Below are 115,343 nucleotides of genomic sequence, written 5' to 3'. Positions count from 1 at the left end.
GCGAGAGTTCCGTCCTGAGCGATGTCCGTAAAGACCACGTGTTCGATGCCCGCCTTTGCGAGACGTTCCATTAGATCTCGGTAATGAACGCCGGAATCTTTTTCCCATCCCGCGATCTTTACGATCCCGTCGCGCGCGTCCACCGCTACGACGACTCTATCTTTTCCGTATTGATCCAAAGCGTATTTCAAAAGATCCGGATCAGTCACCGCGGCCGTTCCTAAAATAAAACGATCGATTCCGATTTTATCGTAATAAGCGAGTTTTTCCTTGTCCCGGATTCCTCCGCCTAACTGCACTTTGAGGGAAGTCGTTTCGCGTATTTTCAGAATGGAAAGCTCGTTGACGCCGAGTTGATTTCTTGCTCCGTTCAAATCGACCAAGTGAAGCAAGGTCGCGCCGTTCTTCGCGAAACCTTCCGCGAGTTTCCAAGGTTCCGAGGAATAGATTTTCTTTTCTTCGTAATTTCCTTTGAAAAGACGAACGGCACAATTATCTAATAGATCGATGGCGGGAATGATGATCATACGGAATGAATGAAATTCTCCAAAAGTTTAAGTCCGTGAGTATGAGATTTTTCGGGGTGGAACTGAGTCCCGAAAATATTATTTTTTTCGACTACAGCGGGAAATTTTTCCTGATAGTAATCGCAAAGGCCGGTGATCGCGTTTCCTTCCGCCTCAGTCGGTCTGTAAGAATGAATAAAGTAAAAGAAGGATTGATCTTGGATTCCTTTTAAAAGAACGCTCTTATCCTTTCTGCGGATTTGAAGACGGTTCCATCCGATATGAGGAACCTTAAAATCCTTGCCTTGAAACTTTTTGATCTTTCCTTTGATGTAACCCAGACCTTCAATCTGTTCCTTTTTCGTACCTTGCGCCGTCTCTTCGGAAGATTCGAAAAGAATCTGGAAGCCGATGCAGATTCCGAAAAGAGGTTTTCCCGCGTTCGCGTGTTTGTCGATCGTTTCGCGAAGACCCGTGGAATTCAAATTCTCCATTGCTTTATCAAAGTGACCGTCGCCCGGCAATATTAGAGCTTTTGAATTTTCAATCACCGAACGATCATTCGTAAAAACGTAATCCTTCGTATAAAGCGAAACGGCTTTGATGCAGGAATGTATGTTTCCCATTCCGTAATCGAGAATGGCGATCACTCCAACACTCCTTTCGTAGATGGAATCGCGCCCGCTGCGGCAGCGTCTTGCGCGATCGCCATTCTTAACGCCTTGCCTAGAGCCTTAAAGATGGATTCGTGAATATGATGTCTGTTATCACCGTAATGAACGACCACGTGGAGATTCATCTTCGCATTCAGTGCGAGTTTTTGCAGAAACTCCAGAGAAAGTTCCGCGTCATAAATTCCGAATTTTCCGGTCAACTCGGGGCCGGTGTATTTAAAAAAGTAACGGCCCCCCAAATCAACGGCAACGGTCGTCAAAACCTCATCCATCGTAAGAGTAAAATGTCCGTAACGAAAAATTCCGGCTTTATCGCCGAGTTGTTTGTGAATCGTCGATCCCATTAAAATGGCTGTGTCTTCGACCGAGTGATGACAATCGATCTCGATGTCCCCTCTCAACCAAAGATTCAAATCGATCAAGCCGTGTTTGGAAATATGTGAAAGCATGTGCTCGAAAAAAGGAATCTCGGTATCAAATTGATACTTACCGGTTCCGCGGAGATTCATCTCCAATTTGATCTCTGTTTCGGAGGTTTTTCTTTCTGCTTTCATTCTAACTGGATCATAGAATCGGAACGACCTCCGTGTCAATGAATTCCAAAATAATGGATGACGGAAAACCCAAGTCTCTCGAAATTGTAAGAGCAGTTTATCTCTGCATTCCACCTCGCCGAAGTGGCGGAATTGGTAGACGCACTGGCTTCAGGTGCCAGCGATCGCAAGGTCGTGGGGGTTCGAGTCCCTTCTTCGGCAGAAAATTATAATCAACAATCAAACAAGGACTCGAAGCGAGAACTTGAAAGCGTTTGAGCTTTCGTAAAAAGCGACCGAAGCACACGATGTGCTGAGGCAAGTTCGAGACGCCCCGGAACTTAGTCGAGCAGGGATGCGAGACTGTGAAGGGGCGAGTCCCTTCTTCGGCAAATCAATGAATCAACTTTCCGATCGCCGCCGAAAGAGTTGCGACACCGACCATTCCCGCGAGGATCCAGCGCGTCTGAAGTGCGATCGCTCTGTGAATGTCGACGATTGATTTTTGCACTTCCAAAAGATCCGATTTCCATTCTGCGCGAAAATTAGCCATCTCGGTTTTTAATTCCGATCGAAGAGCGGCCATTTCATTTTTCAGTTCCATCCGAAATTCTCCCATCTCTTGTCGAAGTTCAGCGACGTCCATTTCCAACTTGTGTTGAACGAATAAAATCTTAGAATGAAGTTCGTTCACATTGACTTTCAGTTCCGCACGAAGTTCGGAAATTTCTCCGTGAATTTTTACGATCTTCAGATCCACATTATGTTGAAGCCGCTCCAAGTTTCCGGAAAAGTTCGTTTTAAACGTCTCCATCATAACTTCGATTTTCGATATTTCGGATTTCAAAGTCGTTTCAAAACGCTGATGTCCCGCTTCTAAGATCAGGTTTTTGGAGATCATGAATGCCTCGTTTAAAAAAACCAAAAATTGTTCCTTTCCATCCGACCCGAGAATCTCTTCTAATCGAGGTGGAATTTTATGAACCAAATCCGACATCATAATTTATCCTTCCTCTTCATTCGAATTCAAGCGCATTTTTCTTTCCCCTTCAACGGTTCTGGAGCGTACGAAAACCGGCATGAATCTCGGAAAAATTCGTTCCGATTCGATCGAGATAGCCGATTTTTTTTTAAACTGCGAAATTACAAGAACCAAAGGGGATTTTCGAGAAACGTAATGGGAGAATTCAATCGAATTCGAAGATGAAAACGTTTTCAAATTTTAGAATGAATTTCAATTTCAATCGAATCGGAATCTCAAAACAATTCATGTTTCCATGAATAACTTTTCTTGAATTTATCCAACGAAATCCATAAATGGAGACAGATCCTCTTTGGGACGGAGATCGGAATTGATTTCAAAGAAAACAGTCAAAGCTAAGAAAGTTATAAATAGCGAAACAGGGAAAGATCCGTCTCTTCTGAACCCGAGAAAAGAACCGTCTCAGAAACGATCCATTGATCGAGTTCAGAAAATTTTGGACGTAGTCGCCGTTCTCTTAGAAAGACACGGAGCGGAAGCGATCACCACGAATATGATCGCGCTCGAAGCGGAAATTCCCATCGGATCCTTGTATCAATACTTTCCGAACAAACACGCCGTACTCAACGCGGTCGGACAAAGACATTTGGAACGAGTCAACCTAATGCTTTCCGCGATTTTTGAATCCGATCTCTCCGGAAAATCCTGGGAAGATTTGATCGACTCAGTGATCGATTCTTTTGCGAACTTTTATCTTACCGAACCAGGTTTCGCTCCTCTTTGGTCTTCCATGAAACAAGACCCAGAGCTGATCGAAATCGACCGCGAAAACAACATTAAGATTGCGGAAAATGTTTCGATGATTCTTTCCCAGTTCAACGTCGAACCAGCCGAAAATAAAATCATCTCAAGAATCGTCGTCGAAGTTACGGATGCAATCCTCAATCGCTGGATTCGCGAACAAAAAGATAAGGAATTTTCAAATCGAATGATCATCGAACTGAAGATTATTCTTAAATCCTATCTTACCCGATATTTTCCCGAAGGACAGGAAACACTTTGATTCGAATTCTCCTTTTTGAATTTCCTCTTACGACTTTTTTCGTTTTTTTGAATGTTGCGACTTTTTTTCTCGTGAACATTTTCGTACCCGAACATCTGATCCGGCTTTATTTTCTCAATCATCCCGGAAGAATCCATCCGATCGCATGGATCGGCGCGGTATTCTATCACGGAAATCTAATACACTTATTCGGAAATATGTTTTATCTTTTCTTTCTTGGGAGAGCCGTGGAGTTCAAAGCGGGTAAGGGAAGATGGCTCTTGTTCTTTTTTATGGCGGCATTGATTTCATCTTTGTTGGACTCGTTCATTCGAGGAGTCATTCTCCATGACTCGACTCCCGTAGTCGGCGCGTCGGGTGCGATTTCTGGCATCGCCGCCGTCGCCGCTTTGCTTTCTCCCTTCTCGCTTCGATTCAACGGAAAGAATATTCCTTTCCCGGTCTTTCTCGTCGCTTGGATCATGGTCTATTCCGATATTACAAACGTATTTTCGGACGATGGAATTGCACGTTGGGCGCACTTAGGCGGTTTTATCTCCGTGATCTTCGCCGCTTATTTTCTAAAACCGACGGAGCGGAAACAGCTCCATTCCGGATTTATTCTCAACCTGATTTTCATCATTCTTACTCTGATCTTGGCGTTCTTTTATACCAATCGATAACGGTTCATCTGATAACGGCCGACTCGACTTTGAAGAACAAACAAAGATAAAAATGATTGTCAGCCCGCCAAAAATATAAGCCCCTGTAGGAAACTCGGAGAACGAATCATCCCTTGAGCAAACACGGCTTTTTTCAAATCACTCAAAAACTGTTTCTTAGAAAAGGGGACGAACTTCTCATTCTCCGCGACCGTAAATCCGGCTTGGGAGATCTTCCGGGCGGAAGAATGAACGAAGACGAATTCTTCCAAGACTGGAACCTCAGTATGGAACGCGAGATCGAGGAAGAATTAGGTTCGAAGGTTCAAATCGAAGTCTCCCCGAAACCGTTGTTCGTTCACAAACACAGAGTCAACGAAGGAAATTTTCCCTGCATCATCATCGCGTATCACGCGGATTTTCTCGGAGGAGAAATCGTCCTTTCCGACGAACACGACTACATCGCCTGGGAAAACGTCCGCACATACGAGCCGAGTCCGCTTTTTACGGAATACATGCTCGACGCCGTAAATCTGTATCTTAAGGAATATGCATCTTTAGTGCATTAGAAAAATAGAATATGACTCCCTTTTGGAAAAACGCAATCGCCTCGTTGATCTTGATTCCGATTTTTTTAGGAATCGCTTATATTTTTTCGGGAAAACCGATTTCTTCCGAACAATACAATTCCTTTCCTAATAAAGAATATCAGATTATAGCGAGCGGTTACGATCGAAACGCCGGGAACATTCTCGTTATTCAACCCGAATGGAAACTGGAAGATTTTTCTTCCGAAGAACGATTTTTAAAATCGGTGGAAAGTCCTCTCAAACAGGCGAAACAAAAAGGACTTTTAAAAAAGAATACGCTCGTCGTTTACCCGGCCCATACCGGAAGTTTTTTGTATTTTTTAAATTCCCGTCAGGAAATCTTCAAACAATCTTCGTTGGAAGAAGCGTTCCGTTTGATTCAATGGGAGAATCTCTTTAAAAGCACGATCGGTTTTAACTCCGGAAAAAAATCGGATCCTTATAAGGAAGTCGCCGCCACCTACTTGAGAATTTTTTCCAATCTCTCCCGAACCTACGGAATTTATATTTTACCCGGTTCGATTCTTTTGCCGATTGCAAATTCCGAATCCGACGTTACGGATAACGCGTCGCAAACGATTTGGAAAGAAGCCGTCTATATTTTCGATCCGAGTAAATCGATCACTTTCAAAGACACGATTTTTGTAAGAGCTCCTTCGGAAGCTTGGAAGAATACGCTGGAGAAATTGAAGTCTACGGAAAATTCCGCAACAACCGAAACGGCCGAAAGACCGTTGGCCGTATTCCAATTTCCGTTTGCAAGATTCGGAATTTTTTATCTGGAGGATTTTAAGAATCCCGAATTTCAAGAGAAAGTGAAAAAGACGTTCGTGTCCAGAGTGATCGCGATCGGAGAAGATTCTTCCGAAGCGGAACTGAAAGAATGGGCGGTTAAATCCAATATCGAATCGACGGTCCGTATGATTCCTTCCGGTTCGTTTTTAGACCGGAATTACGGCGGAGGAAGTTATATCAAAACCAGATACGGCGCTTTGACCCCCGGCGTAAATAGCCGAGAACCCCTGATTTTAAATTTGTTTCTCTAATTGTTAAACGAAATTGCGCGCGGTGTAAAAAAGCCGCGCGAACCGATTCCGTGATTGCTATAAGAACCCGTCCCAAAGAAAACTCAATAACGCTGCTCTTGATTTTCGATCGACGGGAATCGATCCGTCACTTACTGCGAACTTCTTCGTAAAGTTTCCAAATACTCCAATCTTCCGGTTGAAAGTCGAGCTTACTGAGAAGCAATTGTCCGGGTTCGTTTTCACAAACGATCCGATCGTCTCCGGTTAAATAAGCGCGTTCACAAAGAATCGGAAGATTCTGACTTTTCTTAGCCGGACCCCAAAGATGAACCTTTCCGGAATATCCGGAAAGAAACTCGTTCTTTTTGGAAAGTTTCCAAGGATTGATTTCCTTCCGGCTTACGGTAAAAAGTTTCGTAATGGAAGGTTTTCCTTTCGAGGAAAAGTTGATTCTTCGGAGATGCAGTTTTCCGATTTCACCTCCCACGTAATACGCGCTTTCTCCGTTTCCGTAATACAAGATTGGACTCAAAATATCCTTATCGATCTTCTCCGCCGTTTTTTGAGAAGGATGAAACCAATATAAGTTGTACGCGCCCGCGTTTCCGGAAAAGATCAAAAACGAATTTCCGGAAGGATACATGAGAAATCTCGTTTTTAAATTAGGAAACGGTGATACGATTTTTTCCTTGTTTAAAACGAGAACGGGCTTTCGCGGTTCCACGGTTTTTTCTTCGTAAAGATTGTCGTCCACGAAGTAATATATTTTGGAACCGTCCGGCAAAATCGAACCCCTGCTTTTGCAAGAAACCTGAGCGCCGGCTTCGTAGGAAAGACTCGAATCTTTTAAGGAAATCGCAACGTATCTGCAACCCCCCGAAGCCTGCATCGTATATTCGACAAGGGCATAGTTTGCGTTTTGTGAAAGAGAAAGGTTGGAAGGGGTTTGATCCAGGCTGCGTGAATTGGTTTCGCCCGAGGCAAGATCCTGAAAGTAAATCTTCTGGTCCTCGGTCCAAACGAGCTTTAAACGATCGCTGGAAAATTCGATGATACGCGCCGAATCGGGAGCTTCCGAGGAAAGGATCTCATCCCGGTCTTTAGGCGATTGAAGTTTTTCTTTCAACCTTTCGGAGGCCTTTTCGTATTTTTCCTGTTCTACGAGTTCCTGAATCTCTTCGATAAAAGTCTCGTGACTGCTTTTACAGAGATTGAAAAAGAAAATCGCAAACAAAACCAGGATCATATTCTTTTTAACAAAAGCGGCTAACGCGATTCTTTTTTTCAAAATGGATTCAAGTTTCATAATATAGTCAAAATCGGTCTCAGACCTATTCTTCGATGCGGCCCGTAAATTCCAATTCCTTTTGAAAGAGTTCAGCGGCTCTTCTTCCCGTCGTTTTCGTATCCAAAAACGAAATTCCCCCGTTTAAGATCGCGCCGATGTACGGAAGCCAAGCATACTTGGAGGAGAAATTTCCGTTTCTGCGGAACAACTTCCAACCGAGATGAAATCCGATCGAACGAAGAATTTCCAAAGAAGCGGGTCTCACTAATACGCGGCTTCCGGCGTCTCGGACGATCGAACGGATCAACGCGTGATTCTTATCCGGAAAGATACAATAACTCATAATTTCGGGAGAAACCTGGGATTCTTTTCCGTAAAGAGCGGCGATGTCTTTTACAAGATGACCTTGGATTCTATAGAATAAGATCATTTCGGGTAACAAAGTCAGATAACCGAGATGCCGTTTCGGAATCGAAAGCCCCGCGCTGATCGCTCCGGCTCGGATCGAAGCCTTTTGAACGCATTCCTGAACGAAATCGGAAGGATCACCCACGGTTTTACCGAACGGACTCCGATAACCTCGAAGGTCCGTTAGTAGCGATAAGAATTTTTCAGAAAAAGCTTCTGCGACGGAAATATGGTTTTCCATAGAGTGCGTTGATTTACAAAGGAAAGGTCGAGTTCATTCAATGATAGATAGACTTGAAAAAATACAAGAAAAATACCTTCGAATCAGCGAAGAGTTGAATCTCGCGAAAGATCCTTCGGCGTTAAAGAATCTATACAAAGAAAGATCCAGGCTCACTCCTCTTTATCTCAAGGTGGAAGAATATCTGAAAATCCATCAGGATCGAAAAGACGCCGAAGAATTGATCCAGTCCGAAAAGGACGAAGAAATGCATTCCATGCTCAAGGAAGAAATCCGTCAGGCGGGTCAAAAACTGGAAGAGTTGGAAAAGGAACTCGAAATTCTTCTCTTACCTCCCGATCCGAATTCGGGAAAGAATATTCTTGTGGAGATCCGCGCCGGGACCGGAGGAGAAGAAGCCGGTTTGTTCGTGGCCGATCTTTTCAGAATGTATTCCAAATTTGCGGACAAACAAAAAATCAAAACCGAAGTCATCGATTCGTCGCCTACGGGAATCGGCGGTTTGAAAGAAATTATTTTCGCACTCGAAGACGATCGTGCTTACGACCTTTTTAAATTCGAAGGCGGTACACATCGAGTTCAAAGAATTCCGAGCACAGAATCCGGGGGAAGAATTCACACAAGCGCCGTCACGGTTGCGGTTCTTCCCGAAGCCGACGAAGAAGAAATCGAAATCAACGAAAACGATCTCCGCATCGACGTATATCGATCTTCCGGTGCGGGCGGTCAGCACGTAAACACGACGGATTCCGCGGTTCGAATCACTCACATTCCCACCGGAGTTGTGGTCGCTTGTCAGGATGAAAAATCGCAGCATAAAAACAAAGCCAAGGCTCTTCGGATTTTGAGCGCGAGAATTCTGGAAAAACAAGCCGAAGATAAAAAACAAGCGTCCGATGCGATCAAGAAACAGATGGTAGGAAGCGGGGATCGTTCCGAAAGAGTGCGGACCTATAACTTTCCGCAAGGACGATGTACCGATCATCGGATCGGATTTACGAGCCACAATCTTTCCGCGATCATGGAAGGGGATCTGGACGAATTGATCGGAGCTTTGACCGAAGAAGATAGAGCGCGTAAAATTTCGGAAACGCAAACTCATTGAAGAATTTCAAGCGAATCCGGGTTGAAAAATCCCGGATCGATTGACGACTGGAATCATAGAGATGTTAAAAGAAATCAACGAACCCCACCGGACCCTTTGCGGAGAACGAATTCCGTTTGAAAACATTCACGCGGTTTCCGTAAGTCTTCCCCAGTTGGCGGACGTGATCGGTTACGAAGAAAAAAGAACCGAAACGCTTTCCCGATTGAAATCAGGTTATCCGAGGTTTGTAGCGCATTCTTATATCGCGAGAATTTTAGATTACAACCGAGAAGTAAAAAACGTCTCCACTCCTCAGTTCATCGTCTCTTCCAAAAAAGCGGCAAACGCAATCGTAGAAAAGTTCTCCATAGAAAAATACGAAATCCTTGAAGACGAAGGAATTTTCACTTTGGTCATTCCGAATCTCAAGGATTTGGAAAAAGAAATTCTCTCCTTCATACAACACACGGGATGCCTTGCGTCTTCGAGAATGGCGGAAGATTTCTTATTAAAAAAAGGAATCTTGCAGGAAGTTTTCCGTGAAAAGGCGGAAAAGGATTCTCCCGTTCCGAAAATTCTTTCGAAGCTTTCCTCTTTTTATGGAAATGCGAATCCTCCGATTTTACTTTCCATGTCGGGAATGAACGGAGTCTACACGGCGTTCGAAGCATTGGATCGCGTTCAAAGAAAAAAAGGAAAAACGATTTGGATTCGTCTCGGTTGGTTGTATGTGGACAACATTCGAATCTTGGAAAAATATACGAAAGATTCGTACGTGATTCACAACGCCACGGATCTTCAGGACTTGGAACAATTTCTCGAACGGAATTCGCAGCAAGTCGCCGGAATCATCACAGAATGTCCGACCAATCCGCTTTTATTAGTTCCCGATTATGAAAAATTAAAATCCATCGTGGACCGATATGAGATTCCTTTGATCGCGGATATTTCCGTCGCCGGGTCCGCGGTGATCGATGTGCTTCCGTATGTCGACGTGATCGTGGAAAGTTTAACCAAGTTTGCGTGCGGAAACGGCGATCTTATGATGGGAGCCGTCGTGTTCAACAAACACTCGAAATGGTTTTCGGAAATTTTTTCCATCTGCAAAGAATGGATCGAGGAACCGTATATTCGGGACTGCGAGCGTCTTGCGTATGAAATCAAAGATTATGAAGAACGCGTATTGAAGATCAGCGAAAATGTGAAAAAACTCGCCGCGTATTTTTCAAAACATCCTGGAATCCGAAACGTATTCTGGACCGGTTCCGCCGATTCTTCCGCAAACTTTGAAAAGATCACGAGAATTCCCGGAATTCAATCCGGCGTTTTATCGATCGAACTCGCGGTTCCTTTGGAAAAATTTTACGATCGACTCGCGTTGCTGAAAGGACCGAGTTTCGGAACCGAATTCACCCTTAATATGCTCTACGTTTATCTCGCACATTACGAGTTGGTGACTCGGGAAGAAGGAAGAAAATTTCTGAAGGAAAACGGACTCGATCCGAACTTGATCCGAATCTCCGTCGGAACGGAAGACCCGGATCTTTTGATTCAGGAATACGAAAAAGCCTTCGAAGCTTAAGCCCTTGCTCCTGCGATCACTCCTGATGCCGAGGAAGAATTCCCTTTTAAATGGAAGATCCCCTTGTAAAAGGCGAACAATATTCCATATTTAGAAATTCCTAATATATAAAGAACTCCTAAAGAAAAAATCGTTCCGAACGTCCAACCGAGCGCGTGAATCAACAAGCTGCAGAAGATTGCAAGCCCGAGAGCGCCGATAAACACAGAACCTAAAAAGTAAAGAATTCTCGCGATTACGCTTCCTTTGGTTTCCTTGGTTTCTTGACCGAGGGTAACGTCGCGGATTTCAAGACCTTCTTCAATCCAGTTGGATAGGATCGAAATCATAATCGGAATCATTACGATTCCCATGACATACAGCGTGATTGCGACGTCGGATGTTAACCAGGCAAGTGCGGTGCCCCAAGTCCAATCGTTGAGATATTCTTCTCTGGTTGCTGAAAAAAATCGTTTATACCCTTCTCCATCCCAACCGTGAACGAGGATAAAAAACATTCCGAAGTAACCGAGCATAACCTGTAAAAAACCGTAAAAAGCTTTGGATTTTTCGAGCAATTTCCAAACGACCCAAAACGCAAGAATTCCCTGTGACACGTTCGTAAAGCCGAATAACGTCACGAGCCAACCCGGCATCGACTTGTCCAAGGCCTGCATGGTTTCCCAACTCGTAAACTGCCAAACAAGATATAAACCCGAAGGTCCGAAAACCAACGAGAGAAACAACACGTTGATGAGAAAGTATGTTGTCTTCCAAAAAGGAGTCTTTTCGTCGGAACTCTTCGGTTTTATCTCTTTCAAAGAAGCCGAACCGAGGGAATCTCCCGACTGAATTTTTTTAATCTGACGGGAAGCCGCCATTGCAAACCCTGCACCCAACCCGTAGGCCCAGAAAACGTCAACTTGTACCATTTTCAATTCTCCTGATTTCTTTAATCTAAATTTAGAATGATATATCATTCAGTTTTTTCAAGTAAAAAATGTGGGAACTCCTTCGATTTCAAATTCCGATGAATCCGTTGAAATTTCCACCGTAAGAGACATAAATTTATTATGGTGGTGTTCAACGGCTCCGAAAGGGCAAAACGAGTATGAAGATCTTCTTCGGGTCGAAAATCCGTAAATTCTAGTTTAATTCTGAAAGAATGTAGGAACTCATACTTTTCAAAAGAGAAACGGAAATTCTCTTCAGAACTGCCAAATTAAAAACAAACCCACTTCTGGACGTTTCTAAAAACCATAAGTTCCGACAATACGCAGAATTCTAACTTGAAACCAATCACTGGTTTTCCCTCATCCCATCTAACATCAGATCGGGAACGGCTTTCATCCAGCGAATCGCATAGTCTCGATCGGATTTGTGGGAAATCGATTGGCGGATTCCTTCAAACATCATGGAATTGATCGCTTTCGATGCGACATCCGTATCTAGATTCTTTCGTAAAAAGCCCTTCTTCACACCGTTGATCAAATAAAGCTCGGTAACGCGCGCGGAAAGTTCGTAAATCTTTCGAATCTTGACGGTCACCGTTTCGTCGATCCCCTGCGTTTCAAAAAAGAAAATCTGACCGATGCGAGTGTCTTTTCCAAAAAGTTCGAAAAGCCCGACTCCGATTTCTGCGATTTGAGAACGGTATTCTTCCAACGAATTGGATTTGTCGGGACTTTGTCGGGAAATCACTTCGGACAACCCGTTCTGCACTCGATCCAAAAGCGCATGTAGGATATCCAACTTATTCTTAAAATAACGATAACAGGTTCCGTGACCGATGTCCAACTTACCCGCGATATCCGCGATCCCCGCGGCGTGAAATCCTTTCGCCGAAAAAATGTCGAGGGCGGCGTCTAAGATTTCCTCTCGGCGCGCCAGGATCTTTTCTTCCTTTTTCATCTTCGGGGAGAATGTTTTGTTTCGGAGTTTTTTTGTAAACCGGAAGATTCTTCAGACAAGATCGACGGTAAGAGGAATGTGAATCTTAAAGCGTGTGCCTTGTTTCGAATCCGATGAAAAATCGATTTTCCCTTTGAGTTGTCGCACCAGGATATACACGAGTTTTAAACCGAGCGAATTGGAATCCTCTAAGTCGAAACCGGAAGGCATTCCGATTCCGTTGTCTTCGATCTGCATCTCCAGATTTTCCTCCACTTTAGCGAGAGAAATTCTAAGCTCCGGTTTTTCGGAAGAATTCTCCACCTCCGGAAACGCGTACTTTAAAGAATTGGAAACGAGCTCGTTGATGATCAGTCCGATCGGAATCGCACGGTTTACGCTGATGTCCAACGTTTCCAGTTCGGTTATCAATTCGACCAAATCGGATTTTCCGTAAACCTGAAAGAGCTGGTTCAATAGTTTTTCGATATATACGGAATATTGAATCTTTCCTAGATTCTCCGATTGATACAATTCTTCGTGAATCATAGACATCGTTCGGAGTCGGTTCTGACTTTCCATAAATACGGAAAGACTTTGTTTATCCTGAACATAATCCGATTGCATCGACAACAAGGAAGAAATCACCTGGAGATTGTTTTTTACCCTGTGATGAATTTCCTTCAGCATCACTTCCTTTTCTTCCAGAGAAAGATGAAGTTTCCTTTCCACGGATTTAATATCCGTAAAATCCAATAGCGTCACGATTACGCTTGAAAGAGACGATTCGAACCCGGGAGGAACTGACCAACGAATTTTAATATCCAGTCTCGTTCCATCTTGGACGCGGAAACCCACTTCGACTTCGTAAAAATAGGATTCTTCCCTGATCTTTCTTAAAACTCTTCTGAATACTTTGAAATTATCCTGACTGAAGAACCGTTTCCAATTTTTATAAACCGCATCCTTGGATTCGACACGAAGTAGATTGACGGTCTCCTGATTGACCCCGACGACTTGAATCGAATCGAAACAGAGCTGGACAAAATCGGGATGCGTTTCGACGTAATCCGTAAACGAATCTCCGTGAATATCTTCGGGTAAACCGTCCAAAACTTTTTTGAGCTGGGAATAATCCGCTTCTATGATCGCAACCGGAAGATGTTCGAACAAACCCATATAGCGGATCTGACTTTTTTCCAGCGCGGCCCTCGCGTCGTTTTTCTCGTGAATTTCTTCTCTAAGAATTTCGTTGGAACGAAGAAGTTCGTGCGTTCTTGCTTTTACCTTGTCTTCCAGACTCTGATGAGAAACGCGGAGCTGATTCTCCGCATCCTTTCTTTCATTCACCATACTTGCAACGAGAAGACTCGTTATGGACAACACGGCCACGAAGAATTGTAAAAGAATGTAAGAAGCGTTCATCGATTCGGCATAAAACTGAGGAGAACCTGAAATCGTTCCTAAGATCGCGATGATCGAAGAAAGAACCACCGCCAAACTGCTCGGCCTTTCTCCCAATCGAAACGCGGACCATAAGATCAACGGAATTAAAATATAACCGAGAGGATAACTGATGGAAACGATCGGAGTTACCAAATCGAAAGAGGCGAGGGAAAAAAATACGATCAAAAGAAGAAGCGCGATCGATTCCAAAAATTCGGTCCAACGCGGAATTTTATACGCGCCTCGAAACCAAAAAAGGACAAAGGGAGCGCCGATGTAAACGCCGAGCGTGTCGCCCGCCCACCATGTCAGCCAACTTTGACGAACCAAGGAGAGATCGATTTCTCCCAAAAGATACATGAAAGTTACGGAACCGGTACAGCTGATCGTACATACGATCGCTTCCAAAGCGATAAAAAGAAAAACGTATTGGGTCTTTTCGGAAATTCTACATCCTGGAATTTTCAGCGAAAGAACGACTTTTCCCGCGTAACATTGAAGAGCCGAGAAAAGCCCGATCACAAAACTGAGATATAAATTCTTTCCGGGATCCATCCAGATCCCCGAGAAAAGATCCGTTCCCGAATTGGAAAAGAAGGATGCGAAAAAAACTCCGATGATCGCGTAATTTCCGAATAGAATCGTAAGTCCGAGCGCGGCACCGGAAGCGGGCCATATCGCGGAAGCGTAACCGGGATGAATCGCGGTGTTTCTTCCGATCTGCGCGAGAATATAATAAATAAACCCGGATATAAAAACGATTCCGGAGATTCTTATTATTTCTTTGAAACGAAGAGACAAAATCATCAATCCTATTCAATTTGTTCTAAAATGAGCATTGAAGAGCTCCTATTCTCTGACCAGCCTTTTATGATTTTTGAAGAAGGATTCCATCCTTTCGGAAAAATTATCTTTCGCAATCCCATTACAACGATCGAAGCTTATAACTCGGAAGGGCTGACCGAAGCGTTTCACAAGATCGAAGATTCTTTAAACCGAGGATATTACTTAGCGGGTTTTATTTCGTATGAGGCAGGATATTTTTTTTCCGATACAAATTGGAAACGAACTGAAACAATTTTACCACTTTTGTATTTTGCGGTTTTCGAAAAGCCGGAAAGAATTTCTAAACCGCTTTCCGAATCCGCTCAAAACTACGGCTTTTATATTTCGAAAACGCCGAATCGGGAAACCTATTTTCAAAACCTGAAAACGATCCGCGATCATTTGTTTCAAGGTGAAATCTACCAGATCAATCACACAGACCGGATCGGTTTCGAATTCGAAGGTGATATATTATCATTTTATAAAGTACTTTCGGAACGACAACCCGTATCTTACGGATCTTGGATTCGATTCCGAAAAACGGATCTCCTTTCTTTTTCTCCGGAACTCTTTTTCGAAAAAAAGAATCGAACGCTCGTCACGAAACCGATGAAAGGCACTTATCCTAGAGGAAAATCCGCAAACGAAGACAAAGAGAACATCCGACTTCTTCAGAACTCCGAAAAGGAAAAAGCGGAGAATCTCATGATCACCGATTTAATGCGGAACGATCTCGGTAAAATCAGTCAAGAAGGAAGCGTTCAAGTGGAGGCGCTTTTTTCCGTGGAAACATACAATACGATCTTTCAAATGACCAGCACCATCCGTTCCGAACTTTCGGATTCCGCGGGTTGGAAAGAAATTTTTAAACAACTTTTCCCCGGAGGATCGATCACTGGCGCTCCGAAACTTAGGGCGATGCGACTTATCGAACAACTCGAACCGCCCAGGGGGATTTACACGGGAGCAATCGGCGTCATTCAACCGAATCAGGACGCGGTGTTTTCGATCGCAATCCGAACCTTGGAACTCGAACGCGGAAAGGGAAATATCGGAATCGGTTCCGGAATCACCTGGGATTCCGATCCTGAAAGGGAATGGTCCGAAATTTTCGAAAAAGCAAAGTTCTTTACCGAAGCTCCCCGCGATTTTTCCGTTTTCGAAACGATACTTTATAAAAATGGAATATTTTACTTTTTAAAAGAGCATTTGGAAAGAATCCGGAATTCCGCCCAAAAACTGCAAATCCCATTCTCCGAAAAAAAATGGAATTCAACCCTTCAAAAAATCCGCTCCGAAGTTAAACGAAATTCCCACCGAGTCAAAATCAGCCTGCATGTTTCGGGTACGATACGCTGGGAGCACTCGGAACTTTCACGGTTTCAAAAAAAAGGAAACGTTCGAATCTCGAAAATCAAAATGGATTCCACTTCCGAATTCAGAAAACATAAAACGAATTTACGTGCGATTTACGATCGGGAAGGGAAACTCGCGCGGGACGCGGATTGTTTGGATGCAATCTTCTTAAACGAGAAGGATCAAATCACGGAAGGAAGCATCGCCAACGTATTCGTAAAGATCGGAGATTCTTACTTTACGCCTCCGCTCGATGCCGGAGTTCTTCCGGGGGTGTTCAGAGAACGTTTGCTAAAACGAAATGGATTTTACGAGAAAATTCTTTCCATAGAGGATTTAACAAACTCGAATTCCGCTTTTCTTTGCAACTCGTTACGCGGAATTTTAAGGATAGAAGAAGTTCGAAATTCTTAGATAAGCGGATATTTGGAATCTAGTTGCGGAAATCGAACGGGGTCCTAAACTTTTAAGTATGAGAACGTTTCTGGGGATTTCCGTTCCGGAAGAAGTAAAAGAACAACTAACTTCCATCTGTTACGGTATACCGGACGTGCGCTGGGTTCCTAAGGAAAATTTTCACATAACCTTGGTCTTTTTAGGCGAACAATCGAACGAGAAGCTGGACGTTCTATCCGAGTTTTGTTCCACCGTTTCTTCCCCGTCGTTTCACTTAAACTTGAAGTCGGTGGGAACATTCGGAAAACAAAAGTCTCCTTCCATCCTTTTTGCGGAGGTAAGCGCTCCGCCCGAACTTTTACAGCTCCAAAAAACCTTGGACGGCGGACTTCGCAGATTTGGGTTTTCCCCGGACCGCCAGGATTATCATCCGCATTTAACGATCGGCCGTTTTAAGAATACGAACGGAACGAGAGTTCTCACCTATTTGGAGGAATTCTCCGACTTTTCCACTTCGGACTTCCCCGTTTCCGAATTTCATATCTATTCATCCAAAACATTCTCGGACGGACCCGTCTATTTCATCGAAGAATCTTTTTCACTTTTACCGTCTTAAAAAATTATGGAGAATTCAGAACGTTTTCGAATGAGGCGCCTGTCTTGAAAGATTTCTCTGATTTTTTTCGAAACCCTCACGTATGGGACCGTGAGATCGTTGCGGTGGGAGGAGACCTTTCTCCCGAACGACTTTTATACGCCTATAAGAACGGAATCTTTCCGTGGTCGGACGAGCCCATTCTTTGGTATTGTCTCGATCCCCGGGGGATTTTTGATCTGAACCGTTTGCATATTTCCAAGCGCTTACGACGGAAGATCAATCAAAGACGTTATACGATTACTTTCAACCGGGCCTTCGAACAAGTCATGCGCTGTTGCGCGTATCGGCCCGGAGAAGAAACTTGGATCACCGATCTTTTTATCAAAGGCTATTCCGAATTTCACAAACTCGGATATGCTCACTCGGTGGAAGTTTGGGATGAGAATGGAAAATTAGGAGGAGGCGTTTACGGAATCGCAATCGGAAATTTTTTTGCCGGCGAATCCATGTTTTCCTTCGTTCCCGATTTCGGAAAGATCGCACTCTTCCATTTATTCGAGGCTCTTAAAAAAGATCACTTTACCCTTTTCGATACGCAGCAACTAAACGTTGTTACTCTTGGACTTGGGGCGTATCAAATTCCGAAAAAAGAATATCTCAAACGATTGGAATCGGCCGTCGCCTCGGGAAAAAAATGGAACCCTTCCCGTTCCGTTCCTTAAAAAAAACGTATTTACTTTTTTTCTACGGATGTTGGAGTTCTCCAATCAATCACTCTTTCAATAGGAAAACTTTACAATGACCCTTTTTAAGAAAATTCTTGCCCAACTTTTAATCGCAGCGATGGCGTTGACCGGATTCGCGGGACTCGTCGCACAAGAACCTGCTGCAGACGCTCCAACGGAACAAACCGAAAGCCCGAAAGAAACGAAGTCTGAAAAGAAAGGAAAGAAATCTAAGAAATCCAAAAAGGCTAAAAAGGCAAAAAAATCTAAGAAAAAGTCCAAGAAGGAAAAAGCAGAAAGCAAAAAAGAAGAAGCACCAGCTCCTTCCACTGAATCTTCTGCTCCGGCCGGAGAAGAGCAATAATATCTTCTTTCCGTCTATCTCTCCGGAGGTAGACGGTTCCCTTCTTTTTGCACCGCACCCGCTCCTTCCTCTTTCCAAAATTTGGTTGACTCACGCAATTTTTCCCTTAGCTTAATTCAGCCTTTACCCTATCGGAAATCATTCCGGTAAAAACTCACTAAAGAGGAATTGGAAATGTATAAAAACCTCGCGGATATGTTGATACAATCCACCGAGAAATTTGGAGATCGACCCGTATTCTGGAGCAAAGGAGAAGATAAGGAATTCCACCCTACTTCTTATAAACAGCTGTACGACATGGGAATCTCTCTTGCCGAAGCGCTCATTCATTTGGGACTGAAAGCGAGAGAACATGTCGGAGTACTAGCGGACAACAGACTTGAGTGGATGATTACGGATTATGCCGTTCAATTTTCGGGAGCTGCTAATGTTCCTAGAGGAACCGACGTAACCGAATCCGAACTCGAGTATATCCTCAATCACTCGGAAGCAAAAATCGTTTTTATCGAAAACGATAAGATGCTGGAAAAGTTCAATAAAGTTAAACCGAAACTTCATAAAGTCGAAACCGTCGTCATTATGGATAAGGCTTCCACTGCAAAAGGAAAGAATATCCATAAAATCTACGATCTGATCGAAGAAGGAAAAGCCCTTAGAGCCAAAGGATCCAAAAAAGCTGAGAAAAGAATCGAGGAAATCAAACCCGACGATCTCTTTACCCTCATCTATACTTCCGGAACTACGGGAATGCCGAAAGGTGTGATGCTCATGCATTCCAACATGATTCACCAGATGATTTATGTTGTGCCGATGCTTTTAACGGACATCAAACCTACCGACAGTATGCTTTCCATATTACCGATTTGGCATATTTTCGAGAGGGTCAATGAGTATGGAGCCATCTCGAGCGGAATCCAAACGTATTATACGAAAGTTTCCGATCTTAAAAACGATCTAGCGAAAGCGAGACCGTCCTTTATGGCGTCCGCTCCGCGCGTTTGGGAAAGCGTTTATACCGGAATTTACAATAAAGTAAACGATCCGAAACAAACCCCGCCGATCCGTAGAGGTTTGTTTAAACTCGCTTACTTCTTCTCGAAACACTACAATGCTTCTAGAAGATTCTTGAGCGGATTGGAAGTGGATTATGAAAACAGAAATATTTTCAAATCCCTCGCAATCGGAGTAAAATCCCTGATCGTTCTTCTGCTAACCGGACCGTTTACCGTAAGTGCGATGGCGATTCTCGCGTATTTGGCTCTTCCCGCGTACGGAGTGCATGTTCCAAGCTGGATCCTCTTAACGATCGCGGGTTTGGGATTGATCTTCAACGCTAAGACTTTGGATGCGATCGTTCTTTCCAAAATCCGCCAAGCTACCGGTGGAAGGCTCAAGGGATCTATGTCGGGTGGGGGCGCACTCCAATCGCACGTGGATAACTTCTTCAACGATATCGGAATGCTCGTTTTGGAAGGTTACGGTATGACCGAAACCAGTCCCGTAATCTCGGTAAGACCTTTCGTAAAACCGATTATCGGTTCGGTTGGATTCTTAGTTCCTAAATCGGAACTGATGATCAAGGACGATAACGGTCATGTGTTGACGCACATCAACGATAAGTTCGAAGTTCTCGCGGGTAAGCTGGGACAAAAAGGAGTCGTCTTCGTAAAAGGACCTCAAGTGATGAAGGGATATTACAAAAATCCGGAAGTTACTAAGAAGACCATTGTGGACGGATGGATGAACACCGGAGATATCGGATTCATCAACTTCAAGAAAACCCTGACTTTGACCGGAAGAGCGAAAGACACCGTAGTATTGTTAGGCGGAGAAAACGTGGAACCGGTTCCTATCGAGAACAAGATGGACGAATCACCGTTTATCAAACAATCGATGGTCATCGGTCAGGATCAGAAGGTTCTCGGGGCGATCATCGTTCCGGACATCGACCAGTTAACCGATTGGTGCAAGGAAAACGGAATCGATACTTCCAAACTCGAAGAGCTGATTAAACATCCGAAAGTCATCGACTTCTACAAAAAAGAAGTTCGTAGCTACAACAGCACAAAGACAGGATTCAAATCTTTCGAGCAGGTTCAGCACGTCATTCTCACCAAAAAACCTTTCGAGGTCGGGGACGAATTGACCAACCTTCTCAAGATGAAACGTCACGTGATTACGGAAAAATACAGCAAGGAAATCAAGAAGGTCTACGACAAAGACTGAACGGCAAACTAACTTGCGTCCGTAAAAACGAAAGGCTCGGGGGATTTTCCTTCGGGCCTTTTTTATTTCCGCGTCGTGATCCCCTCATCCGCGCTTTGGGAAAGAATCGTTGGCGACCGCCGAATATAAAGTTTATCCTAAGAGACGGGTTTTACTTAATAATAATCTAATATTCTAACGCCGGGAGCGAGTTCTTCGCCTTGTGTTAAAATCGAAGGATCGTGTAAGGTAAGAATTTTGATTCCTTTCTCGTTTAAGATTCGAACGTATTCGATAAAGTCCCGATTTCGTTTTGTGGAAAATACCGCGCCTTGCGGAAGACCGATTCCATTCTTACATTCTTGGATGAGATAACATTCATCCCCGGTAAACAGAAATCGCCTTTCGGGAGAAGCGATCCATTCCAGCGCTTGCGACCCGGGGGTATGACCTCCGGTAAAAAGAATCCGCATATCCGTAAGCAAAGAATACGTTCCATCGAAGGAGTGAATTCGATTTACAGAACTCAAAGAACGGATGTAGTTCGCTTGATTCGGAAAGTAGGATTGTTTTTTCAAAAGATCCAAATCGTGGTTTTGAATATGGACCGTCGCGGAAGGAAACAGGAAAATTCCGCCCGCGTGATCGAAATGAAAATGTGTGAGTACGATGTCAGTGATTTCTTTCGGATCGATTCCGCATCGTTTTAAAAGAACGTCGGGTCTTTCAAAACTGTAGAATCCGAATTTCTTTCGATAGATGTCGTTAAAAAAGCCCGAATCGATCAGAATATTTTTTCCGGGAACGCGAATCAGATAAAAGAGGTATACGATTTCGCGATTTCCTTTGTCTTCTTCCACATTCAAAAAACGATCGGGGTATAGACTTCTTCCATAGGAAAAAACGTACAAACCGAAATCGGTTTTACAATTTTTCGAAACGTTCGTTTTCGAATTCGATCGGTTCTCGACCGCTTCCTGATTCCTACCGGCGCAGCCGCAGATTAAAACGAAAAGCAGACAGAAGGCAAACCGAATCGTTTTCATTTCAACGTTTCAACGGGTTCGCTTTGAATCCTAGAAAATCCTTTCTGTATCGGAGTCCTAAATTGCATTAGGATTCCCTTATGGAGATGTCCCGGTAAAAGCATCCAATCCTGCAGATTTTCCAAGGATTGAACGTTGTAATGCAACGGATAATCGACCGGAATTTTTTCTCCGTCCGGCGATCCGTATTCTTCCTTGGTCCCGTTTTGCATCGTTCTCAAAACGATTCCTTTCGAATCGGTGGGAAGACTTAATAGATTATCGCGAAAGCCGGGCGTATAAGAAAAATAATCTTCGATGTTGGAAAGATAAACGACTCGAATCGGAACGTTCAAACGCGCCGCCCTTTCACCCACGGAACGCATGCTCTTTTCCGCGTTGATATCTCCTTTCAGAATTTGAATTCTCCCTTGAAGAACCATGTTCCGAACGTAATCGTATTCTTCTTTGGAGTGAATGAACGTCTTTAGTCCGAATCGTTGCGAGGTTCGATCCAGTTCGTTCCATCGCTGCGGAATATCGGATTTCCCCCGATGTGCCACTTCCCAAGCCTCGCGGATCAAAGGCCATTCCGGATCTTTTTCCCATTCGTTCTTGATCAGTTGAAAGGATGTTTGTTTATTTTTGCGCGACCAAAGTTCGCGATAGGATTCAGGATCTGGTGCAAGTTTAAAAAACAAAAGATGAATCCGATTGATCAAGCAGATCGTATAATCGAAATCCATCAGCCAAGCGTATTTGCTCTTAGCCCACGCGATAAACGTAAAATTCTGATCCGTTCCCGCGCCGAGATAACCGCCTTCCAAGTTTTCTATATACGGTTTGAATAGATCGATCCGAAGTTCGTTCGAAGCGGGATAATGTCTTCCACCGAGATCTTTGGATTCGAATTCATCCATCTCCAAAGGAGCCAGAAAAATCTTTTCCGATTCTTCCAAAGGAGGAACGATCCAAGGATCTTTCGGCGGAGGAGCCGTCTTACAGCTTGCGTAGAGAAGAATATATCCCGCTACTAAGAGCGGGATCGATTTAGAATCAAACATAAACCTAATTACTTCGAGTTGAGTTTATACCAGTTCAACCATTCGTTCCGAGAGTAAAAGTTCTTTCCTGTGATCGAGGCAAGAGACGACATTAAAAGTTTGGAACTCGCCGCGCGATTCTCGTCCAAAATTTTAATGAGAATCGGAAGACTGGCTTTATCCTTTCTCTTTCCCAACTCGGAAATCGCAACCTGCTGCAGCGAAACGTTGTCTTTCTGCGCAAAATTCTCCAGGATCTTGCGGGATTCTTCTCCTGGAATCGCAGCGATTGCGGGAATAACGATCGATGCGGAATTCGGGTTCTTCTCCGCAATTTCAACCAGAGCAGCAAGCGCCTTTGGAGAACGCAATAAACCCAAGGATTCAACGGCCAAGGAGGAAAGTTTCGGATCGAATGACTTGGACGCGAGAATCAAATCCTCCAGCGCTTCGTTCGCTTGTAGAATCCCGAGGGACCAAACCGCCCCGTATCGACCTTCTCCGTCTTTTTCCTTTAAAACATTCAATAAAACCGGAATGCTTTTTTTATCTCCGAGATATCCGAGCGACCTCGCGATCACTTCGCGATCCGGTAGTTGCAAGTTTTCTAATTTTCTTTCGATCGCGGTTCGAGCGGGATTAAAACGAATTCTCCCGAGAACCAAGGCGGCAGGGGCGATCGCATCGGGATTATTCTCTTCCAAAATTTTCTGAACCTTGGGTCCTGTTTCAGAGGAAGGAATTTCGGACAAAACGTTCACCGCACGATAACGGATCTCCCGATTCGTATGTTTTAAAATCGGAACCGTCGGGGCGATCGCAGACGCATCTTTAATTTCAATCAAAGCGATCATGGAATTCTCGCTGCCCTTATCAAAATCGGAACCGAGTCCTTGAACCAGAACAGGGACCGCGCCCTTGCTCGAAATTCTTCCCAAAGCCAAATAAGAAGCCGCCAACGTCGGTGAAGGTTCGGTCGTTTTTGCCAGCTCGACCAAATACGATTCCGCCGAACGTACTTTCAATTTTCCTAATGCCATCGCGTATGTTTTCGCGAGTTCCACATCCTTATTTTTACGAGCTAAATTTAAAATCGCCTCGCCGGAAGAAACCGCTTTGATGCGGACCAAAGTATCGACTGCGATCAATCGCAAGGTGGCGTCCGGAGACTGCAAAAAAGGAAGAATCACTTTCGCAGTGGAGGAATCTTCCATTCTCGCGAGCGCTTCCATCACGATGTCGGGCGTTACGCCCGATTCGGAAGAAAACAGTTTTATGATTTCCGAAGTGGAAGCGCCGTCCTTCCAAGTTCCCAGGGCGATCGCCGCAGTCCCTTTCACCGCAGGATTGGATTCGTTTTTCAAAAGATTGCGGACGGCGGGTATCGACGGCTTGTAATCTCTATTAGAAACTTCTAAAATAGCTTGGGCGCGGATCTGCGGATTTTCTGAACTCAATTCCTTTAGAATCTGTTCCAAAGGCAACTCCGGTTTCGCTTCCGCGACGGGAAGCATATCGGGCCTCGGCGGTCCTCCACAGCCCAAGATTACCAAAATGAAAAATAATACTTTTATGATTTTCGTTTTTTTTGAAATTGTAACTTTGAATTCTTGAATACGTTCCATTAAGAATCGCATAAAATCTCCTGATAAGTTTATAGATCGACCCGGTCCAACGACATGCGATGTCGAATTACGATCCCGGAATTTGACTTTGCACCTGTCTTAAAGTGGAAAGTTCTTTTTTCCAAACGATCAGATCCTGATTGGCGGTTCCGATTTGTTCCGGATTCAATTTTCCCTGTTGAATCGTATATTCAATCAATTGAATTCTCGATTCCAATTCCTCGATTTTATAATTGATGTAAGCGAGCTGTTCCTTGGGATTTACGCTCGATTCCGAAGGAGCCTTCGGCTCGTTGCCCGGCTCCGCGTATTTTCCCAACGACCGGACGATCGCGTTCCGCGATTCCATATTCGCAACCGTATCCAGACGTTCTCTCGCCTCTTTTTCTTCGGCCTCGCTGAGAGCCGGTCGGAACTCCGAAGGGATGTACACATTTTTCGGATATCTTGCGATAAAGTCGGTCCATTCTTTCCGAATCTGTTCTTTTTCTTCTGGAGTTTTTCTGGGTTTAAACGCTTCGGGCCAGAGTTTTTTGGCCTGACCTTCCAGCTCCGGATCTTCGTTGAACGGATGAGGAGCGTCCGGAAAATACGGATCCATTTCGGAATAATATTTTGTTTTTAATACGGCATCGCTTTCTTCCGCGATGGAGAGGGATTCTTTTTTCTGATTTTCGGGCCAAAAAAGGATGAATAATATCAATAAAACTGCAAGTGCGATCGCTGCAAAAAAGAGTTTCTTTCTGAATTCCATAAAACCCGCTTTTTAAAATAAAAAACGCCGCCTTGATTGGAGGCGACGTTTTTATTCTTCTTTCTTCTTCGTTTAAACGAGGAAGAATTTCTTACACGAAAATTCCGATAACCCAAGAAATGAACTGTCCGAAAATGGTTTCGGTCAGGAATTTCTTCAAGTCCACCGGATTTCTATTCAGGCTGTCGTAGTACCAAGCGGTGTATTCGCTGACTTGAGCGATGTTCAATCCGTAACGTGCGTTAATGACCTTAATCAACTCGTTCGCGAAAACCGAATGTCCGAACATGTTCGGATGCACTCCGTCCAGACCGAAAACTCCTGGTTGGTTCGGCAAAGGCCAATTCGCACGGGCATAACCCGGGCTCCAACCGGAAGGGCTTTTTACAAGACGTCCGTTCTCCTTGATATCATCAAAGACAACTTTCAGATCCGCGACAGCAAACCCCATCGCCGCACCTTGAGCCTTAACTTCGTTGTTCAACATGGTTAAGAAGTTGGTGATGGTTGCGACTTCACCCGCATCCAAAACTTGATTCGGATCGGATACCGAATTACGGAAGAATGCTTTCAATCCGGTGTAATTCGCTCTTCCTTGTGGATCTTTATAAGGTTCGAGAAATGCGATCGCAGTCACGTTCGGAATCGTAAAAAGCACGCCGCCTTTTAAACTTCCGATCGCAGCCAAACGTCTCATCACTTCGCGAATGTCTCTCTTATAACGAGCCTCGTCCAAACAAGCAGTAGTGGTGGAAAGCGCAGTACAAAGTACATGGTTCGCGGCTACGGTTCCGAAAAGAAAGCTAGGTCTGACTTTTTCCATGATCTCAATTTGGGTTCCGGAGCTCCGAAGACCGAATTGATGGAATTTATCAGGTTCTTTACAATCCTGAACTTGTACCCAGCGATAAGTATACCAATACCATGTCGCCCAATACCAATCTTTCTCCCATTTTGTTGCGGTAACGTCTTCGCATTTACCGGAAGTTCTCAGAACGGAAGTATATTCAGCTCCCGTAATTCCCGCGTGAGTCGGAAGGCTTACGGTGGACCCGTTTCCTCCGATGATGGAACCTGCGATGCAGAAAACTCCGCAATCGCCTTTAAGAACGTCTTCCAAGTTGATATAAGGTCCGGTAAGAACGTTATACGAAACGGAAGATCCGGCTTGTTTACTGACCAGAACGGGATAAGCCCAATCCTGAGTTTTTTTCTCAACCGTTGCACCGAAAAAACCGTGACTCAAAGAATCACCGATAACGCCAGGCTTTGCAAAAAGCTGAGCCTGAGTCTGAGCGGATAAACTTCCCGCACAAAGTCCGAGCACAAACAGAAGAGTCGCAATCCAATTAGCTTTTTTCATCTTTCACTATTCTCCATTTTCATTTAGGCCTGGAGAACGAAAAGCCCTTGTAAGCAAGGTCCCATCCCTCGTTCATCTGCCGGCCCGGGTTTTTGGCCCAGAACAATCGTAGGTCTGTAACGAACGGTCAGTCAACAGGAATACTGAAATTGATCCTAACGCAGAAAAATTTTTTCCAATTTGGCGTAACGTTCGATATAAAACCATTGTGACAGAAGTTTGTCATGAAGATATTTCCCAAATCCGAATTCATACAATTCCTAGTGCGTAAGGAATGTTACACTTTTCTCATGAATACAATTCCACAAACCGCTGCAAGAATCGAAGTTTATGACTTTCCTCATAGAGGAATTAGAAACGCTCTTTCCCTCTGGATTTTGGAAACCGGTAAAACGGATTTCAAAAACGAAGAAGAATGGAATCGTTTAAAAAAAATGAGTACGGATATAATTCATCTCCTGGAGATCCATGCCAGAGACGAAGAAGCGTTCAGTTTAAAATATCTCGGCGAAATCGATCCGTCCTATTCCGAAAAAGACTTAACGGTTCATTCCCTCTTGGAAAAAGAAATCGAAACGATTCAAAGTCTGCTGGAACAAATCGAAGGTTCCGAAACATTGACAAGGACCGAATTCAAAAAAGAATTTTATAATACGCTCATACGATTTCAAACCCGATATTTCGTTCATATGGAAGAAGAGGAAACCGTAACTCAATCGCATCTCTGGAAAGAGTTCAGCGACACGGAACTCGAAAATCACCGGAAGGAAATCATGGCCTCTTTAAAGGTTGAAGACTTGAAACTTTGGATTCGCTATGTGGCTCCCACGCTTCCTTCGGAAGAAAGACTCAAATTCGAATCGATGACCGAAAAAATTCTCTCTCAAACACCGGGAAAGAATTGATCTTTCGTTTTCGAGCGGATACATTCAATTGAACACATGAACTTGGACTTCCAATCGATTCAACTGCAGCGAATTACGCAAGCATCTACGGCTGATTATTCAATCATTCCGGATGAATATTGCGTACTCGGGGTCCAAGTTCGTGGGAAAATTCACACACTTAAGGGGAATTCTTTCCAAGCGCTGAATGTCATCGGAATTACCGGAATGATGACCGAACAAAAAACATTCCGATCGGAACAGGATACGATTTCTTTTTTGCTTCGAATTACTCCGAATGCACTCGCACCGTATTTACCTCTTCCTATGAGCAAAATCGTAAACGAAAGCATTCCTTTGGAAACGCTGGTTACTCAAAACGTAGTCGATGATTTGCGAGAGGATTGTCTGCAAGAGTTCCACGAAAATCGGGAATCGGGATGGGCTTGGAAACGATTTTTATCCGGTCTTACGGTTCACAAAGAGGAACCGAAGTATATTTCCGAATCGCTCAAAAAAATCCGGTCTCAGGCGGGAGAAATTTCGATTTCAACCCTGGCCGCCGATTTGGGAATCAGCCAAAGTAAATTAGAAAAAGATTATAAACTATTTTTAGGGCTTTCTCCGAAAGATTACGCTTCGCTGGTTCGATTTCGAAACGCGCTTCGTCTCAAGGATGAATCATCCAATTTAACCGACTTGGCTTATCTTTCCGGTTATTACGACCAAGCGCATTTTATCCGAGAATTTAAAAAGAGAACCGGAAAAAGTCCGAAAAAGTGGTTTCAGTCGAAATCTACGATCGATTGAATTCGATCGAACGATACATTAGAATTACTTAATTTTCGATCACCATAAAAAAGCCGGATGTGAATCCGGCTTTTTATATTCCGACCCAGATAGAATCGGGATTAGTTCTTACAGCCCGTCCTAACGCTTAACTATGTTTTACCAAAAGATTAAGCTGTAAGGTTCTGTCCCAATTTTGGGACAGGTTCTTATCTTTTTTCTTCTTCTTTTTGGATTTTTTCTCGGACTTATCGTCGTCATCCTTGTCTTTTTTCTTTTTAGACTTTTTGGAATCCTCTTTATCGTCGTCCTTATCCTTTTTCTTGGACTTCTTCTCCTTCTTTACATCGTCGCCGTCGTCCTCTTTATCTTTCTTTTTCTTTTTAGATTTTTTAGAGTCGTCGTCTTTATCGGAATCGTCTTCGTCCTTATCCTTCTTTTTGCGTTTGGACTTTTTTTCGTCGTCTCCGTCCTCATCCTTATCTTTTTTCTTTTTGGACTTCTTCTCTTTAGAGGAAGAATCGTCGTCATCGTCTTTATCCTTTTTCTTTACCGGCCTACGATCTCCATCGTCATCTCCGCCTTTACCCGGTTTTGCCCTGCAATAAGCGTCGACGGAAACTCCGTCTTGTCTTGTATAACCGCTTACCCAAGTGCAATCATCGTTGGATTTACAAGAGGAAGCCGAAAGTCCCTGGCAAGCGCTGTCCGCGGAAAGGGAAACGGTTCCGAAAAAACCGAAAGTTACGGTGATTACGATCGCCCATAAAGAGCGAAAAAGTAGATTGAAACGCATACTATCTCCTACAAAGACCGTGTATCATTTTGGTCAAAAGAAATGTCTGTCAACATGCAAGGTTTATCAATAAATTTTCGAAAAAGAATATCGTAATTTTTTAATCCGAAACTTCTCTTCGTTCCGCTTTTACGATCACTTCGAAATGTTTTGTTCGGGGAAAGAAGTCGACGAGAACGACGTTCGTAAGTCGATACTCTTCGTTTAAAATCAAGGAAAGATCCCTTGCCAAAGTCGTATGGTTGCAGCTGGAATATAAAAATCCTTTCGGTTTATTTTCAATCAGCGACTGTGAAACTTTTTTTGACAACCCGGCCCTAGGCGGATTCATGATCCAAAACGGAGAATTCAAAGCTTCCTTCGACTCAATCCGATCCGTTTCCAAATTCAAAACCTCGAAAGTAAAGGAAGAAACGCCGTTTTGCTTTCCATTCTCCCTTGCTTGTTTTAGGGAAGCGGAAGAAAGTTCGTACCCGATCCACCGTTCCGCCTTACCTTTTAGCGCGATCGAAATCAATCCGGATCCACAATATAATTCTAATATTCCCGTTTGTCGATCGGGAGTTAAGGAAAAAATTTTTTCCAGCCAAGGTGCGATTAAATATCGATTCACCTGCGAGAATCCGCCCGCCGGTATGTTCCAGAAGATTTCGCGGGATTCAGGAACACGAACCGTTTCCCGAAATCGTACGGATTCTTTTTGATACGGAACTGCCTTGTTTCCTTCCAACCGAAGCGAAAGGGATTTCGATTTGGAAAGAGGAGCCGATTCGCTTCTTTCTTTTTTGAGAAATTCGAACAAAGCGGCATTCATTTCGTTCGGAAGATTTTTACAACCGTCTTCGGGAAGTTCAACGATCGAATGGGAGAATTCTTCGTAAAATCCGGCGATTCTTTTGGAACCGATAAAACCCAATTGAATCTGAGTCGTATTTCTATATCCGTTCGGCTCGGCGCTCAGAATTTCGATTTCAGGAATTTGAATATGATTTTTGGAAAAAGCGCGTTCTAAAGTTTCCCGCAGAAGAAACGTTTTGATTTCGAGCTCCTTTCCGTAAGAAACATGACGATAGGAACAACCGCCGCATCGAGGAAACGAAACGCAATCCGATTCGATTCTTTCCGAAGACGGATCGGAAATCCGCGAAGCAACTCCCCAATGAAGAGAACCGGATCGTTTCAAAATTGTCGTTTGAACTTCTTCTCCTGGAATCGCGTTCTTTAAAAAGAAAGTTCCTTCTTCCGAATTGGCGATCGAATAACCCAAGTTTACCCAAGAACGCGGCCTAAGCGAAATCGGACCTGTCAGTTTGTTCATGGTGGGTTTTTTAGGACGACCTTTATGTCCCTCAGAGTCGGTTTTCATCTCGTTCCACAACGTCTTCCAGGAAATCCGAAGATCCGGGAATGCAAAGAACAATTCACCTTGACACAGGGGGGTTTTCTCGCGGTAAAGTAATTCCGTCAGGAGAAGTGGCTGAGTGGTCTAAAGCAGCGGTCTTGAAAACCGTCGTGGTAATCCCACCGTGGGTTCGAATCCTACCTTCTCCGCTGACAACCTTTGGAGACGTGCCTGAGTGGCCGAAAGGAGCAGTTTGCTAAACTGTCGTACGGGTAACTGTACCCAGGGTTCGAATCCCTGCGTCTCCGGATTTTGCTTTCATTTTACTTGATACCCGGAATTCTCACCTCTATGTCCTCTGAGCGGTTCAAAACCCAGGAATTTATTCAGGAAACACTGAGAATCTTAAAGAGCGAAGAATTCCCCGGCTTGATCGCCGCGATCTCTTACGTTCCTTTTTTCGGTTGGCTGTTCCTTTGGATTTTTCGTAGGACGCAGAGGTTCGCTTCGTTTCATATCATACAAGCATTGAAACTCAACGTCGGTTTTATCGCGATTTCTTCGGTAGTTTGGTTTTTGAGAGAATTTCCGATCGTGAGTTGGATTCTTTCTTTGATTCGAGTCAACCCGATCGTCACCGACTTTATCAGTTATGTTTCTTGGATCGCATTTTTAGGTTACAGCGCGCTCGGAGCATGGAACGCGTTTCAAGAAAAAGAATATACCCTGCCTTTTTTCCCGGAGATAGAAAATGAAATTCAAAGAATATTTAAAAAAATACGAACCGGTTCTCCGTAATCTTCCCGAAACAACGAATCGATTTTTAAGATCCGAGCGATTTTTAGTGTATCTGGTTTCTCTACCGCTTTTCGGAACTTGGCTGATCGGGTTTACTTTTTATTGGGAAAATTCGGTCGTTCGAAAATATTCAGGATTGTCCTTTCTTAACTTTTTGTATTTCCTTGGATTTCTTTTAGGAAGTGTTTTCGTTTCCTGGATTCCGGTTGCCGGACCTTGGTTAGGTCACTTGGTTCACCTTGCGGGGATTTTGATTTATCTAGGGATTTCAGGATTACTGCTATACAATTACGCCACTGGAAAAAAGATTGCACTCAGGATTCCTGAGGAACACCTTTCTCGTTTAGAATCCTATATCCATTGATACCCGCGCCCATAGCTCAGCTGGATAGAGCGTCTGACTACGGATCAGAAGGTCGGAGGTTCGACTCCTTCTGGGCGCACCAACTTTTTCCTCTTTTACTTGATTCGATCAAACAGTTTCGAGTTCTTATGCAGAGACTCTGCGGCTTCTCTTGCGGGAGAATTTTCTAAGCTTACAAAGAACTTTTCTTCCGGAAGATTCGTTACATTTTAGAAAGATATCTCAAACTGATCTTTGAATCCAAGGAGAATTTCCTGTTTGGACCTCTTTTGGAAAATTATGTCACTTTTAATGAGCGAACGTAAAATTTTCACTTTTTGAATTTTTACCGAAATTATTTCCGAAAGTGCAGTGTACGAATTGACACTAAGACTGAGTCTCATTTCCATTGTAAGGGAACGCTGATAGAGAAGAGTTGGATTTCAAAATGGATAAATGCCACTGCGCACAAGTAGCCTTCGAAACGATTGTAGAGACTGCAAAATCGGAAGGCGTAAGCTACCAAGAAATAATGGAAAGGGTCGATGCAGGAAATACTTGCACGGCGTGTAAGTCGTATCTTATTGAGTACTGTGAATCCAGACTCGAACTCCTCCAAACCGCTTAAACAACTTCTTACGGATTCCCTCTTCTCGGAGGTACTGCAAAAGGCAAATACCTCCCCTCGAAAGAGAGCCAATCACAACTTTCACGAACTTTCCGAAGTATACCAGAGATTCTTAAACGTCCTCACAAAGGACACGTACATCCAAGCACACAGACATAAAAACCCGCCGAAACCGGAAACGTTTTTGGTTTTAAAAGGAAGCCTCGGCTTTGTTCTGTTTAACGAAGACGGTTCGATTAGGGAAACGCATCTTTTAAGCTCCGAAGGTCCCGTATACGGAATCGATATCTCACCCGGAGTATACCACACTCTCGTTTGTCTTTCCGAAACCGCGATCTGTTTTGAAGGAAAATCGGGACCGTACGATCCCGCGACTGACAAGGGTTTTGCGCCCTGGGCGCCGTCGGAATCGGATTCAGATCGATTAGAATATCTGGAAAAACTAAGAAACCTTTTTTAAAGCGACTTCCTTTTTTAGTGGAAACGGATTTTTTACTTTCCCGCGCGAAGATCAAAGTTTCTATTTTGGAAATCCTAGTCGTCGGATTAAACAGGTCCGAAGAAACGTTATGAGTTATCCTGTAAAATACGGCCATTACAATCTGATACCGGATTCTCTTCCCAGCGAAAGCGAATTCACTCTCAGACTTCGGCCGATGGATTTGCGCGTTCAATGGAAACGTTGTTCTCTCACCGCAGATTACGTTTCCAACTACTGTTCTTTTCAGGAAACGCTGGATCCCGACGCTTCCAATACCATTTCAATCGTGTTAAACGAACTCATCGAAAACGCTGCGAAATTTTCCAAAGATAGAAAAGGGGAAATTTTTTTAGATCTGAAGTATTATTCCGAAATCATAAAAATCGAAATTAAAAATTCCACGGACGAAACTTCCAAAAACAAACTCGAAAAATCCATTTCCGCATTGATCAGCCGAAACTCGGACGAACTCTATCTCAGCAAGTTGAAAGACGGAGAAGGAAACGAGCCGAATTCCGGAATCGGCCTTTTGCTTCTTTCGAAAGACTTTCCCGTGCGACTCGGTTTTTTGATCAGCGAAATTTCGTACGGAACCTACGAAGTCATCGTGCGCGCTTATTTGGACTTGAACGAAGTTGAAAGAACAAAATTGAAATCCATCAACGCTTGAAACGGAAAAACCCGTTACTCAAGAGTTGTTTTGATTTCCGATCTAAGCTTTTTAAGATTTTCCAAAAATTTAATCTGCCAATATCGATCCTTGTTTCCTTTGATCTCGACATTGTTGATATTCTTCTTATCGTAAGCGGCCACGAATCGGGATAAACTCGCGATTCCGGCGCTGTTTAAAAAATCCAAATTCTTAATGTCGATGACCGCTTTTCCGCGACCGGAATCGTCGAGCATCGTTTCGATTTGGTTGATGATGGGATCATATTCTTCGACGTTGAGGAGACGAAGCGTTCCGGAGATTCTGATTCTTCCGCGATTTTTTTCCGTTTCAACGGAATAATCTTCTTTTGAAATTTCCATTCTAACCACTACGCCTAAAAAAAAGATGTTATCCTTTTAACAAAATCATATCCCAACTCTTGAAAAAGTAGGAAGGCATTTCTTATATTTTTAAAAAAAAGACAATCTTTCAGGATCTTCTCGTCGCGCAAGCCTTCACTGAAAGAACAACTTTTCACAGAGTTTTCTTATCTTTTCCGTATTCCAAATAACTCCTTTGGGAAACGGGAGGATTCTTCCTTTTTCATTCTTTTTTAGACTTTCATTTTGTTTCACTTCCGTATTTCTAAGATTATGTCGTTTTCCGAAATCAGGCTCTCTATTCTCCATCAATAGTACTTTCGGATTTGGAAGGGCCGATCTTCAGAAACGGAGAATAAAAAAGAAAATTCGAAGACTAAATTCTTTTCCGTTTTTTCGACCCGTACCTTCGGTGTTCAACGCTCAGACCGCATTTTTTAGAACTTACGATATGAAAACTCTTGCAACATCGCTCCCCTGAGAAGACTATATGAGATTGTGGGAATTTTACCCATTCACATAAATATACCTGGAAAGAAGCTCTATGCCTGAGTTTGATTCGATTGATCTTATGAATTACGCCGTCTACGGGAACGAACACGATCCCGAATGGGCAGATATACGAAATTATATTAAGTCCAGCGCTTCCGCTCAAAAAGAATTGGAAGAATTAAGACGCTCCGTTCCGCAGAATGTTAGAAAGAGAAGAGATCCGTCGCGTCCGCACGACCTCGGTAGAGAAAGATCTTACGATTCTGATTCTTCTTCCGATCCGAGAAACGCAAATTCTCCGGAAGAAAAAAAGAAATGGTGGTCTATTTTTACGGGGGAGTAAAATAGCCGGCCTCGTCGCAACGATTCGAGGGAGTAGATCATGGAAAAGGAAGCTCAAACATATCTCAGACTGAAACAGTTTGTGGCTCCTTTCTTGGGTTTTGCCGTAAACATCAACGCGTATGGAACGGAGCATATCACCCAGGAAGGCAAGCTAATCCTTGTTAGCAATCATAGATCCGATATGGATCCGTTCATTCTTTCCTATACTTTTCCGAGATATATTTCCTGGATTGCCGCCGATTATACGTTCCGGATCCCGATTTTTAAAGACTTAGCCAAGCTAGCCGGAGGAATTCCGATGGCGATCGACGGAAAGATTTCCATGGCGAGCATCAAAATGGTGCAGCAGGTTTTTAAAAGAGAAGGCGTTTTGGGAATTTTTCCCGAAGGCCACGACTATATGGTCAAAAACGATTTCTCCGGTCCAATGGTGAAATTTCACGAAGGATTTGCGGCCTTCTCGATTCGGAACAAAGTCGACATTCTTCCTTCCGTGATCGTTCCGATCGAGGAAAGTTATTCCGATATTCCTATTCCTTCTTTGGTTCGTTCTTTTATGGGAATGCCGAAAGAAGTCTGCGATATAAAACGCAGATCGATCTACAAAAAAGTCCGCGTTCTTTACGGACCTAAAATCGATCACAGACCGTATTTGGAAGGGAAGCTCGAAGACAATCTGAAAAAACTTTCGGACGAAGTTCGAGTCAGAATGGAAAATCTTCAAAAGACCGAAGTGGCCTAAGATGCGTACGAAGATATTCGTAATTTAGAAAATTCTAAACTACGAATATCACCTTTATAAATCGGTTTCTACAACTCGATTTAAATTTTTATACCTCTATCTCTCCCGAAAAAATCTCTCTCGCAGGTCCGGTCATTAAAACGCTTCCGGATTCCTGCCATTGAATTCTCAGAGTTCCGCCTCTTAGATCGATCCTAACGTCCTTTCCCGATCTTCCGGTTAAATTTCCGGCGACCATTACGGCGCAAGCTCCGGTTCCGCAAGCGAGAGTTTCTCCCGCCCCTCTTTCCCAGGTTCTTTGATACAGATGATCCTTACCGCGTAAATTTACGAATTCCACATTTACCCGTTTCGGAAAAATGGAATGATGTTCGATCAATGGACCGATTTCTCTTACGGGAAACTGATCGCTGTCGTCGACAAAGATCACACAGTGCGGATTCCCCATACTAACGGCGGTAAATTTCAAAGTTTTGCCCGCGACTTCCAAAACTTGATCGATAATCGTATCTTCGTTCTTCCAGATCACAGGCACCTTGGAAGGAACCAAGATCGGCTTCCCCATATCCACGCTGACTAGATCCACCTTGTTTCCCGATCCGACTTTTAAATCGACTTCTAGAATTCCAGCTCCGGTTTCTATCCTAGGATTTTTAGAATTTGTTAAACCGTGATCGTAGATGTATTTCGCGACGCAGCGGATTCCGTTTCCGCACATCTCGGAGGAACTTCCATCCGAGTTGTACATATCCATCATAAAATCGCCTTGTTTAGAATTACGGATGAAAATCACCCCGTCGCTTCCGATTCCGAAATTGCGATCGGATATTTTTTGAATTTGTTCCGGTGTAAGGCGAATGTCGGTTTGAGTGGAATCGATATAAACGTAATCGTTTCCGATTCCTTCCATTTTTGTGAATTTGAGCGAGGCCACGGGAACTCCTAAGATAAATTGAATTCTATCTTTTCTTAGACTGTTCCGGGGGAAATTCAAAAACGGGAAAACAAGGGATACTTTTTTCTGGCTTTTCCGGCTTCACCCGGAGACATTGAAAATCGGGCGACTCGCCTGGGGGCTTTTTTGAATCAAACCTGTTATCTCTGTTCAAGCACGCAACATTCCACGGTTTTTGTGGAGAATGGAATCGATATCGTCCGCTGTTCCAATTGCGGTCACGTTTTTTCGACGTATGAACAGGAAGAACACTACGAAGGATATTGGGACGATGATTCTTCGTATGATCTCGGCTGGTGGGACAACGCTCACAGGGAAATTTATCAGGACTTTATCGAAGAATTCTTAACCGCGCCCTCCGGTAAGATTTTGGACGTAGGCTGCGGACTCGGATTTTTCGTAAAACGAATCGGAGATCAAAGACCCGGTTGGCAAGCGACCGGCTACGAAATTTCGGAAAAAGCGGTTCAATTTGCGAGAACGAAAAACGGATTGAAAAACGTTTTTCCGGGAATCGTTCAAAACTCCGGAATCGCAAAAGGATCTCTGGACATCATCACTCTTTGGGACGTGATCGAACATATTCCCAAACCCCATAGTTTATTAGAATATTTGCATTCTCTTTTAAAGCCGGGCGGAATTCTTTTTTTACAAACTCCGAACTTTCCCGTTCAGCTTTTTAAAGCGAAGTTGAAAGTTATGCTCAAAGGAATGAAACCGGACGGACATTACCTGGAAGCCAAAGATCATATCAACGACTACACCGAAAAAACGATGAGGATGCTCGCAAAACAAACCGGATTCGTGGATTGCAAATTCACGATTCTAAAACCGATCGCCTCGGTTTCCGGCAGCGGGGGAGGCAGTCTCGGATCTCTTTTTAAGAAAGCGTATTATTATGCGACTAAGATTCTTTGGTTATTCACATTCAAAACTTTGAATCTGAATAACACGTTATTCGCGGTTTTAAAGAAATAACTTCAACGCGGCTCTGAGATCGCTCGTTTCGCGGTAGGAAAATTCGCGGTCGTTTCCGTTGATCTCAAACGCGGTCGTTTTCTCCGTAACAAACGGTTTCGTTTTAGAAAACACGGATTGGACTCGGATCGCGGGAATTCCGAATCGAAGCGCTCCTTCCACATCGTCCTTTAAGGAATCTCCGATCATCGCATCCACTTTTTCTCCGGATACAAGCCGATGTGCCGTCGCGAAAAATTCTTCGGAAGGTTTTTCCTTTCCGACTTCTTCCGAACTCAAAATCGAATACGAAAACGTTTTCGGAAACAGAAGATCGAACTTGATCAATTGCGTTCTGAGATTTTCGTTCGTGCAAAAAAGAAGTTTGTGTTTCTCAGAAATCGTTTTGAGAAGAATGAACGTTTCCTTGTATTCTTTCTCAAACTTCTTTTTACGGACTTGGATTCCTTCCCGAAAAAATTTGAAGTAATCTTTTTCCAATCGAAGAATCCATTTCGGATCCAGCGTTCCCCGTTTGGACAAAGACATTTTTTTGAAATAGATCAAACGAAGACGATTGGAGGGGGAATTTTTGAGTTCGGCTTTCGCTTCTTTTCGTGCGGCTTCGTAAAACTCGGAAAATTCTTTTGCGGAGGAGAATCCGTATTCTTTCGCGTCTCGAATAAGTCGTTTTATCGTATCTTCGTAGATTCCGATCGAATCCAAAAACGTATTATCGAAGTCCAAAAAAAGAGCCATTCCTTGCAAAAGAATCTTTCCGACTTCAAACGCAATTCTTTTACTCCATTTTTCCTTGCACGAATTCGAATTCCCTTCATTCTTCTCAACAACGATGCAAGAAGAAGATTCCAAATCCATTTCTAGAAAATCCTTTCTCACCGTTTTGGGTCTTTGTATTTCCGCGCTCGCGGGAGGAGTTTGGTTCTTAAAATTCATACATAGAATCACCGGAACGATCGTGGGTCCGAACGGAAACGTCGCGCATCGAATTCGAAACAACAAGGATGCGGCTCCTTCATCGAACATCCATCTCGCGGCTTCCGAAAAAACGAAGGCGTTGATTTTGGGCGGAGGAATCGCCGGACTCAGCGCGGGTTATTATCTTCACAAAGCGGGCTTCAACGATTTCAAAATTATCGAGTTGGAAAACGAAAGCGGAGGAAACTCAAAATCGGGAACGAATCGAATCGGCTCCTATCCTTGGGGCGCGCATTATCTTCCTCAACCGGGAGAAGAAGCGGTTCTTGTCCGAAAATTCTTGGAAGAAAATCGAATCATAATCGGCAAGGACAAACAAGGCAAACCGATCTACGACGAGCGATATCTTTGTTTCGATCCGGAGGAAAGAATTTTCCACCAAGGAAGATGGAACGAAGGCCTTTTTCCGATCGGATCTCCGAACTCGCCCGCCGCAAACGAGGAAAAGAAATTTAAAAAGTTCATTCAAGGCTGGAGATCCAAAATCGGAAGAGACGGAAAAAAAGCCTTTTCGATCCCGATCGATCTTTCATCGCTAGATCCGGAAATTCTTAAGTTGGATAAAATTAACTTTTTTGAATATATCAAGGAACAAGGATTTCAAACGAAAGAATTGTTCTGGTTTCTGGATTATTCCGTTCGAGACGACTTCGGCGGTTCGATGGAAACGGTTTCCGCCTGGATCGGCCTGCATTATTTTTGTTCACGACCCGTAGACGCAACGGGGGAAGATCTTACGCTTCTAACATGGCCGGAAGGAAACGGTTTTTTAACGGAGAAGTTACGGGCTCCGATTCGATCGAAGATTCAAACCGAAACTCTGGTCGAAAAAGTGATTCCGCACTTTTCGAAAGATGCGAATTTCGCGGTTCAAACGTATTCTCCTGTGAGCGGGGAACAGAAACTTCTCCTTTGCGATTCGATCGTGTATTCACTGCCATCCTTCACGAGAAAATATATTCTCGAAGAGAAAACGGGCGTCGCGGAAGGACTTACTTATTCCCCTTGGCTGGTCGCCAATCTAAGCGTAGACAAAATTCCAACGGGAAAAGGAATTCCTCCGTGCTGGGACAACGTCATCTATCAAAGTCCTTCATTAGGATACATCGTATCCACACATCAAGATTTACGCGCGGGAAGGGAAGAATCCGTTTTAACATATTACCAAGCATTCGGCGCCGCGGACACGCTCGCGACCCGAAAAAAAATGATGCGAACCTCTTGGTCCGATTGGAAAGAATCCATTCTCTTCGATTTAAAAAGAGCGCATTCGGATATCGAAAAAAGAATTCAAAACATCGACATTATGACTTATGCACATGCAATGATTCGGCCGGTTCCGGAATTGATATGGGGCGGAAAAAGGGAAAAACTTTCCGTCTCGTATCCGAATCTTCACTTTGCGCATTCGGACCTCAGTGGAATTTCCATCTTTGAAGAAGCCCTCGTCAGAGGACACAATGCGGCCAATAAAGTTCTCGGGGAACAAAAGTTATGAATTCGAGGGGATGGATTTTTAGATCGTCTCTGGATCTCGCGTTTATTATTCTTCCTGGGATCGTTTCGGTCGCACTCTTACTCACATTCAAAATCTGGAATATTCTTCCTTCCGAAGTCGATCCGTGGATTTGGTTTTGTACAGTTCTATTGATCGACGTGGCTCATGTTTACTCGACATTGTTTCGCTCCTATGTCAACGAGGAAGAATGGAAGGAAAAGAAAACTCTTCTAATAACCGTTCCGATCGTTTGTTTTTTGTTTTCCGTGTTTCTATATTCGTTCGGAATGATTTGGTTTTGGAGAGTGATGAGTTACGTCGCGGTCTTCCACTTTATACGGCAGCAGTTCGGATTTATGGCTCTTTATCGGAAAAAAACGGATTCAAAACAAATTCCGTTTTGGTTAGATAAGAGTACGATCTATCTAATGGGCGGAATTCCGATCTTATATTGGCACCTAACGGATCAAAAGCGGGAATTCTCCTGGTTTATGGACGGAGACTTTCTGATCTATCCTTTGCCGAATGTCGCGGACGCTTTGCTTTGGTTTCAGTTTATTTGGCTCGGTATTTATCTTCTCGCCCATGGATTTCTTTTTATAAAGGAACGTTCCTTTCCATTGGGGAAGATTCTTCTTGTTTTGAATACGTGGATCGTATGGTATTTCGGAATCGTTTATTTTAATTCCGACTTTTCTTTTACGGTTACGAACGTAATCAATCACGGGGTTCCGTATCTATTCCTACTTTTCTATTACACGGCACGGAATCCTTCCGAAATCAAATTGGAAATTTTTAGAACGGGGTCGTGGATTAAGATTCTTGTATGTTTTGTGTGCGTTTTGTTCGTATTTGCGTTCGTCGAAGAATGGACTTGGGACAGTTTTATATGGAAAGACCATTCTCAGATTTTTAAGAATTCGAGTTTCTATTCTTTCGAACTTCCCGAAATCGTTTCCGCACTTTTGGTTTCCTTACTTTTTCTACCACAATTTACCCATTACGTTTTGGATGCGTATCTTTGGAAGATCGGAGAGCCCAATCCGAGGTTGTTTCATTTTTTTGAAATTCCGGACAAGAGCTGATAAATGCCTTGTTTTGAATTTCCAACACATTCGGAATGGGGTTTCGTTTTTAAATAGACAATCCAGGTTTTCCTTCCATAATGACGAAAAAGTTAAACAGGAATTGATCCATGATTATCGTTGAAGGAATCGACTATTTCTTAATACCTGCGGAGAACCCGGAAGCCTCTGCCAAGTTTTATTCTGATATATTCGATTTTGAATCGGTGGATGAAAAGTCCGGCGAATACGTCGTAATGGGACTCGATTCGATCAATATCAAACTTCAGAAAATTTCCGGTTTCAAAAATTCCCTCGGAGAAAACAAGATTCCGGTGCTAAGTTTTGTTTTGGATGTGGATGATTTTACCGAAGCGATCGCGGAACTTGAAGAGAATAAGATTTCCATCGTTCGCGGACCGGAAACCAACAGTGGCGGAGAATTCTTACACTTCCTGGATCCGGCAGGAAACGTTTTAGAAATCAGTTATAAAGATTGATTTTAGTCAAAACAATCTTCGGACACAAAAAAGCCTCTCTTTGAGAGGCTTTTTTATTCTTTAAAGTTCTGAATCATTCTCCTCCGATTCAGCCTACCTTATCGATAAATGTACCCTTAACCTTGTAGAAATCCCCGTTTTGACCGGCCTCGACTGCAAAGGCTCTTTTGTCCGAAACGTTAGCCTGTTTATTTTCATAAGGCTCGACGTGAATCATCCCCTCTTCTTTGGGGATTTTTCTTGTATCTTTGACTCCTTTTTCCGGAAGCCCAAGCTGAACGGAGGAAACTACCTTCATGATACAACTCCTAGTCGAACTCTAACAGATTTACCTAAAAAAACCAAACATTTTTTATTGAAATCCGATCTTACAACTTCCCTTTCCCGTCGTTATGAAATATTGAACGGCATAATTGTCCGCAAAATTGATCGTCGGGTTGTATACCGGAGCAGCGAGTGTTCCTACGTCGACGGTCGTACAACTGGTCGTAAAATATTTCACAGCGACCAAGTTATCGCATTCAAAGGTAAGAATCGTCCCGCCCGTTTCTCGGAGATTGGATCGGAACGCCTTCGTGGAATAATCATCCGTAAATTTAATGGTTTGTGAATCGGGATAATTCACTGCAGTTTCATCGCCGTAGATATTCGAGTAGGCTTTGTAACAGTCTACGTAGAACCGTCTCGCCGAACAGTTGTATCCGTCGGTCCCGTAAACCGTATCACAAAAACCGTCGGTCTTAGCGACGGTCAAAAATCCGGCCGTAGTTCCGGACGGAACGGTGGTGATGATTTCCGTCGTAGTCACGGAAAAGATCGTGCCGGAAAGTCCGTTGAATTTCACGAACGTCTCCGCGGAACTCGGAGCGAAATTTCTTCCCGTGATAGTAATCTGAGTTCCCGTATAAGAAACTCCGTCCGTCTGCGGAGGAGATCCGGACGGCGGATCGATCGAAGTAATCACGGGACTCCCCAAACCGAGTCCGGTAAATAAATCGTTGCTGGAGTCGCTTTCTTTGCATTGAAAGAAGAAGGATAAGAGCAGAATTGTTAGGAAAATTTTTCTCGATTTATGTAACATAACCTTACTTGGCTTGAAAAATTTACGACGGGCATCTAGTTTATCGGAACAAAAAGGTTTCGGCAAGAATTATTCTGCCTAGAAAATGGTGCATTGAAATGAGCGAATCCGGCACAGTAATCTATTCCATCGAACAAGAAATCGCGGTTCTTCTTTTGAACAGACCCGAAAAAAGAAACGCAATCAGTAAAGAACTTCTTTCCACACTTCATCAATCGATTTTAAAAGCGAAAAACGAAAAATCGGTTCGCGCTTTGGTTCTAGGAGGAATCGGACCTTCTTTTTGCGCGGGAGCGGATCTTAAGGAAAGAGCGACGATGGCCCCCAAAGAAGTGACTCACTTTTTAGAAGATCTCAAAAATTGTTTTTTGGAACTGGAGAATTTTCCTTATCCAACCGTAGCGGCGCTTGACGGAGACGCCTTTGGCGGCGGTCTTGAACTTGCGTTGTGCTGCGATTTTATTCTTCTCAAAAACGATATCCGAATCGGACTTACGGAAACCCGTTTGGGAATTATTCCGGGTGGCGGAGGAACACAAAGACTTCCTCGTAGAATCGGAATCTCCAAAGCAAAGGAGATGATCTTTACGGGTAAAACGATCGACGCGGAAACTGCGTTGAACTACGGACTTGCAAATTCGATCTGGCACGATTCTTCTTTACCCGCGGCGAAAATGTTAGCGGAAGAAATCGCGTCCCACTCTGCGCCTATCGCACTTCAGCTTGCAAAGAAAGCAATCGCGGAAGGTTATGGTCAGGATATACAAACGGCTCTCAAAACCGAAAAGAAATACTACGACGAAACCTTAAAGACGGAAGATCGGTTGGAAGCTTTGAAAGCGTTTCAAGAAAAACGAAAACCGATTTTTAAAGGAAAATAAATGATTCTTACAGGAAAAGAAATTCAAAAACGAATCGGTCAAGATATCGTAATCACTCCCTATTCCGAAAAACAACTCAATCCGAATTCTTACAATCTAAGACTCCACGAAGAACTTCTGGTTTATACGGAAGTTCCTTTGGATATGAAAAAACCGAACCCGTCGGAAAAGCTCATCATTCCCGAAACCGGTCTTCTTTTAAAACCCGGCGTATTGTATTTGGGAAGAACCCTGGAATTTACGGAGACGCATAACTTAGTACCGATGCTCGAAGGAAGATCTTCGATCGGAAGATTGGGAATGCTCGTTCACGTAACGGCTGGATTCGGAGACGTTGGATTCAAAGGATTTTGGACTTTGGAAATTTCCGTCATTCAACCTCTCATCGTTTATCCGGGCGTGGAAGTTTGTCAGATTTTTTATCACACTCTTGAAGGACAAATAACGGAATACACATCGGGTAAATACCAAGCGAATCAGGGCATCCAACCTTCGATGTTATATAAAGACTTCGAGAAGTAGAATTCTTTCTTTTTTGTTGACTTTCTTCTCATTCTTTCGAGAATTTTGACCTCAAAACACTTTTTGGAGTATGGAATGATGAAGTTTAGAATGATCGCAATTTTTCTGGCGTTCGCGTTCGTTTCAGCGCCCGCGTTCGCAGGTGAAGAAGATGCAATTCTTGGAAAATGGTGGAATAAGGAAAAAGACGCTCAAGTAGACTTACACAAATGCGGAGCGAAAATTTGCGGAAAAATCGTATGGTTGAAAGAGCCCCTTTATCCTGCGGGAAGTACTGAGGGAACTCCGGGGACTCCAAAATTAGACATTCATAATAAGGACGAAAGTCTTCGCACACGCCCGACTTTGGGACTTGTTTTCCTTACCGGCTTCTCCTATGAAGGCGAGCAAGTTTGGACCGGCGGAAGAGTTTACGATCCGAAAGGCGGTAAAACATACGATGGAAGACTTACTTTAAGAAACGCGGATACTCTCGATCTCAAAGGCGGATATAAAGTCGGCTTCATGATGATCGGAAAAGAATCCACTTGGACTCGAGTAAAATAATTCCATCCCTTCTCACCAATCAGAGGAAATAAAAAGGATCCTTTGTTGCAAAACTAAAAAATTAGAATCTCTCCGATCAAAACAAACGGAGAGATTCTCTTTCCTCAAACGTGATTTTCAATCTTCTTTAAAATCTTCTTCGCGTTTTCGTTGTGCGGATCCAAGTCCAGGGCTTTGATCGCAAAATCTTTTGCGGTCGTATAATCCTGTTGCATCCGATATAAATCGGAAAGATTGACCAAGTTATTCGCGTTATCCGGCTGTTTGGCGATCACTCTTTCGGACGCCGAGATCGCTTCGGAAATTCTTCCCAATTTCTTGTTCGCTACGGAAAGATAATACCAATACTCGCTCAATTCCGGATCGAGTTCGAGATACTTTCCTAAGATCTCGACGGCTTTGACGTAATCCTTATCCTTAAAACTCAAAAGGCCGAGTAATTTTATAACCTTAGAATCTTCCGGCGTTTTCGAATAAAGATCCGCGAGTTCGTCGATCGCTTCTTTTACGTTTCCATCCTTATACAACTGACGGGCGTGGGAGTACGAAATGCTCCAATCGTTCGGCTCTTCGTTTAAGGATGCCGCGATCGAATGATCCGCATCGAGGGAAGATCCTCGAGCTTGTTCCGTTTGAAGAATTCCGAATTCGATTCTTAAGAGCGAAAGATCGTCCGTGATTTCCCCATTTTTGTAAATCAAATGCTCGATCTTGTCGAGATCTCCTTTACCTAACTCAACCGTTTTGAGAAAGAGAGTCTCATCTTCGTTGATCGATCGAGTGTCCTTATCGGGGGTAAGATCCAAATCGTCCTTTCCATCCGAACCGACGATCAATACGTCGCCCTTCCGCAAAGTCGTATTAAAAACTTTGAAAGGATATTCCGACTCTAATCCGATCTTACGCAACGTTAAGGAAGAATCCAAGAATGTGGCGCGTCCGTCCCGATACAGAACGGTAAAAGGATGTTCCGCATTGAAATAAAAACATTTCCCTGATTCTTCTTCGATTAGAAAGAACGACCCGGAAATCACCATACTACCGTTAAACGACTTGAATACAGCGTTTACTTCTTCGTATGTTTCGGTTAACCATTGTTCCGGAGACATGTCAAGAATTCGATTGTCCGCAGCGGATCGGGCTAAAATCGAATTGATAACGACGCCCATTACAAGAGAACCTCCCGCTCCCTGCATGGACTTGCCCATCGCATCCCCGTTCATCGCAAAGACATATCTTTTAAAATCGGACGGCGTTCCTAAACGGAGATTTCCGGTAACACAAATATCCCCTCCGAGATCGGCGCGCTTTCCCTTAAACTCGAACTGCTTTTTTTGTCTCAGAAGAAACTGAGTGGAGATGCGCGAAGACTTGCTCGCGTTGTAGTTCAAAGGTTTTGCCAAAAGGGATGTTAAGAAATAATCCCCGTCCTGCTGAATCTTCAGTTTTTGGAATTCGTCGATTTTTTCGGACAATTCCTCCGTCCTCAAACGGACTTTGGTTGCGAGATGTTCCGCGTAATCTTGGAGTTCTTTTCTCGCGTCTCGAATCGAGGAAACCATGTTGTTAAACGAATCCGCTAAAAATCCGATTTCGTCTTTAACCCGAATCGGCACCTGCACTTCCAGACTTCCGTCGTTTACTTTTTCCACGCCGCTCAGCAAATCATTCAGAGGTGAAACGAGACTTCCTCGAAAGAACAACGGAAAGAGAAGAATGATCACTACGATCACGACGCCCAATACAATGATTTGTTTCAACGCGGTCGGGTGCATAAATTCGCGGTAAGCTCTGTAGGAAAAGCCGACCTCGTTCACCGTGTCTTTTTCACGATCGTATTTGATAAAACCGATATAATGCCGACTGTGATTGTCTACGTCCTTCTTACGATAGTATCTCGTAAGAGAAGGTACGAACGGGCGGAAGTAGTTCAAAACTTCTTCCTTTAACTTTGCCGGAGTTACGGCTTTGCCGTCCCATTTACAAAAGTTCCATCGATATTCCAAGGAAATGCGGAACATCTTCACTTCTTTTGCGCCATCCAGATAAGTTCTCCCTTTCGCGCAGAAATCCTCCGCAAAAATATTATCGAGCTTGTTGGAAGCAACGAATACGTGAAGACCGAGTCTTGATAGTTCCTTGCTCAACGCGGTTTTCAAGGCCGCGTCTTCCAACTCGGGATGATCTTTCAGAAAGTTGATGATAGAATACTTATATCCCCCGAAATTCTCATGGGAATGATCCACGAGCTTCATTAAGGATTCGCGAAATCCCTGCGGTTGAAGATCGAATATTTCCTCGTATAAAAGCGTGTTCTTAAAATCGATCTCAAGCTGTTCTTGATCGGGATGAATCTTCGGATCGTATTTATCGCGATCGAACGTATTCTTATCTTTATTCCATCGGATTACGTAGGAAATTCCTTCTTCGATCGCACCTCCTTCCAAAGCCCTTTCCATGTGAATCTGACTCAGAGTGTCGTACTCTGATTCTTTGTCTTGATTGGAGATGTAGACGAGCGCTTGCATGATGATAAGAACCGTAACGAAAGTGATTCCAACGATCTTCAACATGAACGAAGTTTTTTCTACGGAAAAGTTCAAATATAAGATAAGAATGATAAAGAAGGCCGCCATGAACAAAAGAACGATCGAAGTAAGATAAATCGATCTTTCGATGTAACCGTCGCGGCTCAAAAGGTTGGCGATGACCGGAACGGTTCCACCGATCAAAAAGGACATCATAAATCCGAAGATGATCCATCTCGTTTTACCTTTGAGTAGCGTCATTCTCCAGATAGGAATCGCAACGAAGTTGATGAATACATACGTAAAGATGATGATCGCAATTGTGCGACTTACGTTTTCCGCGTTAAAATCCCAATGATGAGCCGTGAAGTGGTATTTTACCGATGCGTTCCAAGTGGAAAAACAGAAGTAGCCGACGGACAAAGCGGCAACGACCCACAACACGATCGTTGTGACGAGATTGAATCTTGGGAAATCGTTTTCCGGATAACGTGCGACGAACTGTCCGATATGAAGAATTGCGGGAAGAATTAAGCCCGCCGTTATCCAGCGGTGATACGCTGCAAACGGATGATAAAGAACGGCCGCAAAAACATAACCGAACTGAAAAACACCCAGCAAGAACGCGCCGAACGCAAGATGTTTGGTGCTCGATACTTTCTTATCGATAAAAAGAAAAACCCCGGAAATGAGGATGGCTGTTAAAAAAGATAACAAACTTCCAAACGAATAATAATTGAGAAGTATATTGTCCCAAATGGATCCCGTTTCGCCCATAGTCTTACAAACCTTTTCTTTTAAAAAATCTCTCGGCGATTCAATTCGAACCGATTTCTATTTTTTCCGAACAGACGTTACTCTATTGGTACAAAGCTTCTTTTCAATGATAAAATAGGATAGATTCGATTTAACGGGCTGATCCGTCGGCTTTCTGCGAGCACTTCAGGAAAGAAGGGCGAATTTAAACGGAACAAGCGTTCGTTTTCAAGGAAGTTGCACGAAAGTGCCCAGGATCGATTCTCTTTGGAAGGTTTTCCAGGTATAAACTTCGTATGGACCACGCGTTACCCACCCTCGAAGCAGGCTGGACCAATTTTTATCCCGGATCGACTTTAGGATCAGGATCACTTCTCCCGTTGTTTTGGGTGAATTCTCGAACACTAATTTTTTGACAAAATCCCTGTAACCGGCCGGACCCAATTCTTTATATAGAATATATTGAATCTTCAGAGCTTTATTGTAAAAGGTCGGGGTGGCTGCCGGATTTTTTTCTCGAAAGTCGGGGTCCAAAGGGAAATCCTTCCCGCCTTGCAACCCTTCTTCGGAACTCCATTCTTCCGCAATCGAGATTAACTCTTCTTTGGTAAGATTGATCTTTTTCTCTTTATAAAGAACGAAGGGTAAAAAGGAAACCAAGCCTTCGCTCAACCAAGGAATGTTGGAAAAATAAAAATGACCGAGTTCGTGAAAGAGCAAAGCCGGATAACCGGCGGGCGAAAGATCCGGCTCCATAAAAATCCCACGAGAGGGTCCTAAATCACCGGAGATGTTGTTGTAACCGCCGACGCGGGTTCCGTTTAATACGACCTGGTCCTGAACGACCAAGAGCACCTTATATTTTTCGGAGGCCTTTTGACCTTCGAACACGGAAGCGCTCGCTTCGTGAAAAGAAATTCCGGAATAGGATTCGAGCGCTCGAAAAAGATCGCCGGTCTTTCGATAGGCAAACTCGTTCCATTCCTTATCCTGGGAAGAATTTCGAATTTCCAAAACGAGTTCCCCGCGGTTCAGAGGAATTCTCCGAACCCACGCGGCGGCGCTTTTATCCGAATAGATACTGAACGAAAAAAGAAGTAAAAACCCTATGAGGAACTTACGCACGATCTCTTTCGATGAGTTTGAGAAGTCTTTCCCCGTTTTGATTGCCCGGATCAAGATGCATCAGCTTTCGAGCCACTTCTTCCGCGAGATCGAATTGATCCGTTAGTCGATAGATATCGGAAAGGTTGACGAGATTGGAAAGATTCTCCGGTTGAATGTCTCTCAGTTTCAAGCTCGCCTGCAATGCTTGTTCGTATTTTCCGACTTTCTTGTTCGCAATCGAGAGATAAAACCAATACTCGTGAAGTCCCGGATCCGTTTTCAGATAGTTGCTTAAAACTTCGATCGCGGTCGTATAGTCTTTTCCCTTAAAACTCAAAAGACCGAGAAGCTTGTTGATCTTTTGATTAGCGGTGTCGTGCGTGTAACCGGTCTTGAGAAGTTCCAGAGCCTGTTCCACTTTACCGGCTTTGTAAAGTTGTTTCGCGTCTTCGTAGATCACGTCCGGATTAAGAGCGACCTCGATGCGATCACCGCCGGTGAACATTTCATCCAGTTCGTCTTTTTTCTTTTCTACTTGGAATTCGATCTTCAATAAGGAAAGGTCGTCCGTCAATTCTCCGTATTTTCGGATTTCGCTTTCGATGTCTTCGAGGACGCCTTTTCCCTTTTCCACGTTTCTTAAGAATAAGTTTTCATCTTCGTTGATCGTTCTTACGGTTTCTTCCGGAGTTAAATCGATATCGTCGCGACCGTCCGATCCGAGAATCAGGACGTCGCCTTTTTTGAGTTCGAAAGTTCTCACCTCAAAATCGAACTCCGAATCCAAACCGAGTTTTCTGAGCTGAAGACCTTCTTCCAAAAAGCTGGCTTTTCCGTCGCGATAAAGAACGCTAAAAGGGTGTTCCGCATTGAAATAAAAACATTTTCCGGTTTCTTCCTCGATCAGGAATACCACCGCCGAAATCACCATACTTCCGTTAAACGACTTGAATACGGAATGAATTTCCTGATAAACTTCGCTTAACCATTCGGAAGGAGTCTTGTTAAGAATCCTATTGTTTGCCGCCGAGCGAGCCATGATGGAGTTCATGACTACCCCCATAACAAGAGCCCCGCCGGCGCCCTGCATGGACTTACCCATCGCGTCTCCGTTCATCGCCATCGTATAACGTTTATAACTTTCTTGAGTTCCTAAACGGAGATTTCCGGTAACGCAAATGTCCCCGCCAAGGTCCGAATGTTTTCCGCGAAACTCGAATTGTTTCTTTTGCTTTAACGTGAATTCGGTGTGAACGAGCTTCGATTTGTTCGCGTTGTAAAAAAGCGGTTTTGCCAAAAGGGAAGTAAGGAAGTAATCCCCGTCCTGCTGAACCTTCAGCCTTTGGACCTCTTCCATTTTTTCCTGAACTTCCTGAGTTCTTTCTTTCACCTTTTCTTCTAGGTTTTCGGCGTAGTCCTGGAGTTCTCTTCTCGCTTGTTTGATCGAAGAAACCATCGAGTTGAACGAATCGGCTAAGAATCCGATTTCGTCGCGAACCTTAACGGGAACCTCCACATCAAGATCCCCTTTGTTTACCTTTTCCACCCCGGATAACAAATTGTTCAACGGATCGACGAGACTGCTTTTAAAGAATAACGGAAATAAGACGAGTACTACAAAAATCACCGCAAACAAAATGATCGTCTGCTTCACCGAGGTCGGGTGCATGAATTCGCGATATTTTTTATACGAAAATCCGAGTTCGACTACCTGCTTTTTTGCAGGGATGTATTTCATAAACGCAACGTGATGCCCAAGTCCGTCCACGCTTCTTCTGTAGTGTCTGGTTTCCGCGGGTTTGAACAAACTGAAGTATTTTAGGAATTCGGCTTTCAGTTCCTTACCGGAAACTTCTTTTCCCTTCCAAGAACATCCTTCTAAGTTTTTCAGAATTCCGTTTTTGAAGGATTCCAGATCCTTATTTTTTTCGAGATAGGATTTTCCTTCTTCGCAAAAAGAATTCGGATTGATACCCTGAAGTTTGTTCGTATTAACAAAGGCGTCTTTGTTTAGCTTTTCTGCATGTTTTAGAAGCGCTTTTTTTAAATCCTTAGAACTTAAGGAAGAATTTTCCTTAACGAACTTATAGATCGCGTCTTTGTAACCGGCAAAGTATTCCGGCGATGAATCAAGAATCGCTTTGAGGTTCTCGCGAAAATTATCTTCTCTGAGAGCCGCAATTTCCTCGTAGATCAGAGTATTCTGAAGATCCACTTTTACGAGCGGAAGATCCAAACCGTATTTCGAGTTGTAATCGGTCGTAATCAATTCTCCCGTTTTTTCATCGTATCGAAGCGTGTATTCTACTTCGTTGTTGATCTTACCGCTTTCCAAAACGCGTTCGCTGTTGACGATATGAAGGCTATCGTATTCGGATTCCTTATCCTGGTTGGAAATAAATACGAGGGACTGCATGATCAAACAAATCGTGAATAACGTGATTCCCACGATCTTAACCATGAATGTGGTTCTTTCGGTACTGTTGTTGATGAAGACGATGACGACGACCGAAAACGCGGCGATAAAGAAAATAACGTTCGAGGTCATGTAAGTGGACCGTTCCATCAGACCGTCTCGACTCAATACGTTAGCGATATTCGGATAAAAAGCCGCGATCATAAACCCGAGGGCAAACAGGAAGATTGCGAATCTCTTTTTTTCCTTATCGGTGACGATCCTCCAAGCAGGGACGATGATAAATGCAATGACGCAGTAGAATGCGATCATAAAAGCCAGATATTTGCTAGAGATCAGCGCGTTGAAATCCCAATGATGCGCGGTGAAGTGGTAAATCTTCTCCGAGATGTACGTCATGTAGATAAAGATGCAAGCGACGATGAACCCTAAAATGTGCTGAAAGATCATCATCCAGAAACCGAGCTTCTTATTCGAGTTGCTCGGATAACGGATAAAAAACTGGGTAAAATGAGTCACCGCGGGAAGAATCAAACATCCCGTCAACCATCTATGATATGCCGCAATCGGATGATAGTAAAACGCGGCCATAAAGTATCCGATCTCGAAAAGACCGAACACGAAAAAGGCGATCCCGAGATGATACGTCGCAACCGTCTTTCTTTTTAAACTAATAAAAAAAACGGCAAGGAAGAAGGTGGTAATCGTTACTAAAAGACTGCCAAAAGAATAATAGTTGAACAGAATCAAATCTGATCTCAGAAAATCTAATCCCATAATCTCCAGGTCCGTCTTTCTAATTCTTTATATCGTTCGAAAAAGCACGGCATCGTTCAAAAAATCTTGAAAACGGTTTCAATAATTCATACCAAAACTAAAAATCAATAGAAAAAATAAGGAATCAAAAGAGTTTTCCAATATGCCGGTTTTTGAGAAACTAAATTCCCTCAATCGAAAGATTCTTGAGCTTCTGAAAGAAAAACTCTGGTTGAAAATCCTATTTGGGATGTTTGCCGGAATTGTTACCGGTATCCTCTTAGGATCTGATTTATCCTTAGTCGAAAGGGATGTCGCTCAACTTACTACTGCGTGGCTTGTTATACCGGGACTCATCTTCATCAGCCTTTTACAGATGATCATGATTCCTTTGATCTTCTCTTCTATTATTCTCGGAATTTGTTCGGCTGAAAACGTCGAGAACGTTAAAAAACTCGGAATTAGAACCTTAATTTATTTTGTTCTGACAACTTTCATTGCGGTCGCCATCGGAAGCTCGTTGGCGCTTTGGTTGGAGCCGGGAAAATCGACGATTCAAATTAAGAATGCTCTGACCGCAAAGGTACCCGCAGCAACGGAGATTCCCGCTTTGGACAAATACCCGGAATTATTCATGTCCTTTTTCCCGAAGAATCCGTTTTTATCGATTACTCAGGGAGAAATGTTAAACGTCATCGTCTTTTCCATTCTCATCGGAATCGCCATCCTTTCCGTATCGAAAGAACTTTCAAAACCGATCTTAGAACTTTTGAATTCGGTTTTTCAGATCAGCATGAAAATCGTCAACTGGGCGATGACTCTAACTCCGTTTGCTGTTTTCGGATTGATGGCAAAAGCAATTTCTTCGATCGGCACAGAACTTCTGATTACGCTCGGCGTTTATATGAGCACGGTTCTTCTCGGACTTCTTTGTGTGATCGGCGTTTACTCGATCATTCTCATCTTCTTGGCCAGAAGAAATCCGATCGAATTCTTTTCCAAAATCGCAGGATTGCAGTTGCTCGCGTTTTCCACTTCTAGTTCGGCTGCCGTAATGCCGGTCTCGATCCAAACCGCTACTGAAAATTTAAAAGTCAAAAAGAACATCGCCGAATTCATCATACCGGTCGGAGCTACGATCAATATGGATGGGACGGCCCTTTATCAAGCGGTGGCGACGATCTTTTTAGCCCAGTATTATGGAATCGATTTAGCCCCCACGCAATTGATCTTCCTTTTGTTTGCAACGGTCGGTGCGTCGATCGGAACACCGAGCACGCCCGGAATCGGAATCGTGATCTTAGCCACGATTCTTACAGGAATGGGAATTCCGACCGAGGGAATCGGAATCATTTTAGGCGTGGATCGATTTCTGGATATGTGCAGAACTACGATCAACGTCACCGGCGATATTACGGCTTCTTGCGTTATGGACAGGCTGAGCTGATTGAAATTCAGATTTTACCGACTTACATTTTACAACATTCTTGCGAATATCACCGTTCCGCTAACCGGTCTAGCGGACACAGCCATATTAGGAAATCTTGATACTCATATCTTTATGGCCGGAGCTGCGCTTTCGGGGATCCTATTTGATTTTATCTTTTGGATGTTCGGTTTTTTAAGAATGGGAACCACCGGTCTAACGGCGCAAGCCTCCGGAGAAAAGAATGAAAAAGAATCCCTTTTTATTCTCGCCCGTTCGATCGTATTGGCTTTTTTTTTCGGGTTCTTGATCCTTTTGTTTTCTCCTTGGATACGGGAATTCGGATTTCGAATTTTAGAAGGAAGTCCGAACGTAAAGGAGGCCGGTCTTTCGTATTTCGATTCAAGAATTCCGGGTTCGATCGCCGTTCTTTGCAATTACGTTTTTACCGGTTGGTTTTTAGGAAGAGAAAAAAGTTCTTATGTTCTGATCGCTACCATCATCGGAAACGGAATCAATGTTGCTCTCGACGTTTGGTTTATTTTGTTTTTAGGATGGGAAGCATACGGAGCGGGACTCGCTACGAGCATCAGTCAATTCGGGATGTTGGCCGTATTTATCGTTTTATTTTTGAGAGAATTGAGAATTCTCCCGGAATTAAAAATTTCTTTGTTACGCGACAAAGGTTTGTTGTCGATGCACGGATTTTCTTCCCTACTCCATCTCAACAAAGACATTTTTTTACGGACCTTGTTTCTGATTCTTACGTTCAGTTTGTTTCGTAATTTCAGCTCGGAAGCAGGAACCGAAATTTTAGCGGCTAACACGATTCTTCTTCAGTTGATTTTAGTAAGCGCGTATTTGGTGGACGGAGCGGCGTTCGCGACCGAAAGTCTCGCAGGAAATATCTACGGAGAAAAGAATTGGAAATTGTTGAAGGAACTTTTGTATCTCGCGCTTTATAATAGTATTTTCTTCACTTCGATCTTTCTCGCGGTTCTTTTTATATTTCCGAATTTTACGTTCGGCTTAATCACCAAAAGCGAATCGGTCCGAATTTTATTAAACGAGTATCGAATTTGGTTGTTGCCCGTTTTGGAAATCGGAGCGATCGCTTTCATCCTAGACGGTTTTTTTATCGGACTTACGCAAGGAAGAATTCTCCGCAACTCCATGTTGATCAGTACGGCGTTGTTCTTTTTTCCGATGGCGTATCTCGGAAAAATCCAGAAGGACAATCATCTTCTTTGGCTTTCCCTTGTACTGCTTATGATCGGAAGAAGCATGACCCTTTTCTTACAAGCGCGCAAGTTTTTTCAAAGGGTGGGAGATCCTACAAATTAAGTCTCTTCGACGAGATTTTGAACTCTCCGTAAAATTCGATTCGTTTTCGTATGAGTTCCCACATGAGTTAACGACGGCTAAATACTTCATTGTTCCGACAAAGATCATAATTTTCTATTTGAAAGAAATCTGGATCTCCGATCAAAAAAATTTGCGAATTCTCTCGCTTACTCTAAAATAACTTGAATCTCGGCCGGAAGATTTTTCCATTCTTCCGAATTCCGGCTCTTGTAGAAAATCGGAGATTGAATTTCGTCCCAGTTTTCCGCGCGAAATAAGTCGATGCTTTCTTCTCCTTTCTTAAACACGCGGGAAGATTCGTCCGATGCGGGTTTTACCGCTTGCACGGGAGCCCAACCGAAACCCGGAATATAAACGTCTATCGTATCTTTAAAGGAAACCGAATTCTGTCCGGAGATCGTCGCCGTATATTGGGAACGAACAGGAACTCCGGAATCCAAAAGACTCTTTTTTAAAGAAGGCATGGTGCTGCGGAACAATCGCGCGTCGAAGATCTTATCCACATAATACGAATTCTTTTGAACCTCGAGAGGTTCACCCTTTAGGAAAGGTCTAAGATCGTCTCCGATTCTTTCCTTCTTTTCCAAAAAGTCGTCCGTCACGTAATAACGAATATTCTGTGTTCTCGCTTCGAAAGAATATTCTAAGGTTTGTTTTCCTTTGACGTCGTCCACGCCCAATACCTTTACGAACGCCCTTCCGTTTCCGATAAAATCCTGTTTGAATCCGGGCGTAGTCATCTTTAAATTTCGAATTCTTTGATGTTCCGTCGTCGGAGGTTGAAAAATTCCGAGAGAACCCCCGGCGATCGAGAGTTCGTTTAACGAAAACGTTATGCGAACTTTCATCGTATGAGTCGTTTCACCCGAAGCGATAAATCGATCGGTTTCGACGAACGAAACTTTTCTCACTTCTTTTCCGGTGCGATCGACCACGAAGATTCGGCTTCCCAAAAAAACCATTCCGCGGATTTCCTTGGAAGGAGTTTTGATCGACCCGGTAATGGATCCGTTGTTCGGGTTATATCGATAAATGTTACCGTCCGAAGAATCGGAGACCCAAATCGAATCTCTTGCAAAAGCCAAATCCCTCGGTTGCGCGCGGTCGGTTAAAAAACCTCCGATCAACTTACCGGTAGCTTTATCTAAGATGGAAATCTTTCCATTCTCCTGATCGAGAATGTATAATAGCGAATCCTGACTTGCAATTCCTCCGATCTTTTCGATCGGAACCGGAATTCTTTCCGTAACTCCGCCGGTGTTCGGCTCCACTTTCAAAACGAGCTTTCTCGCACCGACGAAAATTCTCCCTTCACGCGGATCAAAATTGATCCCGGTCAAAAACGGAATGTTCAGGGAAAACGATTCTTGCCTTCCCGAAGGATCAACTCGATACAAGGATCGATGTGTGGAATCGATGTACCAGAAATTCGTTCCGTCGTACGTAAAACCGTAAGCGTTCTCTGTAAGTTTAATTTCCTGATCTTGGGAAAAAATCGGGGTCGAAATGAAAAATACGAACGCAACTAAATACCTGAAAAAACTGACTTGAGTGAAATCCATAGCTCCTCTGCAAGACCGGGTCTGTTTATATCAGTTCCTAGTTGGATGGGAGAAGGCACAAAAATGAAAATCAGCGCGAACAAAATCAAAAGGCCGCCGATCTTTCGAACTCGATCCAAGGGAACCACCGGGTCAGGGACAAAAGGGTGTTCTACTTTTATGATGAAATAAATCAGGAAACCCCACAGTAACCAGGAAAAATTCCAAAAACATAAAAGCAAAAACCCCGTAAAAAGATAATAAATCCAATTCCGATATTTTTCGCCAAAAATGGAATAAATCACATGACCACCGTCGAGTTGTCCAAAGGGGAGAAGGTTGATCGCAGTCACAAGCAATCCGACCCAACCCGCCTGCGCCAACGGATGAATCCAAACGTCTTGAACCGCGGGATCAAACGGTCCTAAGATTAACTGATTGATAAAGATCGTGAAGAAAGATTCTCCGAAGGAAATGATTCCCGGATTCCCTCGTACGGTGTCCATCGGAACCAGAGAAGACCAGTAAATTCCTAAAACGTAACAAGGAACCGAAAGGATCAAACTCATCAACGGTCCCCAAATTCCGATGTCGAAAAGTTGTTTTTTATTTCGAATCGGCTCGAGAATTCGAATCACCGCTCCCATCGTTCCGATCGGCGCGAATGGAACCGGGATAAAATACGGCCAAGTCGCTTTAACGCCGTAATATCGCGCCGCTAAAAAATGTCCCATCTCATGCGCTAAAAGAATTATAATCAAAGAAAGGGAATACGGAAGTCTAAGAAAAAATAATTCTTTTAAATACTGAACCGATAGAAAGGGAATTTCAAAAAATTCACTTTGAAACGTGAGAGTCAGAAAGGTAAGGACGAACAAGATGACGTGTGTTGAAAATCGAGATTGTTTCAATCGTTATTCTATTCTTATCGGAAAGAATCCTCTTTACATGGTACGGCGAATTTTTAGCCTTTTATATTAGTTTGGCGAAGACCGGAGATTGACAGTTGTTCGAAAACATTAAATTTATCAAGAAGTATGATCCAGCCGCTAAGTCGTATTTGGAAATCATACTCTGCTATCCGGGTTTGCACGCGCTTTGGTTTCATAAGCTCGCTCATTTTCTTTATCGGATAAAACTTCCTTTAATTCCAAGGATGATCAATACTTTTTCCAGATTCATCACCGGAATCGACATTCATCCGGGGGCACAGATCGCGAACGGAATCATGATCGATCACGGTCACGGCGTCGTGATCGGAGAGACTGCGACGATAGCAAAAGGATGTTTGATCTACCAAGGCGTCACCTTAGGAGGAACCGGAAAAGAATCCGGGAAACGTCACCCTTCCTTGCTGGAAAACGTGGTCGTCGGAGCGGGAGCGAAAATTCTCGGGAATATCACCATCGGAAAAAATGTTCGAGTCGGTGCAGGTTCCGTGGTGATGCGAGACGTTCCGCACGACACGACCGTGGTCGGAATTCCGGCAAAAGTCGTACGTTCCAAAATGCCGATCGGAGAAGAAGGCGAACACATGCTGGATCACAATGAAATTCCCGATCCGGTCGCAAAAGTATTTTCCATCCTTCTCGAACGAATCGAAACTCTTCAGAAAGAGATTCACGATTTAAACAAAGACGGTCGCCATCACAGCCCGTTAAAAAAGGAAAAGGACAATCTGGAAGAGATTCTGGACGAGTTCATCCACGGCGGCGGAATTTAAACGACCTTGTTGAGTCGGAACTACGAGCACCTCTCAGTCTTTATTTGATAACAGAATCGCAAAATTCCGAAAACCGATTTCCAAACCCGATCGATTCCCTGTTTCGGAATTGATTTTTCAAAAGAACGTTTTCTTCTTTTGGGATGAAAAAACGAATTCTTTCCATTTTGATCGTATGGATCGGTACAATCGGAATTCTCAATTGCAATCTGCTGGTCTCGAACGAACAAATCTGTTCAAAGGACATCGAAGAATTCGATAAATGTTTTCCGGTTCTGCTTTTGGCGATTCCCGGTTGCGTGGATCCGAGTCTGAACACCTGCGGCTTTGCGGTTTTGGAAACGGCAAAAGAAATCTGCAGAGGAAAAATGAAGCAGGATAGTTGCCGCGCGCACCGTTAAAGCGAAAAGCCCCGTAAAACGGGGCTTTCTTTGCGAGGGAACTTTTATCGAAAAGAAACGATTACTTTTTTGGAATAAAGCAGTCGATCCCGTCCGTTTTTAATTTCGATTTCAGAGATTCGGCGCCCGTTCTGGTGCCGAAATCACCCAACTGAATCACGAACAAACCGTCTCTTGTAAATACGAACGTCTTTTCTCCGTATTCTTGTCCGAGGCTTGCTTTGTACGCTTCCGCTCTCGTTTGATCGCGGAAAACTCCCACTTGCACGGTATAACCTTTCGGAGAACCTTTGATGTATTTTCCACCCGCAACCGGTTTGTTTGGATAATCCGATTTTTGCGGTTGAAGTTTTTCAGGTTTACCTTCATCGCCTAACAGAGCATCCTCGTCATCGTTGTTTTCGAGGTCTTCGGATTCGTCACCCGCCGCTCCTCCACGTTTTACGACTTTGATTCCTACTTTTGCAAGTCCCACGTCTTTGAATTCCAGAGTGTCAGCCGCTTTTTCGGAAAGATCGATGATTCTATCTTTTACGAAAGGCCCTCGATCGTTCACACGAACGAGAACTTCTTTTTGGTTTTCCAAATTCTGAACGCGAATTATGGAACCCAAGGGAAGAGTCGGATGCGCTGCGGTAAGTTTCGTTTTGTCGAACTTCTCTCCGCTTGCGGTCGGCTTCCCGTGAAATTTCGCGCCGTACCAGGAAGACATTCCGATTTCGTCGAAGTCTCCTCCGGAACTGTTGGATTTTTCAGGAGGTTGAGCCTTGGCGTATTTTTCAACGTTCAGCTCTTCTTCGAAAGATCTGCGTCCCGGCTTTTGGGAAGAAGCGGATGAACCGGATTCTTTATCCATAGGAGCGATCTCTTTTTCAAAAAAGATCTCGGACGGATCTCCGGAAGCGCTGACGCTTCGTTTCGATTCGACGGATGCGCAAGACGTAAAAATAATCAGGGCAACTAAGATTGCTATTTGTTTCATGTTTCCCTCGGGTCCTAGTGATTCCTTTATCCAATCGGCCGAATCGAAAAATTCCATTACAACTTTTTCGGTCGCCCCAGTTCGAAATCTGACCGATAGTTGTTTTATGACCGGGACAGATATCAGCAAAATCTTCAATCAGGCGTTGGCCTTGGAAAAGCAGGGAAAGCAGCCGGAAGCGATTCAGCTTTACGAAAGTCTGATCCAGGCTCAGCCGAAGTATCAAAAATCGTATCTCAATCTCGGCGCCCTTTATTCCAAACAAGGGAATTCCAAAAAGGCGATCGAAGTCTATCAAAAGGCTCTCGATATCGGAAAAACTCCCGAACTCTATTACAATATCGGAGTGGAACTTTATCGAACCGGGGAAATAGAAACCGCCGTTCGATCCCTTAAGAAATCCCTCGAAATCGAAAAGCGATTTTTAAAGTCGCATATCCTTCTCGCGTATTGTTATCGCCAGCTCGAAAAGGATGATAAAACCGAACTCTATCTTACGAACGCGATTCGACTCGATGCGAACAATCGAATGGCGTTGACCGCGCTCGCTACCTTATACTTTGAAAAGGAGCGCTGGAAAGAATGTTTGGAAACGGCGGAGAAGGTGAACAAACTTTATCCGGGCGATTCGAGAATGCAGGTGTTGATTTCGGAAGTTCATACCCGCTTGGGAAACTTCAAACAATCCTTTGAAATTCTCAAACAAGCGACTTCGCAGTCGAAAGGATTTACTCGATTTTCAGACGCGATCGAAGAAGCGAAGAAGAATCCGGAAGAAGCCGCTTTTTTCGATTCTCTGGAAAAACTTACGAAAAACAAACTCGATGAATTCCGTTCCAAATTCGAGATGAGCAAAGAAAATCCCGAAGACTTCGCGCCTCCGAATCCGCAGGATGCACTTGATCTTTCGCTCATGTATTTGTTCCATGGCGATAAAGAACGCGCTCTCAAGTACATGCTCTATGCTCAAAAACAATTGGAGGAATCCGGTGCCCAGGAAGGCTGATCGAACGGTTCCACAAAAACGAAACTCTCCGCTTAAAAAAAGAAGACTTCCGTTTCTGCGGTTCGAACTTCTATCGATCTTATTACTCGCGTCTCTTTTTCAATTTTGTATTTATCCGATCCGCGAAGCGGAAGTATTGGAAACCGATCCTTCCTTTTTATATTTGGATTCATCCGAATTTTCTCAGACCGAACTGGAAACGATTTCTTCCATTTGGAAAGTCAGAGGTCTTCGCGGAAAGGGGACCACCGCGGAAGATAAAAACAATATCGGCGTTCTTTTAGCGAAGAATTCCCTTTTGGACGACGCGGAAGCCTCGTGGAAAGAATGTCTGAAACTTTCCGAGCACAACCCGATTTGTTTTTCCAACTTGATCCGCATGCATTATCTGATCGACGAATACGATCTTGCAAAAGAGGAAATCGCTTTTTATTTGAAATCCGCGAAAAAAGATCAGATTCAACAATTTCGTAAACTTTTGAATTCGCAAAGCAGAAGGGAAGAAACGGTTTTGCTGCTCGACGTTCAATCCAAGATTCCGGGTATGGAAGTCGTTTCTTGGGAAGAATTGAGTAACTATTTTCTGGAAAAACAGGACTTCGAAAAAGCGTACTACTATTTGGAAAGAATTCTCCAGATCAATCCGTATCACAAAAACGCGCGGGCGTCGATGGTGTTGCTCGCGCACGACTTGGAAAAGTGGGACGATCTTCTGATGTTCGCAATGAATCTTTATTCGACGGACGACAAAATCCCCGATTTGAATTATTATATCGCGAAAGCATATTACGAAAAACGAAATTACTCCGAGGCCTTGGAGTGGATTCGAAAATCTCCCGAATCGGAAAAGGAAACGGTTCCCTTTATCGAACTCTGGAAGCGAATTCTTTTGTCCGTAAATCCGAACGCGGACCTACATCCGATTCTCCCTTATATCAAACGAATGCAGGCGAAAGGTTTGCAGATTCGGGAAGAAGACATTTTACCGACGCTCAATCCTACAGGCAAGAAGACGATCGAAGATATCAAAGTGGGGCGTTAACTGTAAAATCATATGTTTGTCGGGCAAATTTGAGGAACAGAAATTTGTCCGTGGTTCGGTAAACGTATGAGTTCCCACAATACCCCTCGCACAAAAAGTCGTAATTCATTCTATCAACTATCTTTGATACTTGTTCCGACAAACAACCCTATATAAAAAGTTCTTGTAAACTTCCGAAAAAATAGAACGCAATTCTTCACGAAGAATGAAGAAGGTTCCAAATACGCAAGGTTTGTTTCAGGTTTTTCGGTTCGTGCGTTCTGATATATTCCACTTTTTGAATGGAAAGATACAGTTCCGCGATTACGGTCGCGATTTCACGTTCGTTGACGTCCAAACCGCCGAGTGCGTTTCCTAAAAACGACTTCTTCGTAACTGAAACCATCATCGGCGAGAATTCTTCTTTAATAGTTTGGATTCTTCTTAAAACCTCAAAGCTGACTTGAAAATCGGGGCTGAGAAAAAATCCCATTCCCGGATCAAAGATCAATTGCTCTTGTGAAATTCCCGCTTGAATCAAAGCCTTTTTTCTTTCCCGAAAGAATGCGACGATTTCTAAAATCACGTTATCCGGCGTAAGGTGAGAATTCTTTTCCGCGCGATTGGATTGATTGTGCGAATACATGAGAATGAATTTTCGATCGCTGCCCGCGAACTTTGAAATTTCGCGAACGGATTCCGAATCCACAAAGCCGCGGATATGATTGATAAATTCGGCTCCGGCTTCCAAGGAACGAGCAATGACTTCCGGTTGAAACGAATCGACGGAAACGCGAACTCCCTTAGCGATCAGATCGGGGATCAAATTCTTCATTCTTACCCATTCGATTTCGGGTCCGACCAAACCCGCTTGGATATTGGAAGATTGCGCACCTATATCGATTACGTTTGCGCCTTGAGACACAAGGGATTCGGCCTTTTGCAAAGAAGCAGCATGAGTCAGATATTTTCCGCCGTCCGAAAACGAATCTTCGGTGATGTTCAAAACTCCGAAGATCACGGGAGAATGTTCCGAAGAATTCGTATCCTGCTTACTTTCCATCTTTAAAAACTCCGAATCAAGACCGATACTTTAAGGGAGATCCTGAATTTAAACTAAAAACGGCAACTCTTCTACATTCTTTTTGGAGTGATTCATGCGTCCTTTTATGAAATCGATTTTCTTTTTATTTTTCTTCATACTTGCACCCGTTTTTTCGCAACCGTTGCCGGATCTTCTCGAAAAACAATTCGGCCAACCTCTCAACACGCAAAACGACGAGTACAATCCGATTATCAGCCCTGACGGCAAATACGTTGTGTTTCAATCCAATCGACCCGGCGGCGAAGGCGGAATGGATCTTTGGATTTCCGAAAACGTCCGATACATGGACAAAGAAATTCCCGCCGAATGGACCAAGCCGGTAAACATGAATCAGAACATTCGGGAAGAATTGAAACGTCCTGCCGTTCCCGGCGTTCGCAAACCCAACTTATTCAACTCGAACGCTTTCGAGGGCGGGGTTTCGATTTTATTCGACGCAAATCACGCGCCTTCCGAAATTTATTTCACCTCAACGATCAATACGGCTGTGAACCGTAGCGGTTTTGAAGGTTTGAATATTTATAAAACCGTGAAGGATAAGAAGACCGGAAGATGGACCGATCCGGAACATCTCAGCGAAATCAATTCCAACTTCAACGAGAAGATGCCTGCGATTTCACCCGATGGAAACTTTCTGATCTTTTCATCGGATCGTCCGGGCGGTTACGGAGATTTCGATCTTTGGATCTCTGTTCGAAATATGAAAAACGGAACTTGGTCTCAACCGAAAAATTTAGGAACGCCTCTCAATTCTTCCGAAAGCGACATTCTTCCGTTTATCCATCAAGACGGAGAACAACTTTATTTCAGTTCCAATCGCGAAGATGAAAGAAAGAAATTCAAACTCTATCGAATCTTTCTCAGATATAAATCCGCGTTAGACAGCATGTTGGAAGACGAAGAAGAATCGGAAGAATCTTCCGCCACAAAACAAAACGAAAATGTCGTTCCAAAAGTGGATCAATCTTCTTTGTTGCTTCTTCCAAAACCGTTTAACACGGATAAATGGGAAGGATTCGACAACGAAGGAATCAGCTTTGATCGGGACGGAATTTGGGCTTACATTTCTTCCAACCGCACCGGAGGAGAAGGCCAGTTCGACATCTATCGCTTTCAAGTTCCGGAATCTCTTCGCAATTCTTACGCGCTCAACTTCAAAGGTTTGGTTTTAGACGGTTCCGAAAAGACGATGATCGGATTGGATTCCACGTTAAAGATTTACGACGGAAACAAACCCGCGAACGTAATCACTTCCAAGCGGATCGGAGGCGATCTCACAAAAGGAAGACCGTCGAATTTTTCCACAAACCTGCAAACAGGCAGAGTTTATCGCGTTGAAATCAGTTCTCCAGGATTTCATCCTCAGGAAGACGTTCTCGATCTAAGAGGTAATATTGGAAAGAATCGAAAGATTTATAGAACTTACGTGCTTCTTCCCATCAAAACCGGAGAAGGAAAAACGGAAGAAACGAAAGTCGAACAACCCGTTGACAATCAGACTTCCACTTCCGCAGCGATGAAAGTGGTTGTAGCGGACGCAACAACGAAACAAATTATTTCCGATGCAAAAGTCACACTTTTTACACCGATCAATCGAAAAGGAGAATCTCTGATTCAGGAAGCGGATAAGAAATCCTTTTTAGTCAATAAATTGCCGGAAAACGATTTCGAGTTGTTTGCGACCGCTCCGAAATATATTTCCGAGAGCGTGAACATCGTTCAAAAAAATATTTCCAAAAACGGAACCGTGACTATTTTTCTTAAAGCGGAGAAGGACGTAGATCCGATTTATAATCTACAACTTTACTTCGAATTTAATAAAACAAAAATCACGGACGAGAACAAAAAGTTCCTAGCGCCTCTTGTAGACTATCTTGTTAAAAATGCGTCCGATAAAATTGAAATCGGGGGACATACGGATAACGTAGCCTCGAAAGAATACAATACGAGATTGAGTGCTAAAAGGGCTCGTAACGTTTATGAATATCTTCTTTCTAAGGGGATTTCGGAAAAACGGATGAAAGTCAGAGCCTATTGGTATTCGCAACCGGAAGCTGATAATGAGACAGAAACTGGCAGAGCAAAAAATAGAAGAGTGGGTTTCAGAAAACTCTAAGGAGTTTTCATGACGGTACAATATCAAAAATATCTGCAGGCTCCCAGGTCTTGGGAAACGATACAAGACCTGAATAAGATCAAATATATTCTCAAGGAATACATTCACTTTCAGGGTTTGCTCGTTAAGGAATCGCCTTTCCATCAGGAATTAAAGCCGATGGAAATCCGGGAAGACGGATCGTTCGTATTTCCGATCGACTCCACACTTACGAACGTGGACGACGAACTAGTTCTTTATAGAACTCTTTCCAAACACATAGAAATCGGATTCGAAGTGATCGAAAAAACCGATTCTCAAATCGTTTGCAAACCCGTTTTCGCTAAGATCGCGAAAACCCAAAGAATGTCCCCTCGCATCGAAGGGTTGATCGGTAAAGTCATTTCGCATAAATTTCTGATTCCTAGAAAAGAATTAGAAGTCAATAAAGTACTCGGAACTTCCGGGCAAATCATCCTGAACGATCTGAACCGCAAGGTAAAAGCGATGTATCCGAGTTCTAAACTCGTATTCAGTTCTTCTAAAGAACTGACACCCGAGGAAGAACTCGTAAAAAAATTCAAAAAGCCGATCTACATCCCGGATACGTCGCTCTTAGACACCGGTAAGGAGGGGGAATTCGCAAACCTGGATCTTCTTCCGATCAAAGAAGTTCTTCAAGAAGAATTGATCCTCGAAGAAAGAATGCGTTTCTTTAAAGGAAGCAAAACCCGTTCTCTTCTTATTTATCCGATCGTCTTTCAAAACGGAGGCGAGGCCCAAATCTTTGCGATGGGTGTGATCGAATCGAGCGAAGGCCCGATCTCGGATAAGGTCATCCCTTTGTATAAGGAAATGGAAGAGATTTTCAATTCCAGAATGGGAGATTCCAACACAAAATCCTTGGACGTCCGGCAGAACGTTCTGAACATTTCGGAAGGTGGAATTCTTCTGGAAGTTACCGAATCGGAACTGATCGAATCCTTTCTCCACAAACCGATTTTTACGGCCGATATCACCTTTAAGATGCAAGCCCCGTTGCGATTTGCGTTTCATATCCGACATATTTCCCAAGTCGGAGAAATCTATCATGTAGGTGCAGAAATAGTTGGCTCCAATGATGCTAAGGCAAATATGACTCTATTGAAGAAAAATATGAACTTCATTAAGACTCAGTAATTTGCCTTGGAAAATCAGAAGAACTTTTTAACCACAGCGCCCTACAAAGGTACCAGAGATTTTTATCCGGAGGAAATGCGCCTCCGGAATTGGATGTTTTCCGTTATGCGGGAAACCGTTTTGTCTTTCGGATATCAAGAATACGACGGACCCATCCTCGAGTCCTTCGATCTTTACAAAGCCAAAAGCGGAGAAGAGATCGTTGAACGGCAATTATACGATTTTATAGACAAGGGAGAACGAAGAGTCGCGATTCGTCCCGAAATGACGCCGACGCTTGCAAGAATGGTCGCGGGAAATCTCAGAAATCTTCCCCGTCCCGTTCGTTGGTTTTCCATTCCAAACCTATGGCGTTACGAACAACCGGGCAAAGGAAGACTCCGCGAACACTGGCAGTTGAACGTCGACCTTTTCGGCGTGGACACGCACCGTGCGGAACTCGAAATTCTTCTGATCGCAGATTCTATCTTACAAAGATTCGGAGCGCCCGCCGGATCGTATCAAATCAAAGTTTCGCACAGAAAACTTCTGGATAGTTTTTTAAAGAATTCCCTGAAACTCAACGAGGATCAAGTTCACGGAGTTTCCAAACTTTTGGATAAAAAATCCAAAATTTCACCCGAAACCTTTCAAGCTGAAATTAAACCTCTCTTGAACAATTTCGACGAGCAGCTCGCTTTGATCGAAACCTATCTCGCTTCTAATCTAGAAACGATTTCAAAAATTCCTGGAATCGATCCTGATTCCGTTTCATTCATTCAAAACTTATTCAAAGAACTCAAAGAGCTCGGAGTCGACAAACAACTCGTATTCGATCCTTCCATCATCCGCGGTTTCGATTATTACACCGGATGTATTTTCGAGGTATTCGATACGAATCCCGAAAACAGAAGATCCTTGTACGGCGGCGGAAGATACGACAATCTCATCGGATTGTTTTCCAAAGAACAACTTTCAGGAATCGGTTTCGGATTGGGCGATGTGACCCTAAAAAACTTCTTAGAGGGCCACAATCTGATTCCCGACTTGAGCAGGGAAAAAACGGTTTTTCTTCCGATCATGGACGAAGCGCTTTTTGTGGAAACATTCAAACTTTCCAAAGAACTTCGCGAGAATGGAATCCTCACCGAAACGATGTTAGATTCCGCGAAAATTGGAAAACAAATTCAGGTCGCGGAAAAAAAAGGTTATCGGTACGTACTGTTTCTTGGAGAATCGGAAATTCGTTCGGAAACGGTTCAAATCAAGGACCTTGTTTCCGGAGAACAAAAGAGCCTATCTAGAAAAGGGCTTGCCGATATTCTGAAAAAAGACTTTCGACTTTGATACAAATCGTAGACCAAATCGATTTTTCGCTCTCTACTTGGATTCGGACCAATCTCCACAATCCTAAGTTGAGTCACGTACTTTCCAAAATCAATCGCGGAGAAGTTTTTCTTATCATTCTTCTACCGTTTCTTTACTTCAAGAGCGATCTTCCGATTTCTTGGTATTGGGTTTTGCTTTTTACCGGACTTGTGACGTATGCAAACGACCGCTTCGTTTTATTTCTCAAGCGCCTGATCGCGAGAAAACGACCGTTGATTACCGTTGCCGGCAAAGTGGATTCGAATCCGGACATGAAACATTCGTTTCCGTCGGCGCACGCGGCGAATTCGATGACTGCGGTTTTGATTCTTGTGCTTTTGTTTCAGTTTTCTCCGGCCTTGATTCTGATTAGTTTCTTAGCCGGAGTCGGTAGGCTGCTTTCTCTGCATCACTTTGTAAGCGATGTGATCGGCGGTTGGATTATCGGAACGTTTTTCGGTTTTGCCGGTTTATTTCTTGGCAGCGCTCTTCTTCGGTTTTGCTGCTCCTGAACCCGCTTTTGATCCCAATGCATCCAATGTAAGTTTGTGACGAATCTCGCCTTCGTGAGTGATCGTCGTAGAAGAAAGAATCTCATCGTTCAAGTCGAGATTGATCTTCTTGTCCTTAATCAAAAGTTTGAGAAAGTTTAAAACGTTCTTGCTGAACATTTTAGAAGCATCGCTCGGAATGGAACCCGCGAGGTTTTTGTGACCGATTACGGTTACACCTTTTGGTGTTACTACGTTCTGTCCATGTTTCGTATATTCGCAGTTTCCACCCATGGAAGAGGCGAGGTCTACAACGACCGAACCGGATTTCATGTTATCCACGATTTTTTTCGTTATGAGCAACGGCGCTTTCCTGCCCGGAATCAAGGCGGTAGTAATGATTACATCCGCTTTCTGTGCGTATTTATCGATAGCTTCTTGCTGGCGCTTTTTGTATTCTTCGGTTTGTTCCACCGCATAACCGCCGGCCGCCGCAGAGTGAGAAGCCCCTTCTACTTCCACGAACTTAGCGCCGAGAGAGTGAACTTGTTCCTTCACTTCCGGTCTTGTATCGAACACGTCCACAACCGCTCCTAATCTTCTGCTGGAAGCGATCGCTTGTAAACCCGCAACGCCCGCTCCGATAATCAAAACGGAAGCCGGAGTGATGGTTCCCGCTGCGGTAGTAAGCATCGGGAAAAAACGAGCTAAATGAGAAGCGGCAAGCAGAACCGCTTTGTAACCCGCAACGGTCGCCTGAGAAGAAAGCACGTCCATAGACTGCGCTCTGGTGATTCTCGCAATCGCATCCAAGCTCAGAACTTCGACTTTTTTAGCCGCGAGTTTTTGGATGGTTTGTGCATTCATCGCAGGTTGGAACATTCCGAGATAGATCGTTCCCGATTTAATCTTTGCTAAAGTTGCAGGATCTGCGAGATGAATGCTCACGATGATATTGGACTTACTAAGAACGTCCTGACGGGATACGAGACTTGCTCCCGCTTTTTTATAATCTTCGTCGTGATAGAAAGATTGTTCGCCGGCGCCCTTTTCTACGAGAACGGTTGCTCCAATCTTTTTCAATGCGTCGACGATATCAGGAGTTACGGATACTCTTGTTTCTTCTTTAGCTTCTTTTAGAATTCCAATATTCATAATTTATTCCCGGTGATTGATTCAATAGCGTTTCCGGACGCGTTTCGGTAAAGTACGTCCAGATTTTCTTCGCGTAAATTTAATCCAAGTTATTTTTAAAGTAATCGATGGTTTTCCGAATTCCTTCGATTAAAGGAACCTTAGGTTCAAATCCAAGATGTTTTTTTGCCAGAGTTAAGTCCGGTTTTCTACGGGCCGGATCGTCCTGCGGTAAAGGTTTATGAATGATCTTGGAGGAAGAACCCGTTTCCTTCAGAACCATTTCCGCTAATTCGCGAACCGTAAACTCTCCGTCGTTTCCGAGGTTGACCGGACCCGAGAAATTTTCGGTGTTCATCATTCGGATGATTCCTTCTACAAGATCGTCGACATAACAAAAGGAACGAGTTTGATCCCCTTCTCCGTAAAGTGTTATGTCTTCTTTTTTGAGGGCTTGTACGATGAAGTTACTGACAACTCTTCCGTCGTCGGGAAGCATTCTCGGACCGTATGTGTTGAAGATGCGGATTACCCGAATGTCGACTTTATGATTTCTTTGATAATCGAAGCAGAGAGTTTCCGCAACCCGTTTGCCTTCGTCGTAGCAGCTTCTGATTCCGATCGGGTTTACGTTTCCCCAATAAGATTCTTTTTGAGGATGTTCGAGAGGGTTCCCGTAAACTTCGCTCGTGGAGGCCTGGAGAATTCTCGCTTTCACCCGTTTAGCGAGACCGAGCATATTCATCATTCCCAGTACGTTCGTTTTGATCGTCTTGATCGCATTGGACTGATAGTGAATCGGACTTGCAGGACAAGCCATATTGTAAATCTGATCGACTTCGAGTTTGATCGGATCGGTTATATCATGTCTGATAAATTCGAACTTAGAATGATCGAAAAGATCTTGGATATTCTTCTTTCTTCCCGTATGAAGATTATCCAAGCAGATAACTTCATTTCCTTCGTTTAAAAGTCTAGCACACAGATGGGATCCGATAAACCCGGCTCCGCCTGTGATCAAAATTCTTTTTTTGCTCATGATTCTTCTTTTTCCAAAAATTCCGACTGCAAAGGTTTTCCGTTTAGATCCAAGCCTTTGCTGAAAAACCATTCCATGACTTCCGGAGTTATTTCTCCTGGGAATGGAGCTTCCATAGTTCCGTCCTCGGGAAAGTGGAATGAGTCTTCTTCCTGCAGAAAATCCTGACTCGGAACCTGCGATTGGAAAACTCTTTTAACCGATACGAATATGATGGATAAGCTAAAAAAAGACCAGAGGAGAGCAATCAAATATCCCAGAACAATTACCGATTTAGGAACGCCGTGCGCGGGATTTGCGCCCGTAATCCACGTCGCCATAATGCCCGCGTCCGTGTAAGCGATGTTCCCGGTAAAATCGAGAAGATCGTATAAGCTGTATAGAGTGATGCTCGTTCCGATAAACACAAGAACGAATTGATTCAATCTTAGATTGAAAAGACCGAGCAAGACGAAACTCAAACCCCAAAGAATTCCCGTATATTGCGCCAAGTTACCCGGCTTTGAATAAGAAATGGTCATGAGCAAAAGAATCGCTCCGAACGAAATCAAAGTCGGCCGAATCATCTTTCCGGAAAATCCGCGGTTCAATAAAAAACCGCCGATCAAACAAGAGCCGAGATAACCGGCGGACACGACAAAAATAAACGCGCCTTTTCCAGAACTTGGAATCGCGATCGTTTCCCCGGATTCGTTTCCGTGCAGTTCGATCGCATGAACCGAGCCGCCCGTTAAAAGAGCCGCAATCGCGTGACCGATCTCATGAATGAAAACGATGAAGTCTTTCAGATAACTGACAAGGTGATGATCCCAAAAAGAAAAAAGCGTAATCGCGATCGAAATAAAAATCGTCAGCCTGAGAAATCGATTCTCCATCGATCTCATTATCGGCAGATTTTTTCATTTTCGAGAGAATTTACCACGCAGGGTAAGTTTAGTTTTCCTTTATTAAAAAGATAAGCGGATCATGCAGATTAAACCGAATTAGATCGACCGAGTCGACTAAGTTAACTCGAACTTCGCTCCCTAAGGGTCGCGAAGTTATGTTCTAAAATGTTTTAAGATCTCCCGCAGCTTTGCCGCTTTCAAAACCGATTCGTCAACGGTATGTTTAATTTCTTCGGAGGTTCTCGCAATGGACTCGGAACTATCGGAGATCGTCTGCATCGATAAAGAAATTTCATCGGAAGCGGTTTTCTGAAAACCGGAGGATTCGTTCACCGTTGCACCGAGTCGATCGACTTGATCGGTGTTCTTTCGTATTTCGTTTAATTTTTCCGCTTGCGCCGCTAAGGATGCCGTTACGATCGTAGCGGAAGAATTCACTTCGCCGATATAATCCGTAAGTTCTTTCACGATGGATAAAGACTCTTGAAATTTTTCTGCGCCGAAGTCAACCGCTTTGGCGGTGTTTCCGATCAGACTCACGATATCCTTAATTGAGTTTCGTGTTTGATCGGCGAGCTTTGAAATTTCTTCCGCGACCACGCTGAAACCTTTTCCCGCTTCGCCCGCTCTTGCAGATTCGATAGAAGCGTTTAACGCGAGAAGATTCGTTTTTTCCGAAATGGAAGTAATGATGCTGATGATCTTAGAAATTCCGTTCGAGTATTCCTTGATTTCATCCATTGCCAAAATAGCTCTTCCGAACGTCTCTTCGCTCTGAGAAGCTTTTTGTTTTACAGAAGAAGTTTGAAAGGAAAGATCGTCCATTGATTTGGAAACTTTCTGAATCGATTCTGTCACCTTTCCGATTCCTTCGTTGATCGCATTCAAGCCGGATGACTGAAGATGAATCGATTTGACGATCTCGTCCATTGTAGACGACAATTCCTGAGAAGCCGATGCGGTTTCTTCTACGGAAGCGGCCTGCGTATGCGTCTTCGATTGGAATTGCTCGGTGGACTGGGAAAGATATTGATAAAGTTCCTGATTCTTTTCGAAATTTTCTTTGATCTGAACCAACAATCCCCAAACGCTGATCACGAGAACTCTCAATGAAGAATACACTTCGGCAATTTCGGAATTTTGTTTCCGAGCGGGAATCTCTAAAAGAAAATTCCCCGATACGATGTCTTTCTGAATCGCAATGATTTCCCGTATCTCCTTTCGATAACCCAAAATTGTCCCGATTAGAAAAACAATTCCTAACGTTCCGCAAAGAATTCCAATCAAAGGGAGCAACATCATTCCACTATGAATCCATTCTATATTCGCAAACAAGAGCGGAACGAATACAAGCAAAGCATAGGTGAAGATTTTTCCGGCTAATCCCAATTTTTTGGATAAGATCTGAAATCTCGTTTTTATCTTTATTGAAATCGAATTCGTATCATGGAGCTCTTTAAAAAGAATTTCTGCCGTAGCGATTTGTTTCCGAGTCGCTTTTTTTCGAACGGACATAAAACCCGAAACAATCCCTTCGCTCATCACCGGAGTAATCGTCGCATCTACCCAATAATGATCTCCTGATTTGGCACGGTTCTTAACCACGCCGCTCCATGGATTGCCGCTTTGAATCGTTTCCCACATTTCCCGATACACCTCCGCCGGAACATCCGGATGGCGGATCAGGTTGTGCGGTTCGCCCAACATTTCCTTTTCGCTAAAGCCGCTGATATCCGCGAAATCCTGACTAACGTAGGAAATTCTTCCTTTCGTATCTGTACGCGAAATCAATACCGCAGCCGGGGGAATCTCTAATTCTTTATTCGTAATAGGGAGATTTTTTCTCATTCAAAGCTCCTCCATTTCCATCGCAAACTAAGCGCGGATCGGCTTAAAGAAGAATTTTGGATCATATTTAAAAAGCGTACGGTGTCTAATGATAAACGAAAGGAAAGTAAACGATACGGAGAATTCAATGAAAATTGAATATACTCCGAATTACTTAGTGCGCGTCGCAAAACCTCGGTTTACTTTGTCAGAAAGATCGAGCTAAAAAAACCTGCCCCGGTTTAGGACGGGTTCTTATATTCCATTTAGGGAACAAGGATTTAGGACGGTTCAGATCCGTTAAGTAACTCAAAGTAGAACGCAGAGTTTGCATCAAGGACGTAATTTTGGAAAGAATTCGGATTTCCTGCTTAGCTTCAAATCCGACTTAACTCTTTTTTCTGTGAATCAAAAAGATTGACCTGAATTTGGAAAGATTTTTATAAATGACGATCAAATCTCTACCGAGTCTTCCCGGGTATCGATTGCCTTTGGAGAACGAATTCGAAAGAATGGACTTGTGAGCATTCGCCTTTCTTTTCTCGCTTCCGGCTTCTTTCATATTCTAATATTTTTGTTTTTCTTTATACCGCTCTTTAAATCCGAATCGATCGCCGATCTTAAGATTTTTTTAAAAAGGGGCGCAACCCCAAACGTTACACTCAGCCTTTCCAAGGAAGGCCTAGGTCAGAGATCGGAAACGACCCCGTCCGAAAATTCGAGCGCGGAAGGGACCTTACAAAAAGAAATCGAAAAATTTAAAAACGAAATCCACTTTCCGCAAGGCGCGCTGGATCAAAGACTGGAATCGGATTGTTCTTGGGAAGTGAAAATAAAATCTGACGGAAAGGGAGAAATTCTCAGGACCATTCAACCTTGTCGATATTCGATATTCGACGTCGAATTTCAAAGAGCGTTGAAAACTTGGAAATTCGATCTCAACGAAGGAACAAACCTAATTATTCCGGTTTCCTTTAAAGTAGATGAAAGAGAATTCTGAAGTCAACGAGTGGTATGTTCTTTATACCAATCCAAGAGCCGAAAAAAAGCTCAAACGATTGTTTCAGGAAAGAAAGATCGAATGTTTTCTTCCGCTTCTTTCTAAAAAGAAAAAGTGGTCCGATCGCTGGAAAGTCGTTGAAGAACCGATGTATCCTTCTTATATCTTCGTAAAGATTTCGTTCTATCAAGACAAAGTTAAAGTTCTCCAGCTACCCGGCGCACATCATTTCGTTTTTTACGATGGAAAACCGTATGTGATTCCGGACGAGGATCTCAATTTAGTGAAATCATTTTTGGAAACATATCCGGACAAGATTCAAATCGAAATTCAGGAAAAACTTTCCCCCGGAAAAAAAGTTCTTATCCAAGAAGGACCGTTTACCGGATACAAGGCCGAAGTCATATCGCGTAAGAATGAGGAGCAGATCATCGTTAAATTTCCGGGAATGAATTTGATGACTTCGGTGACTCTCGATATAAAAACGTTAAAACTGGAGGAAAACCTTGGATCCAATTTTTGAGAAGATAGAAAAAGCGATCGATACGGAGATAGAATCCATTCTCCATTTTAGAAAAAACTTGGACCCGTCTATCAAGACGGCAATCGAATTGATCCTTCAATCCAAAGGAAAATTGATCGTAACCGGAGTCGGCAAGTCCGGAGACGTGGGCAAAAAAATTTCATCCACTCTTTCTTCCACCGGAACTCCATCCGTTTTTTTACATCCTGCCGATGCTGCGCACGGTGACGCGGGAATTATCTCCACAGAAGACGTGATCGTCGCGATCGGAAAATCCGGCGAAAGCGAAGAGCTGTTGAATCTCATTCCCACGATCAAAAACATCGGCGCAAAATTGATTTCGATGACGGCTAACGTAGAATCCCGTCTTGCAAAGGAATCCGATGTCGTTTTGATCACTCCCGTTTTAAAGGAAGCTTGTCCGCTGGAACTCGCTCCGACTTCCAGCACAACGATCGCTTTGATTTTAGGCGATGCGATCGCAATGTGTTTGATGGAGCTGAAGGATTTCAAAAAAGAAGATTTCGCACTTTATCATCCGGCGGGAAGACTCGGCAAACGCCTGAGTTTGAAAATCGACGATGTCATGCGTAAGGAAAAGGATCTTGCAAAGGTTTCTCCGAACACCTTGCTGGACGAAATTCTAACCGAGATCACCGTCAAAAGACAAGGCGCGACCGGAGTTACGGATTCGTCAGGAAAACTTTTGGGAATCATTACCGACTTTGATATCCGCAAAAAATTGAAAGAAGGTAAGTTGGATTCTTCGATTACGGCTGAACAACTTATGAACTCCAAGCCGACCACGTTTCAATCCGGTTCAAACGCGTACGACGTACTAAAACAAATGGAATCCAGACCAAGTCCGATTTCAGTGGCTCCGATCGTGGACGAATCGCAGAAGTTGATCGGAATCGTTTCCATACACGATCTTTTGCAAAAAGGTCTCTAATTATGAATCCACGGGAATTTAAAGTCGTTCTTACCGTCAGTGAGAATGAATTTTTTTCTCTCAAAGAACATCCCGCTTGCGATTGGATCGAAATTCGTTTGGATTTATTTTCACCTGAAAGCATTCGAACAAGGCTGAGCGACAAAATCAAAGAATTGAACGCGAAGTGCGTTTTTACTTACAGACAGGCCGGAGATACGGATCAAACAACGGCTTCCAAAGAGAATGAATTAGATTTTCAGAATGTGATAAACTCGATCGATCCGAAAGAGCACTATCTCGATCTGGAGTTGAATCGATCCAACGACCTTTTCGGATCACACGCGGATAGAGGTTTCGGATTGGTCCGATCCGTTCACAAATTCGACGGTATTTTATCCGAACAGGAATTGCGGGATTGGGTCCGTAAGGATCCTTATTTGGATGGAAAGAAAAAATACGAAGGAATTCTTCCGTTAGTTTATAAATTCGCGGTCTTCCCGAATTCGGTAAGCGAACTCACCAATTTTTTAACTTCCTTTCGCTCGATCGCAAACGAATATAAAAATTTGAATGTGTTTTTGACGGGGATTTGTATGGGTCCAATGGGAGTTATATCGAGGGTTTTCCCAGATTTCTTCGGCTCGATTTTTACGTATTGCTGTTTGACAGAACCGAAGGCTCCCGGTCAGGTCGATTTGAATTCTTTGCATCGGCTAAGAAGCTCGCAGTAACTCGGCAAAGTCGCTTTATGGGAATTGAATTCTTTCGATAACCGATAAAGTCAATACGGTTCGCAGTTGGGTTTTTGAGTCGATTCGCGCCGAACGTTCAAGCGGATTTCCAGTACGTAAAATCAGGTTTTATCGAGTGCCTGAGAATCCTGATTCTTCTCTTTATCGCCGCCTTTGGATTCTAAAAAAGATTTAAACAAGGACTTTTCCTTAAACCGATCGAATTCTTTCTCTTCCGCGGCGGCGGCCCAAATCGCCGGTTTCATATTCGCCGCCTTACGAATGTACTCCATAGTCTTTTCAAGGTCGTCCTTGTTCGCATAACATTTTGCCAGCAGATAATACGCTCCCGAAGAACCGCCGACCTTTTCCAACATAAGAATCGCCTGATCGATCTTTCCAGTGTAGTAGTAAGCCTTTCCGAGATAAAATCGATATTCGCGCTCTTCTTCCTCCGAAGATTGAACGGAGTGAAAATAGCGAAGAGCTTTTTCGTATTCTCCGTGATTGGTATAATAACGGGCGAGTTTCAAAATACCGTCGTTGTAAACGTCGGGAAGATTCTTAAATTCGGGGTTTTCCTTTTCCAGTTTGGAAGCGATCTCTTTAAGGATCGTATAACCTTCGGTTTCTTCTTTATTTTGAATTTTACAAAGTGCGAGATACATGCGAATCTCATGTGTCCTTTCGCCGAATTCGAGCGCTTTTTCCGCCGTTTTGATCGCATTCTCGCAATCTTTGACTTCGTACTTGAGTTTGGTCAATCCGATCAAAGGCTGAACCGTCGTATTAACCGCATAGGATTTTCTGTAATACTTCGCGGCTTCTTCGTATCGTTTCATTTTGTGATATGCAACGGCTTGATTTAGATTTGCATAATACAACATTTTCGGACTGCCGCTTCCGATTTTATCCTCGAGCTTATCCAATATGCGAAGAGCTTCCTGATACTTCTCCAAACGGATAAGAATCACGCCGTATTTATACAGATAATCGTGTTTTTCGGGAAAGTCTTTGACAAGTCCTTCCAATAAAATTTCCGCTTTTTGAAACTCTTTGCGATTCGCGTAGATTAGGGAAAGATTCCAGCGCGCCGATTCGTCCCCGGGTTCTTTCTTTAGAATTTTAAGATATTCTTCTTCCGTACTCGGACCGCTTGTTTCCGGTTCTTCCGTTGTCTGTTTTTTGGGGCGATGATGAACTACGTGGCCGGACGAAAGCCTTTCCTCCGCGGTGGATCTGATTTTTTGAATGTGAGTTAGATCCGGATCGATTCTCAACAAACGATTGGAATACGCGATAACTTCGTGATAATCTCTTTGATAATTGAAATAGAGAATGATCTTCTGATAACAGTTTACCAAATCTTTTTTCGGTAGATTTAGACCGACTGCTTTCTTGAACGCCTGAATGGACTTCGGATAATCCCTTCTATATTCGTAGATATATCCCATGTACATCCACGCTTCTCCGGAAGAAGGATTTGCATTGTTGAACTTTTGGAACTCATCCATGGCCTTGGAAAAATCTTTTTTCGCATACGCTTTCTTTCCTTCTTTCAAATCCGCGTACAACGAAGTTGAAATGGAACACAAAAGAACTGAAAAAAGAAAAATCCGCAAGCCCATAGGACCAGTTTCGGAGAGGAAGTCTTTTTTAAAAGTGAATTTGCAACCCCTCTCCTGACTGGTTTATAATAAATTTCCTAATTTTTCCTGTCTTTTCGACGCGAGCGACTCCGATGCTCTGAGCGCCAAACTCATCGTTGTAATCTGGGGATTGACCGAAAGACCGGTAGGATAGACGGAAGCATCGATCACAAAAATATTTTTATGACCATACAATTCCAGATTCGGGTCCACGGCTCCTTTTTCGGGAGAATCCGCGGCTTGAATCGAACCATGAGGATGCGCCGAACCTACGAGTAAACTTCCCGGATTGAATTTTTTTTCAAGAATCCAATCGAACTTCGTGTTTCGATCCACAGGAAAAGGAGCATCCATATCGGGAAAAGGAAAGATCAATTCCTTCGCTCCCGCGGCCGCTTGTACTTCCGCCAACATCTTTAAACCGCGGAGCATATTCTTACCGTCGCCCGGCGTCAGTTCAAAGTAAACCTTTCTAGAACCTAAGGACCATTTTACGGAAGCGTTCGCTTCTCCATCCGATCCGTCACGAACAAGAACGATCCCCGCGCTCATGTTCGAATATCTTTGAATCTGATCGAATTGTTGTTTTCCATAATACGGAATCAAAGAAGCGGCTAACGTGGGTCGGAACGGTGCGACTTCCAGCCAAAATCCGTAACCGGTATTGTTTTGGTTGTGGCCGTCTTTGATCACGGCGGATTGAGGCGGACCGGAGAACATATTGATCTTCTCGTCGAACACCGCGAAGATGGTGCTGGTCGGATGAACTTTCAAATTTCTTCCCACCCAATCGTTTCCTAAACCGGATCTTTGCAAAAGCGCCGGACCTTCGATTGCACCCGCGCTGACCACGACGACCTTCGCGGTAACTTTTACTTTTTTAATCACAGTATCCGGAGCTTTTTCGTACGGATCGGGAGTGAATTCCGCGACCACGACTTTCGTTGTTCCGTCGTGAATAACCTGCGCTTTCATGTTCGCGATCACGGTCGCACCCGCTTCGATCGCATCGGGAATATACGTTAAGAACATGGATTGTTTCGCATTGATCGGACAACCCAACCCGCAACGGCCCAGACCGATACAACCTCGGTTATTGTTGTTCAAAACTTCGGGATGGAGGCCCAAAGCCTTTCCACCCTTCATCAACGTATTGTTATTCGCATTGATGAGATTTTGAGGAACCGGATGAACGCCGAGTCTTTCATGTACGGAAGAAACGAACGGATCCATATCTTGTCTCGAATATCCTTTCAAACCGAATCGTTTATCCCATTCCGAGGTTACGTAGTCGGGAGGATATAAGGATGTCTGCCAGTTTACGGTCGTGGAACCGCCGACGGTTCTTCCCTGAAGAATGCTCAACGTCTGTTCTTCCGAAATAATAAAACCCGCGTCGCGATACAATCGCGCCGAGGATAAGAACTCGTCCCCGCTGAACTGAGCCGGAGTAAAGTAAGAACCTTCTTCGATAAGAACCGTGTTCCAACCGTTCTTAGCAAGAGTGGCCGCCGCAACCGCACCGCCCGCGCCGGAACCGATCACAACTGCGTCGGCTGTGAGTTCCCAAGTTCCGTTTTTGATATTCTCTCTTTCGATAATCTCTTGGTGTTTTTTAGGAGTGATGATTTTATCATTCGCCGCTGGAATTCCGCCCATATTAACCCTCGTATCCCGCTAATGTTTGAATTCTTTTGTCTTTTGAAACGAGGAAGAATGCGATCTGTCTCATGATCGAATACGCGCCTCGTTTCAAACCGAGTGAGGAAGTTTTCCAAGACAACAGACGTTTTTCTCGTTCTTCCACGCTCAGAGAAGTCATGGGTTTGAAGGAAAAATCCAACGCAAGCGCGGCAAGAGTGGAAGAAGGAATCATCCCCAAAAGAAGAATCACGCTTTCCGTATCGATCGGAGTCGGATGACCATATACGTAATCATCGACCGCAACACCCAGATCAAAATCGGGGATCGGATTTCCTTTGAGAAAAACTTCTCCCAAAGATTTGAAAGCAAGATAGGCATCGTCTTTCAATCCGCGCAATCTGGGAATCGAACCGCTGGTACACGCGGTCATTCCCGGAAGAACGAACGCGGTCACGGCCAAAAATTTTAAACTTAGTTTTAAAAATCGACTCCGAGGAATCGACTCTTGCAGAAACAGCTCCAAGTTCACCTCCCGTTTGTCGTTAATACGACTCCGGTTTTATATATAACAACTGTTCAGCAGGAATATAGGAAAGGAATTACTTTGTCTATACTTTCTTCTGGAATTTTTTCATTTTCACGAAGATCTTGATCTCCTCGTAATCAATTCGATCGAGTTCGACTTCGATTTTATCGCCGAGCGTGTAAATTTTCGTAAACTTCTTCGAATAAAAAGAGAAATCGGTTTCCAACCGAACCTCGCCTTCATCCGTAAATTCGGAAGAAAGAAGACATGCGTCCACCATCGGATTTTCCAGATCCACAAAGATAAGGAAGGGTTTGCATCCCGTGATCGTTGCGGAGAATTCTTTGATGCCGGTTTTTTCGAGATAACGACAAGCCTTGAGTTTGTAATAATCTCTTTCCGCATCGGTAGCTTTCCGTTCTTGATGAGAACAATGTAGACCGGAGGTCACCATCTCCTCTGGGGTATAAACCGGTTTTTTGCTCAGAAGAATCTGTTGTAAAACTCTGTGACAAACAAGATCGGGATATCTTCGAATCGGGGAAGTAAAGTGACAGTAGTCTTCAAATCCAAGACCCCAATGTCCGAGATGTTCTCCCGAATAATAAGCCTGCATAAAAGTTCTCAACAAAAACATGTTGAACAATCTTTCCGCCGGCTTTCCTTCCAATTCTTTCAAGACGACTCGGATCGCCTCGTAACTTGAATCCTTGAGTAATGTTTTGATCCCGTTCAACTGTAAAAAGGCGTTCAGCGATTCGAGTTTTTCTTCGTTCATCGGTTCGTGAACGCGATACAAGGTCGGGTGCTTTTTCTTTCGGATGTATTCGGCGACCTTGATGTTCGCTGAGAGCATAAATTCTTCGATGAGAATATGCGCCTGCAAACGGTCCTGAACGGCGATCTCGACGACGTTGTGTTCGGAATCCGTGACGACCTTGTTTTCTTTTAGATTCAGATCGACTCGGCCGTTTTCGACTCGTTTTGCACGAAGAACCTTTGCGAATTCGTTCATACGGAAGATCCAGTTCTTAGGATCGCCCGCAAGAATTTCGGATTCGGCCCGATTGTACGTATATCGTTCCGCCACCTTAATTATGCTTTTATAATACTTCGCGTGGGTGATCTTTCCTTTCCAATCGGCTTCCATTTCCACCGTAAAGGCCAGACGATTCTTTCCCGCAACGAGAGAACAAAGATTTTCGGACAACTCGGGAGGCAACATCGGAACGACCCGGCTTCCGAGATAAACGGAAGTCGCTCGATTGTATGCTTCTTCGTCCAAGTCGGTTCCGGGACGGACATAGTGCGAAACATCGGCGATATGAACGTAGAATCGAATTCGATTCTTCTCTTCCACGAAGCTGATCGCATCGTCGAAGTCCTTTGAATATTCGCCGTCGATGGTGATACATTTCAGATTACGCAGATCCACTCTGGAACCCCAATCGTCCACGGTGTTTTCCTCGACTTCTTCGGGAAGATCCAAGGTTATATTCTCGGGATACAAAATGCTGTAATTGTATTTCATCAGCATTCGCATCAGATCCAAATCTTCTTTCGTGTCGGATTCGAATCGCAGGAACTGAACCTCGTAGAGATTTCTTTCATGCTCCGTATCTTCTTTCAGCCGCACGACTAAAACGTCGCCGGATTTGATCTCATCCTGCAGATCGATAAGAATGGTTTTGCGGAGCAGATAACCTTCCTTTTCCTCTCCGTCTATATCCAAAAGTTTTCCGAAGATAAATTTCGGGTCCTTTTCAGTGACGATCATTCGATACAGATCGCGTCCCCTCCGAAGAATCTCGGTGACTTCTCCTTCGAGTCTTCCTTTTTTTCCGATTCCGTACGGGTGAATTTCAACGAGATCGCCTTGAATCGCGGATTGTGCGTATTGACCCGGCACGAAAACTTCCATCCCGGAAGGAAGTTTTACGAAACCGTCCCCCCGTTTGCTGATGGAAATCGTTCCCCGCAACTTTTGATTCGGATTCACGAGTATATTCTTTTTTTCTAATTCGATCAGCCCTTCGGTTTCGAGAATCTGAAGCGTTTCGGAAATTTCCCGTTCCCGTTCCTGAAACTGCCACTTCTCCCTTTTTTTACCGTAAAAATTTTGATTTTCTTCGCGGAGAAGTTTCGCGCTGAGATCCTTAAATTGGATCACCGATCCCGCTCTGGATTGAAGATACTTAAGAATTTTCTTTCCGATTTCGTTTTCTCTAAATCCTTCGGTTCTTCCCGTAGGTCTTTCTCGTTTGGTTCGATCGGATTTACTGAAGGTTTTCTTTTTGGTTTGAGGTTGGGTCGTCCTCTTTTGATTTGTTTGTTTTTTCTTTTTATTCATAATTGCTAAGCTGTCGACTTGTCGTCGACGTAAGTTCCGCGTACGTAATTCGGAACGAGTTTCCAATAAGGAAACCGATCCGGAAATGCGATCGCTTCTTGAAGCAGGTCCAAGTTGCGATTTAGAATCGCGGATGCGGACGGAAGATTTTCTAAGATGGGATTTCCCGCGAAAAATTCGGGATGATCCGAATATTTCTGCGACGTTAGAAACGCCTGCAATCGATCTTCCGGTATTTTATCCAGTATATCGTCCGGCTTGACGTCTATGGAACCGAAAAATCCTCTCGTATCTTCCATTCCGAAATAAATTTTTTTCTGTTTCGCCTCGATTCCCACGATTACCGGATCACCCGCTTCTTCGTGATAGAACGAAGCGTAAACGTTTAAACTGTCGAATCCGATTGCGGGAATTTTCCAAAGCTGCGCAAGATTGCGTGCCGTTGCGACCGCGATTCTAAGCCCTGTAAATGAACCCGGCCCCAGTGCGCTAACGATCAAATCGGGGGATTTCCAATTCGAGTTCTTTAGAACATTTCGTAATTCTTGGATCAAAAGTTTGGAGGATTCTCGAGGATGAATTCCGGCGTATGAAGAAACCGGAGTCAGGTTTCCTTCCGGATCAAGGAGAAACGATTCCACAAGGATCCATTGGTTTGTCGCATCGAAAAAAAGAATTTTTTTCATACAGGATTCCCTTTCGATGTTTTCCAAAGATTTTTCAGACTTGGAAATTTTTCTATATCATAACTTTTGAATGTAATATTTCTTTCCTCTTCGGAAACGGTTTTGAATTCCGCTTCGAATTTCAACGGAAACGATTCCAATTCTTCTTTTGCGATTTGCCACCATTCTACGATGGAAACCCCGGGCCGTTTCCAGATTTCCTCAAATCCGAGGTCTTCCAGTTCCGCGGGGGATTTCAAACGATGCAGATCGAAGTGATAAAATTTCGATATTTCTTCCGTGGCCGATCCGTCCCTCCGACTTTCTTCGGAGGGCGATTTTTCCGTAACAACCCGATCCGATTTTAAAAGAGAGAATTCTTCGCTTAAACGAATCGGAATCGGATACTCGTTCACAAGAGTGTACGTTGGAGAATTTACGTTTGCGTTCGGAGAAATCTTCTTTACCAATTTGGAAGTGAACGTTGTCTTACCCGCGCCCATTTGGCCCGTAAATAATAAAATAGGATGAAGCGTTTGCTCCAAAGCGGAAAGAATAATCGGCACGAGAAAGTTTGCGGGTTTGTCTAAGTCTTCCAGTTTCAAATTTCGAAATTCGAGTTCCAATTCATCCTCAAAACAATTCACTTACCTTTTCTTTTTCGAAACGATATACGGAAGTGCAGAATTCGCAGGTAACTTCGATCATCCCGACTTCTTCCACGATCTGCATCGCTTCTTCTTTTCCCAACGTTTGAATCAGTTCTTTTATTTTATTTTCGGAACAGTCGCAGCGGAATTCAGGCTGACCTTCCTCTAAGATTTGAACCGCGGAACGGGTAACCTCTCCGATTTTATTCAAACAATTATAAACGTCCTTTCCCAGGAACTCCGCAGAGTTTCGATTGATTTGGTCTGAAAGACTTGCAATTTTTTGAATGTGTTCTTCTTTTGCTTCCGGCAACGATTGCAGAAGAATTCCTCTTACGTCCCAGTGAAATCCGTTCTTTTTGATAGAAAGAGTGATAAAACACGTGATCTGCTCGGAACTGTTCAGATAGTTCTGAAAATTCTCCTCAAAACTTTTATTGAGATACGGAACGACGGATTGATAGATACAAGCTCCGTTTTTCCACCGGAAGACTTTGAGAACTCCGGAATATTCTTCCATCGCTTTGTTCGGTTCCACGTCTTCTTCCGGTCTTTCGCGGAGAACCGCCTTCATTCTCCCTTTACGATCGCTGTAAGCGAGAACAGAGTGAGTCGGAGAATCCTCGTTGAACTGAATCTGTAAACTTACCTTCGTATCTTCTTTGACTTGATCCGCCAAAAAAAACGCACCCATCATCGTTCTCGCTAAAAGTTCCGTGTTGGCGTCGTCCAAGTTGTGTAAATTGGAGGCGGCCGTTACGGAATATGAAATTTCGGCCGCGGAATATCGGAAATGCGTATCCGGTAAAATTCCGTATATCAATGAATCCTGGTTCTGCATGGAATCCTTTTGCGAATGCGAAATGAGAGTCGAGGTTGCGTAAACCGTTGCGATCTACGTCATCCGTATCCTCTCAGACATTTCTAGAAAAGACAGTATTTTTTCTTTTAGACTTACGGCAATCCCGGTTTTCTTTCTTTTCAGATTGTGGCTCGGATGAAATCTCTTTCCGAAACGCAAAGGAGAATGGAATGATATTCGGAGCCGATTATTACCCGGAACAATGGACCAAAAAAGATTGGGAAGAAGACATTTCCATCATGAAAGAAATGGGTTTGAGTTCCGTTCGACTTGCGGAATTCGCTTGGGCGATGATGGAACCCAAAGAAGGGAAATACGATTTTTCTTTCTTCGATCATATTCTTAAGTTGATCCAAAAGAACGGTATGACGGCGATTTTAGGAACGCCGACAGCGACGTTTCCTCCTTGGCTTGCTAAAAAATTTCCTGACATAATCCAAGAACGAGACGGAATTCCAAGGACGATCGGAACCAGAAGACAGGCTTGTTTTTCTTCTCCGAATTATAGAAAGGCCGTTGTGAAGATCGTTACAGCGATGGCGAAACATTTCGGAAATCATCCCGCGGTGATCGGTTGGCAGATCGACAATGAGATCGGTCACGAAGGATCGGACATCGATCATTCTCAAACTTCGTTGAAGGCGTTTCGCCTTTGGCTGAAGAACAAATACAAAACGATTCAAAGGTTAAACGAAACTTGGGGAAACGTTTTCTGGGGGGTAATTTATAATTCCTTCGATGAGATCCCGATACCGGGACCGCACGTCGCGAGCAACTTTCATCCTTCGATGATCCAAGACTTTTATCGTTTTCATTCGGACACGATCATCGACTTCGTAAAACTGCAAGCCCAGATTCTGCGTAAGTTTTCCGTGGGAAGACCATTGACGACGAACTTATATCCTTCTCCTTTTTTACCGATCATCGATATGGCGGAACTTGCAACGTATTTGGATTATATTTCCTGGGATAACTATCCGACCTGGGGAGAACAAGAAGAACCGTTCCCTCATCCGTTCATTTCCGCGATGCAGCAATACAATCGCGGCCTGAAGAATCTTCCGTTTACCGTGATGGAACAAATTTCCGGATTTCAAGGACATGACCTTCTCGGCTATCTTCCAGCGCCGGGACAAACAAAACTTTGGATGAAACATTCCATCGTTCACGGATCGAACGCGATTTATTTTTTCAGATACAGAACCGCCCGTTACGGACAGGAACAACTTTGTTACGGGATTTTGGATCACGATAAGGAAAAGACCGAACGTTATTACGAACTTCAAAAGGGAATTCAAGAGATAGAAGAATTCGCGGAAGACTTTACGGAAGAATTGTTTCCGGCACAAGTCGCCGTCGTTCACGACATAGAGAACGCGCGCAACTGGAAGCAGCAGCCGATTTCGACGGGTTTAAAATTTTCACCGGTTCCTTGGTCGCAGGTAGGATACGATATCGAAATGGCGACTTGGTTTTCGGGGATGAACGTTCTCAACGTAAACGCTCACTTTCGTCCCGCTTCCAAAATCGATTTCAAAGATTATAAAGTCATTGTGCTTCCTATGTATACGATGGTTACGGATACGGTTTTTCATAAATTGGAGGAATTCGTCCGTGAAGGCGGAACCTTGATTTTAGGATTTCGAACCGGAGCCAAGGATTTAAACGGATGGATGTATGATTCTCAAATTCCCGGTCCGTTTGCCGAAATGGCCGGAGTTAAGGTCCGTAAGTTCGAAGCGGTCGGAAACCAAAAGGTCAAATTCCGATTCCGCTTTTTTCCGGGAACTTGTTCCAAGATCTGCGAAATTTTAGAACCGACTACCGCGGAAGTCTGGGCTCGTTACACCGATCCCAAAAAATTCTACAAGGGCGCACCCGTAATTACCGCGAATTCTTATCATAAGGGAAGGGTAATTTACGCGGGTTCTTCTTTGGAGCCTTTGAGTTTCGTGCTTCTATATCGTCGTATTCTGAAGGAAGCGAAGATTCCTTTTACATTTTACGGCCCGAACGTGGAAAAAGTTTTCCGAAAAGGTAGAAAACAAGATTACGAAATTTTTATCAATCATTCCGGTAGAAAAAGTTTAGCCGGTTTAAAACTTTTAAATCCGTATGAAGTCCGAATTCTTCCTAAAAAGAAATAAAAGTTCCGCCGAGTTCTTGCAGCATGTATTTCCGTCAAAGTATGATTTAGTTTTGGACGCGCCGTGAACTGGAAAATCGAATTGAAAAACGGATCTTATACGGATCATGTCGTTTATCAAAATTGAAACGGTAGGAAAACTTGGAACTCAATCAAATCGAAGAGTTGAATCGAATCCTTTCGTCCGCCTCCGGTCAAAACCGCCCGAACGAAATTTTCGTCGACAATCTTCATACTTCCTTTTTCGAATTCGAAGACAGTTTCATTCTTCCTTCGACGTCGGTCTACGGAGTGGACTTTGCGGCTGCAAAAGAATTCCTTCTGCAAGCGGAACAACTGATTCCCGAGTTGATCCGGAAATGTCACGTTCTTCCGATCGCGAAACCTAAAAAGAATTCCAATCAGCTCTTCTTAGTGAAAGAGTTTCCTTCATCGAAAGTCGACGATGAGAAGAAGTTCGTTTTCGTCGTCAGTTTTATTCTTTCGTATTTGGGCGGTGCGCCGACTTCGATGATCGTAAAACCCGCGGCGCAAGGAAAGACGGTTTCGGTTCGAACACGGAGAATTTATTTTTCGGCGAGAATTCTTCCTTTAGAATCGTTCGAAATGAAGAACGGAGTCATCGTAGATTTCGTCACGCGCAAATATAAAGAGACAGAATTCATGGTGGACGTAGATACGATTCCGTCGTTTAACAAAATTCAGCACACGTATTCGGAGCTTTTCGACGACGTGGATTATTCGAAACAGATTTCTACGATTCATTCGATTCTTAGCATCGATAAGGAAATCTGGAAACCGGGAAAAGTTTTTGAACCGATCGACGTGGAACTTCATACGATCAGTACTCGTTTTTTGGAATGCTCTCAAGAAAGAATCTTCAGCCAATTTGAAAGCTTCCGGCATTTGATTGATCTTTTATTGTCGCCGGAAAGCATGACTATAGATTCAGTAAAACAGGAACCTTTGCACGACTGGCTCCGTTCTTTCCGAACGGAAAGGGACGTAACTCCCTCCGGTAATATGCTCTGGAAAATCCTAAAACGAAAGTAATCTTTTTTGAAGAGAAGCCCATGGACCAACCACTTGCCCCTCCCATTGATTTTCCTTTAGAGGAAGTCAAACGCAGGATCAAATCCGTACAATCCGTATCCGGTATTTTTATCGAATCGGCTCTGAAGCTTCAGAAAGATTTGAAAACGTTCGCGTTTTCAACCGAAGCCGAAGAAAAGGATCAGATCCACAAAGCCGATGAGATGATGGGAAAGTTCATCGTGGAATATCTCAGACAAAACTTTCCTTCCGACTCCATTCTCTCCGAAGACAATTACAAATACGAAGGCAATAATTCTTTCCGTTGGGTTTTGGATCCGATCGACGGTTCCATGAATTTCGTTCGTGGAATTCCTCTTTATTGCGTGGCGATCGGGCTCGAACACAGGGAATCTCCGGTTGCCGGAGTCGTGTTCGTTCCCGGTTTAAACACGAAATATTCCGCCATTCTTTCGCAAGGCGCTTTTAAGAACGGACTCCGCATCGACGTTTCCAACACGGAATCCCTCGCGCGCGCGATGCTTGTACCGAGTTTTCCAACGAACAGAAAAGAAATATTAAACGAAGTCATTTCCGATATCACCGCGTTTATCAGTTGCGGACGCTCGATGAGAAGAACGGGTTCTTTCGTTCTCGATGCTTGCTGGGTTGCGGAAGGTCTGCTCGATGGAATCTGGGAAAAGGGCGTAAAACTTTGGGATACGGCCGCGAGTTCGGTGATTCTTACCGAAGCGGGCGGAAAACTGACCGACTTTAACGGAAAGCGGTTTCTTTCCGGAAACTCGGAAGTCGTGGTTTCCAACGGGAAAGTCCATTCTCAGATCGTGGATATTATGAGAAACGTCCGCGATTCCATCGGAAGAAACTAAGAATTACAATAAGAATTTTTCGGTTCGATAAAACACCGAAAAGGATTCCGCATCTTTATGCGGACTTCTGAAAGATCAACTAATAGAAAGAGAAACATCAGGGATATTCAAAATCCCTAATGTTTTCGTTGAATCAAGGAGCGTTTAGAAACGCTTCGATGCTTCGAATCTGATCGTCGTTCAAAGGAAGTCTTGTCATAATCTGGCTCGTGCGTTTCGGAGTATATCCGGGTGGATACGTTCCGTTTACAATTCTCGCCTTCAACAACTCGAAGTTAGAACCTTTAACCGCAGGCCCAACCGCCCCGTCCACTGCGGGATTTTGATTGTGACATGCGGAACAATTAGTCACATACAAACCTTTTCCCTGGGAAATCAGTTTTTGTTCGGGTGAAAGATTCTCTTCTTCTTTGCAGTTCGCAAATAAAAGAATCAAAGAAATGCAAACGAGTAAGAGGCGGGAGAACCCGCCTCGATTTTCAGTGATCCTCATCGACTTAGAGAAGAACCTCGAGAAGAATGTAGATGATCAATGAAAGAACAAATCCGGAAGTGATTACGCCTTTCACGGTTTTGATCGGTTTGAACGTAGCGCTTTCCGGTGTTGCGGTTAACGCGTTCGTTTCAACCAACACGATGATCGCGAGAATCGCACCTAAGAACGTATGTGCTTCGTCTTTCGTTATTTCCGTTGAAACCGGAAGATTTCTTGCCGCGCCCATTAAGAACAACATCGGAATGGAAAGAAGCGTGTTCGTTCTGGAAGCTAAAAGACCTCTTGCTGCGCGAGGAGCCGGGTTTTCCGCAGTTTCACCTTTCGCTGCAGCGATCACAACTTTTTGTGCAGGCCAAATCACGAACCAAACGTTGAACCACATCAAAGAGCCGAAAAGTCCCCCTCCTAAAATTACGGCGAGTAATTGGCCTGCCGATAATGTATATCCCGTAAAAATGAGATAGATGATCATCGCCCAACCGCTCAAGAACGTAAACATCGCTCCCCAACGGAACCACCAAAGAACTCTTGGAACCAATTGCTGAGTCGCTTTCTTCTTTGTATCAGCGTCCGTTTCAGCAAAGAAGGCTCCTTGTACAAAGTTAATGTACCAGAGTAGTCCGATCCAGGCGACGCCTGCGAGGAAATGCACCCACTTAAAGAGGAAATACAAGCCTTGGCTTGTAAAAAGAGCAATCCCTTCCATAATACCTCCAATTCATCGAATGAAATATGATTGTGCGCTTTAAAAAGACAGAGCGCCAGAACTAAAAATAAATCCTGGAATTTAGACTCTCAGTCAAGCACTTTAGAAATATTCTAATTCTTTAGTGAGAATAAAATACACTTCTTAAGGACAAACTTCAAGTGCACTTTAAGTTAGATCTTCGATTAAAATCTTCTGAAGCATTTCCCAAAAGGAAGGTTCATCGTCTTTTTCATTCGAAGAACGAAAGGGAGAAAAACGATCTCTAAAAATCTCGGCTTGTGATTTTAGGATGACTTTCATTGTGTTACCGCTTCGAAAGGATTCGGATTCGAACTTATTTCCACCGTTTCCTTCGCTTCCTTGCACAAGAAGAAGGAAGAGTTGATCGAAATATTCTTCCATGTTTCCCGGTATGAACCAATTCACGACCCCCGGCGGAAAAATCTGAAGAAACCGTCCGCTGATTTTCTTTTCCGGAAGCTTGGAAAATTCCCCGGTGATTTTTTCATAATTCTTTGATGAGAAAAAACGAAGCTTATATCCTAAACTTCTAATATCGATTTTGAGTCCGTACACTTGTATAAACACCGAAACTCTTATGTGAAGCGTTTCGGGATTTTTCCAGTAGCCGTTTTCGGTATCGGGGACTTTCAAAAACGTTTTTGTTCCTTCGTTGTACAGTTCGATTCCGTTTAAAAACTCTCCTGACTTGAAAATCGTAATTCGATACGAAACTTGATTTAAGATTTTGTGAAACCGTTTATAAAATTGCGGATAACTATTCTCCGTTGCTTCGTTCAACTCGTACAAAAGCCAGGAAGAATTCTCCGCTCTGCCCGTATCGCAATGGGAAACCCCGCAAAGAAACCGATGCGCTTTTGAAATCGAAACGAACTTTAACGAATCGTTGGAAGGATTTCTAAGAAAATGCTGCAGCTGATCCACGTGTTGAAAGAAATCATGATAACTGTATGCGGGAAGAATCGAAACCGTTCTTCGTTTCATTCGATATGTCTTTTGATCTTTAAAGGAAGTGGGAAAATATTCCGCGTGAATTTGATACGGAACTTGATCCGGAATTTTTTCTGTAGTCAAAACGTTTTGCAATCCGCGGCCCGTTTTACGGATGTAAAAATCGATCGTAAGAGATCCGTTTTTTTCTTGGAGAATCGATTCGTCCGCGGAAGTCAAATTTCCGAAAAGAGCGTTTCGAATTCCTCCCGTTGGATATTCGTTCAAGATGTTCTTTTGATACGCGAGATATTCAATCCAGTATGCCGCTTGCTGAGGCTTTTTTTGAATACAATTCGAAATCGAAAAAAAGAGAACGATACAAACGAGAAAGCCGAGTCTATTTTCTTTGTTTTCGAATAATTTCATATAGAGAGTCTACGGTACGATCATCCACATCTTTGTAATAGGATTCAAAAATTAATTTCTTGTTCCCCGAAAAAATGCGTAACCACGAAAAATTACGCCGGATTCCGGAAGAAATCACTCCTTTTTCATCCAAAAAAATCGATTCGTAGTTTTTAGATTTGTTTTGATCGATATAAGTTTGTACTTCGTTCGGAGCGTTTTGGAGATCGATAAAGGCGGCAAACTCAACTCGATCCTTGTTTTCATCGATGAGGTTTTGCATTCTCCAGTAAATCTTTCGACCGTGTTTTCTACAAAGGACGATATCCGTATAGGAACAGCCCAATAGAAAAACGATTTTTCCTTTGAGCTTTTTGGATTCGAGAACATCTCCTCTTTGGTCCTTGAGCCGAAAGTCGGGAAGATCGGATGAAAAAGCCGGAAGGATCACAATGAAAAAAAGAGCCAACGATATTTGCGGCAAATATCCGCTGTTAAAAGCTGCGACCGTTCGTTTGAAATTCATAAAGTCGTTTCGAATCGGAGCTTTTATTTTGTTTGAAAACGGAAAATTCCGTCCCAATTTTCTTCCGGCGGTTTCGAAGAATACAGCTTACAACGCTTTAGATAAATCTTAGAAAGGTTGTCTCTTGCTTCTTCTCTGTAGAGTTGTTTAAAGATTTTAGAAGCTTCGTTGAACTTACCGGACTTGTATTCCGAGATTCCCTGCGATAAAAGATCGGACGTTTTCAATTTGAATTCCTTGATATCATCCGGATCGGATTCAAACACTTCGTAAATATCGACGGGCTGATTTCTTCCCTTTACAAAGACCGTGTCGATCATTCGAATTCCGACCTCGCTCATTCGGTGAAGCTGCAAATACGTGTGATGAGAAATGAGAATTCTACTTTGATATAAGGACGTAAGAGATTGAAGCCTGGACGCAAGATTGACCGCGTCCCCGATCACGGTCGTGTCGATTCTTCGTTCGCTTCCCACCGTTCCTAAAATCAAGGAACCTGTATTGATACCGACTCCGATTTCCAAATTCCAAGGAGAAGGAATCGAAAAAATTTCCAACATCCTTCCGGATTGAACCGCATTGACCATCTTGATCGCCGACTCGACTGCATTGTCAGCGGAATTGAAATTCTCCTTTTCCACTCTTTCGTTGTAATCGGCAAAGAGCGCGAGAACTGCATCGCCTACATATTTATCCACAAAGCCGGCGGTTTGATAAACCAGATCTTCCATTTGGGAAAGATAAGAATTTAAGAATGCGATTGTCTGACTCGGTCGAATCGCTTCGGAAATGCTCGTAAAATTTCGAATATCCGAAAACAAAACGGTCATCGACTTTTCCTTGTTATCTCCGATCGCGATCGACACGGGCGATTCCTTATCGAGTATTCGGATAAAATCCGCGGGAACAAACCGATAGAACGCATCCTTTTGATTCGATAATTCTTTGTTGAGGAGCTGCGCGTCTTTATAGAGCTGAATATATCTCGAAACAAGAATGCTGATGATCGTGATGATAAAAAGAGAATAGGCGATCTTAAAGAAAGGATAATGAAGTCCGATTATCTTAAAGATCGAATCGAGCAAATCCCAAACCGCAAAAACGATACAAGCCGCAATTCCGGCCAACATCTTCTTCGCGTCCTGTTTTTCTCTTCTTACGGTTTGAATCGAGAAGTAGAGAATATAAAACAAAAAGAAGATCATCGAAACCTGACAGACCTTCAACGCGATATGAGTCCACGAAAACGGAGAAGCCAAAATCCCTAAAAACAATCCGATGGAAAGTATCACGAATGCAAGAGGAACAATCCCGACCTTTTCCTTCGGATAAAAATATTCCTTTAGAAAGTAATAAAAAGAGGGGAGAATCAACGTCAAAGAAGCGTATTCCACCCTAAAGAACAAAGAACTGTTCATATCGGAATTCGAGTTCACGAATTTTTGAAAGATCAAGTTCGAGGAAGAAAAGAAATACACGGAGGAAACGAACGAGAACAATCCGAAGTACAGATAATACAAATCCTGTCTTCGGGTTATATAGAAAAGTATATGATAGATTCCGAATATAAAATAGATTCCGTATAAAAAGACTTCGAAATATTCGGATGTGGATTCGTAGATTTGCTGAAACGAGGAGATTCGATAACCGCTAGCGTGATAAAACCCGAAATGATCGTTTTGGATGTAGGGCGTTAGATTCGATTCCCCGATGAGATAGATTAGGATCGTATTCTTTCCTTCCTTCAAGGTTCCGGATGGAATCGGTAAAGTCACCGACTTTAGGGATCTTCGAATTGCCGGTGTCAAATCCTCAGTTTGTTCAGGGTGTTCCGGAAATCGTTCCTTTCGGATCAAAACTCCGTTCAAATATAACTCCCAATTTTCTCCGATATCGGGAAAATAAATCGCAGCCGGAAGTTTTAAATACTGCGATCCGGTATGAATGGGAAAGTCGATTTTAACCGTTGCATCGTGAAATCCGGATTGTTCGGGAATGCCGAACAGAGAATTTAATCCGGCTGGAAAGCTTGAAATCGTTTTCCAATCCTCGGAGACGCTTGGTTCGCGTTCTTTGTTCTTTCTTTTCGTTTGTGGATTGAAAACGGAAGAATTCGATTTTTCTAATTTAGTTTTGAGATGATTGCCGAGACTCGCTTTCCATTCGGCTTGTGTAAGATCCAAAACTTCCGGATCGGAATCGGGCGCGCAGGAAATACAAATCGCTAAAATCGACGCGGTTAAAATGAGGTTTAAGATCCGGATCATGCAATCAAGATTCCATTCAAAAGATTCAGAAGAGAAGGAAATTTCTTTCCAAAACGGAAAATTAGATCACGATCACATGACGAGTTCGTCTTCACCGGCGCGAGCGACGACGATTTCACCCGCGTCTTCCAGTTTACGGATGATGTTTACGATCTTCTGCTGTGCGTCTTCCACGTCCTTGATACGAATTGGACCCATAAAGTCCATATCTTCCCGAAGCAGGTTGGCCGCACGTTTAGACATGTTTTTGAAGATTTTTTCCTGAACTTCGGTATCGACCGACTTGAGGGCTTTCGCGAGATCGGAGTTATCCACTTCCCGCATGACTTTCTGAATCGCACGGTCGTCCAAAAGAACGATATCTTCGAATACGAACATCCGTTTTTTGATCTCTTCCGCAAGCTCGGGATCTTCTTCTTCCAGAGCTTCGATGATCGTCTTTTCCGTTCCCCGGTCGACTAAGTTCAAAATCTCGACGACTGAATCGATACCACCGGCGGATGTATAATCTTCGGACGCCAAGGTCGAAAGTTTTCTTTCAAGAACCCGTTCCACTTCTCGAAGTACGTCCGGACTGACCCGGTCCATCGTAGCGATCCGTTTTGCAACTTCTGCCTGAATCGTGTGCGGTAAATTCGAAAGAATGTTCGATGCCTTTTGCGGGTCCAAATAGGAAAGAATCAAGGCGATCGTCTGAGGGTGTTCGTTCTGGATAAAGTTTAATAAGTGCTGCGGGTCCGTTCTACGAATAAAGTCGAACGGCCTTACTTGCAATGAAGAAGTGAGTCGGTTGATGATATCGATCGCTTTCTGATTTCCGAGGGCCTTTTCCAAAAGACCTCTCGCAAAGTCGATACCTCCGTTCGAGATGAATTCCTGAGCCATCATCAGCTCGTTGAATTCTACTAAGACTTTTTCTTTGTCTTCCGGAGTGATCTTGTCGAGACGCGCGATTTCGAACGTGATCTGTTCGATTTCGTCTTCTCGGAGGTGTTTGAAAATCTCGGAAGATACTTCGCTTCCGACCGCGATCAAAAAGATCGCCGCCTTCTGTCTTCCGGTAAGGTTTGTCTTTTTATTCAGCACGCCCGAGTCTACCTGTAAGAATCCTATCGGTTTAAATCGAGCATTTCAACGAAAAGATTTTTCGACAAAAGGAAGAATTTTGCGCATTCATAAACGCAATCCGCTCGATCAAAAGAGGAGATTCGGTCGATTCGAAAATCGGTATCGGATGAATCCGTGCTTTACTGCAAAACGGGATTCTCCCTTGCCCATAAAAATCGTTGGAAAACTTGACCTCCGCATACGATCAAAGAGGCTCGATTTTGGAGAAACCATCTTGAAACTCAAAGTTTATCAGTATCAAAACTGCGGCACTTGCCGCAATGCTCTCAAATTTCTTTCCGGGAAAAAGGTTGAATTGGAAGTTCTTCCGATTCGTGAAACTCCTCCGAAAAAAAACGAACTCAAAACGATGTTGAAATACGTAGGCAACGAATCGAAAAAACTCTTCAACACTTCCGGCGGAGATTACAAAGAAATGGGACTCAAGGACAAACTCGGTTCCATGTCCGTCGATGAACAATTGGAACTTCTTTCCAAAAACGGAAACTTAGTAAAACGTCCTTTTGTTCTCGGAGACGGTTTCGGCTTTGTGGGTTTTAAAGAGGAAGAATGGAAAAAACAAATTAAGTAGTTATAAATCCACCGAACTTCCGAATGTTCCCGTGCCATCCGGATCGGTCATCGTTTGAGGAACGCTCGTATATCCGGTCACGCCCTCAGAAAAATAGAGATATACGTTTCCGACGTTCGTCCCTCCAACGGAACTCGGCGCACCGAGCAACGCATCGCTAAAACCGTCCCCGTCAATATCCGCCGATCCGATCGCCATTCCCATTTCACCCAAGTTCACGGAATTCGTTAAGGAGTTCAAAGAAGTCGAACTGATTCCGCCGATGTTCATGGATAAAAAAGTCAAAACAATCCCTTGATTGGGAAAAGCGCCCGTATATGTATAACCGCCTCCGAAGAGATCCAAGAATCCATCGCCGTTGATGTCACCGGTCCCTACAGATGTTCCAGTCGCAGAAGCGGCAACGCCGACGATGGGACTGTTCATGACGTTGGAAAGAATTCCTACGTTGGAACTATAAATATAAATTTTTCCGGGCGAACCGGCAAAGCTCGGTTCTTGATACGCGCCGACGATCATATCGGAAAGACCGTCGCGGTTGATATCCGTTGCAAAAATGGAATTCGCGTACCACTGATTCGATGTCGTTCCCGGAAATGTTTGAGAGTAAGTCGTATAATTGTTTCCTTGGGAAAGATATACGAAACTGGCCCCAAGCTGCGACGAACCGACAGCAGCGATCATCGCATCGGCTCGACCATCTCCATCCACATCGCCGAGCGAGACCGCATAACCGTAAAATTGCGTGCTTCCTGCAACGGCCGGATTGTTCAATTGCTGTTGAAAGGAAACGCCTTGCCCTATGATCCCGTTGGATAAAAACGTATAAACGTTTCCGATATTCCCCGCATTGTACGGCGAACCGACGACCAAATCGGAAAAGCCGTCCCCGTTGATATCGCCGACCGTTAAATTAAGAATTCCGTTTCCAACCGTCGTCGGACTGGTGCTTGTCGTGGAAAGACCCGGGGCGGATGCACCTTTGGAAAGATATAATGCAAAGTTGGAGCCGGCGCCTGCGGCCGCGGCATCCGCATATCCGTCTCCGTCAAAATCACCGAGCACGACGGAATAACCGAGTCCGCTCGCGCTGTTGATGGTAGTAACTGCGGAACTTAAACCGCGGTTCTTTCCGAGAGAAAGATAAGCTCGTACTCTGTTTGCAGCTTGCGAACCGATCAATGCGTCCGGATATCCATCTCCGTCTATATCTTTATTGTTTCCTTTCTGAACCGAAATGGAAACCGGCAAAGAGGTATTCGAACCTAAAACCGAGCGAGCCGAGATCGTATGCAAACTCCAATCTTTCCAAACTCCCGTAGAAGGAATTGTGGACGGAACTCCGGCCGCGGGAAGTTGAAATTTCCATTGTGTGCCGGAGATCTGCGCGTCTAAGAACGGACCGCCATCCAAAGAAACCTGAACTCCCGACATACTCGCATTCATTTCTCCGATCAAGAATCCAGTGTTCAAAAGCGATTTGGAACTCAGATTCAAAATTTTCGGTTGAGGCAAACCGATCTGCGCCCCGCAAACGCTTGCGTTTCCGGAAACGATCACATTTAAAAACAAGGTTTTATAAAAGAGAGAACCGCTTATATCGCAAGCGTTCTCCATGGATTTGACGGAACAATGATAGAAGAACGGAAGAGCGCAGAGAAGATAAAAAAATCGGTTCATGAAAATGCGCTCACCAAAGTTGATTCATCCATATTATCGGATGTCGTATTAAAAACAGACGAAACTCTTGCGACTTTCTATACTTTTTTCAGTTTTTGATTTCGGGAAAATACTTTTGGAAAGAATTTTTTTCTTAAAACGGGGTTGAATGAAGAACCGGTTTATCAGCGGATCAAAACGGATTACAAAAGTTCGGCGCCTTTCCCTTCCCGGAGGATCGTCATTTGGTCTCCGGTGACGTCCAAGATCGTCGATAATTCGACTTCCACAATTCCACCGTCAATGATCGCTTCTACGCGGGAACCGTAAATGTCCTCAAGCGATTCCACTTCGATGATAAACTCGTCATTTGCGAAAACGGACGTAGAAGTCAAAGGATTCGGATGAATCTTCATCAATTCTTGTAAATAGACCGCATCCGGAATTCGAATTCCGATTTGTTTTTCCTTCTGATTGGAAAAGGAAACACGGGGAAGATGTTTGTTTGCCCGCGTGATAAACGTAAACGGACCGGGGGTGATTTTTTTCATCAAACGAAAAGCGTCATTCGGCAAATATTCGATGTAATTCGAAGCCACGGAGATATTCGGACAAATCAGAGAGAGAGGCTGGTTTTTCGGGATATTCTTCAGATCATATAATTTTTCGACGCCCGTCTTGGATTGCGAATCGGCGACGAGCGCGTAAACCGTATCTGTCGGGAAGATATAAACCTTTCCCTCCAACAGTTTGTCCGAAATCTGTTGGAGTTTTCTTTTTTCCGGATTGATCGGGTGCAGGGAAAGAATCATGAATATTAGACTGCTTCAAAGCCCGGCGGTGATTCCCCCGTCGACGACGATTGTTTGTCCGGTAACATACGCAGAAGCGTCGCTCGCAAAATAAATCGCGGCTCCGACCAGATCCTCCGGTTTTCCGAGCCTTCCCATCGGGATCGCGTTCAACATTTGTTCCATTACATCGGGTTTTTCTTTAATCATCTCGGTCATATCCGTGTCGATAAAACCCGGACAAATCGCATTCACACGATAACCGGAGCCGATCCACTCGACCGCAAGCGCGCGCGTCATATTGATCACTGCGCCTTTCGTTCCGGAATATACCGAAGCGAATTTGGTTCCTCTCATTCCTAGAATAGATGCAATATTGATAATATTCCCGCCCTTTTTTTTATGAATCTTGTAGTAAGCCGCACAAGCTCGAAACACGCCGGTAAAGTTGGTTTGAATGATGGATTCGATCTCGTCTTCTTTTAAAAAGGCGGCGGGTTTATTGGATGCGATCCCGGCGTTATTCACCAACACGTCAAGTTTGCCGTGTTCTTTTACGATCGATTCGATGATCGGAGCCATCACATCCGGTTGACGAATATCGGCCGCAAACCCTTTGATTCCGGAGCCTTCGAATTTTTTGATGGATTCTTCCGAAGAACCGGTTCCGTAAACGATCGCTCCCGCATTTTTAAAACCTTCCGCGAAATGTCTTCCGATCCCGCGAGTGGATCCGGTTACGAGAACCGTTTTGCCTTTAACGTTGAATAAATCGCTCAATGGATCACTCCTGATTGTAGTTTGGTTTTACCGGATAACAAGGCCGGATTTCTTCGATGGATTCGCCGCCGTTTTCAATCGATGGTTTTTTTCCCCGTTCCGTATCGAACGTACGGATGAGTTTCCGGGAATCGATTCGAATATTTTTTCCGAAGTCCGAACTTGTGTCCTTTGTTTTTTCTTTTTTAGGTTTTTTTTCCGAATACGGATCGAAGATTTCAGTTCCTTTTTCCTCTTTTTCGATCGTGAGATCGTCGACGAGAACGTCCCGATTGACGTAATGCGTTCCGTCGCTTTCATACGTGTTGTGTAACGGATCACAATCGAACATATCGATCTTGGTGATGATCTTATCGCAGAACAGAAGATATTCCTTACAGAAATATTGGAACGCGGATTCTTTAACTCGATCGAAACTTCCTCTTCGACAGGAAGAGAACGTAAAAAGAATCAACAGAAGTACCGGAATTTTATTAAAGCGCGAAAGAATCATCATGACCGTTGCAATATTAAGGTTTTGTTTTATTCGGAGCGGCTGGATTTTGGGGAGAATCGGAATTTTTCGACTCATTCTCCTTTTGCAGTTTTCCTGCGGAAATGCCCAATCTCCATTCGTAGGATTTGAGTGTTTTTACTCTGTCCTTTTTTCTTTCTTCTTCCGCTTCGGAATTCAATCGTCCTTCCGCGTCGTCCCAGTAAATCAATTCTTCCGATTTGAGATAATCCGTATCGAGAATCCTGTTTTTGGAAATCTTATCGGAAAGTGAAAGCGTAGAATCTTCGCTTTTTCCCAAAAGAATTTTAGCCTGATATAAAGCCAGAAGCGATTGTTTTTGATAGTAAAGCGCCGCTGTTCGTTCTCCCTTTTCCAACTCTTTTGTAGAGGTTTTGGAAGTTTCCCCGAAACGAACATAATATTTTTCTAATACGGGAAGAATCGCACGATTTTTGTTTTTTCCGTCCAATCGAATCGTTACGATTTGAGGAGCCAATTCCTGACCGAGTTGAATCGTTCTATTTTCGTAATCCTTGCGAATTGTTTCTTCCAAAGGAACGATCGTTTTAAAGATGTTTTCAAACGCGGTGGTAGCATTTCCATATTCAGCTTTGATGTACAAAGTTTCTGCCTGACCGTAGTCGGAAGCAAGTTTATCCAAATCCTGCTTTTTACCGAAGTTCAAGAGAGAAATGCGGATTCCTTTCAAACCGAGATACGCTTTTTTTCGAATCGATTCGAGCTTTCCGGTTTCAATCAATTCTCGATCGGATTGAATCTTTTGTTTGTCTTTCGGATCTTTCGTTTCAATCGAAGCGGTTTGCGCAAAAATCGAAATGTTACAAGTAAGAACGGTTAGAAATAATGCGAATCCGAGTTTCATCCGGGAAGTAAGCCGATTCTTTTTCATCCTTACCAATATCGACAGGAAAACGGGTGCAAAGCAAGGCTTTTCTCAAACTGTGGATCTATGATCGTTCTCAGATCCAGGTCCCCGCGTAGAAAATATGTCCTGGAATCTTTGGATCTTGATTTTAGGGTCGAACCGGAGGACGTGGATGAAACCGCGTTCGAAGGCGAAAGTCCTCTCGAATATCTCAAACGAATCTCATTGGCAAAGTTAGGAACTCGTTCCGAAAACGAGCTTTTGATTTCCTGCGATACGATCGTCGTTCAAAACAATCGAATTCTCCAGAAACCCGAAAACGTTTCCGAAGCGATGGAAATGCTCGGAAGACTTTCCGGCAAATCGCATCTGGTTTATTCGGGTTTAGGAATTTACGATCGAGGACTTGAACAATTCGCGTTCGATTCTTCCCGAGTTCAATTTCATACTTGGAACAACGATCAAATCCGAAACTACATCCAAACGTATTCTCCGTTTGATAAGGCAGGAAGTTACGGGGTTCAAGATAAGGAAGGACCGGTTTTCGGTTTTGAAGGATCGTATACGAACATCCTCGGTTTTCCGATCCGAATGTTCTTTCAATACCACGAGCTTTGGAAGAAATATTTAAAAGGAAATCACGCGTAAAAGTCGATCAAACTTCCGCGGGTTGTGGGCTGATCGACTTTCGGCGGAGAAGCGAGATTCTTTCCTGGAAAACTACGGTCTGCTACGAAATCCTCTCGACGCACCGGTTCCACGGCCTGCACTTTTCCACCCATACGAGCCGGGCTGACGTACGTCAAAGCCTCGTTCGGAAAAGAAATCCTCTGGACTCCGGAACTGATATTCATATTCTAATCTTCGGAGAATCGATCCGACAGCTTAATCGATTCTTCGGATTTTTTAGAGAACCGAAACGATTTCCGACTTTAACAGAATGGCGACCAAAACCAAAGAATATAAAAATTCCATAGAATTCCTGCACGAATTTTCGAAAGCGTTGCCGCAGATCGTTTTCGTCGCAGCGAAAGAATCCTATGAGTTCGAAATTCTTGCGGAGAAATATAAGGAAACGATCCGTAAAACGGGCGAACCGTTCGAGATCGTAATTTTCGTTTCCGAGCCGGGCGACTTTGAACGATTTCAATCCGAAGCGTTCAACTTGGATATGTTTTCGAACCGGAAATTATTCATCATCAAATCGGGATTGGAATTTTTTAAACCGATCTCCGGCGGTAAAGGAAAGAACAACGAATCGCTTCAAAAACAATTTTCGAACTTTCCGGATTCGATCCAACTTTTGGTTCACTACAACCACTGGGAAGTTCCGAGCAAGGTTCTGCAGATCTTCGGTGGAAAAGCGAATCTGATTAAAACGAAAAATTTTTATCCGAACGAAACTCGAGGCGGCTTATTACAGGCTTGTAAGGAAATCGGAGTTCAACTCGACGAAGACGCAATGGACGAGTTTCTTCATAAAATTCCTCCTTCTATGGGCGCGTATCTCCAATCTCTTTCCAAACTCAAACTCTATCTCGTAAAAAAAACCTTCACCAAACAGGACGTAGAAGACGTTTTATTATTCAGCGGAGAATTCAATTCTTCCGGGCTTGTGGATTTTTTTATGGAATCCGATCGGATTCGTTTTTTCAAAGAATTGAGAAAATTTCAAAGCGGGAAAGATTCGTTACTGCTGTTTTTTATGCTCTTAAAGGAAAGAATCGATCAGCTCCGCAAATACAAAATCATTTCGAAAAAGTACGAATCGACTCTTTCGGACGAAGAATTTTACGAATACCTCGATATTCAATCCTACAGTCCCGCAAGGAAGAATTTCGTACGGAATCGTCTTCGAAAAGAAGCGACTTTCTTTTCCGATAAGATCATCGGAGAACTTTATGATTTTATGATAGAGATGAACATCCGAATCAAGACCGGTTCGGAAAAGGAAGGGGCGGAATTTTATTTCAATCGACGGATGGAGGATTTTTTCCTTCAGCTTCGCCGGAAAGACCGAATTCTATAATCTTTCTGTAAATCGTCCTTTCCGAAATCCCGAGAATTCTTGCGGCCTTTTCACGGTTTCCGTTAACAAGGATAAGATTCTTTTTGATGATTTCCCGTTCGTAATCCCTCAAAGGAATTCCCGTTTTGACTTCGATGAACTCGGGATAAACATAGGAGGTTTCGAACATTTGCGGCGGAAGATGTTTTACGTCCAGAACCCGGACCGCAAACAAAGAAACCATACTTTCCAAAAGATTCTTCAATTGGCGAACGTTTCCCGGAAAATCGTAGTTTAGTAAAAGCTGAACTAGTTTTTCACTGAGACGAACTTCCTTCCGTTTGTATTTTTCGGAAAGAGTTTCGAGAAAGTGTTTAATCAAAAGGGGAATGTCCTCTTTTCGTTCCCGCAGATCGGGAAGATCCAAACGAAAATTGGAAATTTCAAAGTAGAGGGATTCGAGGATTTGTCCCGCATCCAGTTTCTGTTTCCATTCTTTGCCGGACAGGAAGATAAAGCGCGAATTGGATCGGTTTTCACGCAGTCGCTTTAGCAAAAATGCCTGAAGTTCTTTCGGGAAATCGTGGAGGTCTTTTAAAACGAAGTAAGTGTTTTGATCGTCGGAAAGAATCGAATTCAACGCAGCTTCGGTTTCAACGCTTTCGCAATCGAAAACGACAACTTTTGGATTTTCACCGGATAGATTCGCGATCAAAGAAGAAACAAAGGTTTTACCGCTGCCCGGACCTCCCGTTACAAAGAGGGGCATTTTATTCTGAGACAACGACTTGAGTCGATTCAAGATCTTAATCGAATTCGAAGCATTGCTGATAAAAATGTGTTCTTCGGAATCCATGATCCTACAAAAAGTTTATAATCCTTTGACCTGGAGAACTTTACCTCGGACTATACAATCGAAAGAACTTTTATTCGTATTCTGAAAATAATTTCTTACTTGAATCGGCGTACATTCCAGAATTTGAGAGGGAGAAGTCTTATACGTTTCGGTTAGATTCGCAACGTTCGAAACTCCGTCTACGGAACCTCCTGATGGAACATAAGTCGTCAGATATGCGATCTGTTCGTCGACCTGCGGCGCCTTTAATCCCATCGGCAACGAAATCCAAAACGCTTTTTCCCCCGATTTTACCAAAACTTCGGCGCCGCCTTCGCTCTTAGATTCATCCTTAAACACAGCTTGGGAAAGCAAAAAGGAAAGATTGTCCTGCAAAGGTTCTGCAGCGAGAATTTTCTCTCCGGTCAGATCGGAATAGATTTCGGTAAAATTCAAAGGGTTGATCGATTCGGATTCCGCATATTTACCCGAATACGAAACCTTATTCAAAGAAGATTCTGCGACCGTTTGACTCGATGTTACGTCCGCATATGTATAGTAGATCTGTCTTCCCCGGAAAAGCAGGGTTTTGGAATCCTTTGCGGTACTGACGCGTCGGAAGTACGTAATATCGAAGAAATTTCCTTTCGATAGAATTCCTTTGTAAAACTGAGTTTGCATAACCGAAAAATAGGGAGCGGTGAATACCTTGATTCCGTAACCTGAGGATTGTAGGTCTTGAATTGCGGACGACAATGTAGGATTCGGAATTTTTCCTTTTGCATTCGTTAATATGATTATGTCGTGAACGCCTTGAAATTTATTTCCAGACTGCAATAATGTTCTTCGCACACTCAAAAGCGCTTCGGATAGATCTTCCAAGCTGGTTTTTCCGAATGATTTTAAACCTGCAATTTGAGAGCGAAGGTCGTTCAATGATGTCGCTTTCGGAAGAATCGAAACTTTTCCTTCTCCGAACGTAACGATCCGAATTCCGGTCATCGAATCCCAAGACGCGTTTTTTATAAACTGAATCAGTTCCTCTCTTTCTCTTTGAAACGAAGGGGAAAGATCGATTACGAAAATAAATTCTTTTGAAATTTGTTTAGACGAAGAATTCGAAATTTGCCTTTTTTTAGCGGGAATCCAGGGAAAGGAGCGTTCCGTCATGGATCGCATTAAATAGAAAAGATCGTTTTTTTCCGTAAGATGAAGTTCATCCAATTGCTTTTGTGCACAATTGTAGACGACGCGATCCAAAGAGATATTGTTTTGGAAAGCAATTTCATCCCGAACTAAAAAGTCCGCACGGATCTCGGAACAAACTCTATAGAAGTCTTCTTTACCGAAACGAGCGTTTCTAAATTTGTTAAAAATTTCCTTATCCGGTATTCTTTCCGTCGTATCAACCTTTGCTCGCAAAAGCAAGTTTGCGTAAAACGCGCCAAATTTGGAAATTTCTTGCGATCTGTCGTCGATTCTTTCCAAAGTCGCCGGCAAATTTCCGTCCACCTTACCCGGAAGGAAAATTATACTCGTGGAGAAGAGCGGTTGAGTCACGAAACATAGAAAAAAAAATAAATTTCTGAACATGGATGACTTAGTGCGTCGCAAATCGGTTTTATAATTTAATATGAGAATTCCTCGATTCAAAGCAACTCATTAAAAAATGAGTTGCATAAACTCCGTGAAGTATTAGTTTTTTTCATTTAGTAGATCAAGGAGAAAATAATGATCAATAGACTTATCGCTCTATCTGTAGCAACTATGATTTTTGCAGCTTGCTCCAGCACTGACACCGGACAAAAAGACGCAACTTCTGTAGGTGATGGTGGTTGGACATTCGAAGGATGGGGTGGACCTCCAGAACAAAGAAACGACGGAAAAACACCAAGAGATACTAATCCAAAAGACTGGTACTATATTAAATTTTCCTCCAGAGCATCCGCTAAAGCTGTAGCTAAGAAAAGCCAGGCTATGATGCAATCAACCTGCCGCGAAGCTTCCAGACTTCAAGGTGCGTCTGACGTTGTGAAAAAGATGGTTGGTGAAACCGTAGAAGCAGCTTCCGGAGTATCCGATGGTGAAGCAACTGCATCCGTAATCGTTTCTCAATCTCAAGGTGTTGTAAAAGGAGTTGGGGTTTACGAGTGTAAAGCAACGGGTTCCGGATCCGATCCAAAAGACATTTCTAAAGACAACTGGGAAGAATGTCAGTGCGTAATTTACGCAAAATTTCCTGGTGGAAAAGACGCTCTCGTTGCGAAAGCACAAGAGGTTTCCAACAAACAATAATAAGCTGAGTTATAAAAAGCTTATTTTGCTTACAAACCCCGCCTCAACAGCGGGGTTTTTTATTTCTTGGTGAAGGATCTAGCAAAAATCAGAAACGTTTCATTGAGGTTTTTCTGAAACCTCAATCGGCAGAAGGTTTAATTACTGAAGAACGATCCCGAACTTTGCGGCAAGGGTGTTCACATCCGCGTTGAATTCATCCTGTTTTAACGCTGCCTTTTTCAAAGATTCAGTCGCAACTTGGATGATCTTATTCTTTTCCTCGTCCGAAACGGAGTTATATCTGGAAAGCTCCTGGCTGGATTTTTTCAGAAGTTTAACCGTTTCTCCCAAAAGAGCGTCCTTGCTTAAAGAAGCGGATACCGTTTTGATCCAAACGTCGTAGTAATTGCTTAGCTTATCTTCCGTCAAAATGGAATCGTAACAAGTCACTTTGGAAAATTCTCCGATGACTTCCTGTTCCAAACAATACATTCCTCGTTTTAGCTTGCCTTTCGTATTTGCCGTAATAGTCGGTTTTACAAATGCGTCATCCGAGTCGTTCAGAACGAAATAAACGTTTTCGGAGAAATTCTTAACGGGCGCATACCCTTCTTTGTTTTCTACGGTTTTGACTTTGATGAATGTTACGGTGGACGTTCCTTTCTTCGTTGCGACTTCAGCATCGACGGTTTCCAAACCGGTTACTTCTTCCATTCCGTAAACAAGACTGACTTGATCTTCCTTTTTATCCGAACCAGGGACTTTATAAATCCACTGATCGAAATTCGCAAATCGGGTTCCTAAGATTTGCGCTTCCTGCTTCTTTTCTTCCTTTTTACATCCGATCATGATCAGCAATGCAAAAGAAAGAAGTAAGAAGAACTTTATTTGTTTCATACAGCGTTTCTCCGTTTCTCGAAGTTTTTAAGCTCGCGGAGAATTTAGTCAAGAAGAATGTTCGCTCCCCTGCGTTAAGAGATCCATGCGGGGTCACGTTATTTCTGAATAGGAAAAGCAGCAACGATCGGTCGAAACAATAACTTGACCTCTGCGATTCGACCCGCAGAGAGATTGCCGAGTTTACGGAGAGCCCGGCCGCGAAGCGGCAACGCCCTTCTTTTTGCGATGACTTACACGCCAATAAATGCGTTGCGTCTTTTGTCGGAAAGTAGAACGTCTTCGAAACGATTCCATTCCTTAAGTTCCAGCAATTCGGATTTCCAGGAAGGATTGAATTCAAGACCGGATAAATATTTCACGAGATGTTTTCGAAATAGAACAAGACCGAATTCTTCTCCGAAGTCTTCGACCATCCAACCGAGGTGTTTTAAAATCACGGCGGAGATTTCGTTCCAGGACAAATCTTCTTTTTTGATTTCGGAAAAAATCCAAGGATTCCCGATCGCGTTTCTTCCGATCAAAACTCCGTCGACACCGTATTCTTTGATTTTAAAATTCGCTTCCTCGAAACTTTTGATGTCTCCGTTTCCGAAAACGGGAATCTTTACGTTCGTTTTTACTTCGGCGATCGCATTCCAATCCGCCAAACCGGTATAAGCCATTTCTTTTGTACGGCCGTGAACCGTTAGCGCATCCGCTCCCGATTCTTGGAGAATTTTTGCGACTTCCACGTAATTGCGATTTTCGGAATCCCAGCCGATTCGAATCTTTGCGGTGACCGGAACGCTCACGCGTTTTTTCATCGCTTCGATGATCTTTCCGGCTAACACGGGTCTACGAAGAAGTCCCGCGCCTGCTCCTCGCAGAGAAACTTTACGAGTGGAACAACCCATATTCAAATCGATGATGTCCGGCCGTAATTCTTGGATGATTTCAGCGGCTTCGGCGATGATCTCCAAACGATTGCCGAAAATTTGAAACGTAACCGGACGTTCCTCCGGATCAAAACGAAACATCTTCAGCGCCTTCGGTGCGCGGTGAACGATTTCGTCCGTATTTACGAATTCCGTATAAGAGAATGCAGCGCCGAATTCTCTACAGATTTTGCGCGTCGGAGAATCGGAAATTCCCGCCATGGGAGAAAGAGAAATTCTCCCCGGGATCGAGACGTTTCCGACTTGAATCATAGGATTAACTTTCTCCGAGAACCGTAAAATCTTGCACCTTATCGTTGTCCTTCAAGTCCACGATCCGTACGCCGACAGCGGTTCTACCTAATTTAGAAATATCGAATGCGTTGATTCGGATGGTCATTCCTTGTTGAGTAATCAGGATGATTTCGTCTTCGCTTCCGACGGAACCGGTTCCAACCGAGAATCCGTTTTTATCGGTAACTTTGAGATAGGCCATTCCCTTACCGCCTCTTCCTTTTGCGGCGAACTCTTCGAAGCCGAGCCGTTTTCCGTAACCTTCTTCGGAGACGACGAAAATATCCTCTCCTTCTTTGAACTTGCTAAGCCCTACGATCGCGTCGTCTTCCGAGAGTCTCATACCGGTAACGCCGCTTGCGGTTCTTCCCTGCGCTCGAATGCTATTCCCTTCGATACGAAGCGCCAATCCTTTTCTGGAGAAGATCATAACTTCGTCCTTGTCTTCGATCGCTTCCACTTTGATCAAGTCATCTCCGTCCCTGAGTCCGATCGCGATAATGCCGGATTTTTTTACGTTGGAAAACTCTTTCAGCTGAATTCGTTTAATAAAACCGCGTCTTGTGACGAGAAGAAGATCCTTTTCCATATCCTCTTCGCGGAATGTAAACACGGAAGAAACGTATTCATCTTCTCTCAGATTGATGATCGCTTTGAGCGATTTTCCACGCGCTTCTTTGGACGCGATCGGCAACTCATAAGCTTTCATCACGTAAACTTTTCCGATATTCGAAAAGAACATGATGCTATCGTGAGTCATCGCGGCCTTCATGATTTTAATGACGTCGTCTCGTTTTTGAGAAAGGCCTTGGATTCCCTTTCCGCCGCGTTTTTGCCGTTTGAACGTATCGATCGGAAGACGTTTGATGAACTGATCGTACGTGATTTGTATTACGATTTCTTCGTCCGCTATCAAGTCTTCCGCGTTAAACGAAGAACTTTCGATACTTTCAATGGAGATTTCGGTTTTTCTTTTGTTTCCGTATTTATCGCCGACTTCTTGCAGTTCGGTGCAAACGATTTCGTTTACGCGAGAAGGTTTCGCGAGAATATCCTTTAAGTCCACGATCAATGCTCTTACTTCTTCCAATTCGTCGATGATCTTTTGAACTTCGAGAGATGTAAGTCTTTGCAATCTCATTTCCAAGATCGCGTCCGATTGAACTTCGGAAAGACTGAATCGGATCATCAATTGTTGTTTCGCTTCCGGCGGATTTTTGGAAGCGCGAATTACCTTGATCACTTCTTCGATATTTTCGAGAGCGATCTTCAATCCTTCCAAAATATGAGCGCGTTTTTCCGCTTTATCAAGATCGAATTGAGTTCTTCTTACGATTACTTCTCGTCGGTGTGCTGCGTAAGCAGTTAAGATTTCTTTAATATTAAAAATCTTAGGTTTGTTATCAAGAATCGCGAGCATCGTGATTCCGTAACTCACCTGAAGTTGGGTCATCTTATAAAGCTGATTGAGAATGACCTGAGCATTTGCGTCTTTTTTAATATGAATTTCGACTCGAATCCCTTTCCGATCCGAAAGATCCAGAATTTCGGAAATTCCTTCGATCTGTTTTTCGTTAACAAGATCACCGATTTTTTCCAGAAGAACTTTCTTGTTTACCTGATACGGAATTTCGGTGACTACGATCACTTCTCTTCCGTTTTTCTTCTCTTCTATCTCAACTTTGGAGCGGATTCGAATGGAACCTTTTCCGGTCGTATAGGCGGAAATCAAACCTTCTCCGCCGATGATGATTCCGGAAGTCGGGAAGTCAGGGCCGGGAATGATTTTCAAAATTTCTGGAATCGTAATTTCCGGATTACGAATCACCGCGATCACCGCGTCGATCGTCTCCTTCAGATTGTGCGGAGGAATATTCGTCGCCATTCCCACCGCGATTCCGGAAGAACCGTTTACGAGTAGGTTCGGAAAGTTTGCGGGAAGAACATCCGGCTGCTGTTTCGTATCATCATAGTTAGGCGAGAAGCTTACCGTTTCCTTTTCGATGTCGCGTAATAATTCTTCCGCAACCTTTTCTAATCGAGCTTCCGTATATCGGTAAGCCGCCGGGTTATCACCGTCGATCGAACCGAAGTTTCCTTGTCCGTCGATCAAAGGAACGCGCAAAGAAAAATCCTGCACCATTCTTACAAGGGCTTCGTAAACCGAAGCGTCCCCGTGCGGGTGGTAGTTACCGATCACTTCCCCCACGATCTTAGCGCACTTAACGTAAGGACGATCGCTTCTCCATGCGCGTTCGTTCATTGCGTGAAGAATTCTTCTGTGAACCGGTTTTAAACCGTCTCTCACGTCTGGGAGCGCACGGCCGACGATCACGGACATCGCATATCCGAGATATGCTTCTTTCATTTGATCTTCGATTTCTACGGGAATAACACGTACGCCGTTTTTCAACGCATCAGCGATATCTGGTTTTCCGGCGATATTATAACTCAGGACTTTTGTTTCGTTTTCCATCTCTTGACTCATTTCGAAATTCCCTTCGGATCAAAGATCCAAGTTTGCGACTTTAGCCGCATTGACTTCGATGAACTGCTTTCTCGGTTGAACTTCGTCGCCCATCAGAATGTTGAACGTCTCTTCCGCTTCCACGAAATCATCCAACTTTACTTTCAGTACGACCCGATTGGAAGGATCCATCGTAGTTTCCCAGAGTTGTTCCGGATTCATTTCACCGAGACCTTTGTATCGCTGAATGACTACCTTTTCCGTTCCGACCGTTTTTAATAATTCCTCTTTTTCTTTATCCGAGTAAACGTAAGTCGAATTCTTACCGTGTTTGATCAGATATAAAGGCGGCTGCGCTACATAGAGATACCCCTTTTCGATCACAGGACGCATATAACGGAAAAAGAATGTAAGTAGAAGCGTGCGAATGTGTGATCCGTCGATATCCGCGTCGGTCATAATCATGATTTTATGATAACGGATTTTATCGATGTTGAATTCGTCCTCGCCGATTCCCGTTCCCAAAGCGGAAACCAAGACTCGAATTTCTTCACTGGAAAGAATCTTGTCCAATCTCGCTTTTTCTACGTTGAGAATTTTTCCTTTGAGAGGAAGAATCGCCTGTGTGTTTCGATCTCTTCCTTGTTTAGCGGAACCGCCTGCGGAATCACCCTCGACCAGATAAATCTCCGAAAGAGCGGGATCTTTTTCGGAACAATCCGCAAGTTTACCGGGAAGCCCTCCTCCTTCGAGAACCGTTTTTCTTCGGGTCAAGTCCCGCGCTTTACGAGCGGCTTCTCTTGCCTTTGCGGAAAGAATACATTTTTCTAATATCTTTTTTGTGATGTTCGGATTTTCCTCAAAGAACAAAGTCAAACCTTCCGAACTCAAGGTTTGCATAATCCCTTTGATCTCCGCGTTTACCAGCTTCTCTTTCGTCTGAGAATTGAACTGAGGCTGAGGAATCTTAATCGAGATAACCGCGGTTAAACCTTCCTTTACGTCCTCGCCCGAAAGACCGGTCGGGTGCTTTTTGGAAAGAACCGTATCTTTTTTTAAGAAGTCGTTTAACGTTCTCGTGAGCGCTGCGCGAAATCCTTCTAGGTGGGTTCCACCCAGGTTATTGTTGATGTTATTGGTAAAACAGAATATGTTTTCGGTATAAGTTTCGGAATATTGAATCGAGATTTCGGCCAAAACATCGTCTTTATTTCGTTCAAAGTGAATGACCTTGTGCATCGGATGTTTGTTTTCGTTGATATGTTCCACGAAAGAAACGATCCCGCCGGAAAACTGAAATTCGTTCCGTAATAAATTCTCCCCTTCGGAACCGCGTCTGCGGTCTTCCACGATCAAAACCAATCCTTTATTCAAAAATGCTAATTCTCTGAACCGCGCGGAAAGAACGTCGAATTGAAAATCGACCGTGGTAAAAATGGAAGAATCCGGCTTAAAGCGGACGATCGTTCCTCTTTCCGAAGATTCTCCTTTTGCTTCTACGGGAGAAACGGGAACTCCTTTCTCGTATTTCTGGGTATAAAATTTTCCTTTCTGATGAACTTCGACTTCCAGATATTCGGAAAGTGCGTTTACGACGGAAACCCCTACCCCGTGCAAACCTCCGGAAACTTTATAAGCGTCGTTTTCAAACTTACCGCCCGCGTGAAGGATGGTCATAACGACTTCGATCGTAGATATTTTTTTATCGGGGTGAATATCGACGGGAATTCCCCGGCCGTTATCCTTAACCTCGATGATGTTATCCGGTAAGATGCTGATTCTAATTTCGGTACAATGTCCGGCCATCGCTTCGTCGACGGAGTTATCGACTACCTCGTAGACCATTTTGTGAAGTCCGGTTTCATCCTGGGTTCCGATATACATCCCCGGACGCTTTCTAACAGCTTCTAGACCTTCTAAAATTTTGATCTGACCGGCGCTGTAGCTTGCTTCTTCTTGGCTCATTATTTTCGGACCTCAGGAATAGTTTTCCTGAAATCCATACGGAGGCAAGGAAATTCATCGAGTTATCAAAGATATTGAAGAATCTCTAAGTAGCGTTTTTTAACTTCCGGATCGGTTTCTTTTTCAAGAATGGCGATTAAATCTTCTTTGCCTTCCAAGCCTTTTTTTTCCTTGGTTTCTACGGAAGAAGAAGGATAAGAAGCGCTCAGTTTACCAATGGAAATTTCGATCGAACGAACCGTTCCTTTACCGAGGAATCGCGCCGACTCTCTTAGAATACGATTCTGCAAAAAAAGTAATTCTTGTTTATAAGCGTTATGGGAAACGAGAATTCTCAACTTACCGAATTGGATCGAATTGACTTCGGAGTGAGCGGCAAAGACCGGACCTACGATTTCTTTCCAACGATTACGAAGCGTGTGAAGGGAAATCTTTTCCTGAAGATTCTCCTCCGTGATTCCCATCTGATTTAAGATGGAACGGAATTCCGACGTTTCGATTTTTTTGGATGAAATGAGGTCGTCTTTCATTCGATGGGTTGAACCGTTCCTTGACGGATCATAAAGATCTGCTTTTGATCTTCAAGTTTACCGACATAATCTTGAATTCCTTCCAAATCCGTGGTCGTAAAAAAAGCTTGGCCCGCATTGATTACAAGATCCACGAAATATTCCCTACGTTTTACGTCGAGTTCCCGAATTACGTCGTCGATGAGTAAAACCGGAGTCGTATTTAGAACGTTTTTATAATAATTGAACGTGGCCGCTTTTAAAGCAATTACCGTACTTCTTTTCTGACCTTGTGAACCGAACTCGGTGATGTCGCGATCCGCCGTGCCTATAAAAAGATCGTCTCGATGAATTCCTACCGAGGTATAACCCAAACGAAGATCTCTTCCGAGATTGCGTCCGATTTTTTCGGAGAACTCGGCTTCGTCTCGCACGTTCGGTTTGTATGTAAGTTCCAAACCGTCCCGTCCGCCGCTCAGTTTATCCAGATTCGTCTGATAATACGAATTCAATTCGCCAACGATCTCTTTCCGTTTATTCAAAATCAGAACGCCTTTTTCGATCAGCTTTCTATCCCAGATGGACAAATGAGAAGCGTCGGAAGTTCCCGTTTTCAAAAGAGCGTTTCTGTGTTTTAAGATTTTATTATATTCAAGGAGGGAATCGAGATAATACGGATCGAATGAGGATATAAAAGCGTCGATGAATTTTCTTCTTTCCGCCGGACCGCCTTCTATGATTTTCAAATCCATCGGAGTCAACAAAACGGTGATAAATTTACCGATCAGATCGGTTCTTTTTTTGACTTCTTCCTGATTGAATTTTAATTTCCGTTTAACGCTCGGTTTTACTGTAAATCCGATTTCTAAAACGGATTCCTTTTGATTTTCCTTGATTTTTCCTCTAAGAAAATAATTCTCAGAACCCCATCGAATCAGATTGGAATCTTCGGACTCGCGAAAACTTTTCAGCCACGACAACATACAAATGGCTTCGAGAAGATTCGTTTTTCCTTCTCCGTTATCGCCCACAAAAAAAATAAGCCTGGAATCGAAATCCAGGCTCAGTTCTTCGTGACTTCTAAAATTTTGAAGCGTGAGATGTTTTAAAAACATTCCTTACAACTTCATCGGCATAATCACCGAAATAAATTCCGGATCGGAAGGATCTTTGAAAATCACGGGAGAACTTGAATCGGAGAATTCGATTTTCACCTCGTTGTCGTCGATGGAACGGAAAATATCCATGAGGTATTCTCCTTTGAATGCGATCGTAACTTCGTCGCCGGAATATTCGATCGGTTTATTGATGCTCGCTTCCGAAGCGCCGAGTGTTTGAGCGAACAAGTTCAAATTGTTTTTACTGAATGTCAACCTTACTTGACGAGAAGGTTCTTCCGCGGCGGTTAAAACTTGTCTCAGAGAAACTTGAAATTCTTCCTTATTGATGCTTGTGGAGAATTTCGTACTTTTTGGAATAACTTGTTCGTAATTCGGAAAGTTTCCTTCGATCAGCTTACATAACAATTCTATGTTATTTGCGGAAGCGTAAATTTGACTGTCGATCAAACCGATGTTGCCGGTTTCGGAGGTCGCTATCATTTTGGAAATTTCACGGATCGCTTTTGCAGGAACGATGATGGAATCCTTGAACTGCAAAGGAGAGGGAAGATTTCTTTCGATTTTGCAAAGTCTTCTTCCGTCCGTTCCAACGAAGATCAATTTATTTCCGTCGGGAATCATATAAAGACCGTTAAAGATAAATCTTTGATCCTCGTGCGCGATCGCATAAGATGTTTTGCGGATCATGTCGTTTATCAAATTACTCGGAAAGGAAGACACTTGAGAAGGATTCACTTTCGAAATCGTTTTGATTTCTTCCGCATCCATTCCGCTGATTTTTGATTTATAGTCGTTTTTACCGGATGCGTCCGTGATATAAGCAATCGAAGAGTCACCGTCGGATTCTTCCAAAGATAGAGTGGTTTCCTCGAAGTGAATCGTTTTGAAAAAACTTGAAAGTTGTTTAGCAGGTAACGAAATACTTCCTGCTTGCATCACTTCGGCAGGCACGGATGTTTTAATCGAAATTTCAAGATCGGTCGCGGAAAGGAATACTTCCTTACCTTCGGCTTCTATTTTAAGATTTGATAATACAGATTTTATTTCTCTCGCGGAGATTACACCTTCCACTGCGTGAATCGCTTTTAAGAATTCCGATGTATTGACTTTGATTTTCAATTTGTCTCTCCTAGATTCTTTCTTAATTAAATAGATTTTTATTATTGTACAGTAGTAGGAGTAGTACCTGTAAATATGTACATAAATTTCTATTCCTAAAGAATACGGAAATATGTCTCATTTTTTTTGAAAAGAGAATTTTCTTTTCAGACATAATTCTTGTTCATTTTCTTCTATGAAGCGACAGTAATTTTGCATTATGTCTTATTTACAGATTTATTGATCTTTTTCTTCGATATTTTTATGGTTTATGAACAGTTTATTTACAGTAAATAAAACTGACAATGAACCGTAAAAAGAATTCGGTCTTACTGAAGTTTATATTTGGAGCTGATGCGCTCCACTAAAAACCGCATTTCCTTATTGTTGGAAAGAAGTTCCTCGGCTTTGCGGACACCGTGAATCACGGTCGTATGTTGTGTTTGGAACAATCTTCCGACCTGCGATTTATTCACCTTAAAGATACTGTGCAACAAGTAAAAGCAGATATGGCGCGGAACGATAAGTTCCTTCTTTCTGCTTTTACCCATAATTTCGGCGGCGTTCAAATTGAATTCTTTTGCGACAGATTCAATGATTCGATCGTGGGAAAACTCCACGTTCTTCTTCCGATACAAACGGTTTTTTACGATTTCCTTAACCTTATCCAAGTTAAGGAAAAGAAGAGAATAGGATTTTTTATAAAGATAAATATCGTTGAGAGCACCGAGAAGAAGTCTCGTATCTTCTTCGATTTGATCCGCTAAAAAATCGAGAATATCCTCGCTCAAACCGAGATCCATAATCTTAGAATGATGACTTACGATTCCTTTTCGAATCTCACGATCCGGATATTGAATGTCAGCTTGAACCCCGGTTACAAATCTGGATTTTAATCTTTCATGGATTGCAAGCTCGGAACTCGGGCGATCGGATGCGATCACGATTTGTCTCTTTCTTTCAAAAAGAAAGTTGAACAAAGCGAAGAATTCATCCTGCGTTTTCTCCGCATTTGTGGAAAGAAGTTGAATATCATCTACGAGAAGACAGTTGTAAGACTGGTATTTCATCTTAAAACTTTCAATGAGTTCCCTCGATTGAAGTGCAAATCGGAACTCGTTCATAAAGGATGAGATGTCAACGTAACAAACCGTTTTCCAAGGATCCTTCTTTACAAGTTCCGAACCGATCGCGTGAAGTAAATGAGTCTTACCGACTCCGACGCTTCCGAACAAATACAAAGGATTGATTTCGGCGGGTTTGCGCACACATTCTTTAGCCGCTGTGAAAGCGAGGCGATTACAATCGCCTACGATAAACGTTTCGAAAGTATAATCCGGATTGAATTGAAAGTCTTTTTGATCGAAAGATTTTTCCAGAATCGTTTGAAGCGGAGAAGCGGCCTTTGTTTCGATTAGAATCTCTACGGGAATCTTATCACCGCAAGCTTCCAAGATCGCGTTTTCAATGATGTTTTGATATTTTCTTTCGACGTGTGTTTTGATCGTCGCAGAAGGAGCGATGATCGTACATTTTTCTGAGTTAAGCGTCTCTAATTTAAGAGTATCGATGAAGCGTTCATAGTATTGAGGAGAGATTTTTTTAGATACTTCCTCCAAAATTTTGTTCCAAACAAGGTTCAACGCTTCCTCCAAAAATAA

The 115,343-nt window shown here is 43.5% G+C and carries 107 protein-coding genes, 4 tRNA genes and 1 pseudogene (1 of these 112 running past the window's edge); 51 read left to right on the top strand and 61 right to left on the bottom strand.

Going from position 1 to position 115,343, the window contains the following annotated elements; all coding sequences use genetic code 11:
• The 3 genes in view from hisA to hisB are tightly spaced (each overlapping or abutting the next) and all read right to left on the bottom strand, a layout consistent with a single transcriptional unit that may run on beyond the window.
• A protein-coding gene (gene hisA, locus LFX25_RS00560; protein ID WP_238728370.1) for a 1-(5-phosphoribosyl)-5-[(5-phosphoribosylamino)methylideneamino]imidazole-4-carboxamide isomerase crosses the window boundary here: on the bottom strand, positions 1-527 show its 5' portion. 199 nt of this gene lie to the left of the window's left edge; the window shows 527 of its 726 coding nt (coding positions 1-527); it begins with the start codon at positions 525-527; its stop codon lies off the left edge, out of view.
• Positions 524-1,156, bottom strand: coding sequence for an imidazole glycerol phosphate synthase subunit HisH (hisH, locus tag LFX25_RS00555; protein WP_238728369.1), 633 nt, complete (start codon positions 1,154-1,156; stop codon positions 524-526). Before hisH ends, hisA begins: the two co-directional genes overlap by 4 nt.
• A complete protein-coding gene (hisB, locus tag LFX25_RS00550) occupies positions 1,153-1,734 on the bottom strand; it encodes an imidazoleglycerol-phosphate dehydratase HisB (RefSeq protein WP_238728368.1) in 582 nt (193 codons plus the stop codon). The genes hisH and hisB overlap by 4 nt, the downstream gene beginning before the upstream one ends.
• 117 nt (positions 1,735-1,851) lie before the next feature.
• Here hisB and LFX25_RS00545 point away from each other — a divergent pair.
• Positions 1,852-1,935 (top strand) — tRNA-Leu (locus tag LFX25_RS00545).
• 172 nt (positions 1,936-2,107) lie between these two features.
• Here LFX25_RS00545 and LFX25_RS00540 read toward each other — a convergent pair.
• Positions 2,108-2,713, bottom strand: a complete 606-nt coding sequence (locus LFX25_RS00540; RefSeq protein ID WP_238728367.1) for an LA_3696 family protein — start codon at positions 2,711-2,713, stop codon at positions 2,108-2,110.
• 352 nt (positions 2,714-3,065) lie between these two features.
• On the opposite strand from LFX25_RS00540, the pseudogene LFX25_RS00535 reads away from it, so the two are divergent.
• The 4 genes and pseudogenes from LFX25_RS00535 to LFX25_RS00520 all read left to right on the top strand — a co-directional run bounded on the left by LFX25_RS00535 (position 3,066) and on the right by LFX25_RS00520 (position 6,035).
• A pseudogene (locus LFX25_RS00535) lies at positions 3,066-3,777 on the top strand (TetR/AcrR family transcriptional regulator).
• Positions 3,755-4,420, top strand: a complete 666-nt coding sequence (locus LFX25_RS00530) for a rhomboid family intramembrane serine protease (protein ID WP_135778928.1) — start codon at positions 3,755-3,757, stop codon at positions 4,418-4,420. The pseudogene LFX25_RS00535 and the gene LFX25_RS00530 overlap by 23 nt, the downstream one beginning before the upstream one ends.
• A gap of 113 nt (positions 4,421-4,533) precedes the next feature.
• On the top strand, positions 4,534-4,968 hold the full coding sequence (locus LFX25_RS00525) for an NUDIX hydrolase (RefSeq protein WP_238728365.1): 435 nt from the start codon (positions 4,534-4,536) through the stop codon (positions 4,966-4,968).
• Between the two features lie 11 nt (positions 4,969-4,979).
• Positions 4,980-6,035, top strand: coding sequence for a hypothetical protein (locus LFX25_RS00520; RefSeq protein WP_238728364.1), 1,056 nt, complete (start codon positions 4,980-4,982; stop codon positions 6,033-6,035).
• Between the two features lie 127 nt (positions 6,036-6,162).
• Here LFX25_RS00520 and LFX25_RS00515 read toward each other — a convergent pair whose 3' ends face one another.
• Both LFX25_RS00515 and LFX25_RS00510 read right to left on the bottom strand, forming a co-directional pair.
• Entirely contained in the window at positions 6,163-7,323 is a 1,161-nt protein-coding gene (locus LFX25_RS00515) for a TolB-like translocation protein (protein WP_238728363.1), read from the bottom strand.
• Between the two features lie 25 nt (positions 7,324-7,348).
• The gene (locus tag LFX25_RS00510) at positions 7,349-7,954 is read right to left on the bottom strand and encodes a hypothetical protein (protein ID WP_238728362.1); all 606 of its coding nucleotides are present in this window, start codon (positions 7,952-7,954) and stop codon (positions 7,349-7,351) included.
• A 40-nt stretch (positions 7,955-7,994) separates the two neighbouring features.
• Between LFX25_RS00510 and prfA the strand changes: the two genes are divergently transcribed.
• Complete coding sequence (prfA, locus tag LFX25_RS00505; protein ID WP_238728361.1) at positions 7,995-9,059, top strand: peptide chain release factor 1; 1,065 nt, start codon at positions 7,995-7,997, stop codon at positions 9,057-9,059.
• Between the two features lie 61 nt (positions 9,060-9,120).
• Positions 9,121-10,623 (top strand): aminotransferase class I/II-fold pyridoxal phosphate-dependent enzyme, encoded by a 1,503-nt coding sequence (locus tag LFX25_RS00500; protein WP_238728360.1) that lies wholly within the window; start codon positions 9,121-9,123, stop codon positions 10,621-10,623.
• Here the strand turns inward: LFX25_RS00500 and LFX25_RS00495 are convergent.
• From LFX25_RS00495 to LFX25_RS00485, 3 genes are all read right to left on the bottom strand, one after another.
• Entirely contained in the window at positions 10,620-11,534 is a 915-nt protein-coding gene (locus LFX25_RS00495) for a hypothetical protein (protein ID WP_238728359.1), read from the bottom strand. The two genes, LFX25_RS00500 and LFX25_RS00495, sit on opposite strands and share 4 nt — an antisense overlap.
• 367 nt (positions 11,535-11,901) lie before the next feature.
• Positions 11,902-12,513, bottom strand: coding sequence for a TetR/AcrR family transcriptional regulator (locus LFX25_RS00490; RefSeq protein WP_238728358.1), 612 nt, complete (start codon positions 12,511-12,513; stop codon positions 11,902-11,904).
• 51 nt (positions 12,514-12,564) lie between these two features.
• Positions 12,565-14,739: an MASE1 domain-containing protein gene (locus tag LFX25_RS00485; protein WP_238728357.1), complete on the bottom strand. Its 2,175-nt coding sequence runs from the start codon at positions 14,737-14,739 to the stop codon at positions 12,565-12,567.
• Positions 14,740-14,769: 30 nt separating this feature from the next.
• On the opposite strand from LFX25_RS00485, the gene pabB reads away from it, so the two are divergent.
• The 5 genes from pabB (at position 14,770) to LFX25_RS00460 (ending at position 20,428) form a co-directional block, all read left to right on the top strand.
• Positions 14,770-16,533, top strand: coding sequence for an aminodeoxychorismate synthase component I (gene pabB / locus LFX25_RS00480; protein ID WP_238728356.1), 1,764 nt, complete (start codon positions 14,770-14,772; stop codon positions 16,531-16,533).
• A 58-nt stretch (positions 16,534-16,591) separates the two neighbouring features.
• Positions 16,592-17,131 (top strand): RNA 2',3'-cyclic phosphodiesterase, encoded by a 540-nt coding sequence (gene thpR, locus LFX25_RS00475; RefSeq protein ID WP_238728355.1) that lies wholly within the window; start codon positions 16,592-16,594, stop codon positions 17,129-17,131.
• Positions 17,132-17,175: 44 nt separating this feature from the next.
• A complete protein-coding gene (aat, locus tag LFX25_RS00470; RefSeq protein WP_238728354.1) occupies positions 17,176-17,835 on the top strand; it encodes a leucyl/phenylalanyl-tRNA--protein transferase in 660 nt (219 codons plus the stop codon).
• Positions 17,836-17,911: 76 nt separating this feature from the next.
• Positions 17,912-18,202: a hypothetical protein gene (locus LFX25_RS00465; RefSeq protein WP_238728353.1), complete on the top strand. Its 291-nt coding sequence runs from the start codon at positions 17,912-17,914 to the stop codon at positions 18,200-18,202.
• A 174-nt stretch (positions 18,203-18,376) separates the two neighbouring features.
• On the top strand, positions 18,377-20,428 hold the full coding sequence (locus LFX25_RS00460) for an AMP-dependent synthetase/ligase (RefSeq protein WP_238728352.1): 2,052 nt from the start codon (positions 18,377-18,379) through the stop codon (positions 20,426-20,428).
• Between the two features lie 155 nt (positions 20,429-20,583).
• On the opposite strand, the gene LFX25_RS00455 is transcribed toward LFX25_RS00460, so the two are convergent.
• From LFX25_RS00455 to LFX25_RS00435, 5 genes are all read right to left on the bottom strand, one after another.
• Complete coding sequence (locus tag LFX25_RS00455; protein ID WP_238728351.1) at positions 20,584-21,453, bottom strand: N-acyl homoserine lactonase family protein; 870 nt, start codon at positions 21,451-21,453, stop codon at positions 20,584-20,586.
• A complete protein-coding gene (locus tag LFX25_RS00450; protein ID WP_238728350.1) occupies positions 21,450-22,496 on the bottom strand; it encodes an LIC_10091 family lipoprotein in 1,047 nt (348 codons plus the stop codon). The genes LFX25_RS00455 and LFX25_RS00450 overlap by 4 nt, the downstream gene beginning before the upstream one ends.
• 8 nt (positions 22,497-22,504) lie before the next feature.
• Entirely contained in the window at positions 22,505-23,989 is a 1,485-nt protein-coding gene (locus LFX25_RS00445; protein WP_238728349.1) for a HEAT repeat domain-containing protein, read from the bottom strand.
• Positions 23,990-24,167: 178 nt separating this feature from the next.
• Positions 24,168-24,854: a hypothetical protein gene (locus LFX25_RS00440; RefSeq protein WP_238728348.1), complete on the bottom strand. Its 687-nt coding sequence runs from the start codon at positions 24,852-24,854 to the stop codon at positions 24,168-24,170.
• A gap of 91 nt (positions 24,855-24,945) precedes the next feature.
• Positions 24,946-26,217 (bottom strand): hypothetical protein, encoded by a 1,272-nt coding sequence (locus tag LFX25_RS00435; RefSeq protein WP_118954429.1) that lies wholly within the window; start codon positions 26,215-26,217, stop codon positions 24,946-24,948.
• Between the two features lie 290 nt (positions 26,218-26,507).
• Here LFX25_RS00435 and LFX25_RS00430 point away from each other — a divergent pair, with 290 nt between their 5' ends.
• Both LFX25_RS00430 and LFX25_RS00425 read left to right on the top strand, forming a co-directional pair.
• Complete coding sequence (locus LFX25_RS00430) at positions 26,508-27,122, top strand: hemerythrin domain-containing protein (RefSeq protein WP_238728347.1); 615 nt, start codon at positions 26,508-26,510, stop codon at positions 27,120-27,122.
• A 207-nt stretch (positions 27,123-27,329) separates the two neighbouring features.
• Complete coding sequence (locus tag LFX25_RS00425) at positions 27,330-27,911, top strand: helix-turn-helix domain-containing protein (protein ID WP_238728346.1); 582 nt, start codon at positions 27,330-27,332, stop codon at positions 27,909-27,911.
• A gap of 127 nt (positions 27,912-28,038) precedes the next feature.
• Here the strand turns inward: LFX25_RS00425 and LFX25_RS00420 are convergent, their stop codons facing one another.
• A complete protein-coding gene (locus LFX25_RS00420) occupies positions 28,039-28,686 on the bottom strand; it encodes a hypothetical protein (RefSeq protein WP_238728345.1) in 648 nt (215 codons plus the stop codon).
• Positions 28,687-28,786: 100 nt separating this feature from the next.
• On the bottom strand, positions 28,787-30,052 hold the full coding sequence (locus LFX25_RS00415) for a class I SAM-dependent RNA methyltransferase (RefSeq protein ID WP_238728344.1): 1,266 nt from the start codon (positions 30,050-30,052) through the stop codon (positions 28,787-28,789).
• Positions 30,053-30,153: 101 nt separating this feature from the next.
• Between LFX25_RS00415 and LFX25_RS00410 the strand changes: the two genes are divergently transcribed.
• The 7 genes from LFX25_RS00410 (at position 30,154) to LFX25_RS00380 (ending at position 32,948) form a co-directional block, all read left to right on the top strand.
• Positions 30,154-30,237: transfer RNA gene (locus LFX25_RS00410), tRNA-Ser, on the top strand.
• A gap of 12 nt (positions 30,238-30,249) precedes the next feature.
• A tRNA-Ser gene (locus LFX25_RS00405) sits at positions 30,250-30,336 on the top strand.
• 43 nt (positions 30,337-30,379) lie between these two features.
• A complete protein-coding gene (locus LFX25_RS00400; protein ID WP_238728343.1) occupies positions 30,380-30,826 on the top strand; it encodes a hypothetical protein in 447 nt (148 codons plus the stop codon).
• A complete protein-coding gene (locus tag LFX25_RS00395) occupies positions 30,780-31,190 on the top strand; it encodes a hypothetical protein (protein WP_118954433.1) in 411 nt (136 codons plus the stop codon). Before LFX25_RS00400 ends, LFX25_RS00395 begins: the two co-directional genes overlap by 47 nt.
• A gap of 5 nt (positions 31,191-31,195) precedes the next feature.
• Positions 31,196-31,272: transfer RNA gene (locus tag LFX25_RS00390), tRNA-Arg, on the top strand.
• A 442-nt stretch (positions 31,273-31,714) separates the two neighbouring features.
• Complete coding sequence (locus LFX25_RS00385) at positions 31,715-32,257, top strand: WbuC family cupin fold metalloprotein (protein ID WP_238728342.1); 543 nt, start codon at positions 31,715-31,717, stop codon at positions 32,255-32,257.
• 109 nt (positions 32,258-32,366) lie between these two features.
• On the top strand, positions 32,367-32,948 hold the full coding sequence (locus LFX25_RS00380) for a slr1658 superfamily regulator (RefSeq protein WP_238728341.1): 582 nt from the start codon (positions 32,367-32,369) through the stop codon (positions 32,946-32,948).
• Between the two features lie 14 nt (positions 32,949-32,962).
• Here LFX25_RS00380 and LFX25_RS00375 read toward each other — a convergent pair whose 3' ends face one another.
• Positions 32,963-33,310: a slr1659 superfamily regulator gene (locus LFX25_RS00375; protein ID WP_238728340.1), complete on the bottom strand. Its 348-nt coding sequence runs from the start codon at positions 33,308-33,310 to the stop codon at positions 32,963-32,965.
• Positions 33,311-33,854: 544 nt separating this feature from the next.
• Here LFX25_RS00375 and LFX25_RS00370 point away from each other — a divergent pair.
• Positions 33,855-34,145, top strand: a complete 291-nt coding sequence (locus LFX25_RS00370) for a hypothetical protein (protein WP_238728339.1) — start codon at positions 33,855-33,857, stop codon at positions 34,143-34,145.
• 39 nt (positions 34,146-34,184) lie between these two features.
• Positions 34,185-34,889, top strand: coding sequence for a lysophospholipid acyltransferase family protein (locus LFX25_RS00365; RefSeq protein WP_118954440.1), 705 nt, complete (start codon positions 34,185-34,187; stop codon positions 34,887-34,889).
• Positions 34,890-34,977: 88 nt separating this feature from the next.
• On the opposite strand, the gene dapF is transcribed toward LFX25_RS00365, so the two are convergent.
• On the bottom strand, positions 34,978-35,823 hold the full coding sequence (dapF, locus tag LFX25_RS00360) for a diaminopimelate epimerase (protein ID WP_238728338.1): 846 nt from the start codon (positions 35,821-35,823) through the stop codon (positions 34,978-34,980).
• 147 nt (positions 35,824-35,970) lie between these two features.
• Here dapF and LFX25_RS00355 point away from each other — a divergent pair, with 147 nt between their 5' ends.
• Positions 35,971-36,822: a class I SAM-dependent methyltransferase gene (locus LFX25_RS00355; RefSeq protein ID WP_238728337.1), complete on the top strand. Its 852-nt coding sequence runs from the start codon at positions 35,971-35,973 to the stop codon at positions 36,820-36,822.
• Here LFX25_RS00355 and LFX25_RS00350 read toward each other — a convergent pair.
• Positions 36,811-37,560, bottom strand: a complete 750-nt coding sequence (locus tag LFX25_RS00350) for an HAD family hydrolase (protein ID WP_238731456.1) — start codon at positions 37,558-37,560, stop codon at positions 36,811-36,813. The two genes, LFX25_RS00355 and LFX25_RS00350, sit on opposite strands and share 12 nt — an antisense overlap.
• A 94-nt stretch (positions 37,561-37,654) precedes the next feature.
• Here LFX25_RS00350 and LFX25_RS00345 point away from each other — a divergent pair, with 94 nt between their 5' ends.
• The 3 genes from LFX25_RS00345 to LFX25_RS00335 all read left to right on the top strand — a co-directional run bounded on the left by LFX25_RS00345 (position 37,655) and on the right by LFX25_RS00335 (position 40,862).
• Positions 37,655-39,298, top strand: coding sequence for an NAD(P)-binding protein (locus LFX25_RS00345; protein ID WP_238728336.1), 1,644 nt, complete (start codon positions 37,655-37,657; stop codon positions 39,296-39,298).
• On the top strand, positions 39,295-40,383 hold the full coding sequence (locus LFX25_RS00340; RefSeq protein ID WP_238728335.1) for a hypothetical protein: 1,089 nt from the start codon (positions 39,295-39,297) through the stop codon (positions 40,381-40,383). The genes LFX25_RS00345 and LFX25_RS00340 overlap by 4 nt, the downstream gene beginning before the upstream one ends.
• Positions 40,384-40,493: 110 nt before the next feature.
• Positions 40,494-40,862, top strand: a complete 369-nt coding sequence (locus LFX25_RS00335; RefSeq protein ID WP_238728334.1) for a VOC family protein — start codon at positions 40,494-40,496, stop codon at positions 40,860-40,862.
• An 88-nt stretch (positions 40,863-40,950) separates the two neighbouring features.
• Here the strand turns inward: LFX25_RS00335 and LFX25_RS00330 are convergent, their stop codons facing one another.
• Positions 40,951-41,160 (bottom strand): hypothetical protein, encoded by a 210-nt coding sequence (locus tag LFX25_RS00330; RefSeq protein WP_118954446.1) that lies wholly within the window; start codon positions 41,158-41,160, stop codon positions 40,951-40,953.
• A 54-nt stretch (positions 41,161-41,214) separates the two neighbouring features.
• On the bottom strand, positions 41,215-41,943 hold the full coding sequence (locus LFX25_RS00325; RefSeq protein ID WP_406600465.1) for an LIC10067 family putative lipoprotein: 729 nt from the start codon (positions 41,941-41,943) through the stop codon (positions 41,215-41,217).
• A gap of 98 nt (positions 41,944-42,041) precedes the next feature.
• Here LFX25_RS00325 and LFX25_RS00320 point away from each other — a divergent pair, with 98 nt between their 5' ends.
• The 3 genes from LFX25_RS00320 (at position 42,042) to LFX25_RS00310 (ending at position 43,892) form a co-directional block, all read left to right on the top strand.
• Entirely contained in the window at positions 42,042-42,824 is a 783-nt protein-coding gene (locus LFX25_RS00320; protein WP_238728332.1) for an enoyl-CoA hydratase-related protein, read from the top strand.
• A complete protein-coding gene (gene dcd / locus LFX25_RS00315; RefSeq protein ID WP_135778961.1) occupies positions 42,825-43,346 on the top strand; it encodes a dCTP deaminase in 522 nt (173 codons plus the stop codon). It begins immediately after the preceding gene.
• Between the two features lie 75 nt (positions 43,347-43,421).
• The gene (locus LFX25_RS00310; RefSeq protein WP_238728331.1) at positions 43,422-43,892 is read left to right on the top strand and encodes a DUF2147 domain-containing protein; all 471 of its coding nucleotides are present in this window, start codon (positions 43,422-43,424) and stop codon (positions 43,890-43,892) included.
• A gap of 104 nt (positions 43,893-43,996) precedes the next feature.
• Here LFX25_RS00310 and LFX25_RS00305 read toward each other — a convergent pair whose 3' ends face one another.
• The 3 genes from LFX25_RS00305 to LFX25_RS00295 form a co-directional block, all read right to left on the bottom strand.
• The gene (locus tag LFX25_RS00305) at positions 43,997-47,197 is read right to left on the bottom strand and encodes a SpoIIE family protein phosphatase (RefSeq protein ID WP_238728330.1); all 3,201 of its coding nucleotides are present in this window, start codon (positions 47,195-47,197) and stop codon (positions 43,997-43,999) included.
• Positions 47,198-47,404: 207 nt separating this feature from the next.
• Entirely contained in the window at positions 47,405-48,301 is an 897-nt protein-coding gene (locus LFX25_RS00300; RefSeq protein ID WP_238728329.1) for a gluzincin family metallopeptidase, read from the bottom strand.
• Positions 48,294-51,476 carry a SpoIIE family protein phosphatase gene (locus LFX25_RS00295; RefSeq protein WP_238728328.1) on the bottom strand — a complete coding sequence of 1,061 codons (3,183 nt, stop codon included), beginning with the start codon at positions 51,474-51,476 and terminating at the stop codon, positions 48,294-48,296. Before LFX25_RS00295 ends, LFX25_RS00300 begins: the two co-directional genes overlap by 8 nt.
• Before the next feature lie 142 nt (positions 51,477-51,618).
• Between LFX25_RS00295 and LFX25_RS00290 the strand changes: the two genes are divergently transcribed.
• Positions 51,619-52,902, top strand: a complete 1,284-nt coding sequence (locus LFX25_RS00290) for a dicarboxylate/amino acid:cation symporter (protein WP_238728327.1) — start codon at positions 51,619-51,621, stop codon at positions 52,900-52,902.
• A complete protein-coding gene (locus LFX25_RS00285) occupies positions 52,903-54,225 on the top strand; it encodes an MATE family efflux transporter (protein ID WP_238728326.1) in 1,323 nt (440 codons plus the stop codon). It abuts the gene before it with no gap.
• 167 nt (positions 54,226-54,392) lie between these two features.
• Here LFX25_RS00285 and LFX25_RS00280 read toward each other — a convergent pair whose 3' ends face one another.
• Both LFX25_RS00280 and LFX25_RS00275 read right to left on the bottom strand, forming a co-directional pair.
• Positions 54,393-55,808 (bottom strand): NHL repeat-containing protein, encoded by a 1,416-nt coding sequence (locus LFX25_RS00280; protein ID WP_238728325.1) that lies wholly within the window; start codon positions 55,806-55,808, stop codon positions 54,393-54,395.
• Positions 55,772-56,698 (bottom strand): site-2 protease family protein, encoded by a 927-nt coding sequence (locus LFX25_RS00275; RefSeq protein ID WP_238728324.1) that lies wholly within the window; start codon positions 56,696-56,698, stop codon positions 55,772-55,774. The genes LFX25_RS00280 and LFX25_RS00275 overlap by 37 nt, the downstream gene beginning before the upstream one ends.
• A gap of 95 nt (positions 56,699-56,793) precedes the next feature.
• Here LFX25_RS00275 and cysE point away from each other — a divergent pair, with 95 nt between their 5' ends.
• Positions 56,794-57,510 (top strand): serine O-acetyltransferase, encoded by a 717-nt coding sequence (gene cysE, locus LFX25_RS00270; protein ID WP_238728323.1) that lies wholly within the window; start codon positions 56,794-56,796, stop codon positions 57,508-57,510.
• A gap of 143 nt (positions 57,511-57,653) precedes the next feature.
• Positions 57,654-57,911, top strand: coding sequence for a hypothetical protein (locus tag LFX25_RS00265; RefSeq protein ID WP_238728322.1), 258 nt, complete (start codon positions 57,654-57,656; stop codon positions 57,909-57,911).
• A 61-nt stretch (positions 57,912-57,972) separates the two neighbouring features.
• Here LFX25_RS00265 and mpl36 read toward each other — a convergent pair whose 3' ends face one another.
• Positions 57,973-58,893 (bottom strand): RlpA family plasminogen-binding lipoprotein MPL36, encoded by a 921-nt coding sequence (mpl36, locus tag LFX25_RS00260; RefSeq protein WP_238728321.1) that lies wholly within the window; start codon positions 58,891-58,893, stop codon positions 57,973-57,975.
• Between the two features lie 106 nt (positions 58,894-58,999).
• On the opposite strand from mpl36, the gene LFX25_RS00255 reads away from it, so the two are divergent.
• Positions 59,000-59,899: a tetratricopeptide repeat protein gene (locus LFX25_RS00255; protein WP_238728320.1), complete on the top strand. Its 900-nt coding sequence runs from the start codon at positions 59,000-59,002 to the stop codon at positions 59,897-59,899.
• 55 nt (positions 59,900-59,954) lie between these two features.
• Positions 59,955-60,941, top strand: coding sequence for a tetratricopeptide repeat protein (locus LFX25_RS00250; protein WP_406600512.1), 987 nt, complete (start codon positions 59,955-59,957; stop codon positions 60,939-60,941).
• Positions 60,942-61,137: 196 nt separating this feature from the next.
• Here the strand turns inward: LFX25_RS00250 and folP are convergent, their stop codons facing one another.
• Positions 61,138-61,983, bottom strand: coding sequence for a dihydropteroate synthase (folP, locus tag LFX25_RS00245; RefSeq protein ID WP_238728318.1), 846 nt, complete (start codon positions 61,981-61,983; stop codon positions 61,138-61,140).
• Between the two features lie 94 nt (positions 61,984-62,077).
• On the opposite strand from folP, the gene LFX25_RS00240 reads away from it, so the two are divergent.
• From LFX25_RS00240 to LFX25_RS00225, 4 genes are read left to right on the top strand one after another with little or no spacing between them, the layout of a single operon-like run.
• The gene (locus tag LFX25_RS00240) at positions 62,078-64,141 is read left to right on the top strand and encodes an OmpA family protein (RefSeq protein WP_238728317.1); all 2,064 of its coding nucleotides are present in this window, start codon (positions 62,078-62,080) and stop codon (positions 64,139-64,141) included.
• 9 nt (positions 64,142-64,150) lie between these two features.
• Positions 64,151-65,299: a DUF1577 domain-containing protein gene (locus LFX25_RS00235; protein ID WP_238728316.1), complete on the top strand. Its 1,149-nt coding sequence runs from the start codon at positions 64,151-64,153 to the stop codon at positions 65,297-65,299.
• Positions 65,300-65,305: 6 nt separating this feature from the next.
• Positions 65,306-66,625, top strand: coding sequence for a histidine--tRNA ligase (gene hisS, locus LFX25_RS00230; RefSeq protein ID WP_238728315.1), 1,320 nt, complete (start codon positions 65,306-65,308; stop codon positions 66,623-66,625).
• Entirely contained in the window at positions 66,622-67,158 is a 537-nt protein-coding gene (locus LFX25_RS00225; RefSeq protein WP_238728314.1) for a phosphatase PAP2 family protein, read from the top strand. The genes hisS and LFX25_RS00225 overlap by 4 nt, the downstream gene beginning before the upstream one ends.
• Here the strand turns inward: LFX25_RS00225 and LFX25_RS00220 are convergent.
• From LFX25_RS00220 to LFX25_RS00205, 4 genes are all read right to left on the bottom strand, one after another.
• Positions 67,117-68,292 (bottom strand): Re/Si-specific NAD(P)(+) transhydrogenase subunit alpha, encoded by a 1,176-nt coding sequence (locus LFX25_RS00220; protein ID WP_238728313.1) that lies wholly within the window; start codon positions 68,290-68,292, stop codon positions 67,117-67,119. The two genes, LFX25_RS00225 and LFX25_RS00220, sit on opposite strands and share 42 nt — an antisense overlap.
• Before the next feature lie 79 nt (positions 68,293-68,371).
• Positions 68,372-69,310 carry a UDP-glucuronic acid decarboxylase family protein gene (locus LFX25_RS00215; RefSeq protein ID WP_238728312.1) on the bottom strand — a complete coding sequence of 313 codons (939 nt, stop codon included), beginning with the start codon at positions 69,308-69,310 and terminating at the stop codon, positions 68,372-68,374.
• Positions 69,307-70,185 carry a M50 family metallopeptidase gene (locus LFX25_RS00210; protein ID WP_238728311.1) on the bottom strand — a complete coding sequence of 293 codons (879 nt, stop codon included), beginning with the start codon at positions 70,183-70,185 and terminating at the stop codon, positions 69,307-69,309. The genes LFX25_RS00215 and LFX25_RS00210 overlap by 4 nt, the downstream gene beginning before the upstream one ends.
• 165 nt (positions 70,186-70,350) lie before the next feature.
• Positions 70,351-72,045, bottom strand: coding sequence for a methyl-accepting chemotaxis protein (locus tag LFX25_RS00205; RefSeq protein WP_238728310.1), 1,695 nt, complete (start codon positions 72,043-72,045; stop codon positions 70,351-70,353).
• 499 nt (positions 72,046-72,544) lie between these two features.
• On the opposite strand from LFX25_RS00205, the gene LFX25_RS00200 reads away from it, so the two are divergent.
• The 4 genes from LFX25_RS00200 to LFX25_RS00185 are packed head-to-tail and all read left to right on the top strand — an operon-like array spanning position 72,545 to position 75,212.
• Complete coding sequence (locus tag LFX25_RS00200; RefSeq protein ID WP_238728309.1) at positions 72,545-73,024, top strand: LIC_10042 family TonB-like protein; 480 nt, start codon at positions 72,545-72,547, stop codon at positions 73,022-73,024.
• The gene (locus tag LFX25_RS00195; RefSeq protein WP_238728308.1) at positions 73,008-73,547 is read left to right on the top strand and encodes a UpxY family transcription antiterminator; all 540 of its coding nucleotides are present in this window, start codon (positions 73,008-73,010) and stop codon (positions 73,545-73,547) included. The genes LFX25_RS00200 and LFX25_RS00195 overlap by 17 nt, the downstream gene beginning before the upstream one ends.
• Entirely contained in the window at positions 73,531-74,499 is a 969-nt protein-coding gene (locus LFX25_RS00190) for a KpsF/GutQ family sugar-phosphate isomerase (RefSeq protein ID WP_238728307.1), read from the top strand. The genes LFX25_RS00195 and LFX25_RS00190 overlap by 17 nt, the downstream gene beginning before the upstream one ends.
• Before the next feature lie 2 nt (positions 74,500-74,501).
• On the top strand, positions 74,502-75,212 hold the full coding sequence (locus LFX25_RS00185) for a type I 3-dehydroquinate dehydratase (protein WP_238728306.1): 711 nt from the start codon (positions 74,502-74,504) through the stop codon (positions 75,210-75,212).
• A gap of 122 nt (positions 75,213-75,334) precedes the next feature.
• On the opposite strand, the gene LFX25_RS00180 is transcribed toward LFX25_RS00185, so the two are convergent.
• The 7 genes from LFX25_RS00180 to LFX25_RS00150 all read right to left on the bottom strand — a co-directional run bounded on the left by LFX25_RS00180 (position 75,335) and on the right by LFX25_RS00150 (position 83,537).
• Positions 75,335-76,840 (bottom strand): tetratricopeptide repeat protein, encoded by a 1,506-nt coding sequence (locus LFX25_RS00180; RefSeq protein WP_238728305.1) that lies wholly within the window; start codon positions 76,838-76,840, stop codon positions 75,335-75,337.
• A 63-nt stretch (positions 76,841-76,903) separates the two neighbouring features.
• On the bottom strand, positions 76,904-78,520 hold the full coding sequence (locus LFX25_RS00175) for a GMC family oxidoreductase N-terminal domain-containing protein (protein ID WP_238728304.1): 1,617 nt from the start codon (positions 78,518-78,520) through the stop codon (positions 76,904-76,906).
• A gap of 1 nt (position 78,521) precedes the next feature.
• Positions 78,522-79,028 carry a hypothetical protein gene (locus tag LFX25_RS00170; RefSeq protein ID WP_118954475.1) on the bottom strand — a complete coding sequence of 169 codons (507 nt, stop codon included), beginning with the start codon at positions 79,026-79,028 and terminating at the stop codon, positions 78,522-78,524.
• A gap of 85 nt (positions 79,029-79,113) precedes the next feature.
• Complete coding sequence (locus tag LFX25_RS00165; RefSeq protein WP_238728303.1) at positions 79,114-81,381, bottom strand: ribonuclease R family protein; 2,268 nt, start codon at positions 81,379-81,381, stop codon at positions 79,114-79,116.
• A 5-nt stretch (positions 81,382-81,386) separates the two neighbouring features.
• Entirely contained in the window at positions 81,387-82,067 is a 681-nt protein-coding gene (gene tsaB / locus LFX25_RS00160) for a tRNA (adenosine(37)-N6)-threonylcarbamoyltransferase complex dimerization subunit type 1 TsaB (protein WP_238728302.1), read from the bottom strand.
• Positions 82,064-82,549, bottom strand: coding sequence for a tRNA (adenosine(37)-N6)-threonylcarbamoyltransferase complex ATPase subunit type 1 TsaE (tsaE, locus tag LFX25_RS00155; protein WP_406600511.1), 486 nt, complete (start codon positions 82,547-82,549; stop codon positions 82,064-82,066). Before tsaE ends, tsaB begins: the two co-directional genes overlap by 4 nt.
• Before the next feature lie 130 nt (positions 82,550-82,679).
• Entirely contained in the window at positions 82,680-83,537 is an 858-nt protein-coding gene (locus LFX25_RS00150) for an Hsp33 family molecular chaperone HslO (RefSeq protein WP_238728300.1), read from the bottom strand.
• Positions 83,538-83,728: 191 nt separating this feature from the next.
• On the opposite strand from LFX25_RS00150, the gene LFX25_RS00145 reads away from it, so the two are divergent.
• The 3 genes from LFX25_RS00145 (at position 83,729) to LFX25_RS00135 (ending at position 87,626) form a co-directional block, all read left to right on the top strand.
• The gene (locus LFX25_RS00145) at positions 83,729-85,705 is read left to right on the top strand and encodes a beta-galactosidase (protein ID WP_238728299.1); all 1,977 of its coding nucleotides are present in this window, start codon (positions 83,729-83,731) and stop codon (positions 85,703-85,705) included.
• 140 nt (positions 85,706-85,845) lie between these two features.
• Positions 85,846-86,757 carry an LIC_10030 family protein gene (locus LFX25_RS00140; protein WP_238728298.1) on the top strand — a complete coding sequence of 304 codons (912 nt, stop codon included), beginning with the start codon at positions 85,846-85,848 and terminating at the stop codon, positions 86,755-86,757.
• A gap of 20 nt (positions 86,758-86,777) precedes the next feature.
• Positions 86,778-87,626, top strand: coding sequence for an inositol monophosphatase family protein (locus LFX25_RS00135; RefSeq protein WP_118954482.1), 849 nt, complete (start codon positions 86,778-86,780; stop codon positions 87,624-87,626).
• A 133-nt stretch (positions 87,627-87,759) separates the two neighbouring features.
• Here LFX25_RS00135 and LFX25_RS00130 read toward each other — a convergent pair whose 3' ends face one another.
• The 6 genes from LFX25_RS00130 to fliG form a co-directional block, all read right to left on the bottom strand.
• Positions 87,760-88,119, bottom strand: coding sequence for a c-type cytochrome (locus LFX25_RS00130; protein WP_238728297.1), 360 nt, complete (start codon positions 88,117-88,119; stop codon positions 87,760-87,762).
• A gap of 4 nt (positions 88,120-88,123) precedes the next feature.
• Positions 88,124-88,828 carry a urate hydroxylase PuuD gene (locus tag LFX25_RS00125; protein WP_238728296.1) on the bottom strand — a complete coding sequence of 235 codons (705 nt, stop codon included), beginning with the start codon at positions 88,826-88,828 and terminating at the stop codon, positions 88,124-88,126.
• A 168-nt stretch (positions 88,829-88,996) separates the two neighbouring features.
• Positions 88,997-90,211 carry an LIC10025 family lipoprotein gene (locus LFX25_RS00120; protein WP_238728295.1) on the bottom strand — a complete coding sequence of 405 codons (1,215 nt, stop codon included), beginning with the start codon at positions 90,209-90,211 and terminating at the stop codon, positions 88,997-88,999.
• A complete protein-coding gene (locus LFX25_RS00115) occupies positions 90,183-90,674 on the bottom strand; it encodes a hypothetical protein (RefSeq protein ID WP_406600510.1) in 492 nt (163 codons plus the stop codon). The genes LFX25_RS00120 and LFX25_RS00115 overlap by 29 nt, the downstream gene beginning before the upstream one ends.
• 65 nt (positions 90,675-90,739) lie before the next feature.
• Entirely contained in the window at positions 90,740-92,983 is a 2,244-nt protein-coding gene (locus LFX25_RS00110; RefSeq protein ID WP_238728293.1) for an adenylate/guanylate cyclase domain-containing protein, read from the bottom strand.
• 72 nt (positions 92,984-93,055) lie between these two features.
• Positions 93,056-94,069 (bottom strand): flagellar motor switch protein FliG, encoded by a 1,014-nt coding sequence (fliG, locus tag LFX25_RS00105; protein WP_069605674.1) that lies wholly within the window; start codon positions 94,067-94,069, stop codon positions 93,056-93,058.
• A 256-nt stretch (positions 94,070-94,325) separates the two neighbouring features.
• Between fliG and LFX25_RS00100 the strand changes: the two genes are divergently transcribed.
• Entirely contained in the window at positions 94,326-94,682 is a 357-nt protein-coding gene (locus LFX25_RS00100; RefSeq protein ID WP_238728292.1) for an arsenate reductase family protein, read from the top strand.
• Here LFX25_RS00100 and LFX25_RS00095 read toward each other — a convergent pair whose 3' ends face one another.
• The 5 genes from LFX25_RS00095 to LFX25_RS00075 all read right to left on the bottom strand — a co-directional run bounded on the left by LFX25_RS00095 (position 94,683) and on the right by LFX25_RS00075 (position 99,318).
• Positions 94,683-96,362: an FG-GAP and VCBS repeat-containing protein gene (locus tag LFX25_RS00095; protein WP_238728291.1), complete on the bottom strand. Its 1,680-nt coding sequence runs from the start codon at positions 96,360-96,362 to the stop codon at positions 94,683-94,685.
• Between the two features lie 182 nt (positions 96,363-96,544).
• Positions 96,545-97,153 (bottom strand): L-threonylcarbamoyladenylate synthase, encoded by a 609-nt coding sequence (locus LFX25_RS00090; RefSeq protein ID WP_238728290.1) that lies wholly within the window; start codon positions 97,151-97,153, stop codon positions 96,545-96,547.
• Positions 97,154-97,168: 15 nt separating this feature from the next.
• Positions 97,169-97,912 carry an SDR family NAD(P)-dependent oxidoreductase gene (locus tag LFX25_RS00085; RefSeq protein ID WP_118954490.1) on the bottom strand — a complete coding sequence of 248 codons (744 nt, stop codon included), beginning with the start codon at positions 97,910-97,912 and terminating at the stop codon, positions 97,169-97,171.
• Between the two features lie 4 nt (positions 97,913-97,916).
• Positions 97,917-98,408, bottom strand: coding sequence for a hypothetical protein (locus tag LFX25_RS00080; protein ID WP_406600464.1), 492 nt, complete (start codon positions 98,406-98,408; stop codon positions 97,917-97,919).
• 13 nt (positions 98,409-98,421) lie between these two features.
• Positions 98,422-99,318: a hypothetical protein gene (locus LFX25_RS00075; protein ID WP_238728289.1), complete on the bottom strand. Its 897-nt coding sequence runs from the start codon at positions 99,316-99,318 to the stop codon at positions 98,422-98,424.
• A 60-nt stretch (positions 99,319-99,378) separates the two neighbouring features.
• Here LFX25_RS00075 and LFX25_RS00070 point away from each other — a divergent pair, with 60 nt between their 5' ends.
• The gene (locus LFX25_RS00070; RefSeq protein WP_238728288.1) at positions 99,379-99,942 is read left to right on the top strand and encodes a nucleoside triphosphate pyrophosphatase; all 564 of its coding nucleotides are present in this window, start codon (positions 99,379-99,381) and stop codon (positions 99,940-99,942) included.
• On the opposite strand, the gene LFX25_RS00065 is transcribed toward LFX25_RS00070, so the two are convergent.
• Positions 99,933-100,148, bottom strand: coding sequence for a hypothetical protein (locus tag LFX25_RS00065; RefSeq protein ID WP_238728287.1), 216 nt, complete (start codon positions 100,146-100,148; stop codon positions 99,933-99,935). The genes LFX25_RS00070 and LFX25_RS00065 overlap by 10 nt on opposite strands.
• Positions 100,149-100,234: 86 nt before the next feature.
• On the opposite strand from LFX25_RS00065, the gene holA reads away from it, so the two are divergent.
• Positions 100,235-101,323 carry a DNA polymerase III subunit delta gene (gene holA, locus LFX25_RS00060; RefSeq protein WP_238728286.1) on the top strand — a complete coding sequence of 363 codons (1,089 nt, stop codon included), beginning with the start codon at positions 100,235-100,237 and terminating at the stop codon, positions 101,321-101,323.
• Here holA and LFX25_RS00055 read toward each other — a convergent pair.
• Positions 101,265-102,158 (bottom strand): helix-turn-helix domain-containing protein, encoded by an 894-nt coding sequence (locus LFX25_RS00055; protein WP_238728285.1) that lies wholly within the window; start codon positions 102,156-102,158, stop codon positions 101,265-101,267. The genes holA and LFX25_RS00055 overlap by 59 nt on opposite strands.
• A gap of 15 nt (positions 102,159-102,173) precedes the next feature.
• Entirely contained in the window at positions 102,174-103,730 is a 1,557-nt protein-coding gene (locus tag LFX25_RS00050; RefSeq protein ID WP_238728284.1) for an LIC10012 family protein, read from the bottom strand.
• Positions 103,731-103,868: 138 nt separating this feature from the next.
• On the opposite strand from LFX25_RS00050, the gene LFX25_RS00045 reads away from it, so the two are divergent.
• Entirely contained in the window at positions 103,869-104,432 is a 564-nt protein-coding gene (locus LFX25_RS00045) for a lipoprotein LipL21 (RefSeq protein ID WP_118954498.1), read from the top strand.
• A 141-nt stretch (positions 104,433-104,573) separates the two neighbouring features.
• Here LFX25_RS00045 and lenA read toward each other — a convergent pair whose 3' ends face one another.
• From lenA to dnaA, 8 genes are all read right to left on the bottom strand, one after another.
• The gene (gene lenA, locus LFX25_RS00040) at positions 104,574-105,311 is read right to left on the bottom strand and encodes a lipoprotein LenA (protein WP_238728283.1); all 738 of its coding nucleotides are present in this window, start codon (positions 105,309-105,311) and stop codon (positions 104,574-104,576) included.
• A gap of 233 nt (positions 105,312-105,544) precedes the next feature.
• On the bottom strand, positions 105,545-106,501 hold the full coding sequence (gene dusB / locus LFX25_RS00035) for a tRNA dihydrouridine synthase DusB (protein ID WP_238728282.1): 957 nt from the start codon (positions 106,499-106,501) through the stop codon (positions 105,545-105,547).
• A gap of 4 nt (positions 106,502-106,505) precedes the next feature.
• The gene (gene gyrA / locus LFX25_RS00030; protein ID WP_238728281.1) at positions 106,506-109,010 is read right to left on the bottom strand and encodes a DNA gyrase subunit A; all 2,505 of its coding nucleotides are present in this window, start codon (positions 109,008-109,010) and stop codon (positions 106,506-106,508) included.
• 18 nt (positions 109,011-109,028) lie between these two features.
• On the bottom strand, positions 109,029-110,954 hold the full coding sequence (gene gyrB, locus LFX25_RS00025) for a DNA topoisomerase (ATP-hydrolyzing) subunit B (RefSeq protein ID WP_238728280.1): 1,926 nt from the start codon (positions 110,952-110,954) through the stop codon (positions 109,029-109,031).
• A gap of 65 nt (positions 110,955-111,019) precedes the next feature.
• On the bottom strand, positions 111,020-111,484 hold the full coding sequence (locus LFX25_RS00020) for a DciA family protein (RefSeq protein WP_238728279.1): 465 nt from the start codon (positions 111,482-111,484) through the stop codon (positions 111,020-111,022).
• Positions 111,481-112,578, bottom strand: coding sequence for a DNA replication/repair protein RecF (gene recF / locus LFX25_RS00015; RefSeq protein ID WP_238728278.1), 1,098 nt, complete (start codon positions 112,576-112,578; stop codon positions 111,481-111,483). Before recF ends, LFX25_RS00020 begins: the two co-directional genes overlap by 4 nt.
• 3 nt (positions 112,579-112,581) lie before the next feature.
• A complete protein-coding gene (gene dnaN / locus LFX25_RS00010; protein WP_238728277.1) occupies positions 112,582-113,703 on the bottom strand; it encodes a DNA polymerase III subunit beta in 1,122 nt (373 codons plus the stop codon).
• A 308-nt stretch (positions 113,704-114,011) separates the two neighbouring features.
• A partial coding sequence (gene dnaA / locus LFX25_RS00005) for a chromosomal replication initiator protein DnaA (RefSeq protein WP_238728276.1) occupies positions 114,012-115,343 on the bottom strand: 1,332 nt, incomplete at its 5' end.

It is taken from the genome of Leptospira sanjuanensis (assembly GCF_022267325.1).
In the GTDB taxonomy this organism is placed as follows: Bacteria; Spirochaetota; Leptospiria; order Leptospirales; family Leptospiraceae; genus Leptospira; species Leptospira sanjuanensis.
The sequence above is the reverse complement of the archived record's forward strand: the minus strand, read 5'-3'. Positions and strand labels throughout refer to the sequence as shown.

Coding starts and splice junctions, on each gene's coding strand:
- dcd (WP_135778961.1), top strand. CDS start 42,825: ATGATTCTTACAGGAAAAGAAATTCAAAAACGAATCGGTCAAGATATC.
- LFX25_RS00340 (WP_238728335.1), top strand. CDS start 39,295: ATGAATTCGAGGGGATGGATTTTTAGATCGTCTCTGGATCTCGCGTTT.
- LFX25_RS00305 (WP_238728330.1), bottom strand. CDS start 47,197: ATGGGCGAAACGGGATCCATTTGGGACAATATACTTCTCAATTATTAT.
- LFX25_RS00070 (WP_238728288.1), top strand. CDS start 99,379: ATGATCGTTCTCAGATCCAGGTCCCCGCGTAGAAAATATGTCCTGGAA.
- LFX25_RS00325 (WP_406600465.1), bottom strand. CDS start 41,943: ATGTTACATAAATCGAGAAAAATTTTCCTAACAATTCTGCTCTTATCC.
- tsaE (WP_406600511.1), bottom strand. CDS start 82,549: ATGGGCGCGGGTAAGACAACGTTCACTTCCAAATTGGTAAAGAAGATT.
- mpl36 (WP_238728321.1), bottom strand. CDS start 58,893: ATGAAACAAATAGCAATCTTAGTTGCCCTGATTATTTTTACGTCTTGC.
- LFX25_RS00205 (WP_238728310.1), bottom strand. CDS start 72,045: ATGAGAAAAAATCTCCCTATTACGAATAAAGAATTAGAGATTCCCCCG.
- dusB (WP_238728282.1), bottom strand. CDS start 106,501: ATGATTCAAGTCGGAAACGTCTCGATCCCGGGGAGAATTTCTCTTTCT.
- prfA (WP_238728361.1), top strand. CDS start 7,995: ATGATAGATAGACTTGAAAAAATACAAGAAAAATACCTTCGAATCAGC.
- pabB (WP_238728356.1), top strand. CDS start 14,770: ATGAGCATTGAAGAGCTCCTATTCTCTGACCAGCCTTTTATGATTTTT.
- LFX25_RS00415 (WP_238728344.1), bottom strand. CDS start 30,052: ATGAAAACCGACTCTGAGGGACATAAAGGTCGTCCTAAAAAACCCACC.
- LFX25_RS00065 (WP_238728287.1), bottom strand. CDS start 100,148: ATGAATATCAGTTCCGGAGTCCAGAGGATTTCTTTTCCGAACGAGGCT.
- LFX25_RS00195 (WP_238728308.1), top strand. CDS start 73,008: ATGAAAGAGAATTCTGAAGTCAACGAGTGGTATGTTCTTTATACCAAT.
- LFX25_RS00215 (WP_238728312.1), bottom strand. CDS start 69,310: ATGAGCAAAAAAAGAATTTTGATCACAGGCGGAGCCGGGTTTATCGGA.
- LFX25_RS00045 (WP_118954498.1), top strand. CDS start 103,869: ATGATCAATAGACTTATCGCTCTATCTGTAGCAACTATGATTTTTGCA.
- gyrA (WP_238728281.1), bottom strand. CDS start 109,010: ATGAGTCAAGAGATGGAAAACGAAACAAAAGTCCTGAGTTATAATATC.
- LFX25_RS00020 (WP_238728279.1), bottom strand. CDS start 111,484: ATGAAAGACGACCTCATTTCATCCAAAAAAATCGAAACGTCGGAATTC.
- LFX25_RS00240 (WP_238728317.1), top strand. CDS start 62,078: ATGCGTCCTTTTATGAAATCGATTTTCTTTTTATTTTTCTTCATACTT.
- LFX25_RS00165 (WP_238728303.1), bottom strand. CDS start 81,381: ATGAATAAAAAGAAAAAACAAACAAATCAAAAGAGGACGACCCAACCT.
- LFX25_RS00055 (WP_238728285.1), bottom strand. CDS start 102,158: ATGGATTCCGAAGAACACATTTTTATCAGCAATGCTTCGAATTCGATT.
- LFX25_RS00330 (WP_118954446.1), bottom strand. CDS start 41,160: ATGAAGGTAGTTTCCTCCGTTCAGCTTGGGCTTCCGGAAAAAGGAGTC.
- folP (WP_238728318.1), bottom strand. CDS start 61,983: ATGGAAAGTAAGCAGGATACGAATTCTTCGGAACATTCTCCCGTGATC.
- LFX25_RS00540 (WP_238728367.1), bottom strand. CDS start 2,713: ATGATGTCGGATTTGGTTCATAAAATTCCACCTCGATTAGAAGAGATT.
- thpR (WP_238728355.1), top strand. CDS start 16,592: ATGAGAACGTTTCTGGGGATTTCCGTTCCGGAAGAAGTAAAAGAACAA.
- LFX25_RS00090 (WP_238728290.1), bottom strand. CDS start 97,153: ATGATTCTTTCCCTGCACCCGATCAATCCGGAAAAAAGAAAACTCCAA.
- LFX25_RS00335 (WP_238728334.1), top strand. CDS start 40,494: ATGATTATCGTTGAAGGAATCGACTATTTCTTAATACCTGCGGAGAAC.
- LFX25_RS00120 (WP_238728295.1), bottom strand. CDS start 90,211: ATGAAATTATTCGAAAACAAAGAAAATAGACTCGGCTTTCTCGTTTGT.
- LFX25_RS00290 (WP_238728327.1), top strand. CDS start 51,619: ATGCCGGTTTTTGAGAAACTAAATTCCCTCAATCGAAAGATTCTTGAG.
- LFX25_RS00510 (WP_238728362.1), bottom strand. CDS start 7,954: ATGGAAAACCATATTTCCGTCGCAGAAGCTTTTTCTGAAAAATTCTTA.
- LFX25_RS00345 (WP_238728336.1), top strand. CDS start 37,655: ATGCAAGAAGAAGATTCCAAATCCATTTCTAGAAAATCCTTTCTCACC.
- LFX25_RS00210 (WP_238728311.1), bottom strand. CDS start 70,185: ATGGAGAATCGATTTCTCAGGCTGACGATTTTTATTTCGATCGCGATT.
- LFX25_RS00110 (WP_238728293.1), bottom strand. CDS start 92,983: ATGATCCGGATCTTAAACCTCATTTTAACCGCGTCGATTTTAGCGATT.
- LFX25_RS00075 (WP_238728289.1), bottom strand. CDS start 99,318: ATGAAAAAGAATCGGCTTACTTCCCGGATGAAACTCGGATTCGCATTA.
- LFX25_RS00375 (WP_238728340.1), bottom strand. CDS start 33,310: ATGGAAATTTCAAAAGAAGATTATTCCGTTGAAACGGAAAAAAATCGC.
- LFX25_RS00490 (WP_238728358.1), bottom strand. CDS start 12,513: ATGAAAAAGGAAGAAAAGATCCTGGCGCGCCGAGAGGAAATCTTAGAC.
- lenA (WP_238728283.1), bottom strand. CDS start 105,311: ATGAAACAAATAAAGTTCTTCTTACTTCTTTCTTTTGCATTGCTGATC.
- LFX25_RS00425 (WP_238728346.1), top strand. CDS start 27,330: ATGATGACCGAACAAAAAACATTCCGATCGGAACAGGATACGATTTCT.
- LFX25_RS00050 (WP_238728284.1), bottom strand. CDS start 103,730: ATGTTCAGAAATTTATTTTTTTTTCTATGTTTCGTGACTCAACCGCTC.
- LFX25_RS00520 (WP_238728364.1), top strand. CDS start 4,980: ATGACTCCCTTTTGGAAAAACGCAATCGCCTCGTTGATCTTGATTCCG.
- LFX25_RS00495 (WP_238728359.1), bottom strand. CDS start 11,534: ATGGTACAAGTTGACGTTTTCTGGGCCTACGGGTTGGGTGCAGGGTTT.
- LFX25_RS00175 (WP_238728304.1), bottom strand. CDS start 78,520: ATGGGCGGAATTCCAGCGGCGAATGATAAAATCATCACTCCTAAAAAA.
- gyrB (WP_238728280.1), bottom strand. CDS start 110,954: ATGAGCCAAGAAGAAGCAAGCTACAGCGCCGGTCAGATCAAAATTTTA.
- LFX25_RS00255 (WP_238728320.1), top strand. CDS start 59,000: ATGACCGGGACAGATATCAGCAAAATCTTCAATCAGGCGTTGGCCTTG.
- LFX25_RS00450 (WP_238728350.1), bottom strand. CDS start 22,496: ATGTTTGATTCTAAATCGATCCCGCTCTTAGTAGCGGGATATATTCTT.
- LFX25_RS00515 (WP_238728363.1), bottom strand. CDS start 7,323: ATGAAACTTGAATCCATTTTGAAAAAAAGAATCGCGTTAGCCGCTTTT.
- LFX25_RS00385 (WP_238728342.1), top strand. CDS start 31,715: ATGCAGGAAATACTTGCACGGCGTGTAAGTCGTATCTTATTGAGTACT.
- LFX25_RS00455 (WP_238728351.1), bottom strand. CDS start 21,453: ATGAAAACGATTCGGTTTGCCTTCTGTCTGCTTTTCGTTTTAATCTGC.
- LFX25_RS00080 (WP_406600464.1), bottom strand. CDS start 98,408: ATGATGATTCTTTCGCGCTTTAATAAAATTCCGGTACTTCTGTTGATT.
- LFX25_RS00380 (WP_238728341.1), top strand. CDS start 32,367: ATGAGTTATCCTGTAAAATACGGCCATTACAATCTGATACCGGATTCT.
- LFX25_RS00150 (WP_238728300.1), bottom strand. CDS start 83,537: ATGCAGAACCAGGATTCATTGATATACGGAATTTTACCGGATACGCAT.
- LFX25_RS00445 (WP_238728349.1), bottom strand. CDS start 23,989: ATGCTTCCCGTCGCGGAAGCGAAACCGGAGTTGCCTTTGGAACAGATT.
- LFX25_RS00320 (WP_238728332.1), top strand. CDS start 42,042: ATGAGCGAATCCGGCACAGTAATCTATTCCATCGAACAAGAAATCGCG.
- LFX25_RS00430 (WP_238728347.1), top strand. CDS start 26,508: ATGAATACAATTCCACAAACCGCTGCAAGAATCGAAGTTTATGACTTT.
- LFX25_RS00440 (WP_238728348.1), bottom strand. CDS start 24,854: ATGGAATTCAGAAAGAAACTCTTTTTTGCAGCGATCGCACTTGCAGTT.
- LFX25_RS00130 (WP_238728297.1), bottom strand. CDS start 88,119: ATGAGGATCACTGAAAATCGAGGCGGGTTCTCCCGCCTCTTACTCGTT.
- LFX25_RS00460 (WP_238728352.1), top strand. CDS start 18,377: ATGTATAAAAACCTCGCGGATATGTTGATACAATCCACCGAGAAATTT.
- LFX25_RS00135 (WP_118954482.1), top strand. CDS start 86,778: ATGGACCAACCACTTGCCCCTCCCATTGATTTTCCTTTAGAGGAAGTC.
- LFX25_RS00350 (WP_238731456.1), bottom strand. CDS start 37,560: ATGGCTCTTTTTTTGGACTTCGATAATACGTTTTTGGATTCGATCGGA.
- holA (WP_238728286.1), top strand. CDS start 100,235: ATGGCGACCAAAACCAAAGAATATAAAAATTCCATAGAATTCCTGCAC.
- LFX25_RS00265 (WP_238728322.1), top strand. CDS start 57,654: ATGAAAAAACGAATTCTTTCCATTTTGATCGTATGGATCGGTACAATC.
- LFX25_RS00310 (WP_238728331.1), top strand. CDS start 43,422: ATGATGAAGTTTAGAATGATCGCAATTTTTCTGGCGTTCGCGTTCGTT.
- hisB (WP_238728368.1), bottom strand. CDS start 1,734: ATGAAAGCAGAAAGAAAAACCTCCGAAACAGAGATCAAATTGGAGATG.
- LFX25_RS00125 (WP_238728296.1), bottom strand. CDS start 88,828: ATGGAAGGGATTGCTCTTTTTACAAGCCAAGGCTTGTATTTCCTCTTT.
- LFX25_RS00235 (WP_238728316.1), top strand. CDS start 64,151: ATGACGGTACAATATCAAAAATATCTGCAGGCTCCCAGGTCTTGGGAA.
- LFX25_RS00395 (WP_118954433.1), top strand. CDS start 30,780: ATGAAATTCAAAGAATATTTAAAAAAATACGAACCGGTTCTCCGTAAT.
- LFX25_RS00145 (WP_238728299.1), top strand. CDS start 83,729: ATGATATTCGGAGCCGATTATTACCCGGAACAATGGACCAAAAAAGAT.
- LFX25_RS00370 (WP_238728339.1), top strand. CDS start 33,855: ATGCCTGAGTTTGATTCGATTGATCTTATGAATTACGCCGTCTACGGG.
- recF (WP_238728278.1), bottom strand. CDS start 112,578: ATGTTTTTAAAACATCTCACGCTTCAAAATTTTAGAAGTCACGAAGAA.
- LFX25_RS00095 (WP_238728291.1), bottom strand. CDS start 96,362: ATGAACCGATTTTTTTATCTTCTCTGCGCTCTTCCGTTCTTCTATCAT.
- LFX25_RS00400 (WP_238728343.1), top strand. CDS start 30,380: ATGTCCTCTGAGCGGTTCAAAACCCAGGAATTTATTCAGGAAACACTG.
- LFX25_RS00365 (WP_118954440.1), top strand. CDS start 34,185: ATGGAAAAGGAAGCTCAAACATATCTCAGACTGAAACAGTTTGTGGCT.
- LFX25_RS00500 (WP_238728360.1), top strand. CDS start 9,121: ATGTTAAAAGAAATCAACGAACCCCACCGGACCCTTTGCGGAGAACGA.
- tsaB (WP_238728302.1), bottom strand. CDS start 82,067: ATGAAAAAAATTCTTTTTTTCGATGCGACAAACCAATGGATCCTTGTG.
- LFX25_RS00435 (WP_118954429.1), bottom strand. CDS start 26,217: ATGAAAAAAGCTAATTGGATTGCGACTCTTCTGTTTGTGCTCGGACTT.
- LFX25_RS00185 (WP_238728306.1), top strand. CDS start 74,502: ATGAATCCACGGGAATTTAAAGTCGTTCTTACCGTCAGTGAGAATGAA.
- LFX25_RS00465 (WP_238728353.1), top strand. CDS start 17,912: ATGACCCTTTTTAAGAAAATTCTTGCCCAACTTTTAATCGCAGCGATG.
- LFX25_RS00280 (WP_238728325.1), bottom strand. CDS start 55,808: ATGGATTTCACTCAAGTCAGTTTTTTCAGGTATTTAGTTGCGTTCGTA.
- LFX25_RS00420 (WP_238728345.1), bottom strand. CDS start 28,686: ATGCGTTTCAATCTACTTTTTCGCTCTTTATGGGCGATCGTAATCACC.
- LFX25_RS00295 (WP_238728328.1), bottom strand. CDS start 51,476: ATGGGATTAGATTTTCTGAGATCAGATTTGATTCTGTTCAACTATTAT.
- LFX25_RS00220 (WP_238728313.1), bottom strand. CDS start 68,292: ATGAATATTGGAATTCTAAAAGAAGCTAAAGAAGAAACAAGAGTATCC.
- LFX25_RS00180 (WP_238728305.1), bottom strand. CDS start 76,840: ATGGGCTTGCGGATTTTTCTTTTTTCAGTTCTTTTGTGTTCCATTTCA.